Here is a 115,343-nt window from a genome sequence, read left to right on the forward strand (position 1 = left end):
GCTCGCGGCCCGGCAGGCAGCGGTTGAACAGCAGCGCCAGGCCAACCGCTCCCACAAAGGCGGTGGCGGCAAACTGCGCCGGCAGGAAGGGCGTGAACCACAGCGGACGGGCGCGCACCACCATCACTTCCATGCCCGTGTACAGGCCCACGACGAAGGCGGCCAGCAAGGTGAAGGCGGCGGCGATGACGATGGCGCGGCGCGAGGCGGCGCCACCGCGTCCCAGCAGGCGATAGGCGAAGGCCAGGCGGTCCTGGCCCTGCCCGCGCGCGGCGAAGTCGCTGCGCAGCGCCAGCCACGCATACAGCATCAGGCAGCCCAGGTAGAGGGGAATGAAGAACGAGCCCCACGACATCCACGACTGCGGCTGGAAGTAAAGATAGAAGTGGTAGAAGCGGCCCGGCCCGTGCAGGTCGGCCAGCAGCGCCACGGGCGCCGTCATGCCGCAGACGAGGGACGCCAGCAGCGCGATGCGGCCCAGGCGTTCATACGCCTTGCGGCCGAAGACGAAGTACGGCAGGGTCAGCATGAAGCTGCCGTAACTGAGGCCGATGAGGAAAAAATACTGCACCGCCCACGGCAGCCATGCCGCTTCGCGCGTGACGTTGACAATCTCGGTGATGTGGCTGTCCATGGTTTATTTCCCGTGTTTGCTTGGTTGCCAAAGAGTCGCCTCGCCCTCGACGTGGCCGGCGAAGCGCGTGTCCAGTCCCAGGTAAAACACGTGGGGCTGGGTACCCTGCTCGGGTTTCAGCACCTTCACCTTGTTCTCGGTGAGCAGCTGGTGCACCATGCTTTCCGGATCATTCAGGTCGCCGAAGATGCGCGCGCCGCCCACGCAGGTTTCCACGCAGGCCGGCAGCAGGCCTTCGTCGACGCGGTGCGCGCAGAACGTGCATTTGTCGGCCTTGCCCGTTTCATGGTTGATGAAGCGCGCGTCGTACGGGCAGGCCTGCACGCAGTAGGCGCATCCGACGCAGCGGTCGCCGTCGACGACGACGACGCCATCCTTGCGCTGGAACGTGGCGCCCACGGGACAGACGGGAATGCAGGGAGGATTGGCGCAGTGGTTGCACAGGCGCGGCAGCATGTAGGTGCCGCAACGGTTCTCTTCCTTGACTTCATAGGTCGAGACGATGGTGCGGAAGCTGTTTTCCGGCACGGCGTTTTCCATGATGCAGGAGACCGTGCATGCCTGGCAGCCGATGCATTTCTGCACGTCGACCACCATCGCCCAGCGCTGTCCGCCCTCGCCCTTCGTTGCAGCCTTGCTGGGCAGCGGCGCGATGGCGGCGCCGATGGTGACGGCTGGCAGGGCGCGCAAGAAACTGCGGCGCGATTCGATCATGGCACTCTCCTTGACGATGGGCGGCAAGCCCTTGTTGACTTGCTGCCATGATAGAAAAGAAGGTGCTACGAGGGTATTGGGGTGATCGGGTGGGAAGCTAGATGATCATGCCAATTGACAGGACCGAAAATGCGGAGTAGGTCGGATTAGCGCGCAAGCGCGTAATCCGACAACCTTGTTGGCAGGGATGGTGGTGGTGTCGGGTTACGCCGTTCCGGCTAACCCGACCTACAACTCATCCAGAGAATACAGCCTGCGGTGCTCGCGGATCGCATAGCGGTCCGTCATGCCGGCGATGTAGTCGGCGATCTTGCGCGCCTGCTTCGTGACGTCATCGCCGCTGATTTGATAATCGGGCGGCAGCAGCGCCGGTTCGGCCATGAAGCTGTCATACAGTTCGCGCACGATGCGGCTGGCTTTCACGCGCATGCGGTTGACCTGGTAATGGCGGTACAGGTTGGCGCGCAAGAAGCGCTTCAGCTCCGTCGCGTCACGGCGCATGGCGTCCGAAAAACGGATCAGCGGCGGACTGGCGCGCACTTCATTGACGTCGCGCGGTGCTGCATCCGCAATCAAGCGGTTCGAGGTGACGATCAGGTCGTCGGCCAGCGCCGTAATCAGCCGGCGCAGGGTTTCGTAGATGGCGCGCCGGCCCGACAGGCCGGGAAACGCCTGCTGCACGTCGCGCCACAGGCGGCCAAAGAATTCCACCTCTTCCAGCTGGGCAATGGTGATCAGGCCCGAGCGCAGGCCATCGTCGATATCGTGGCTGTTGTAGGCGATTTCATCGGCCAGGTTGGTCAGCTGCGCTTCCAGCGTCGGCTGCGTGCGGTCGATGAAGCGCTGGGCCACGGGGCCCAGTTCGCGCGCATGCGCCAGCGAGCAGTGCTTCAGGATGCCTTCGCGCGTCTCGAACATCAGGTTCAAGCCGTCGAAGGCGCCGTAATGCTCTTCCAGCGTGTCGACCACGCGCAGGCTTTGCAGGTTGTGTTCGAAGCCGCCGTGGTCCTGCATGCATGCATTGAGCACGTCCTGCCCCACATGGCCGAACGGCGTGTGCCCCAGGTCATGCGCGAGGGCGATGGCCTCGACCAGGTCTTCGTTCAGGCGCAGGTTGCGCGCGATGGAGCGGCCGATCTGCGCCACTTCCAGGCTATGCGTCAGGCGCGTGCGGAACAGGTCGCCCTCGTGGTTGAGGAAAACCTGGGTCTTGTATTCGAGGCGGCGGAAGGCCGAGGAGTGGATGATGCGGTCGCGGTCGCGCTGGAACTGGCTGCGCGAGGCGTGCGGCGCCTCGGCAAAGCGACGTCCCTGCCCCTGTGCCGAATGGGCCGCATACGGGGCGAGGAAGTCTTCAGGCGTCATGGCTATTGCACTCCGGCGGCCAGGGTGGCCAGCACCAGTTCATGCGGCGCGGACGTGATGCACGGGCTGCCCAGCGGTTTGAGCAGGATGAACTTGATGGCGCCGCCCTCGTTCTTCTTGTCCACTTCCATCAGTTCCAGCCAGCGCTCGACGCCGAGGTCGGGCGCCTTGACGGGCAGGCCGGCGGCGGCGACGAGCATGCGCACGCGCTCGACCATCGCCTGGTCGATATAGCCCATGCGGCAGGACAGGTCGGCCGCCATCACCATGCCGCAGCCGACGGCTTCGCCATGCAGCCAGTGGCCGTAGCCCAGGCCCGCCTCGATGGCGTGGCCGAAGGTGTGGCCGAAGTTCAGGATGGCGCGCAGGCCGCCTTCGCGCTCGTCCTGGCGCACCACGTCGGCCTTGATTTCGCAGGAACGGGCGATCGCATATGCGAGGGCGCCCTTGTCGCGCGCCATCAACTTGGCCATGTTCGCCTCGATCCAGTCGAAAAACGCCGCATCGATGATGGCGCCATGCTTGATCACTTCGGCCAGGCCCGCCGACAGCTCGCGCGCCGGCAGGGTTTCCAGGGTCGACGTGTCGGCGATCACGGCGCGCGGCTGGTAGAACGCGCCGATCATGTTCTTGCCCAGCGGGTGGTTGATGCCCGTCTTGCCGCCGACGGAGGAATCGACCTGCGCCAGCAGGGTGGTCGGCACCTGCACGAAGCCGATGCCGCGCATGTAGCTGGCCGCCGCATAGCCGGTCAGGTCGCCGATCACGCCGCCGCCCAGGGCCACCAGCGTGGTCTTGCGGTCGCACTTGTTGGCCAGCAGCGCATCGAAGATCTGCATCAGGCTGGCCCAGTTCTTGTATTCCTCGCCGTCCGGCAGGACGATGCTGATCACTTCGCGGCCATCGCTGGCCAGCGCCGCCTGCAGGCGGCCCAGGTACAGCGGCGCGACGGTGGTATTGGTGACGATGGCCACCTTGTGGCCGCTGATATGGCGCAGCAGCGCATCGGCGTCGGCCAGCAGGCCGGGACCGATGGCGATCGGATAACTACGCTCGTCGAGGTCTACGCTCAACAACATTTTGGATTGCTCGTTCATCGAAGGCTCTGCATGAATGACGCAGTTGGGCGATGCCTCGCATTCGAGGCTGGCCAGCTGCATCAGGATGGTCTGAACCATCGATTGTACGTTAGGACGGCCCGTGTCGATCACAATGTCGGCCACTTCCATGTAATGGGGCTCGCGCTGCGCCGTCAATTCCTCCAGCTTGCCGCGCGGGTCGGCCGTCTGCAGCAGGGGGCGGTTCTTGTCATGGCTGGTGCGCGCGAGGATGTTGCTGACGCTGGCGCGCAGGTACACGACCGTGCCCCGCTCCTTCAGGTAGGCGCGGCTGTCGGCATTGAGGATGGCGCCGCCGCCCGTGGCCATGACGATGCCCTCCTGCGCGCTCAGGTCGCGGATGACTTCGGCCTCGCGCCGGCGAAAGCTGGCCTCGCCCTCGATTTCGAAGATCCACGGGATGGTCGCTCCCGTGCGTGCCTCGATCTCGTGGTCGGAATCGACGAAGCGCAAGCCCAGCTTGCGGGCCAGGATGCGCCCGATCGTGGTCTTGCCTGCGCCCATGAGGCCTACTAAAAACAGATTTTGCATTTGCTGCGACAATTAATTTGGGTTACGACAATCAGTGGCCTGCCCGTACGGACTGATGACGCCTGGAGGAGAAACATCCAGGCGGTTAAAGTCCGTCGCCAGCCCCGGAAGCAAAGTGTAACCGACATAAGTTGCCTCCGTCCCGGAACTATTGCCCCGAATCGTCAATTCGACGTCCAGCCAGTTGGCCCTGTCGCGCGGATAAGTCAGCGTCACGCTGGCCGTTCCCGTGCTGTCGGTCTTGCCGCCCGTCGACAGATTCAGGGGAATGCCGGGGTCGAGACGGCCATTCCGGTTCAAATCGTTGTTCGGATCCAGGGTGCCGCTGCGGTCCTTGTCTTCATTGTCACATGTCCACGTTGACGCCACAACCCACGCGGCGGCGGCCTGCGAATACTGCAGATAGCCCTTGTAGTAATGACGGGGCCAGGCGGCGGCCGTGATGATCACGTCCGGCACCGGGTTGCCGGCGGCATCCGTGACGAACACGGTGTAGGTCTTGCGATAGGTGCTGCTGTCCGTGGCGTCGAGCGCGTTGCCGCTGCCGGCGCTGATGAACAGCGCCTTCTTCGTCACCGTCAGCTTGACCGTGGCGGCATTGTTCGACACCCCTTGCAGCTGCGCCTGGACGACGACGCCATCGACCCCGGTCGTTGCCTGGCCCGCGATATAGCTGACCGTCGCCATGCCATCGCTGTCCGTCGACACCACCGACGGCGAACTGAGGGAACCGTTGCTGGCGTCGGCGAGGATGGAAAAGCCGACCTGGGCATTCTTGACCAGGTTGTTTTGCGGCGTGCCGTCGCGCACGATGGCGCGCAGGGCGCTGCGCTGCGCGCTGCTGCCAGCCGTATTGACGCCGATGACGGCCGGATCGGCTTGCAGGGTGATGCTGGCCTGGGCCGTCAGCGGCGCGACAAACTCCACGTCCGACTGTACCGACACGCCGCTGCCTTCGTATCTCGCCGTGAGGGCGGTCAGGCCGGCGCCGCTGGCCTTGACGTAGGCGATGGCGTTGCCGCCAACCAACGCCAGCGGTGCCTGCAGCGGAGTAGCGCAGCCCGCGTCCTGGTAAATGGTGCCGCGCGAGGTACTGAAACGCACGTTGCCCGTCTGTGGCACGCCCGCCACATCGCTGTGCACCGCCACCGCATAGCAGGTATTCGTCGTCAGGCTGGTCAGCGCCACATTCGCGCCCGACACGGCATTGATGGTGAAATTCGAGGCATTGATAGCGATAGGCAACAGTACGCTGTCGCCCTGCGCCTTGACGCTGATGCTGTCGCTGCTGCCCGCCTGGGCGTTGTAGCTCAGCACCAGCTGGCCGTTGTTGTCAGTCAGGGCCGGGCTGGCGCCGCCGCCCTTCACCGTCAGCGCATTGAGCTGGGCGCTGAACGCCACCGATTTGCCCACCAGCGGATTGCCGCTCGAATCGACCAGTTTGACCACCATGTCGGTGCTCGTCTTCAGGTTGACCGTGGAAAAGGCACTGATGACCAGCTTGGTGCCGCTGACGCCGACATCGGTGCTGGCCGTCTGCGCGCCCGCGCTGGCCGTGACCTTGATCGTGCGCAAGCTGGCGTCGCCGCCCGTATTCAGACTGACCAGCGCCTGCCCCTGCGCATTGGTGCTGACCTTGGTCGCGCCCAGCGCGCCCGAATCGGCGCTGAATGTCACGCTGGCATTGGGCACGACGGCATTGTTGGCATCCTTGACGAAGGCGATCACGTTGACGGCCGTGCCACCCGACGAGGCCAGGGTGCCGCCCGACGACGTCAGCAACAGGCTGGCGATGCCGGAAGTGACGGGCACGACTTTCACCACCACCGCTGGCGATTCCACGCCCGCGCTGCTGGCCTTGATGGTGATGTCGCGCAGCGTAGCGTCGCCCTTGATGCTGAGCTTTTCCGTCACCGTGCCGTTCGCATCGGTGACGCGATTGGTGGTGCTGACGGTGCCCGAACTGGCGCTGAAAGCCACGGTCTGGCCGGACAAGGCGTTATTGCTCGCATTCTTGACGATGGCCGTCAGCACCACTTCCGTGCCGTCCGCGCCCGACGCGGCGATCGTTGTCGCGCTGGCAATCAGTGCCACGCTGCCGACACCGGCATTCGCCCCATCCTTGACGCCCAGGGTGGGATCGCCGCCACCGCCGCCGCAAGCGGCCAGCAAGGCGCCCAGCGCCAGCACGGCCAGCCAATTCAATGCCCTACTCCAAGAAGTATTGCCTAAAGAAAAATTCCGCATAGTCGCCATCAGTCCGCTTTCGTCTGCATTGTTACTTAAACGTAAAGATGTGACATTAACGTGTTGCTGGCCGATCTGCCACTATTTTCGGCGTAATAAACACCATCAGTTCGGTTTTTTCTTGACTGCGGCCCGTGCTGCGAAAAAAAACGCCGAGAACCGGGATGTCGCCCAGCAGCGGCACCTTGCTGTCCGTGCCCCGTTCGGACTGCTGGTAGATGCCGCCCAGGACCACCGTGCCGCCATCCTCGACCATCACCTGCGTGCGCACATGCTTGGTGTCGATGGCGAAGCCGGAACGGGTTTCCTGGCCCACGCTATCCTTGTTGACGTCCACTTCCAGCACCACGTTGCCGTCCGGCGTGATTTGCGGCGTCACTTCCAGGCGCAAATTCGCCTTGCGAAACGTGATCGAGGTGGCGCCGCTGCTGGTGGCCACCTGGTATGGCAATTCGATGCCCTGCTCGATCAGCGCCAGCACCTTGTCGGCCGTCACGACACGGGGACTGGAAATGATCTTGCCCCGGCCATCGGCCTCCAGTGCGGACAGTTCCAGGTTCAGGAAACGGTTGGCCGCCGCCGAAAACAGGCTCAGGGCGAAGCTGGCCGGCGGCACGCCGTTGATGCTGGCGGCCGGCAAGTTGACGAATTGCGTGTTCGGCACGAAGGCGCCGGCGCCCGCCACGGTCTGCCCCGTCGCCTCGCCCACGCCCTGGTAACTGCCACCGACGGCCACGCGGCGTCCGCTGCCGCCCAGCGAAAAGCCGGGAACGGCTCCCTGCGCCAGGCGCTGGTCGGAAAACCCCAGGCGCGCCCCCAGGTTGCGGCTGAAGCTGTCGTTGGCCTCGACGATGCGCGCCTCGATCAGCACCTGGCGCGTGGCGACATCCGTCTTGGCGATCAGCAGGCGGATCTGCTCCAGGCGCGCCGGCACGTCGGTGACGAACAGCTGGTTGGTGCGCGGTTCGATCAGCACGCTGCCGCGGCGCGACAGCAGGCGGCTGCGCCCCTCGCCCGCATCGAGGCCGAACACCGTGCGGAACGCCTCGGCCTTCTGGTAATTGAGCTGGAAGATGGCCGATTGCAGCGGTTCGAGTTCCGCGATCTGCGCGCGCTGCTCCAATTCCACCTTTTCGCGCGCGAGGATTTCCTCGCGCGGCGCGATCCACAGCACGTTGCCATTGCGCCGCATGTCCAGGCCCTTCGCCTGCAGCAGCACATCGAGCGCCTGGTCCCATGGCAAGTCGCGCAAGCGCATGGTCAGGTTGCCGGCCACGCTGTCGCTGGCGATGATATTTTGCCCCGACACATCGGCCAGCACATGCAGGGCCGCGCGCACGCCCACGTTCTGGAAGTCGACGGAGATTTTCTCGCCCGCATACAGGCGCGGCGCCGTCACCAGCACCACGGCATCGTGGGCGCTGCCGCCCGCATGCAGGCACAGCGCCATGGCCATACCGAGCAGGCGCGGCCTCATGGCGCCGCCTCGGCCACGCCATCCTTCGCGGCGGCGGCAGCCGTAACAGCAGTGCCAGCAGCAGTAGCGACAGCCGCGGCGCCCGCCGCCTGCAGGGCCAGGCTGCCGCGCCGCTCGCGCCAGGAACCGCCCGCCTCGCGCAGCAGTTCACGATACTGCACGGCTTGCTCGCTGATGCCCGTCACCACCCCATGGTCCTGCCCCAGGTGCTGGCCCAGCTCCACCCGGTGCACGTGCTGTCCCGCCAGCAGCAGCGCGCTCAGGCGGCCCGCATGGCGCACGCTGCCCACCATGGACAGGGCCGGCATGGCCACGCTCTCCAGCGCTTCGCGGCGGCGGCGCAAATCCGGCCCCGCCACGCCGGTGCCCGCTTGCCCCGACAGGGGCGCACCGAACGGATCGGCAAACCCGGCGCCCTCGTACGCCCGCGGCACGAAGACGGGCGCCGCTTGCCACGCCAGCGGCGCCGCCGGAACCGGCACGGCCGGCAAGCGCCCTTGCGCCGCCCGTTCCTGCGCGTCGGGCAAGCGGTAGGCTTGCAACACGCCATCCAAGGTCACGCTGCCATCCTTGCCTCCGGTCAAGACCACCCCGTGCACGGTCACGATGCGCGGCAGGCGCGCCAGGTCCGCCAGCAACTCGCCCATGGCGTGATAGGCGCCGCGCAACTGCACGGTGATCGGCAGCGCCACATAGTGTTCCTGCGGCTGGGGCGAGCCCGGCTTGAACAGGGTAAATTGCACGCCGCGCGACTGGCCCGCCGCAGTGATATCGCTCAATAGCGCCGCCATCTGCTGGCTGTCCGGCAATTGCTGTTCCAGCTTGGCCAGTTCGGCGCCTGCCTGGCGCTGCCGCTCGCGCCACGCCGGCAACTGGCCCGCGCGGATCCTGGCCAGCTGATAGGCGCTGCGCAGGCGCGCCTCTTCGCCATCCGCAGCGTGCACGGCGGCAAACAGCCCATCCAGCCAGACGAAGTGCAGCAACGCGGCGGCCAGCGCAGCAACAAGGGCCACAGCGCTCAGGCGGGCCGGCAACGGCCACAGCGACGCTTTTTTCAGGCTCAGCATGATCAGCCACCTCCCGCTTTCCTGGATGGCGGGGCAGGCGCCGCCGGACTTGTCCATGCCAGCCGTATCGTCCATTCCACGGCGCCCGCGCCCTCGCGCACTTCCAGCAATTCCGGGGCCGACTGCGGCGCCGACTGCGCCAGCGCCAGCAGCAGCGCCGCCACCGCATCCTGCGTGGCGGCCTGCCCTTGCAGGCGCAAGCCCGATGCTTCCTGCCGCACGCCGTGCAACGCCACGCCCGCCGGTACGGCCCGTGCCAACGCGCCCAGCATGGCCACCCAGGCGTTGCGCTGCGCCTGCAGCTGCCCGATGGCTTGCCGGCGCGCCGCCAGCAGCGCCGCCTCGCGCTGCAGGCGCTGGCCGCCGGCCAGCACGCCATCGACCTGCCGCATGGCGCTGCGCCAGCCTTCCTGGCGCAGCGCCTGGTCGTCGAGCCGCAACTGCAGCCAGGCGCCCGCGCCCAGCGCCAGCAGCAAGCCCAGCATCGCGCCGCCGCCCAGCAGCCACAGCAGCTCTTGCACGCGCCGCCGCCGCGCCGCATGACGATAAGGCAAGAGATTGATGCGCACCACTTGCGCCGCGGCCCTCATCGGGCGTACCGGTGCAGGGCCAGGCCCCAGGCCAGCTGGTACGCCGCGCCGCCATCGGGCAAGCCTTGCCAGCCGCCGTGGGCGATGGCCGCCTGGCGCGCCAGCGTTTCGCTATCCATGACGACGGCCAGCAAGCCGGCCGCCGTGGCCACGTCGAGGCGGCGCCGCCCGCCGGCGCGCCGCGCCGCCACCAGCAGCACGTCGACCTCCTTGCCTGGCGCGCCGGCCAGTGGCGGCGCCGGCCCGAGCACGAAAAAATCCAGGCTGGCGTCTTCCAGCGCAAACGGCATGTATTGGGCGGCTTCCAGTTCCACGAGGATTTCCAGCTGCTCGTCCGGCAATCCGGCCGGCAGGCGGATCGCGTGCGTGATCAGGGCCGTGGCGGGCATGGCCAGCGCCACGCGGGTACACGCGCTGCCGCTATTGCGCCATGCCTGGCGCACGGCGGCCGCCATGCCGTCCACATCCTCGATATTGCCTTCAAGCATCACTCCCGGCGCCAGCGCGGCGGCGCCGCAATGGCGGCACGACAGCGTGCCCCGCCGGCGCGCCAGTTCGACGACACGCACGCTGTCTTGCCCCATATCGACGCCGAGCAAACCTGTGGCCAGAAGACTGCGGATGGACATGTTTTTCATGGGGCAATGGGACCATGCGACGGCGGCTGCCATCCAAAATCCTAGTCCCGGCGCCGCCCGCGTGTAAACGGATTTCCCGCCTGTGCCTGCGGCGCGCGGCCACTATCTGGCCCGGCCGTGATCTGGCGCAGGAAAATTGTTACCAAATCCTGGTTGCCAGCGGGCCAATACACGCTTATATAGAGTAGCGACAAGTTCCGACTGTCCCCCCAGGCAAGCGCCACGGCGCGCTGCCACCCCGGCAAGCTCGCTTATAATTGACCGGCATAATTAACCGAAAGACATACGACGCATGACATCTTCAAAATCCGCTGGCACCGCTGGCTCGAAGCCGCCCACCAAGGGCAGCAAACCCAAACGCTTTCTGCTGATGGCCCTGGTATCGTTGCTGGGCCTGGGCATCGTCGGCGTGCTGCTGGTGGTCTTCGGCCTGGCCATGGCGTATCCCAACCTGCCGGCGCTCGATACCTTGACCGATTACAAGCCCAAGATGCCGCTGCGCGTGTTCACGTCCGACAGTGTGCTGATCGGCGAGTTTGGCGAAGAGCGGCGCAACATGGTGCACATCAAGGATATTCCCGATGTCATGAAGAAAGCCGTGCTGGCCATCGAGGATGACCGCTTCTATGAGCATGGCGGCGTCGACTACCTGGGCATCACCCGCGCGGCCCTGCACAACCTGACGGGCGGCGCCAAGCAAGGCGCGTCGACCATCACGCAGCAGGTGGCGCGCAACTTCTTCCTGTCCAGCGAACAGACGCTGAAACGCAAGGCGTATGAAGTCTTGCTGGCCTGGAAGATCGAGAAAAACCTCAGCAAGGACCAGATCCTCGAAGTGTATATGAACCAGATTTATCTGGGACAGCGCGCCTACGGTTTCGCCTCGGCCGCGCAAATCTATTTCGGCAAGAATATCCAGGACCTGACCGTGGCCGAAGCGGCCATGCTGGCCGGCTTGCCGAAGGCGCCGTCGGCCTACAACCCCGTCGTCAATCCGAAGCGCGCGCGCATGCGCCAGCAATACATCCTGCAGCGCATGGCGCAGCTGGGCTACATCACGCCGGCGCAGTACGAAGAAGCGAAAAATGAAGAGCTGAAAGTAAAGACCGACAGCAGCGCCTTCGGCGTGCATGCGGAATACGTGTCGGAAATGGCGCGCCAGCTGGTCTACGAGCAATTCAAGGAAGACACCTATACGCGCGGCCTGAACGTCTACACCACCATCACCAAGGCCGACCAGGATGCCGCCTACATCGCCTTGCGCAAGGGCGTGATGGATTACGAGAAGCGCCACGGCTACCGCGGCCCGGAAGCCTACATCGAGATCCCGAAAACCAAGGCCGAAGCCGATGACGCCATCGAGACGGAACTGGCCGACCACCCGGACAGCGACGACATCATCGCCGCCATGGTGCTGCAGGCGTCGCCCAAGTCCTTGCAGGCCGTCACATCGGCCGGCGAGGAAATCACCATCACCGGCCCCGGCCTGACCTTCGGCGCAGCCTGGCTGTCGGAAAAGGCGGCGCCAAACCGCCGCATCAAGCGCGGCGCCGTGATCCGCGTCATGCAAGAAGGCAACACCTGGGTCTTGACGCAGATGCCGGAAGTGCAGTCGGCGTTCGTCTCGGCCAGCACCACCGACGGCGCCATCCGCGCCATGGTGGGTGGCTTCGATTACAACCGCAACAAGTTCAACCACGTCACGCAGGCGTGGCGCCAGCCAGGTTCGGCCTTCAAGCCCTTCATCTATTCCGCCTCGCTGGAGCGGGGCCTGTCGCCGGCCACCATCATCAATGACGCGCCGATCTCGTTCGACGCGGGCCAGACGGGCGGCCAGGCGTGGGAACCGAAGAACTACGACAGCAAATACGATGGTCCGATGACCATGCGCAAGGGCCTGATGAAATCGAAAAACATGATTTCCATCCGCATCCTGCACAAGATCGGCGCCAAGTATGGCCAGGAATACGCGACGCGCTTCGGCTTTGACGCCGACAAGAACCCGCCGTACCTGACCCTGGCCCTGGGCGCCGGCAACGTGACGCCGCTGCAGATGGCGGGCGCGTATGCCGTCTTCGCCAATGGCGGCTACAAGATCAACCCTTACCTGATCGCCAAGGTGACCGACAGCGACGGCAATGTGCTGTCGCAAGCCAAGCCGGACCTGGCGGGCGAGGAAGCCAACCGCGTCATTGACGAACGCAATGCCTTCATGATGAACAGCATGCTCAACGACGTCGTGCGCTTCGGCACGGCCAACAAGGCCATGGCCTTGAAGCGTCCCGACCTGGCAGGCAAGACGGGCACCACCAACGATTCCATCGACGCCTGGTTCGCCGGCTACCAGGCCAAGCTGGTGGGCATCGCCTGGATCGGCTACGACCAGCCGCGCAACCTGGGCAACCGGGAAACGGGCGGCGGCCTGGCCTTGCCGATCTGGATCAGCTACATGGCGAAAGCCCTGAAAAGCATCCCCGTCGAAGAACGCGCCGTGCCGGAAGGCTTGATCCACGTGGGCGACGAGTATTACTATGCGGAAAATCCACCGGGCACGGGCGTAGGCAGCCTGGAAGGCGCGGCACGCGGCACGCCGGAAGAAGAAAAGGCGAAAGAGGCTGTGAAGAACGAGCTATTTTAAACACGTAGGCCGGGTAGGTCGGATTAGCGCGCAAGCGCGTAATCCGACAACATCGTTGGCGCCGGTGGTGGTGTCGGGTTACGGCCTGCGGCCTAACCCGACCTATCCGACATTGGACCACAAAAAATGGGCAGCCCGCAAAGGCTGCCCATTTTTCATGCATCACTTCAAATACTTACTTCAATACAACTGCCGCGCCCGCCTGTTCGCTGGCCATGGCGGACAGGGCCGCAAACAGTTCCGAGCCGTCGCGCGTGTTGATCCATGCGTCGTCCACGCGCTTGTAATGGAAACCGCCGGAACGGGCCGCCACCCACATCTCGCGCATGGGGGCCTGGCTGTTGACGATGATTTTCGTGCCGTTGTCGATGAACTCGATCTCCAGCACATTGCCGCTGCGGCTGCATTCGACGTCGAGCACGTCCGCATCGTTCAGCCGGTCCAGCGCCGCCTCGATGTCCGTCAGGGTGGCTTCGGCCAGGGCCAGGAATTCCGATTCGCTCATGCTACACTCCAAAGATCTTAATCAAACCGTGATTCTAATCGTGAAGTCATCCTCAGCGTTTTATATCGGCATTGCCATTGTGGTTTCTAGCGTCCTGGCCGGCTGCGGCCAGCCCGGTCCCCTGTACCTGCCCAAGCCGCCAGCGGCCAAGCCGGCGCCGGCCAAGGGCCCGGTCGAACCGGCTCCCGTGCCACCGCCACCGGTGATCGTGCCGGCGACCTAAACGGAACGTGCCGGGGTGGCAGCAGCGGCCGCCCTGGCGCTCTTCACGCGTTTATTCCAGGCGAAATACACGCGTATTAGCAGTAATAGCGCGACGATGCTGCCGAACAGGATGGGTTGCGCGAAGTTGTGCTTTCCCGCCTTCATCCACCAGAAGTGCAAGATGCCGAGCGGCGCGATCACATAGATCAGCCGGTGCAACCACTGCCAGCGCTTGCCGCCCAGGCGTTTCACCATCGCATTCGTGCTCGTCGCGGCCAGCGGGATCAACAGCACGAAAGCGATGAAGCCCACCGTGATGAACGGGCGCTTGAGCACATCCTTCCACATTTCCTGCACGTCGAAGAAGTGATCGAACCACAAAAAAGTGGTGAAGTGCAGTGCCGCGTAGAAAAAAGCGAACAGGCCCAGCATGCGCCGCAGCTTGATCAGCCAATTCCATTGCGTGAAGCGCCGCAAGGGCGTGACGGCCAGGCTGATGCACAGGAAATACAGGGTCCAGTCGCCCGTGCCGCGCGTGATGAATTCCAGCGGCTCCACCAGTTGCCCCGTATACGTCAGCCAGACCATGCGCGCGAACGGCAGCAGCGCCAGCAGGAAAATCAGGCTTTTCAGCAGCGACAGCTGTTTGCCCGTAGGGTTGATGGCCATGCTCGTTCCTTAAAAGAATTTCTTCAGGTCCATGCCCGCATACAGCGAGGCGACATCGTTATAGCCGTTGAACATCAGGGTCTTGCGCTTGCGCGACAGAAAACCATCTTCGCCGATGCGCCGCTCCGTGGCCTGCGACCAGCGCGGATGGTCGACATTCGGATTCACATTCGAATAAAAACCGTATTCGGATGGCGCCGCCAGGTTCCAGGCCGTGCGCGGCTGTTCCTTGACGAAACGGATCTTGACGATGGATTTGGCGGATTTAAAACCATACTTCCACGGCAACACCATGCGCACGGGCGCGCCATTCTGGTTCGGCAAGGTTTCGCCATACATGCCCAGGGTCAGCAGCGCCAGCGGGTGGTTTGCCTCGTCGAGACGCAAGCCTTCCACATACGGCCACTGCAGCACGCGGCTGCCCACGCCCGGCATCTGCTTCTTGTCGGCCAGGGTGATGAATTCCACGTACTTGGCATTGCCCGTCGGCTCGACTTTCTTGATAATTTCCGAGAAGGAATAACCGACCCATGGGATGACCATCGACCAGCCTTCCACGCAGCGCAGCCGGTACACGCGCTCCTCCAGCGGCGCCAGTTTCAGCAGCGCATCGAGGTCGAGCGTCATCGGCTTCTTGACTTCGCCTTCGATGCTGACCGTCCACGGACGCGTGCGCAGGGTGCCCGCGTTTTGCGCGGGATCGCTCTTGTCCGTGCCGAACTCGTAGAAGTTGTTGTAGGTGGTGGCGTCCTTGTACGCCGTCTGCTTTTCCAGCGCCGAATAGGCGGGATTGAGCTTGGCGGCCAGCTTGGGATTGGTGCCTTGCGCGAACGCTTCGCGGCTGGCCATTTCCAGCAAGGCCGCGCTGGAAAGCGAACCCAGCGCCACCTGCTTGATGAAACTGCGGCGCGATTCAAACACGGCGCGTGGCGTGATTTCGGAAGGATACGGCAATTCGATGCCGTTGGGACTGCGCTTGATCAACATGGCGGCTCCGGGAAAAGGTGATGGAATGTACCTTACACCAGTTTTCCCAAGCCGTTCATGACGCTTCTGTCATGCAGAAAAGTGTCCAAAAAAAGTTCAGGGCAAGACGCCTTGCCGCAGGCAGTACGCAGAGTACGGCTGGACAAGGCAAGGCCGCCGCGGGCTTTTTCTCGGGAACTTCTTAAAGTTTGCCGTAAGAATGGAGGCCGGAGAGGAACATGTTGACACCCAAAAACGCGAATGTCGTCACCAGCAAGCCCACCAGCGCCCACCACGAGGCGACGCGGCCGCGCAAGCCCGTCATCAGGCGCATGTGCAGCCAGGCCGCATAGTTGAGCCAGACGATCAGCGCCCACGTTTCCTTCGGATCCCACGACCAGTAGCCGCCCCATGCCTCGGCTGCCCACAGGGCGCCCAGGATGGTCGCTACCGTAAAGAAAGCGAAGCCGACGGAAATGGCCTTGTACATGACGTCGTCGAGCACTTCCAGCGACGGCAGGCGGTCGACCAGGTAGCCGCTCGATTTCAGCAGGTAGGCCGAAGCGACCATGGCCGACAGCGCGAACGTGCCGTAGCCGATGAAGTTGGCCGGCACGTGGATCTTCATCCACCAGCTTTGCAGGGCCGGCACCAGCGGCTGGATCTCGGCCGCGTCGCGCGTGACCGTGTACCACATGAGGAACACGACGGCCGCCGAGATGACCAGCATGACGAAGGCGCCCAGCTGGCGCGTCGCGTAATGCTGCTCGTAATACAGGTAGAACATGGCCGTGATCAGGGAAAACAGGATGAACACTTCATACAGGTTCGACACGGGAATGTGGCCCACATCGGCGCCGATCAGGTAAGACTCGTACCAGCGCACCAGCATGCCCGTCAGGCCCAGCACCACGCCCGCCCAGCACAGCAGGGAGCCGACGGACGAGCCGAATTCCGAGCGGGCCACGAGGCCGATCCAGTAGAACAAGGTCGACAGCACGAACAAGGTGCCCATCCACAGGATGGCGGATTGGCTCGACAGTATGTATTTGAGGAAGAATTTCTGGTTGGCCATGTCCAGGTGGCCGCCGTACAGCTCGATGGCGAACAGCGACAGCACGGCCGCCACGGGGATCAGCCAGCGCACGGGCTTCCAGTACCAGCCCAGCCACGCAAACGTGGGTGCCGAGGCCAGCAGGATGGCTTTTTCATAGATATCCATGTAGGCGCCAAAGTGCACCAGACCGAACAGGGCTGCGGCCAGCAAGCCGGCACCGTACACCCAGTCGACCAGGCTCAGGCGTTTAAAGAATCCCGGTTCCTGCGTATATATTTGCTTGTTTGCCATTTCCATCATTTTTCTCCATTCCCGGCGACGCGCAAGCGTCCCAGACACAGCGCAGCTTACGCCGATTGCGGCAGCTTTGCCTTCAAAGTCTCAAATTCTTTTTCAAAATCCAGCGTCTTGCGTTGCGTGCTCATGGCCATCAGGGCGTCGCTGCCGCCCTCGCCATCCTTGATCCACACCCACAGGCGGCGCTCGCGGATATAGAACATGGAAAACACGCCGATCACGAGGAACAGACAGCCGAGGTACACGACGCTCTTGCCCGGCGAACGCGTCACTTGCAGCACGGAGGCCTTGATTTCCGTAAAGTCGTCGAGTTGCAGATACACGGGCGCGCCATAGAAGAAGCTGTCGGACAGTGCATTCGTGGCCAGTTGCAGGAAGCGGCCATGCTTGTCATCGGCCTCGATAGCTTTCAAGCCATCCTTGGCGCGCGCCGCCTGCCACAGGTCCCACAGGCTGCCGTTGAGGATTTTCATGAAGATATCGGCCGCTTTTTCTTGCTCAGCGGCAGGAATTTTCTCCAGGAAGCGCGAAATGGCGAGGAAACCACCCTCTTGTCCATTGCCGGCAAAGATGCCGAGGCTCTTTGCGGCCGATTCCTGCAGCTGGCTGCGCAAGGCTTCCGCGCCCGCCTGCGGCATGGCGCGCGCCGCATAGCGCGCGGCCGCCTGCTGGCGCAATTCCGGATCTTGCAACGCGGCACGCAAGCGCATCCATTCCGTCACGCTGTAATTGTCATCGGCGGGAATGCGCAGATAGCTGAACGGGTCGCTGGGATTGATGCGCATGCCGGCCAGGAACACCGTCGTACCATCGACCGTGACGGGCTGCATGTAATTCTGGTATTCGCGCGCCTGGCCCGTCTTGTCGCGCAATTTGTATTGCACCGAAGGCCCCACGTTCTTGAGATCCTTGTTATTCGCGTTCTTTGCGGCCGAGCCCAGGCGCTTGTCCAGCCCCACGGAGAATTTCTCGTTGAAACTTTCCGCCTTGCTCACGGCGCGCACATCCTGGCCTGCGCTGAGATTTTCCACGTTGAATGGACGGAAACCCGACCATTCCACCGTATAGGAATTGCCGTCGCTGCGCTCGAGCGGCGTGCTGCCGCCCACTTCGCCGCCGATATCGAAGCGCTTGGTGGTCTTGCCCACCATGGGGAAACCAGTCAACTTGAGCTTGCTGCCGCCATCTTCAAAGCTGGACTGGTACAGGGCCAGGCCCTTGTACAGCAGCGGCTCGTTGACTTTAATGGTGGCAGGGAAAGTCTCGCCCGTTGCATGGTCGGTGACGACCACGTCGCTGGCGAACAGCTTGGGCATGCCCGTGCTGTAGAAATCGATGTGGAATTTCTTCAGCAGGATGGTAATCGGCAAATCCTGGATCAGCACGCCATCGGCCTGGGGGATGATGGCCGTGTTGCTCGACGAGCCTTCCGGGATCATGGTATTGCCGCGGAAAGTAGGGTTAGCCAGGCCCAAACGATGCTGGGCGGGAATATCGGCAATCACGCCGCTGCCGGCGAACGGTGTCTTGCCGAAGAACCATTGCTGTACGCGGATCGGCATTTCCGAATCGAGCAAGCCGCCCACGCAGATGATGACGATGGCGCCGTGGGCAAAGATATAGCCCCATTTGTTCGCTGCGCCCCGCTTGGCGGCCACCAGGGTGGCATTGTCCTTTTCCACCACCTTGGCGCCGTAGCCGGCATCCTTCAGGCGCATCACCATCTGCTGCGCCAGCACGGCGCGCGGCAGCGGCGCCTGCCATTCCGCCTTGTGGTGGAAGTTGCGCAGCGACTGTTCGCGCACATTGTCGCGCCAGCTGCGCATGTCCTTCAGCATCTTCGGCGCATTGCGCACGATGCACAGCGACGTCGAGGCGACCAGGAAACCCATGATGACGAGGAACCACCAGGCCGAATACACGGAATACAGGCTCAGCTTGTCGAAGACGGAGAACCAGAACGGGCCGAACTGGTTCACATAGTTGGGCATGGGCTCGTTCTGCTTGAGCACGGTGCCGATGATGGAGGCCACGGCGATCAGGGTCAGCAAGCTGATGGCAAAGCGCATCGACGAGACCAGCTCGACGAATTCTGCCAGGCTGCGGCGTTGGGTCTTTAGCTCGATTCCGGTCGTGCCTGTGCTCATACGTTGATACTCATACGGGATATGCAATCTTCAAGAAATGGGGCATGGAGCAGATAGTTTCTCCGCGCAAGGCGGCAGCATACTCCTGTTTCGCGCATGCCATAAAAAAGGGCAGCCCGTCGAAACGGCCGCCCTTGTTCATGTGCGTAGGAACGCGTGGCAATCTCTTGCCACTATGAAAACTTACTTCAGGCCGGCGATGTAATCGGCAACGGCGGCGATCTCGTCGTCCGACATGCGGGCAGCGATGGTGTGCATTTCGGCGCTGTTTTTGCGGGCATCGGCCTTGGTGCTGCGGAACATGGTCAGCTGGGCCACCGTGTAATCCTGGTGTTGGCCGGCGATGCGCGGATACTGGACGGGAATGCCATTGCCCGTCGCGCCATGACAGCTGGCACAGGCGGCAACGTGCTTGGCAGCAATACCGCCGCGGTAGATTTTCTTGCCCAGGTCAATCGTATCCTTGTTCTTCGCGGCGCCCGGCTTGGAGACCTGCGCGCCCAGGTAGGCGGCGATATTCTTCTTGTCGGCGTCGCTGAGCATCTTCGCGTAGGTCGTCATCACGGGCTGGTTGCGCTGCGGCGTGGTGAAATCGACCAATTGCTTGTAAATGTAGTTTTCGTGCTGGCCGGCCAGCTTCGGATTGACGGCGATGGTCGAATTGCCGGCGGCGCCATGGCAGGAGACGCAGGCGGGCAAGCCGCGCGCCGCATCGCCATCGGCATACAGGGTGGCGCCCTTGGCGGGGTCTGCCTTGACGGCGACCGCTGGCGCGTGGGCCGGTTTCGGTTCTTCGACCGCGGAAGCAGTTGCCGATACAGCCAGCAAAGCGAGCAGCATGGATTGGACAAACGGTGAAAACGCACGATTCATTCAGGCACCCTGAGACAGTGAGAAATTAGTGGTGGACATTGCCGCGCCCTGGGGATTTTTGCTTTATTTTCAGGGCCGCAAGCCGCATCGCTGCTACGCCGGCAACAATAAACAACCCCTTATTGTACAATAGCTTCTTGGCGTTATCGCTCCCTTATCGCTCCCTTTTGTTGCTTTACTACTCCCATGTCAAAACTCTGGCAAGCCCGCTTCTTTACGACCGTCAACCAATTGCGTGACCTGCCCGATACCACGGTGCCGGAAATCGCTTTTGCCGGCCGCTCCAATGCCGGTAAATCGACCGCCATCAACATCTTGTGTAATCAGAAAGGCTTGGCGTTCGCCTCCAAGACACCTGGCCGTACCCAGCACATCAACTACTTCTCCATCGGCGGCGCCCACGTGGCGCAGCACCGCAAGGATGCCACCATCGTCGAAGAGATCGAATGCCTGCTGGTCGACTTGCCGGGCTACGGCTACGCGGAAGTATCGGGTTCGGCCAAGCTGCACTGGCAGCGCCTGCTGGGCGACTACGTGCAGCGCCGCGAACAATTGGCCGGCTTGATCCTGATCATGGATTCGCGCCGTCCGTTCACCGACCTGGACATCCAGATGCTGGAATGGTTCGCCCCGACGGGCAAGCCCATCCACTGCATCCTGACGAAAGTCGATAAGCTCAACCGCAATGAATCGGTCAACGCGCTGCGCCAGGCAAAAGCCAAGCTCGACAGCTATGTGGACGAAGACGGCATCGGCTTCCCGTTCACCGTGCAACTGTTCTCGGCCCTGAAGCGCGTCGGCATCGAAGAGGCCAACGACAAGATCATGGAACTGGCCGGCATCAGCGAAGACGGCGCGGCCCAGATGGTCGAGTTGATCGAGATGGAAGACGACGTGGAACCGGTAGCAGGCACAGACAAGCCCGCCTGATTTTCTTCAGCGGCAAACAAAAAGGCTGCCCGTTCGCACGGTGCAGCCTTTTTTATTGCGGCGGCCCCTGGCGCCGCAGCAGGTCGCAATACAGGATCATGATTCCTGACTTCCATGACCGGCGCTCTGCGGCGTTACCCGCTGCTGGCCGTGCCCGCACTGCGTCGCAACGGGCGCCTTGCAGCGCATCCGGCTCTGCCATTAATAACTTATCAACAATTTCCCACGACCTACTTAGCGGCGTCCCGGCCCTGGCCGCTTCTCGGAAAAGAACTCCTGGCGCAGGAACGCCATCAGCTCGGCCGTGTCTTCGACGCGGGCGCTGAGGTTGACGTTGCGTCCCAGGCGCCGCGATTCCCAGACGAAATCGCCCGGTTTTTCAGCACGGATCAGCTGGATCATCTTCTTGATGATGGCCGTTTCGATATCGGGCTCATTGCCCAGCTCGACTTTTTCCTGCTTCAGCCAATTGCGCTTGAAGTTGCCATTCCAGCCCTTGAACTTGACTTCGGCACTGAACGAGGTCTGGTTGACGATGGAAAACACACCGCCCGAATCCTCGCGGTCGCTGCCGGAATTGCGCCCTTGCGCGCCGGCGATATTCGCCTTGGCCACGCGCATGGCGCGGTCGTTTTCGCTTTCCTCGGCCGGCGGCGCGGGATTCTGCGCTTCGCGCTGCTTGCGGCGCTGCTCGATCATCGAACTCATGTCTTCAGCCGGCGGTGGCGGCAACGGCACTTTCGACACCAGTGGCGGCGTATACGTTTCCAGCTTCGGCTTGTCGCGCGGCACGTCCTTTGTCACCACGCGCTTGCTCGGCGCCGGCGGTGGTTTCACCTTGGCAACCTTCGTATCCTTTGGCTTCGGCGTGGGTTTCGGCTGCGGCTTCGGTTGCGGCTTGTCCTTCAGCGGCGCGATGTAGACCATCGAGCTTTCCTTCTTCGGCGGCGGAATCTTCTCGATCTTGTCGCTATGAAACAAAACATAGGCGGCCAGCAGCACGTGCAGCAAGACGGACACGCCCAGCGCAACCTTGCGCGTGGTGCTGGTCTTGGACCCGTAGGCCGGTGGTGGCTGGATCAATTGCCCGCAGGTGGGGCAATAATCGGAATCGGCAGCCATCAGATGGGTCGTGTCATGCAAAATGAATCGTGCTTTCTGTGTAGCGAAGAAATAACATTACAGGGCAGCCATAGTGCCAGAGTCCCTTGCTTTTGGGAACACTTCCTCGACCTTTCCAACCCGAAGCGTACAGGATAGCGACATTCCTTGCAGCGATGTCAGAGTACCCGAGCCTTCCCTTGACGGTTGTTACCGTATGTATCACCCCCCATACAAAACCGGCGCCGCATTCACGCAGGAACGGGGCGCCGGTCGTCCACCATGCAGACGGTCAGACCTTATTGTCGAGCGCAACCAGCTGTTCGTCCGTCAACGGTCCCGTGCCGCTGAACTTGTCCAGGAACAGATAGATGACGGGCGTGATGAACAGGGTAATGACTTGCGAGAAGATCAAGCCGCCCACCACGGCCAGGCCCAGGGGCTGGCGCAGTTCGGCGCCCGCGCCCAGGCCCAGGGCGATCGGCAAGGCGCCCATCAGGGCCGCCGCCGTGGTCATCATGATGGGACGGAAACGCAGGATGCACGCCTGGCGGATGGCTTCGGGCGGGCTCATGCCTTCATTGCGCTGCGCATGCAGGGCGAAGTCGATCATCATGATGGCGTTTTTCTTGACGATACCGATCAGCATCAAAATACCGATGATGGCGATCATGGTCAGGTCCATGCCGAACAGGCGCAGGGTCAGCAATGCCCCCACGGCGGCCGACGGCAGGCCGGCCAGGATGGTCAGCGGGTGGATATAGCTTTCGTACAAGACGCCGAGCAGCACATAGATCACGGCCAGCGCAGCGATGATGAGGATGATCTGGCTCGATTGCGAACTCTGGAAGACGGCCGCGTCGCCGCCGTAGCGCGTGATGATGGAGGCCGGCAAGTTCATGTCCTTGGCCATCGCGTCGATCTTGCCCGTGGCGATGCCCAGCGGCACGTCCGGCGCCAGGTTGAAGGCCAGCGTGACGGCCTGCAGCTGCCCCTGGTGATTCACGGAAGTGGGGCCGATCGTGCGTTCCACACGAGCAATACTGGACAATTTGATCAGTTCGCCCGACTTGCTGCGCACGGATACGCGCGTCAGCGCATCGTCATACTGGCGGTCCGGCGTGGCCGCTTCCAGGATCACGTAATAGCTGGCCGCCGACGAATAGATGGTCGATACTTGCCGCTCGCCAAACGCGCTGTACAGGGCCGTGCGGATGTCGGACATCTGCACGCCGAGCAGATTGGCCTTGTCGCGGTCGATTTTCAGCGACGCCTGCAAGCCCTTGATCTGCGAGTCGCTGGTGACGTCGCGGAAGGCCGGATCGGTACGCATGCCAGCAATAAACTTTTCCGCCCAGTCATTCAAGGCGTCGGGACTGACGCTTTGCAAGGTGTACTGGTAGCGGCTCTTGCTCTGGCGCCCGCCCAGCTGCAAGTTCTGCACGGGGCGGAAATACACGGCCATGCCGGGCACGGCGCTCGTCGCGCGGCGCAGGTTTTCCAGCACCACCGGCATTTTCGGCCGTTCGCTGCGCGGTTTCAAGACCATGAACATGCGGCCCGTATTGCCGCCGCCGACGAACGAGGTCACGTCCTGCACGCTGGGATCGGCGCGGATCACGTCGGCGATGCGGTTCTGCAAGGTCTGCAAGGCTTCCGAGGAAATATCTTCCGACGCTTCCGTGTTGACCTGGATCTGGCCCAGGTCTTCCTCGGGGAAGAAGCCTTTCGGGATGGTGCTGTAGAGGATTACCGTCAGCGCGAACGTGACCACGGCAATGCCCAACACCACATTGCGGTGCGCCAAAGCCTTGTCGAGCATAAACACATAGCCATTGCGCAGGCGCGTAAAACCCGCCTCGAAATGGCGGCCGATGAAGCTTTTTTCGCCGTGGCTCGGGTCGCTGTCATTGTGCTCGCGCGAATCGGCGGGCAAGAAGCGGCTGGCCAGCATCGGTACCAGGGTCAGCGAAACGATGGCCGAGACCAGCACGGCCAGCGAGACGACGACGGCGAATTCATGGAACAGCAAGCCGATCACGCCCGGCATGAAGAAGATGGGGATGAACACGGCCACCAGCGAGACGGAGATCGAGATGATGGTAAAGCCCATCTCTTTCGCCCCTTCCAGGGCGGCGCGAATCGGCTTCTTACCCATTTCAATATGGCGCACGATGTTTTCCAGCACCACGATGGCATCGTCGACCACCAGGCCGACGGCCAGGGTAATGCCCAGCAGCGAAACGTTGTCGAGGCTATAGCCGAGCCAGTACAGCAGGGCCAGCGCGCCGAGCAGGGAAATCGGCATGGTGACGGCGGGAATGAAGGTGGCCGCCGCGCGGTGCAGGAACAGGAAGATCACCAGCACCACCAGCACCACCGTCAGGGCCAGGGTCAGGTTGACGTCGTGGATGGCTTCGCGGATCGACAGCGAACGGTCGTTGACCAGGCTGATCTGTATCGACTGCGGCAATTGCTCCCGGAAACCCGGCAACAGGCGGCGCACGCCATCGACCACTTGCACGGTGTTGGCGTCCGGTTGGCGCTGCACCATCAGGCTGATCGAGCGCTCGCCATTGAAACTGCCGGCCGCCTTGATCGATTGGAAACTGTCCTCCACCTCGGCCACATCCTTCAGGCGCACGGGCTGGCCGTTGCGGCTGGCGACGATCAGTTCGGCAAAGTCGGCCGCCTTCATCATTTGCGGATTGCCCTGGATGGTCAGGGTCTGGCTCGGACCGTCGAGGATGCCCAGCGGCGAATTCGTGTTCGACGTGCGCAGCGCCGTGGCCAGCTCGTCCATCGTCAGATTGCGCGCATTCATCAAATCGGCACGGGCGCGCACGCGCACGGCAAAGCGTTTCTGCCCATTCACGATGACCTGGGCCACACCGGGCAGTGTCGACAGGCTAGGCGCGATCAGGTTTTCCGCGTAATCATTGAGATCCGACAAGTTCAGCGATGGCGACGTCAGCTGGATGAACAGCACGGGCGCGTCGGCCGGGTTGACCTTGCGGTAGGACGGCAAGTCCGTCATTTCCGTCGGCAACTGGCGTTGCGCGCGCAGCAGGGCCGCCTGCACGTCGACGGCCGCCTCGTTGACATTGATGCTGGCGTCAAACTCCAGGGTCAGCGAGGTATTGCCCAGCGTACTCGTGGACGTGATCAGGCTCAGGCCGGAAATCGTGGAAAACTGCTTTTCCAGCGGCAAGGCCACCGAGGACGCCATGGTTTCCGGACTGGCGCCGGCCAGGTCGGCGCTGACGTTGATGACCGGTGTGTTGTAGCTTGGCAAGGCCGCCACGGGAATTTGCAGATAGGCCAGCACGCCGGCCAGGATGATGCTCAGGGACAGCAGCACCACCATGACGGGGCGCCGGATGCTCAGTTCGGACAGGTTCATGCTGGCTTGCCCTGCGGTGCGGCGGCGCCATCGGCAGCCTTGTGTTTTTCCGCCAGGCGCACCTTGCTGCCCGGACGCAGATTCTGCTTGCCATCGACGATGACGTGTTCATCGCCTTGCAAGCCCGTGACGACGGCATTCGGCCCAAACGCATACACGCGGGCAATCTTGCGCATCCTGGCCGTGTTATCCGCTTCCATCGAGTACACGAAGATGCCCGTGGTATTGGTGATGATGGCGTTTTGCGGAATCACCAGCGCATCCTTGAGCGTGCGCACGGTCAGCTGCGTATTCACGTACTGGCCCGGCCACAGGTCGGTGCCGCCATTGTTGAAGCGGGCCTTGACCTTGATCACCCCCGTCGAGGCATCGACGGCATTGTCGATGAAGCTCAGCTTGCCTTCGAGCTGCTTGCCGCCCGCATCCGACAGCAGCGCCGTGACGGGCACCTCGCCCGCCTTTTGCGCCGCCAGCAAGCCTGACAGGCTGCTTTCAGGCAAGGTGAACGCCACATCGATGGGATCGAGCTGGGTAATGCTGGTCAGGGACGTGGTCGGCTGCACGAGGCTGCCGGCGTAGACATTGATGGCGCCCACGCGGCCACCCTGCGGCGCGCGCAGGACGGTATAGCTGGAATCGACCTGGGCCGCGCGCAGGGCGGCCTGGTCGGCGGCCAGCAAGGCGCGTGCAGCGTCGAGCTGGCTTTGCAGGGTGTCGACGGCGCCCTGGGCGATGAAATTCTTGCTCAGCAAATCCTGGTTGCGCTTGAGCTGGCGTTCAAGATCGGCCACCGAGGCGCGGTCGCGCAACACTTGCGCCTGCGCCTTGTCGACATTCGCGTGTTCGCTGCGCGCATCCAGCGTAAACATCAGCTCGCCCTGCTTGACGAACTGGCCTTCGCGGATATGCACCTTGGTGATCGTGCTGGTCGTCTGCGGATGCAGGTCGACGCTGCTGATCGGCATCACGCTGCCATTCGCCTGCAACAGCATCGGCACGTCCTGGCGCACGGGCAACACCACGCTGACCGTGGTCGGCGCCTGCGCCCCGCCCTTGCCTGCCTTGCCCTCCTGGCCGCCGGCCGTACCTGCGGACTGATGATTGAAATACCAGATGCCGCCACCGATACACAGGGCCGCACCCACGAGGATTGCCAGGCTAGTCTTTTTCATTGTTCTGTCACGCTGTCGCAGCGCAAGGCTGCAGGTTGAATGTAGTTACCAAGGAGGCATAACGCGCAATATTGTCGCATGGAAACGCTCATTTTCCTGCGTAATACTCTGGCACGATGAGGGTGACTTCCAGTCCACCGTCGACGTGATTGGCCAGCAAGACCGTGGCGCCATGCTGCTCGGCGATATTGCGGGCGATGGTCAGGCCGAGGCCCGTGCCGCCCGATTCGCGCGAGCGCGACGTCTCGATGCGGTAGAACGGCTCGAACACCTTCGCCAGTTGATCTGGCGCAATACCGGGTCCGCCATCGCGGATGCGGATGCGCGCCGCGCCCGCGATGCGCTCGACCGTCACCTGCGCATGCTGGCCATATTTGACGGCATTGTCGATCAGGTTGACCAGGCAGCGCCGCATGGCAATCGGGCGCGCCATCAGGGCCATGCCCGCATGGCCGCCGAGCGTCACTTTCTGGCCCGCATCGGCAGCGTCGGAACACACGCTGTCGAGCAGGGAATCGAGATCGAGCGCCTGCATGGCTTCCGTGCTGTCCATCGAGCGGGCCAGGTCCAGCCCCTCCTTGACCATGCTCTGCATGGCGGACAGGTCGCCCACGAGGCGGTCATACAATTCCGTATCGGCCACTTTTTCCAGCCGCAAGCGCAAGCGCGTCAGCGGCGTCTGCAAATCGTGGGTGATGGCGGCCAGCATTTGTGTACGCTGGGAAATATGCTGGCGGATGCGCGCCTGCATGGCATTGAAGGCGGCGCTGGCCTGGCGGATCTCGCTGGCGCCCGACAGGGTCAGCGGCGGATGGTTGATGTCGTTGCCCAGGTCTTTCGCCGCCTGCGCCAGCTGTTTCAGCGGACGCATGGTCATGCGCGTGACCAGGTAGGCGAGGATGGCAATGCTGATCAGGAAAGGCAGCAAGGTGACCCAGTCGCTATGCTCGCCAAACGGCGGTTGCTGGCGCGGCGGCAAGACCATCAGGCGCAGCACATGGCCATCCTGCATGCGCACATCGAGGTTTTCGCACGTGCCGCCCCACGGCTTGGGACCAAACAGGCCCGGCGACTGGCGCGGCTGGATGCAGGCGGCCGGGCGCTCGGCCACCGCCGTGACCCTGAAGCCTTCGCCCAGCTTCGCTTGCAGGGCGGTGGAAAACTCCGTCGGCTTGCCTGGCGCATGCTCGACATCGGGACGCAGCTCCAGGCGCACGCTGCCCTTGTTGGCCACTTTCAGGTACGCGGCGCGCGACGCCAGCGGCACCACGTCGGCCGCCATCACCAGTTGCTCGGCCCGTTCGACGGCATGGTAATCGCGGTATTGCTCGAGGGCTCGCTGGCGTTCGCCCACGGCCAGCCATTGCGTCAGGGCGGCCGAAGCCACCACGCCAAACAGCAACACCATGAAGACGCGGCCCGTCATCGAACCAAGGAAGGCCCTCACGCGTGCGGCTCCACATTGACCTGGCCGGCCAGCACATAGCCGCCGTTGCGCACGGTCTTGATGATCTGCGGCAAGCGGGCGTCCTCGCCGAGCTTTTGCCGCAAGCGGCTGATCTGGATATCGATCGAGCGGTCGAACGGGTCGGCGTCGCGGCCCTGGGTCAGGTTCAGCAGCTGGTCGCGGTTCAGCACGCGGTTCGGATGCTCGAGGAACACGCGCAGCAGACGGAATTCCGCGCCCGACAGCATGATCACCAGGCCGCTGGGATTGAGCAGGTGGCGCGCCGTCAAGTCCAGGGTCCAGCCCGAGAAGCGGATTTGCTGCGCCTTGTCCGACGGCACGTTCGATGGCATCGCATGGCTACGGCGCAGCACGCTGCGTATGCGCGCCAGCAATTCGCGCGGCTCGAACGGCTTTGGCAGGTAATCATCGGCGCCCATCTCCAGGCCCAGGATGCGGTCCAGCGGTTCGTTGCGCGCCGTCAACATGATCACCGGCACCGTCGATTGCGCGCGCAATTTGCGGCACAGGGTCAGGCCGTCGTCGCCGGGCAGGTTCAAGTCGAGCACGATCAAATCGGGCCGTGTTTCATCGAGGATCTTCCACATGGCCGTGCCATCGGCCGCGCCCAGGGTGCGGTAGGCGTTCGTTTCCAGGTAATCCGCCAGCAGGCTGCGGATATCGCGGTCATCGTCGACGATGAGAATTGTAGAAGTGGGTTCCATGGTACGAATTATCCCCACTTCGCCCTGCCTTGCACAGCGCATTTGTATCGTCTTGTATATAGCAGACCCGAAGAAACATATAGATACAAACTGTCTGACAGCGGACACTTCGGCGAAACATGGCGCATCCAACATAGATCCCATGTGCAGCAACATGCGCATCTCTCATCACTTATAAAGGAATCAAGATGAACGCCTCAATGAAAACCTTACGCAAGAATATGATCATCGCCATGAGCGTGCTCAGCATGGGTGCGGCATCGCTGACCGTCCACGCCCAGGAAGCGGCCGCCAGCGCGCCCGCCGCCGGCACCAAGATGCAGCACGATGGCCAGCGCGGCCAGCACCGCGGCGGCAATCCCGGTGAACGCATGGCCAAGTATCAAGCCCGCTTGCACGATCAATTGAAGCTGACGGCCGCGCAGGAACCGGCCTGGGCCACCTTCACGGCCGCGAACGCGCCGAAAAAACCGGCCGGCGACTGGAAAGCCAAGCGCGAAGCGTTCGCCAAGCTGTCGGCGCCGGAACGCATGGAACAATGGATCGCCATGTCGAAGGAACGCATCGCCAGCCAGGAAAGCCGTCTGGCATCGCTGAAAACCTTCTATGCCGTGCTGACGCCGGAACAGAAGAAAGTATTTGACAACAGCGTGCCTGGCGGCAAGCATGGCGGCCATCGTGGCCACCACGGCATGCAGCAGCCGAAAGCCGGTTAAGTTCGCTTAACGGGCAGCAATAAAGAAAAAGGCCTGCAGTGCAGGCCTTTTCTTGTTTACAACGCGAGTGGACGCTTACTGCCCATCGAGCTTGCGCAGCGAGGTCAGGAACGTGGCGGCATTCTGGAAACCGATCACGCGCGACTGGGCAATCTCCTGTCCTTCCGGATTGAACATGATGATGCCGGGCGGACCAAACAACTGGAAACGTTTCAGCATGGCCTTGTCATCGGCGTCATTGGCCGTCACGTCCACCTGCAGCAGGACGGACTGCCCCATCTTCTCGCGCACGGCGGGGTCGACGAAGGTCAGCTTTTCCATCTCGATGCAGGATACGCACCAGTCCGCGTAAAAGTCCAGCAAGGCCGTCTTGCCGCCGAGCTGGGCCAGCGCAGCATCGAGCTGCGCCACGGTTTTCACGCGCGTAAACGGTTGCGCATGCACTTGTCCGCCGCCGAGGTGCGCCAGCGGCGCCAGCGGGTCGCGGCCACCGCTGGCCACGCCGACGAGCTGCATCGCGCCCAGCACGGCAAACACGAGGCCGAAGGCCTTGGCCACCCAGGCGTTTTTCGCGCCGCTGTTGCCGACCAGCAGATACATGCCGTAGCCGACAAACAGCACCGTCCAGCCCAGCATCTGCACGGCGCCCGGCAGCACGGGCGAGACCAGCCACCAGGCCACGCCCAGCAGCAGCACGCCAAAGAAGCGCTTGACGGCATCCATCCAGGCACCGGCGCGCGGCAGCAAGGTGCCGGCCGAGACGCCGACCAGAATCAGGGGCACGCTCATGCCCACGGCCATGGCGAACAGGGCGCTGCCGCCGATGACGACGTCGCGCGTCTGGCTGATGTACAGCAAGGCGCCGGCCAGCGGCGCGGCCACACACGGGCCCACGATCAGGGCGGAAATGGCGCCCATCACGAACACGCCCGCCAGGCGGCCCGACGATTGCTGGTTCGACACGGACGTCAGCTTGCCTTGCAGGAAGGCCGGCACTTGCAGCTCATAAAAACCGAACATCGACAGCGAGAGCGTCGCCATCAGCAGGGCAAAGAAGCCCAGCACCCACGGATTTTGCAGCTTGGCCGCCAGGCCTTCGCCGGCCAGGCCGGCCGCCACGCCCAGCGCCGTGTAGACGATGGCCATGCCCAGCGCATATGTCAGCGACAGCAGCAAGCCGCGCGAACGGCTGACCTTGGCGCCATCGCCGACGATGATCGACGACAGGATAGGCACCATCGGCAGCACGCACGGCGTAAAGGCCAGGCCCAGGCCCAGCAGCATGAACAGGGGCACGATGACCAGCAGCTTGCCGCCCTTCAGTGCCGATTCGATCTTGCCCATCTCGTTTTGCTGCGGCGCCGATGCGGCCGCTGCGGGCGCCACCGCCACGGGATCGGGCGTGCTGGTGATGTCCGCCTGGGGAATGCTCAGCACGGACACGCCAGGCGACGCTTGCGCCTGCGGGCCGTTGACGGCCGCCGTCTCGACCGCCGGCGCGGCCGGCAAGGCGAATTTTGATGGCAGGCCGGCGCCGGGCGGCTTGCTCTGGCCGCCGCCACCGCCTACCAGCTGGGCCGTGGCATCCTGCGGCGCATAGCACAGGCCCTTGTCGGAACAGCCCTGGCCCGTCGCCTTCAGCGTGAAGGCGCCAGCCGCTTCCACGGGGATGGTGATGGTCAGGGTCTTGCGGAAGGTTTCCACGTTCTTCTGGAAGGTGTCGTCAAACTTGACCTTGCCGGCTGGATACACAGGTACACCGAGCTTGGCGCCCACCGCCTCGAACTTGAAACGCTCGTGGTACATATAGTAACCATCGGCGATCACGTAAGTGACGGCGATGGTGGATGGATCCTGCATGCGCGCGGAAAACTTAAAAGCCAGCTCGGGATCGAGGAATTCATCGTCGGCGCGGGCATGGCTCGCGCCAAACACGGCCATGGCCAGCAGCAGACAGGTGGCAAACCAGGCCAGCAATTGATGTAAAGGGGCGGCGCGCGCAGTGGCGCTGGAGGGGAAACGGGACATGAACGACCTTTTTCTGCGGCATCAGCTGTGCCATTCAACAAGAGACGCGCGGGGCGTGCAGTGGCTGCAGGGCCGGCGCGAAAGGAGAATAGTACACCGCTGAAAGGATAGCTGCAGCAGAAAACAAAAAAGCCAGGCTAGGCCTGGCTTTCTCAGATGCAATTACTGGGATTACTCGCCAGCAACTTCAACTGCTTCGGTCGTATCTGGACGATCCATCAGTTCAACGAACGCCATAGGAGCGTTATCGCCGACGCGGAAACCCATTTTCAGGATACGCACATAACCACCGTTACGGTTGGCGAAACGCGGGCCCAGTTCAGCGAACAGTTTGACGACCATTTCACGGTCGCGCAGGCGGTTGAAGGCCAGACGCTTGTTTGCCAGGGAGTCGGTTTTGCCCAGGGTCAGAATTGGCTCGACAACGCGGCGCAGTTCTTTTGCTTTTGGCAGGGTGGTTTTAATCGCTTCGTGACGCAGCAGCGATACTGTCATGTTGCGCAGCATTGCCAGACGGTGGGACGAGGTACGATTCAGTTTACGGAGGCCGTGACCGTGACGCATGATAAATCCTTTCGGTGAGTGTTTAAATTCCAGTTCTTCGATCGGCTGGTTGGGAAACCCCATACAGCCGCGGACCGGTTTGGTGCTACAAGATAAAAGCCTGGGACACCTGTCCCAGGCAGTTTGCTACAAAATACTGTGACTGCGATTACTTTTCCAGGCCGGCAGGCGGCCAGTTTTCCAGCTTCATGCCCAAGGTCAAGCCGCGCGATGCCAGCACTTCCTTGATTTCGTTCAGGGACTTGCGGCCCAGGTTTGGCGTTTTCAGCAGTTCGTTTTCCGAACGTTGGATCAGGTCGCCGATGTAGTAGATGTTTTCCGCTTTCAGGCAGTTTGCCGAACGCACGGTCAACTCCAGGTCGTCGACTGGACGCAACAGGATAGGATCGACCAGCGGTGCGCGCGATGGCGCTTCGGCAGCGGCTTCCGTGCCTTCCAGGGCAGCGAACACATTCAACTGGTCCACCAGGACGCGGGCCGACTGGCGGATCGCTTCTTCCGGCGAGATCACGCCGTTGGTTTCGATGTTGATGATCAGCTTGTCCAGGTCGGTACGCTGTTCAACGCGAGCCGATTCAACGAAGTACGATACACGGCGCACTGGCGAGAACGACGCATCGAGGATGATGCGGCCGATGGTCTTGTTCGTGTCTTCCGACAGGCGACGCACGTTACCAGGAACGTAGCCGCGGCCTTTTTCAACCTTGATCTGCATGTCCAGCTTGCCACCGGCGGTCAGGTGGGCGATCACGTGGTCTGGGTTGATCAGTTCGACGTCATGCGGCAGGTCGATGTCGGAGGCCAGGATCGCGCCTTCGCCTTCTTTTTTCAGAGTCAGGGTTACCGAATCGCGGTTGTGGACTTTGAAAACCACACCCTTCAAGTTCAGCAACAGATCGACGACGTCTTCTTGCACGCCATCGAGGGAGGAATATTCGTGGACGACGCCAGCGATCGTCACTTCGGTCGGCGCGTAGCCCACCATCGACGACAGCAGAACGCGGCGCAACGCGTTACCCAATGTGTGGCCATAGCCGCGCTCAAACGGTTCCATCACGACCTTGGCGTGACCTGCACCGAGAGCTTCAACATCGATAATACGTGGCTTCAACAAACTGTTTTGCATGAAATGTCCTTTTCAATACCCTCGGCTCATTACACCGATAAGGCTGATGGCATTAGTAAAACGCCCACTCGATCGAGTGGGCGGAGGTGGTGCTAACTGCTATTAACGCGAGTACAGCTCGACGATCAGCGATTCGTTGACGTCGTTAGCGATTTCGTTACGCTCTGGCAGGGACTTGAAAGTACCTTCCATTTTCTTGGCATCAACCGAAACCCAGCTAGGCATACCAACTTGTTCAGCCAGCGACAGTGCTTCAACGATACGCACTTGCTTTTTCGATTTTTCACGAACAGCGATGATGTCGCCAACTTTAACTGCGTACGAAGCGATGTTCACAACGATACCGTTCACGGTGAACGCTTTGTGGCTGACCAGTTGACGCGCTTCAGCGCGGGTCGAGCCAAAGCCCATGCGGTAGCAAACGTTGTCCAGACGCGTTTCCAGCAACTTCAACAGCGTTTCGCCGGTGTTGCCTTTACGACGGTCTGCTTCAGCGAAGTAGCGGCGGAATTGACGTTCCAGCACGCCGTACATGCGCTTGACTTTTTGCTTTTCGCGCAGTTGGTTACCGTAGTCCGAGGTGCGGGCGCCGGATTTGACACCGTGCTGGCCTGGCTTGACGTCCAGTTTGCACTTGCTGTCCAGCGAGCGACGTGCACTCTTCAGGAACAGGTCTGTACCTTCACGGCGGGAAAGTTTTGCTTTAGGTCCGATATAACGTGCCACGATACTTCCTTTTTTTAAATGATAACGCCCCAGCCACATGCATGATCAAACACACTGATGCGGTTAGGCGCTAGTCTGATTTGGTTTCAATCAGACGGTGGCTGAAAACGAAAAACCCGCCAAACAGAATTTGACAGGCAAGAACAGCCGGGCAGTATAACCGTTTCCGGCTCCCTGCTCCAGCGTTTTCACACAACTGTACTGAGTTACAACAGACAGCAAAGCAGCTGGCGCCGAAGCGCCCTCTGCAACACTATCTTAGATACGACGACGTTTCGGTGGACGGCAACCGTTGTGCGGTACCGGCGTCACGTCCTGGATCTCGGTGATCTTGATGCCCAGGTTGTTCAGCGCGCGAACGGCGGATTCACGACCAGGACCTGGGCCCTTGATACGTACTTCCAGGTTCTTCACGCCACACTCAACAGCCACTTTACCAGCGGCTTCCGCGGCGACCTGCGCTGCGAATGGGGTCGATTTACGCGAACCCTTGAAGCCTGCACCGCCGGAGGTAGCCCACGACAAGGCATTGCCTTGACGATCGGTGATGGTAATGATGGTGTTATTGAACGATGCGTGGACATGTGCGATGCCTTCAGCGACGTTCTTTTTAACTTTTTTACGCACGCGTGCTGATGCGGCGTTATTTTGCGACTTAGCCATAATTATTCCCTAGCGGATTATTTTTTCAGCGATTGAGCGGCTTTACGCGGTCCCTTGCGGGTACGTGCGTTCGTACGCGTACGCTGGCCACGGCAAGGCAGACCCTTACGATGACGCATGCCGCGGTAGCAACCCAGATCCATCAAACGCTTGATGTTCATGGACAGTTCACGACGCAGATCGCCTTCGACGATGAATTTACCTACTTCATCGCGCAGCTTTTCCAGTTCGCTGTCATCCAGATCTTTGATCTTTTTGTTGGTTGCTACACCGGTCGATGCACAGATTTTCTCTGCGCGTGGACGGCCCACACCGTAGATGGCCGTCAGGCCGATAACGGTATGCTGATGATTTGGGATATTAACCCCTGCAATACGTGCCATTTGTTATTCCTCGATTAACCTTGACGCTGCTTGTGACGTGGTTCCACGCAGATAACGCGGACTACGCCTTTGCGCTTGATGATCTTGCAGTTGCGGCAGATCCGCTTGACTGATGCGAGAACTTTCATTTTTGGGCTCTTTCTTTCGCTTCTTTGGTTTGATTCAGTGTGTTACTTGGTACGGAACACAATGCGGGCTCGGCTCAGGTCGTACGGCGTCAACTCCACCGTCACCTTGTCTCCAGGGAGAATGCGAATATAATTCATCCGCATTTTACCTGAAATATGCCCGAGCACCACGTGTCCGTTCTCCAGCTTCACTCGAAATGTTGCATTTGGGAGATTCTCAAGAATCTCGCCCTGCATCTGTATGACGTCGTCTTTTGCCATTCGGTATGTTTACCGCGCTTAACGCGTCGGAATTCCGCCCTTGAAATTTGCTTTGCGCAGCAGTGAATCATATTGCTGCGACATCACGTAGTTCTGTACTTGCGCCATGAAATCCATGGTGACAACTACAATAATCAATAAAGAAGTACCGCCGAAATAGAATGGTACTTTCCACTGGGCTTGCATAAATTCCGGCAATAAACACACCAGGGTGATGTAGACTGCGCCGGCAAGTGTCAAGCGTGTCAGGATCTTGTCGATGTAACGGGCTGTCTGTTCGCCTGGACGGATCCCGGGAATGAACGCACCGCTTTTCTTCAAGTTATCCGCTGTTTCCTTGCTGTTAAACACCAGCGCTGTATAGAAGAAACAGAAAAACACGATCGCCACTGCGTACAACAGCGCATGGATAGGCTCACCAGGCCCCATCGATGCTGCCAAATCTTTCAAGAACCGCACCGCAGGGTTAGCGTTGTCGGCGCCCTTTGAAAACCAGTCCACGATAGTGGCCGGGAACAAGATGATCGAAGAAGCAAAGATCGGCGGGATCACGCCGGCCATGTTCAGCTTCAACGGCAAATGGCTGGTTTGACCGCCATAAATCTTGTTGCCTACCTGGCGCTTCGCGTAGTTGACCAATATTTTGCGCTGACCACGTTCGACGAATACAACGAAGTACGTTACCAGTGCTACCAGGATCACGATGAAAATCGCGCTGAAGCTGCTGATCGAACCATTCGACACCTGAGTGAACAAGCCACCCAACGCCGACGGCAGACCGGCTGCAATCCCGGCAAAAATGATGATCGAGATGCCATTACCCAAGCCACGCTCGGTAATTTGCTCACCCAACCACATCAAAAACATTGTTCCGGTCAACAAAGTGACGACCGTCACGAAGCGGAATGCAAGACCAGGTTCCAACACCAGACCAGCTTGCGACTCCAGTGCGACTGCAATGCCTAACGCTTGGAACAGTGCCAGGGCAACCGTGAAATACCGGGTGTACTGGGTGATCTTGCGACGACCTGCTTCGCCTTCTTTTTTCAACGCTTCCATCTGCGGTGACACGATCGACAGCAATTGCATGATGATCGAGGCCGAGATATAAGGCATGATACCCAGCGCAAACACTGTAAAACGAGACAAGGCACCGCCCGAGAACATGTTGAACATGCCCAGGACGCCGCCTTCGTGCTCCTTGAACAGCGAGGCTAATTGTGTCGGGTCAATCCCGGGAACCGGGACGTGAGCACCGATACGATAAACCACCAATGCGCCAAGCAAAAACCAGAGCCGTCCCCAAGGGAAACCGGCCGCTGCACTTTTAGCAAGTTGTGGATTAGTCGCCAATTTTCGCTCCGATCAAGCTGTTAGCGGTCAACTCAGGCTACCGAGCCGCCGGCTGCTTCGATGGCTGCTTTCGCGCCAGCGGACACTTTCAAGCCCTTCAAATTCACCGCTTTGGTGATTTCGCCGGACAAGATCACGCGCACGTCACGGGCCAACACGCCCAGAACGCCAGCTTGCTTCAAGACCAGAATGTCGACATCGCCAACAGCCAGGTTGTTCAGATCGGACAGGCGCACTTCAGCTTTGAAGGTTGCGTGCATCGATTTGAAACCGCGCTTAGGCAGACGGCGTTGCAGAGGCATCTGACCGCCTTCGAAACCGACTTTATGAAAGCCGCCCGAACGCGATTTCTGACCTTTGTGACCACGACCCGAGGTTTTACCCAGGCCGGAGCCGATACCGCGACCGACGCGACGCTTGTAGTGCTTAGCGCCTTCGGCTGGTGCAATAGTATTCAATTCCATGATTTGCTCCGTTCGTGTAAGCCCGAAGGCTTACCCGACAACTTTAACGAGATACGATACTTTATTGATCATGCCGCGTACGGATGGGGTGTCTTGCAATTCGGAAACCGAATTTACACGACGCAGACCCAGACCGCGCACGGTAGCGCGATGCGATTCGCGCGTACCGATCAAGCCCTTGACCAATTGCACTTTGACTGTGTTTGTCATTTTGTCCACCTTAAGCCAGAATGTCTTCGACCGACTTGCCGCGTTTGGCAGCGATATCGGAAGCAGTGCTCATTTTCGACAGGCCGTCCAGCGTAGCGCGTACCAGGTTGTATGGGTTGTTCGAACCGGTGGATTTCGCCACCACGTCCGTCACGCCCATCACTTCGAAGATAGCGCGCATTGCGCCACCAGCGATAACGCCAGTACCAGGCTTAGCTGGGTTCATCAGGACCTTGGAGGCGCCGTGACGACCAACAACCGTGTGATGCAAGGTACCGTTTTTGAGCGGTACTTTGATCAGGTTGCGACGGGCTTCTTCCATTGCCTTCTGCACGCCAACTGGCACTTCTTTCGATTTGCCCTTGCCCATGCCGACGCGGCCATCGCCATCACCAACTACGGTCAGCGCGGCGAAACCCATGATACGACCACCCTTGACCACTTTGGTCACGCGGTTGATCGCGATCATTTTTTCGCGCATGCCATCATCCGGCTTGTCGCTTTGCATTTTTGCTTGCATTTTTGCCATGATTGATCCTTAGAACTTCAGACCGGCTTCGCGTGCGGCTTCTGCCAACGCTTTCACACGGCCGTGGTAACGGAAACCGGAGCGGTCGAACGCAACTTCGGTAATTCCTGCTTTCAACGCTTTTTCAGCGACGCGCTTGCCGATCAAGGCTGCAGCAGCGGCATTGCCGCCTTTGCCGGATTGGCCTGCCAGTTCAGCGCGTACTTCCGCTTCAGCCGTCGAGGCCGAAACCAGGACTTTAGCGTCCGGGCTGATCAGGTTGGCGTAAATGTGCAGGTTGGTGCGATGCACCGACAAGCGATTTACTTTCAATTCCGCAATCTTGATGCGGGTTTGGCGTCCGCGGCGAAGCCGTGATTCTTTCTTATCCATCGTCAGCCCCTAATTACTTCTTCTTGGTTTCTTTAAGCTTAACCACTTCGTCCGCATAGCGAACGCCCTTGCCTTTATAAGGCTCAGGAGCGCGGTAAGCACGAACTTCAGCGGCTACCTGGCCAACCTGTTGACGGTCGATACCTTTAATCAGGATCTCGGTCGGGGTTGGTGTTGCGCAGGTAACGCCGGCTGGCATGTCATGCACTACAGGGTGCGAGAAACCCAGGGACAGATTCAGCTTGTCGCCTTGAGCTTGCGCCTTGTAACCCACGCCTACCAGGTTCAGCTTTTTCTCGAAACCCTTGGTGACGCCAACAACCATGTTGTTGACCAGTGCGCGCAGCGTGCCGGACATGGCATTGGCTTCGCGGCTGTCGTTCGCCACGTCGAAACTCAGGGTTCCTGCATTGTTTTCTACTTTGACCAGGCCGGTGAGGGCTTGGGAAAGCACGCCCAGCGGGCCTTTTACGGTGATCGCTTGTGCGGAGATGGCGACTTCGGCGCCAGCTGGCACTACGATAGGCATTTTAGCTACTCGAGACATGTGTAACTCCTTAAGCCACGTAGCAAATAACTTCGCCGCCGACACCGGTAGCGCGTGCTTTGCGGTCAGTCATGACGCCTTGCGGAGTCGACACGATCGCCACACCCAAGCCATTCATCACAACAGGGATCTCGTCTTTACCCTTGTAGACGCGCAGACCCGGACGGGACACGCGCTCCAAGCGCTCAATAACGGGACGGCCAACATAATACTTCAAACCGATCTTCAGTTCCGCCTTGCCACCAGCTTCGGCAACAGCGAAATCTTCAATGTAACCCTCGTCCTTCAGGACGTTGGCAATCGCAATTTTGACTTTCGACGATGGCATGGCCACGGTCGTTTTTTGCACGCCTTGTGCGTTGCGAATGCGGGTCAGCATATCGGCGATAGGATCGCTCATACTCATTGCATATTCTCCTATTACCAGCTTGCTTTTGTCATACCCGGAATTTCACCACGCATGGCGAATTCACGGAGCTTGATACGACCCAGACCGAATTTACGGAATGTGCCGCGCGGACGACCGGTGATTGCGCAACGGTTACGTTGACGCGTCGGATTCGAGTTACGTGGCAGCGCTTGCAGTTTCAAGCGCGCTTCGTAACGCTCTTCTTCCGATTTCGACTGGTCATCAACGATGGCCTTCAGCGCAGCGCGTTTGACGGCGAATTTCGCAGCCAGGTCTACACGCTTTTGCTCACGGTTAATCAGTGCCAATTTTGCCATGATCTCAGTTTCTGAACGGGAATTTAAAGGCGGCGAGGAGCGCTTTGGCTTCATCGTCGGTCTTAGCGGTTGTCGTGATGCTGATATTCATACCGCGCAACGCGTCAATCTTGTCGTACTCGATCTCAGGGAAGATGATCTGTTCCTTGACACCGATGTTGTAGTTACCACGACCATCAAATGCACGGCCGTTCACACCACGGAAATCGCGTACGCGCGGCAGAGCCACGGTAATGAAGCGATCCAGGAACTCGTACATGCGAGCGCCGCGCAGGGTGACCATCGTACCGATCGGATAACCTTCACGGATTTTGAAGCCTGCGATAGCTTTGCGGGACTTGGTGGTCACTGGCTTCTGGCCGGCGATCTTGGTCAAGTCAGCAACAGCGTGCTCGAGAACTTTTTTATCCGCGATAGCCTCACCAACACCCATGTTCAGGGTGATCTTGGTCAGGCGTGGAACTTCCATTACCGACTTGTAACCAAACTTGCTGGTCAGGTCGGCAACGACTTTTTCTTTATAGAATTCTTGGAGACGTGCCATGATTTCTTAAGCCTTCACTACTTCGCCGGAGGATTTAAAGACGCGGACTTTTTTGCCATCCACTTCTTTGAAACCCACGCGATCTGCCTTGCCAGTCGCTGCATTAAACAATGCAACGTTGGACACGTGAATTGGCATGGTCTTATCGACGATACCACCAGTTACGCCAGTCATCGGGTTTGGCTTAGTCGCTTTTTTAGCGATGTTAATGCCGTCAACCACGATATGTTCAGCATCGATACGCTGCTGTACCACACCACGTTTGCCCTTGTCTTTCCCGGTCAGAACGATGACTTCGTCGTTTTTACGAATCTTATCCATTACGACTCCTTACAGGACTTCCGGTGCCAGGGACACGATTTTCATGAACTTCTCAGTGCGCAGTTCGCGCGTGACAGGTCCAAAAATACGGGTACCGATCGGTTCCAGCTTGGCGTTCAACAGTACGGCGGCATTGCCGTCGAACTTCACCAGGGAACCGTCTTGGCGGCGAACACCTTTAGCGGTGCGCACAACCACGGCGTTATAAATTTCACCTTTTTTGACACGGCCACGTGGCGCAGCAACCTTAACGGTTACCTTGATCACATCGCCAATGCCAGCATAACGGCGCTTGGAGCCGCCCAATACCTTGATGCACATTACTTCTTTGGCACCGGTATTGTCAGCCACTTCGAGCCGGCTTTCAGTTTGAATCATAGTATTCTCTTTCCCAACTTAAGCCGAAGAATCCACACAATGTAGACCCACGGTCAGTCTTGGTCCCGCCAGAGCCGCCCTGCTGGGCTTCACTGTTTGGGTGCATGACCTTCATACATCAACTGACCGCGAATGCTACTGTCTGTGGCCAGACACTTTGCGGCGTTACATGAACGAAGCCCGCAAGTATTACATACAATTTGCGGGCCTGCAAGTACTAATTAAAACCCACCGCCGAAACGGTGGTTTTTATTTAAACGGTTGGTGCGGCTTGAACCACACGTGTCACCGTCCATGCCTTCGTTTTGGAGATCGGGCGACCTTCCTGGATCTCGACCGTATCACCGGCCTTGACTTGGTTGGTCTCGTCATGCGCGTGATACTTGTTCGAACGCATGATGATCTTGCCATACAAAGGATGTTTTACGTGGCGCTCGATCAGAACGGTAACGGTCTTGTCCATCTTGTCCGAAACCACTTTACCGATCAGCGTGCGCTTGAGCGACTGTTTCACTGGTTCGTTCATTTGGCTTCCTTCAGATTCATTACCGTCTTCACACGCGCGATATCGCGGCGTACCTTCTTGAGCTGCGAAGTGTTGCTCAGCTGCTGCGTAGCGATTTGCATGCGCAGGCCGAACTGTGCCTTCAACAGGTCATTCAGCTCTTTTTGCAGAGCTGGCTGGTCCTTGCCGCGGAGTTCAGATGCTTTCATATACAACTCCAATTATTGGCCGACTTGGCGGATGACAAACGTCGTCGCCAGTGGCAGTTTAGCGGCGGCAAGACGGAATGCTTCCCGTGCCAGCGCTTCATCAACGCCATCCATTTCGTACAGTACTTTGCCTGGCTGAATTTCAGCGACGTAGTACTCAGGATTACCTTTACCGTTACCCATACGGACTTCAGCCGGTTTGTTCGAAATCGGTTTGTCTGGGAAAATACGGATCCAGATACGGCCACCGCGCTTGATGTGACGCGTCATTGCACGACGCGCCGCTTCAATTTGACGCGCAGTGATACGACCGCGCGCAACTGCCTTCAGACCGAATTCGCCAAACGACACGGCGGTGCCGCGGCTGTGCGAAATACCGGTGTTACGGCCTTTCTGCTCTTTACGATACTTTCTGCGTGCTGGTTGCAGCATGATTATTCTCCTGCTTTCTCAGCTGGTGCAGCGGCGGCCGGTTTAGCGGCGCGCACACGAGCAGCACCTGGTGCTGTGGATGGTTTCGCACCCGCTGGACGTGGGCGGCCGGCTGGCTTGCCATCGTCACGGCGTGGACCGCGGCTCTTCTTCTCGTCAGCTGGAGTATCGATGACTGGTGCATCGCCGTTAGGCGCGCGGTCACCTTTGTATACCCACACCTTGACGCCGATGATGCCGTAGGTGGTCGACGCTTCGCTGGTACCGTAGTCGATATCGGCGCGCAGGGTATGCAGAGGCACGCGGCCTTCGCGATACCACTCTTTACGTGCGATTTCGATACCGTTCAGACGGCCGGACGACATGATCTTGATACCGAGAGCACCCAGGCGCATTGCGTTTTGCATTGCGCGCTTCATGGCGCGGCGGAACATGATCCGTTTTTCCAGCTGCTGAGCGATCGAATCGGCGATCAGTTGCGAGTCGATTTCTGGCTTGCGGATTTCTTCGATATTCACGTGAACAGGCACGCCCATGATCTTGGTCAGCGCGGACTTCAGTACTTCGATGTCTTCGCCTTTTTTACCAATGACCACGCCTGGGCGCGAGCTGTAGATCGTGAAGCGCGCGTTCTTGGCTGGGCGCTCGATAACGATGCGGCCAACGGAAGCGTTCTTCAGTTTCTTTTTCAGGTAAGCACGTGCTTTCAAGTCTTCGTTCAGCATGGCAGCGAAATTACCGTTGCCTGCATACCAGCGCGAAGCCCAGTTACGGGTGACCGCCAGACGGAAACCGGTTGGATGAATTTTCTGACCCATCGTGGCTCCTTAGTTACCGACAGTCACGTAAACGTGACAGGATTGTTTCGAAATACGGTCGCCACGGCCTTTTGCACGCGCGGTGAAGCGCTTCAGGACCGGGCCCTTTTCGACGTAGATCGTTTTCACGAACAATTCGTCGATGTCCGCGCCATCGTTGTGCTCAGCATTCGCAATTGCGGATTCCAGAACACGCTTGATGATCGCAGCACCTTTTTTCGGGCTGAATTGCAAGATGTTGAGTGCAGCGTCAACTTTCTTGCCACGGATCAGGTCCGCAACCAAGCGGCCCTTTTGGTCCGACAGGCGCACACCTTTGAGGATAGCTTTAGTTTCCATTATTTCTTAGCCTTTTTGTCAGCTGCATGGCCCTTGAACGTACGGGTCAGTGCGAATTCGCCGAGCTTGTGACCAACCATGTTTTCGGAAACATAAACCGGCACGTGCAGCTTGCCGTTATGTACCGCGATCGTCAGGCCGATAAAGTCAGGCATGATTGTCGAACGACGCGACCAGGTTTTGATTGGCTTTTTGTCTTTGGCTGCTTGCGCGGCTTCAACTTTTTTCACCAGGTGGGCGTCACAGAACGGCCCTTTTTTCAATGAACGTGTCATGTGCTACCCCTTATTTCTTGCCGCGGCGCGAGACGATCATGGAAGTAGTACGCTTGTTGCTGCGTGTCTTCTTACCCTTAGTCTGTTGGCCCCAAGGCGAAACTGGATGACGACCAGCTGCTGTTTTACCTTCACCACCACCGTGCGGGTGATCGACCGGGTTCATGACCACACCGCGAACGGTAGGACGAACACCGCGCCAGCGCATCGCACCAGCTTTACCGATTTTACGCAGGCTGTGCTCGGCGTTACCGACTTCACCAACCGTAGCACGGCACTCGATGTGCACGCGACGTACTTCACCCGAGCGCAGACGCACTTGAGCGTAGGTACCTTCACGTGCCATCAGCACAACGCCAGCGCCAGCGGTACGTGCCATTTGGGCACCTTTACCTGGCAGCATCTCGACGCAATGCATCACGGTGCCGACTGGGATGTTACGGATTGGCAAGCAGTTACCCGATTTGATCGGCGCTTCCGAACCATTCATCACGCTATCGCCAACGGCCATGCCTTTGGTTGCGATGATGTAGTGGCGTTCGCCGTCGGCGTAGCACAGCAGAGCGATATTCGCGGTGCGGTTTGGATCGTATTCGATACGTTCCACTTTCGCTGGAATACCATCTTTGGTGCGCTTGAAGTCGATCAAGCGATAGTGTTGCTTGTGACCACCACCGATATGACGGGTGGTGATGTGACCGTTGTTGTTACGACCAGCGGTCTTGGATTTCTTTTCAACCAGGGCAGCGAATGGACGACCTTTGTACAGGTCGGCATTCACCACCTTTACCATGCCGCGACGGCCTGGCGAGGTTGGTTTCATCTTAACGAGTGCCATTATGCAGCCTCCTCGGAGAAGTTGATTTCCTGGCCAGGTTTCAGGCACACGAAAGCACGCTTGGTATGGTTACGACGGCCGTTGAACTTGCCGGTGCGCTTTTGCTTACCTTCGCGGTTTGCAGTTTGCACGGACAGGACTTCGACCTTGAACAGCAGTTCGACCGCTGCCTTGATTTCAGGCTTGGTTGCATCCGGCAGTACGCGGAATACAATTTGCTCGTTCTTTTCCGCGACCATGGTGGCCTTTTCGGAAATTACAGGAGCCAACAGCACCTTCATCAAGCGTTCTTCGCTATGTTTCAAAATCGCGCTCATGCCAGCATCTCCTCAATCTTAGCCAATGCAGCTTTGGTGACCAAGATCTTCTTGTAGAACACCAGGGACATCGGGTCTGCGTGACGCGGCTCAACGACGAGTACGTTAGGCAGGTTGCGCGATGCCAGTTCCAGGTTTTCGTTCAGAACGTCGGTGATGATCAGAACCGAATCAAAGCCCAGGCCGTTCAATTTTTGCGACAGCAGCTTGGTTTTTGGCGCGTCGATCGTCAGATCGTCGATGACGATCAGGCGCTCTTCGCGAGCCAGCTGCGACAGGATCGAGCAGATACCTGCGCGATACATTTTTTTGTTCACTTTGTGGGTGAAGTTTTCGTCAGGCGAGTTCGGGAAAATCCGACCACCGCCGCGCCACAGTGGCGACGACGACATACCAGCACGAGCGCGGCCGGTACCTTTTTGGCGCCATGGCTTTTTCGTCGTGTGGTGAACTTCTTCACGGTCTTTTTGCTTGCGGTTACCACTACGTGCATTCGCTTGATAAGCGATGACGACTTGGTGGATCAGCGCTTCATTGTAGTCACGGCCGAAAATCGTATCGGCTGCAGCAACGTTCGAGGCGGCTTGACCTTGCGCATTCAGAAGCTTGAGTTCCATCGTTTAAGCTCCCTTCTTGGCTTTGGTTTTGATGGCTGGCGAGACAACTACCTGGCCATTTTTCGCGCCTGGAATCGCGCCTTTGACCAGCAGCAGCTGACGGTCGGCATCGATACGGGCGATCACGAGGTTCTGGATCGTACGGTTAACGTCACCCAGATGACCGGTCATGCGCTTACCAGGGAAAACGCGACCTGGATCTTGTGCCATACCGATGGAACCTGGAACGTTATGCGAACGCGAGTTACCGTGCGTTGCACGGCCAGAAGCGAAGTGGTAACGTTTGATAACGCCTGCATAGCCTTTACCAATGGTAACGCCTTGCACGTCGATCTTTTGACCGACTTCGAACAGGGAAGCAGCGACAACATCGCCAGCTTTCAGTTCAGCGGCTTTAGCAGCGTCAACGCGGAACTCTTTCAACAGAGTACCGGCTTCAACACCAGCTTTAGCGTGATGACCAGCAACAGCTTTGGTCACGCGGGAAGCGCGACGTTGACCGAATGCGACCTGAACAGCGGAGTAACCATCTGTTTCAGGGGTTTTGATTTGCGCAACACGGTTGTTCGATACGTCCAACACGGTGACCGGGATCGAATCCCCTTCATCCGTGAAAATGCGCATCATACCAACCTTGCGACCGAGAAGGCCTAGGCTCATTTTTTCTCCATTCCCACCTGCGATTGGGCGGGGCTTGTTTAACTACAAAGTAACGTAGGACTCAAAAAAGACGAATCCATACCGAAGCCGGCTAGTATATAGCACAAAAACCCTTGACGCAACAAGTTAACACGAGGTATGTCAAAGTGTTGCGCGACGCCCCTGCGGGAGTTGTCCGCCATCGTGAAAAGGCGTGCGCGGCGGCATGCCGTTGCGCGCAAAGCGCCGCGCCATGCGCCCTGGCGCCTGACGGCAGAAACACAGAGGGCGCGCAATCGGCTTGCGCGCCCCGCTCCACTCACCTTGGGCTTGGCAGCCGGAAAGCTTATTGCTGGCAGTTAATCAGGCAATGGTCATACAGGTCCGTGCAGATGGGGCTGCCACCGAGGTGGGCCCGGCAATTCGCCACTTTTTGCCCGCACTCGCTGTAGCACTGCGTGACGTCGCCGGCGGCAAACGCATATGAGGCGCTCAGGCCGAGCGCAAACAGGAAAGCCATCGTCTTCTTGATCATGTTTCATCTCCGTTTATCAGATGGAAGGACAAACAGGATGGCGCGCCATCGTCACGCCAGCCCGGACGAACGCCACGGCACCCGTCATTACTTAAAAAACAATGCCAATAGAATACCGTAAACAATACCAACCAACTACCAATTAAAGAAATCGTCGCGCGCCCTCCTCGCCTCCAATCAAAAAGCCAGCCCGGGCATGACGCTGCCAGGGCTGGCCGGTGATACTCGCGGGTGGCGCCCGCCATGCACTTACTCCTGCGGCGCGCCTTTGCCAATCTGATACCAGTCCACCTTGCGCGTCGCCACCATGATGGCCGCCAGCACGGCGAACAACAGGATGCTGCCCATCACCAGCGCATTGTTTTCCGAACTCAGCAGCCCGTACAAGGCGCCATACAGTACGGTCAGTGCGACGCCGAAACCGATGCCGCGCCACACGTTGTGCAGCACGTGCACCAGATAAAAGCTGGTCAGCGCGATGCAGGCGGCGCTGGCGGTCAGATAGGCGCCGAGGAAAGCGATATGCTCGGCCAGGCCTACCAGCAGCAGGAAGAAGATCACCAGCGACAGCCCCACCAGCAAGTACTGCACCGGGTGGATCGGCAGGTTTTTCAGGATCTCAAAGATGAAGAAGGCGGCAAAGGTCAGCGCCACGAACAGCAGGCCATACTTGGTGGCGCGGTCCGATTGCGAATACACGTTCACCGGCTCGATGAAGCCGACGCTGAAGCGGTCCACCTGGCCCAGCGGCGCACTGTCGGGCACCTTGAATTCGCCCTCGATGGTGCTCAGCTGCGTTTGCGCATTCGTGGCCAGGGACGAGATGTTCCAGCCCACGCTGAACCCCTGGGCGTCGATCTGGCGGTTTTTGGGCGACGGCAGGAAGCGGCCGCCAAACTGCGGATGCGGCCAGTTCGATTTGATGTGGATCTGGCTGTTCTTCGCCACCGGCACGAAATGCTGGCGTTCGATACCGTCCAGCCCCAGGTCAAAGCTGAAGCGCACCTGCCGCGGCGCCGCCAGCGGCAAGCTGCCCAGCGCTGCATGCAGGCCGCTGCGGAAGGCAAACAGGTCGGTCCCCTGCTCGAATTCGATCTGCTGGCCGCCCCAGTCGATCTTCGGGATATTGCGGATGCCGCGCACGTCCTCGATCGACAGGGCGACGAAGGGTTCGCCCACGGTCACGCGCGAGTCGGGCGACTTGCGCGGCAGCTGGGCGCTGCCCGGCACGGTAAAGTCGCCCTTGAACGCATGCTGGCCGCTGTAGACCAGCACCTGGTGGATGCCCCGGTAGCGGCGGTCCGTCTCGATGCTGCCATCGATCTGCAAATCGTTCGGATACACGAGCAGGCGGCGCTGCACCGTACGGCGCAGCAGCTCCGTGCGCACCGGCAATTTCACTTCCTGCGTCTTGTCATCGCCCTTGGCCACCTCCACGCGCTCTTCATATTGCTCCGTGTAGGGAATCACCAGGATGGGGCCGATGATGGTTTGTTCGCGCACCGAATCGGCGGCGATGCTGTTGACGGCTTCCTGGCGGAACTCCATCCGCTCCTTGATCGTTTCCTGAATCATCAGCAGCGGCAGGCCGATCAGCAGCATCAGGCCGAAGACGATCAATGCCTTGATTAATAGCGTTTTTTGCATGGCGCATCCTTAAAGTAAGGAAGCCAGTGTAAAAAAGCCATGTGCGCTGACGATGCGCTGCGTGTGAAGTGCGGAAATAAATTCCGGCCAGCTACACCAGGGGCAGGCACAGGCGCGCGCAGGCGCCGCCATCCGGATGGTTGGCTACCTCCACCCTGCCGCCATGCAGCAAGGCCACCTCGCGCACGAAGGGCAAGCCCAGGCCCGTGCTCTTGCCGGCCTCAGGGCGCGGCAGCGAATAGAAGCGTTCGAAGACGCGCTCCTGCGCATACGCGGGGATGCCCGCGCCGCGGTCGCGCACGCTGATTTCCACTTGCGTCGCCTGGCGCTGCGCCGTCAGGTCGATGCGGCTGCCAGGCGGCGCGAAGCCGGCGGCATTGTCGAGCAGGTTGCCCAGCGCCTGGCGCAGCAACAGGGCATCGCCATCCACGCTCAGCTCGTCGCACTGTATCTGCAGGCGCACGCCGCGCACGGCCAGCGTGGCAGCCGCGTCCTGCGCCACTTGCGCCAGCAGGGGCGCCAGCGCGATGCGCTCCGGATGGTCGAGGCGCTGCTGCTTTTCCACGCGCACCAGGGCCAGCAGCTTGTCGATCAGCTGCCGCTGGCGCGCGTTCTGCTCCAGGATGCTGGCAAGGAACTGGCGGCGCTCGGCCGGCGGCATGTCTTCCTGCAGCAGCTCGGCCGACGCCTGGATGGCGGCGATCGGGCTTTTCAATTCATGCGCCAGCGTATGCATCAATTGCTCCACATACTCCTTGCCTTCCAGCCGGGTGCGCATCGCCTCCAGCGCCCGCCCCAGGGTGCCGATCTCGTTCCTGCCCAGCGCCGGCAGGGCCACCTTGCGCCCCGCCTCCACGTCGCCGATATAGCGCATCAGCTTGCCCAACGCATGGTGCAACCACCAGGCGAACGCCAGGCCGATCAGCAGCGACAGCAACAGCAGCACGGCGCCGCGCTGCAGGATCTTGCGCTGGCTGCGCTCGACAAACGCCTGCACGCTGGCATTCGGCTTGGCCACCGTCAGCACGCCGATGACCTCGTTGCCGTCGCGAATCGGCGCGGCCACGTGCATCACCGTCGACATCTCGTCATCGGGCCGGCTGCGCGTGCTGCGCGCGCCATACTTGCCCTGCAGGGTGAGGTAGACATCGTTCCAGCGCGAGTAGTCGCGCCCCACGTCGCGCCCGCTGGAATCGAACAGCACGATGCCGCGCCGGTCCGTGATGTAGATGCGGTAGTCGAGGCTTTGCTTGCGCACGCCATTGATGTTGACGTCCACGCCGTGCTGCGCGTAATTCTGCATGCGTGCCGCCACCGGCGAGTTCGCCAGGCTGCCCGCCTTCAGATCGGGCGCCACCAGGCTGGCCAGCAGTTGCGAGGTATCGACCAGCGTATCTTCCAGGGTCGAGCGCACGCCCGGCTTGACCTGCTCCATGAAGACATTCAGCAGGAACCACGCCGCCAGCCCCACGATCAGGAAGTAGCCCAGCAGGATGCGCAGGCCGATTCTCATGCGCCAGCCAGGCTGTAGCCGAGGCCACGGTGGGTCTGGATGGGTTCCTGCTGCGCGTCGATGGCGCGCAGCTTGGCGCGCAGGGATTTCACGTGCGCATCGACGGTGCGCTCGAGCGTGTCGGGCGCGCCGCTCCACACGCGCTCCATCAGCTGCGCGCGCGACAGCACGTGGCCCGGATGCTCAAGCAGGGTCTTCAGCAACAGGTATTCGTAGCGGGTCAGGTCCAGCGGCTGGCCATGGAACAGCACCCTCGCCTCGAGCGCGCGCAATTCGAAACGCGCCGGCGCCACGCTGGCCGTCCTGGCGGTGGCGGCTATCGTCATGCCAGCCTCGCGCGGCACCTGTGTGGCGCCCGCGCGACGCAGGATGACGCGGATGCGCGCCACCAGTTCGCGCGGCGAAAACGGTTTCGTGACGTAATCGTCGGCGCCGATTTCCAGGCCGACGATGCGGTCGATTTCGTCGCTGCGCGCCGTCAGGAAAATCACCGGCACCTCGGAAAACTGGCGCAGGCGGCGGCAGACTTCGAGCCCGCTCATGTCGGGCAGTCCCACGTCGAGCACCACGAGAACGGGCATTTCCGCGGCTTCGCCGGCAGCCGGGCGCAAGGCGGCCAGCGCCTGCTCGCCCAGCATCACATGGCGCGGCGCGAAACCGTCCGTGCGCAAGGCATAGGCGATGCTGTCGGCGATCGCCTGTTCATCTTCCACGATCAGGATAGTCTTGGACATGGCGGCGGCGTGCAGTGAAGGAGAGACCCGGAGTATCCCTGAAGCGGGCAAGCGGCGTCAATCGCGCGCGTCCGCACGTGCCGGCAAAAAGCCGCCCACGATGAAAAACTGATGGTATATTCATCACAGCTTGACTCCACCGATATGCAGTGCCCCACACCTGTACGAGGAGACCATGAAGAAACATACCATCAGCCTGCTATGCAGCGTCAGCCTGCTGGCCGCCTGCGCGACGCCGGCCACGCTCACCACTTCCAACGCACAACACGACGCTTGCAACGCGGCCGAGATCAAAGGCCAGCTTGGCGAAGCGGAACTGGCTTGCGTGCAGGCGCTGCGCAGCGCCGAGCAAGCCGGGGCGAGCGCGGAAATCCTGTCGCAACGCCAGTACAACCTGGGCCGCATCAAGCGCCTGCAAGGCAAGAATGCGGAAGCGGAAGCGCTGTACCGGCAAGCGCTGGCCACGGAAGAAACGGCACAGCCGCGCAGCGACGCACGCGTCGGCCGGCGCCTGGTGGAGCTGGCGTCGGCGCTGTCGGCGCAAGGCAAGTGGCAGGAGGGCACGACCTACCTGGAACGCGTGCTGCCCCTGCTGCCGAAACTGTCGTCCGCTTCGCGCACATATACAGCGGAAGTGCTGCGCCAGTACGCCAGGCAGCTGCAGGGCGGCCCGCAGGCGGCGCTCGGCAACCGCTTCGATGCGGTGGCGGCCAGCCTGCAGTAAGGGTACCCCCATCGGCCACGACGGGCTTCTGGCGTTCCGCGTCAGGCGACGGTCCCCAGGCCCGCATCCCCGGTGCGCAGGGCCGGCACTGCCTGCATGGAAGCCCCACCGGGGCCGGGCCTAATGCTGGGCGACGTGGATGCTGGCCTTGATGTGCTTGAGGTGGGCCACGATGGTGAACGTCATCACCACCAGCAGCGACCATGAGCTCCATTTGCTCACATGCACGACCGACCAGGCGCCAAGCTGGTTCGGATAGCGCCACACGCCCCAGAAGGTGCTGATGTTTTCAGCCAGCCAGATAAAGAAGCCGACCAGCACGAAACCCAGCAGCAAGGGCATGCTGCGGTCGCGGTCGAGCGGGCGGAACACCACGGTGGTGCGCGCGTACAAGCCCAGCGCGCAGGCCGCCAGATACCAGCGATAGTCGCCGATGTAGTGATGGGTGAAGAAGTTGGCGTAGATCAGCAGCGCGATCAGCACCGCCATCCAGTACGGCGGATGGTGGCGGATCCGCATATCGAGCAGGCGCCAGGTCTGGATGATGTAGCTGCCGACGGCCGCATACATGAAGCCGGAGAACAGGGGGACGCCGAACACCTTGGTATAGGCGAAGTCGGGATAGCTCCACGACTGGATTGCCCCCGACACCTTGAACACCTCCAGCGCGAAGCCGACCAGATGAAACAGGCAGATGGCCTTCAACTCATCCCACGTTTCCAGTCCGCTCCAGACCATCGCGCCCTGGATCGCCAGCGCCACCAGCAGCAGCACGTCATAGCGCGGCAAGCCGAACAGGCCGGCGCGCGGCACCAGGAACACGGCGGCAAAAAACAGACCGACGAACAGGCATGACCTCGCCTCCTTGATGCCGAAATACAGGAATTCGGTCAGGAAGCGCGGCCAGCCGCGCAAGCGGCTACGGGGCGCGGCATTTAACAGGTGGGCATCGAGAGCATTAAGCATGCGGCAACTTTATCTTCCAGCCGCGGCACTGTAAAGCGATATCCCCCCGCGCATCGATGGCAGGGCAAAAAAAACCAGGCGCAAGGCCTGGTTTTGCTACGTCCGGCATCGCTGCCGGACGGTAGTGTGTCAACTGACGGCGATCAGAGGAAGGTGTAGCTGGCCGATACGCCGATACGACGGAACTGGAACGATTCAGCGTAGCCTCTGCGCCACTGCACCGGTGCAGCCTTGTCGAACAGATTGTCGATGTACAGGCTCAGACGGGTATTTTTGATACCGCTGTACGACAGGTTGTAATCGACCGTGGTGTTGCTGCCTACGCGCGAGCAAGCATCCATGTTCGCAGCCGAAACCTTGTTGGTAACGCAGTAGGTCGACGAAGTCTGGTTGTTGTTGCTAAAGCCGCTGGCGTAGTTCAACGTCATGCCGTGGTCGAACGAGCCGGCCTTCAGGCTGGCGCGCAGCTTGGTTTTCAGACGCGAACCCAGGTCATAGTTACCTGCCAGATTGGTGGCATAGGCATTGTCGGTCACGCTGAACTCCTGGTATTTCCACAGGTAGCTACCTTCCAGTTTCAAGCGAACCTGGCCGATACTGGTGTTGAAACGGCCACCCGCATCAAAGTCGAAGCCCGAAGCACGGGTCTTGCCGCTGTTGACGTATGGGTTGTACAGCAGGCCGATCGCGCCAACGCCACCGAAGTTGACGGTATTGCCTGGAGCGTATTTCTTGACCAGTGCCAGGAACTGCGCGTCCGACGCCGAGTTATCGACACGCACCAGCTGTCCTGCTGGCAGGCCAGCTTCGCCGCGCAGGATGTCGGCCACGTCACGGGTACCGATTTCGTCCTTGCGTTCGATATGGTAGTAGTCCAGTGCCACGGTCCAGTTCTTGACCGGTTCGAAAACGAAGCCAGCGGTAATCGAACGCGAGGTTTCCGGTTTCAGGTCCTTGTTCGCCGACACGAAGCTAGGCACGCCGCCTTTGCAATCGCTGTTCTGGAAGGTGTTGCCCTGAGCCTTGTCGACGCTGGTGGCTGCTGGATTATTCTGCACCAGGTTGTTCAGGGTGCTGGCAGTGGCGCAGCGACGTGGGTCGCTGACATCGGTGGCAAATGAGCTACGGCCCAGGCCGTTACCTGTTTCAACGATGTTCGGCGCGCGGAAGCCGCCAGCGGCCGTAGCGCGCAGCAACAGGGTGTCGGTGGCGTTGACGCGCAAGCCCAGCTTCGGCGAGAAGTGCACGTCGCTGTTGGTGGACTTGTCGGCACGTACCGCGGCGCTCACTTCGACACGCTTGACCACCGGAATGGTCGCTTCGGCGAACAGCGCGTAGTGATCCATGGTGTCTTTGACTTGCAGGCCGGCAATACCGACCAGGTCGCCACGCAGCACGTTGTCCGAGCTGGCCATTTCATACTTTTCGCGACGGATGTCGGTACCGAACGCCACATTCAACGGGCCGGCCGGCAATTTCGCCACTTCACCGGACACGGTTGCGTCGATGAAGGTGATCTTCGACTCGCCCTTGGTGGTACGTACAGGGAACATCGACTCCAGCAGCGCGGTATCGTTTTGCTGGCCGAACTTGTAGGTGCCGTTGACGATGGCATTGGTGTAGCCGGTGGCGCTCACGGCACGGGTGGCCTTGTTGGCTTTCGAGTTCATGTAGCCGACCGCGGATTTCCAGTCGAAATTGCCGATGTCGCCGTTCAGGCTCAGCATGACGCGCGTCTGGTCGGATTCGGTGCGGTTGAAGTTGAAACCGTTGCCGGTGTCCATCATGCGGGCGCGGTATTCCACCGGCGTCGCATACGGGTTCATCGCGTGGCCAACTGGCAGCTTAGGATAGAAGAACGGGCCGACCATCTTGCCGTTGATCGCGTCGTACCAGGTGCTCGACGACGTGGTGGCGCTACCGTTGCTGACGTTGAATGGGGCGACGATGTAGTCGTTGCTGGCGCCGGCATTGGTGATCTCGAAGTTGGCGTCGATATCCTTGCCAATTTTAAAATGCGTGTTGCTGGCCAGTGCATAGCGCTTGGCATTGGTGGTCAGGCCGGTGTACGGCAGGATATCCATCTTGCACAGCTTGTCCTTGGCATCGATCTTGTCGGCCGGGCAACCTGGCGCGGCGACAATGTTCGTGCTGTTCAGGAAGTAGTTGCCGGTTGGCGAGAACGAGCTCAGGGCGTCCCAGGTCGAACGGCCCGGGGTCTGGCGGTGCCATTCAGGGTAGTGGCCGCGCAGGTCGCCAGCGGTGTAACCGTCGTTCTTGTAGGCTTCGTACGTCAGGTAGGTGTTGAAGCCATCCTTGTCGATATCGCCATAACCGACAATGCCGGAAACGTTGCGGCTGCGCTGGTCTTTGAAACGGTCCGTTTCCTTGTAGTTGCCGGTGATCTTGGCGCCTTCGAAGTTCTTCAGCAGGATGATGTTGATCACGCCAGCGATGGCATCGGAACCATAGATTGCCGATGCGCCATCTTTCAGGATCTCGATGCGCTCGATGGCAGCAGCCGGGATCGCATCCAGGTTGGTAAAGTTTTGTTGCGCGCCATCGGCCAGGCCGTATTGTGCAATGCGACGGCCGTTGACCAGCACCAGGGTCGCAACCTTGCCCAGGCCGCGCATGCCCACGCCCGAGGAGCCCGTGGCGAAGCTGCCGGAGCTGCTGCTCGACGAGTCGATCGAAGTGCTGATCGCAGCGGAGGAATTCAGGATGCCCAGCGCCGTGGTCTGGCCGGTACGCTCGATATCGTCGCGTGTCAGCACCTGGAGCGAACCGGCTGTTTCAGCTTCGGTACGCTTGATGCTACTACCGGTGACTTCGACGCGTTGCAGTTTTTCTGCTGGTGCGACAGCTTCCTGTGCCACCGCATATTGGGAGAAGGCCAGTGTCAATGCTATTGCAAGAGTGCTTTTCTTCAAACCTGGTGTATTGCTCATCACTATACTTTTCAAGACTACTCCTCAGATATTATTCTCGTTTTATAAATCGATACGTTGTACTGATCATTTTTGTAAAACAATCACACATTCTCACGTATGTTACAAATTTCTCACATTTGGCGCCCGCAGGAAAGAGACTAATTAACAATTGTTGTTTTAACCCCACTTTATAAGCCAGGTTATTACTTTCTGGAATAGCCATGGCGCGCATGGAACTGCTTGGCAACCTCGCTGAGAAGAGGCGAAAAGAAGAATGAGGGATGGATGGGACGAAGGACGGGAGGCGGCCGCAGCAAAAAGCACGGCGCCAATAGCAATGGGGCCGGGCGCATTCACGATTGTGAACAGGCCCGGCCCCATCATCAGGCAGCGGGACACCCCGCCAGCCTGGAACAGCTGTCAACACCTGGTGCTACGGTGTTGTCAGCCGCCCTTGAAACTCTTATTGCAGTTTGATTTCAACATCAACACCAGCTGGCAGGTCCAGCTTCATCAGCGCGTCAACGGTTTTGTCCGTTGGGTCAACGATGTCCATCAGGCGTTGGTGCGTACGGATCTCGAACTGATCGCGCGAAGTTTTGTTGACGTGCGGGGAACGCAGCACATCGAAACGCTGAATACGGGTAGGCAGTGGTACTGGGCCTTTGACGACAGCGCCGGTGCGCTTCGCGGTTTCAACGATTTCCAGAGCGGACTGGTCGATCAGTTTGTAATCGAAAGCCTTCAGGCGGATACGGATTTTTTGGTTTGGTGCCGACATGATATTTCCTTAAAAGAACGAACCGCGCGGTCTGCACGGCAATGAGGTCATACGGGAATTTCTGACGCAACAACCGTCAGGGTCGACATGATAGCACCAAAATGCTTGCCAACCCCGGCAGTTGAATAAAAAGAGGGGCGCCGGGCGACGACGCTTCCTCTTTTTTGCAGGCTTAAGAATTAAGCCAGGATTTTTGCAACAACGCCGGCGCCGACGGTACGACCGCCTTCACGGATAGCGAAACGCAGGCCTTCTTCCATCGCGATCGGGTTGATCAGCTTGACGGTGATCGACACGTTATCGCCTGGCATAACCATTTCTTTGTCTGCTGGCAACTCGATCGAACCAGTTACGTCCGTCGTGCGGAAGTAGAACTGTGGACGGTAGTTGTTGAAGAATGGCGTATGACGGCCGCCTTCGTCTTTCGACAGAACATAGATCTCGCCGGTGAAGTGAGCATGCGGCTTGATCGAACCTGGCTTGGCCAGAACTTGACCACGTTGCACGTCTTCACGCTTGGTGCCGCGCAGCAGCAGACCAACGTTGTCGCCTGCTTGACCTTGGTCCAGCAGTTTGCGGAACATTTCCACGCCGGTGCAAGTCGTTTTGACGGTATCGGTGATACCGACGATTTCGATCTCTTCGCCGACTTTAACAATGCCGCGCTCGATACGACCGGTAACCACGGTGCCGCGACCCGAGATCGAGAACACGTCTTCCACTGGCATCAGGAACGCACCGTCAACAGCGCGCTCTGGCGTTGGGATGTAAGCATCCAGCGCATCGGCCAGACGCAGCACTGCGTCAACGCCCATTTCGCCTTCTTTGCCTTCCAGCGCCATACGTGCCGAACCTTTGATGATTGGCAGGTCGTCGCCTGGGAATTCATACTTCGACAACAGCTCGCGCACTTCCATTTCAACCAGTTCCAGCAGCTCTGCGTCGTCGACCAGGTCGCACTTGTTCAGGAACACGATGATGTATGGAACGCCAACTTGGCGGGCCAGCAGGATGTGTTCGCGGGTCTGTGGCATTGGGCCGTCAGCTGCGGAGCACACCAAGATCGCGCCGTCCATCTGCGCGGCACCGGTAATCATGTTTTTGATGTAGTCGGCGTGGCCTGGGCAGTCAACGTGCGCGTAGTGACGCGTTTCCGTTTCGTACTCGACGTGGGCGGTGTTAATCGTGATACCGCGCGCTTTTTCTTCTGGAGCCGCATCGATCTGGTCGTATGCTTTAGCTTCGCCGCCGAATTTCTTCGACAGAACCGTTGCGATTGCAGCGGTCAGCGTGGTTTTACCGTGGTCGACGTGGCCGATGGTGCCGACGTTGACGTGCGGCTTGGTCCGTTCGAATTTACCTTTTGCCATTTTATTCTTCCTTAGAACAATGATTTAAATGTAGGGACCGGCATTCTCGTGAAAGCCGGCCCGGAACTTCTATTACTTAGCTTTCGAGCTTACGATTGCTTCAGTCACATGCTTAGGTGCTTCAGCATAGTGCTTGAATTCCATCGTGTAAGTCGCACGACCTTGGGTCGACGAACGCAACGACGTAGCGTAACCGAACATTTCCGACAGAGGAACTTCGGCCTTGATGATCTTGCCGCCACCGCCAGCAATTTCATCCATACCTTGCACCATGCCGCGACGCGACGACAGATCGCCCATCACGGTACCGGCGTAGTCTTCCGGCGTTTCCACTTCCACGGCCATCATCGGCTCCAGGATGACTGGCGATGCTTTGCGGCAGCCATCTTTGAATGCCATCGAAGCGGCCATGCGGAATGCATTTTCGTTCGAGTCAACATCATGGTACGAACCGAAGAACAGCGTGACTTTAACGTCAACGACTGGGTAGCCAGCCATCACGCCCGAAGTCAGCGTGTCGCGCACACCTTTTTCAACTGCAGGGATGTATTCGCGAGGAACGGTACCGCCCTTGATCGCGTCAACGAATTCGAAGCCCTTGCCCGGTTCTTGCGGTTCGATCTTCAGAACCACGTGACCGTATTGACCACGACCACCCGATTGCTTGACGAATTTGCCTTCCGACTCTTCGCACACTTTACGGATCGTTTCGCGGTAAGCCACTTGTGGCTTGCCGACGGTCGCTTCAACGTTGAATTCACGCTTCATACGATCGACGATGATGTCCAGATGCAACTCGCCCATACCGGCGATGATGGTCTGACCCGATTCTTCGTCGGTACGCACGCGGAACGATGGATCTTCTGCAGCCAGACGGTTCAGCGCCAGGCCCATTTTTTCCTGGTCGGCCTTGGTTTTTGGCTCGACTGCCTGCGAAATCACCGGTTCAGGGAAGACCATGCGCTCCAGAACGACACTTGCCTTTTCGTCGCAAAGCGTATCGCCAGTGGTGGTGTCTTTCAGACCCACGACCGCAGCGATGTCGCCAGCGCGCATTTCCTTGATTTCTTCGCGTTCGTTCGCTTGCATCTGCACGATACGGCCGATACGCTCTTTCTTCTGCTTCACGGAGTTCAACACCGAGTCGCCCGAATTCAGGGTACCCGAGTAGCAACGGATGAAGCACAACTGACCCACGAACGGATCGGTTGCGATCTTGAACGCCAATGCCGAGAACTTCTCATTGTCGTCAGCTGCGCGCTCGACTGGCTGCTCGTCCTCGTCCAGACCTGGGACAGGTGGAATGTCGATTGGCGATGGCAGGTACTCAATGACCGCGTCCAACATTGCCTGTACGCCCTTGTTTTTAAAGGCGGTACCGCACAACATTGGAACGATTTCGCTGGCGATGGTACGCTGACGCAGGGCAGCCTTGATCTCGTCTTCCGACAGGTCGCCTTCTTCCAGGTACTTGTTCATCAGTTCTTCGGACGCTTCAGCAGCGGCCTCGACCATGTTTTCGCGCCACTTGGCAGCTTCAGCCGCCAGGTTCGCTGGAATGTCGCCGTATTCAAACTTCATGCCTTGCGAAGCGTCGTCCCAGATGACCGCTTTCATCTTGACCAGATCGATAACACCGGTGAAGACGTCTTCAGCGCCGATAGGCATCTGAATAGGTACTGGGTTGGCTTTCAGACGCGAACGCATCTGATCGTAGACCTTGAAGAAGTTGGCGCCGGTACGGTCCATCTTGTTCACGAAGGCCAGACGTGGCACTTTGTATTTGTTAGCCTGACGCCATACCGTTTCCGATTGTGGCTGCACGCCGCCGACTGCACAGTAAACCATGCAAGCGCCATCCAACACGCGCATCGAACGCTCAACTTCAATGGTGAAGTCAACGTGGCCTGGGGTGTCGATGATGTTGATGTGGTGAGCTGGGAAGTTGTTTGCCATGCCTTTCCAGAAGCACGTAACAGCAGCCGAGGTAATCGTGATGCCGCGCTCTTGCTCCTGCGCCATCCAGTCGGTGGTAGCTGCGCCATCATGGACTTCGCCCAGCTTGTGGTTCACGCCGGTGTAGAACAGGACGCGCTCGGTAGTGGTCGTCTTACCTGCATCGATGTGAGCGGAGATACCGATATTACGATAGCGCTCAATGGGGGTCTTGCGGGCCATAATTAATCCTAAATGAATGGACAAAACCGAGCAGCATTTTTTTGCAAAAATGAGCCCGGCCTCGAACAACAGATGCTTGACAGCCGCCTTGCGGTAGCTGGCTTTATATTAGAAGCGGAAATGCGAGAACGCTTTGTTCGCTTCAGCCATACGATGGACTTCGTCGCGTTTTTTCATCGCGCCGCCGCGGCTTTCAGCCGCTTCCATCAGCTCACCGCCGAGGCGTTGTGGCATCGATTTTTCGCTGCGCTTGTTAGCAGCTTCACGCAACCAACGCATGGACAGAGCCATACGACGGACTGGGCGAACTTCGACCGGCACCTGGTAGTTTGCACCACCGACGCGACGGGATTTCACCTCAACCAATGGCTTGGCGTTGTTGATTGCGGTAGCAAAAACTTCGAGCGGATCTTTGCCCGATTTTGCTGCGATGTGCTCGAAAGCACCGTAGATGATGTTTTCTGCAACCGATTTTTTACCGGACAGCATCAGCACGTTTACAAATTTAGCGACATCAGTGTTGCCGAATTTTGGATCTGGCAAAATTTCGCGCTTGGGTACTTCACGACGACGTGGCATATCAATTCCTTTCAATCTTCAGTTGAGCGCGCGTTCTTCGCACACTCGCGGACGACCATCATAGTCCTCCACTTACTCGACCAGATGCGGTCGACTACATTCACTTAGCTAGTTGCCACTGAGCGAAACTTGGGTTTGCTGCGTACAACTTATTACTTCTTGCCTGCTTTAGCGCGCTTGGTACCGTACTTCGAACGCGATTGCTTACGGTCTTTAACGCCTTGGGTATCCAGGGCACCGCGAACCATGTGGTAACGCACACCCGGCAAATCCTTAACGCGACCGCCGCGCAGCAGCACAACACTATGCTCTTGCAGGTTATGGCCTTCACCGCCAATGTACGAAATGACTTCGAAACCATTGGTCAGACGAACTTTAGCGACTTTACGCAGAGCCGAGTTAGGCTTCTTTGGAGTCGTGGTGTAAACACGTGTGCAGACGCCACGCTTTTGCGGGCTGTTTTCCAGCGCCGGCGATTTGCTCTTCACGGTCAAAGCGACGCGTGGATTGCGAATCAATTGATTGATGGTTGGCATCGTTATAAATCCAACAAAAAAATACGATTAATAACCCGGGCAAGATGCCCGGCGACTAAAACCTCGTCCCGCTTCTATCTGCTGCGCACCGGAGGCACCCGCAGCCACTCGATAAGGAGCGGCCAACAAATACCAAGTAACACGTAAACGATGTGCAGAATAAAATCGAGAACTCGCTAGTTTAGACCTTGTGTTACAGGGGGTCAATCAGTTTACGGCTTTTTGCTATAAAAAAAGGCAAAAAACGGCGCCGTTCGTGGCATTTTGGCTAATGATTTCCGTATTCTCCCGCATATCCCCGGCACGAAGAGATTGACTATTCGGCATTCTTTCCCTGCACCCAAGCATCTGACGAGGCCGCTCTTGTATGACCGCAAGATGACAAAAGGATTGATAATAGCGGACATTTTTTGCTGCCTTCCCTTATGCGCCCCTTGCTTCGCCCCGCCAACCTGTTCCTGCTCCTGAGCTATGCCTTGCTGACGGCCGTGCCCTTCATCCCGGTGCTGCTGGGCCGCCCGCTCGAGCATCCGTGGCAGATGCTCACGTTCGAGCTGCTCGCCTGGCTCGCCGTGTGGGGCGTGTTCAAGCGTCCCGCGTATTTCCACTGGCTGCTGCTGCCCGCCTTTCTCGCCCTGCCGACGGAAATCTACCTGTTCATCTTCTATGGCCAGGGCATTTCCACGCATCACCTGGGTATCATCGTCGAGACCAGTCCCAAGGAAGCGATGGAATTCCTCGGGCAAAAAGTGTGGCTGATGGGCGCCGTCATGCTGGGCGTGATCGCCTGGTGCGCCTTGAGCTGGTACGCGGCCACGCGCACGCGCGACCTCGACTGGCGCGGCAAGACGCGCCCGGTCGCCTGCCTGCTGCTGCTCGCGCTGGCCGCCTTCTGGGCGTATGGCCATGAATTCGGCTTCGACGCCAAGGTCCTGCACAGCGCCGCCGCGTCCGCCAAGGCCAGCCCGCCGGCGGCCAGCGGCAAGGCGGGCGCGTCCGGCTTCGGCGACGCCAGCGCCACGGACGACGAGACGGCCGAGGACGACGAGGAAAGCAGCAAGCCCGAGAACGCCAGCATCGCCGGCGCCGACGAGACGGGACTGGGCTGGCCCAGCCTGCCCCACTGGGCACGCCTGCCCTACACCTTTGACACCATCAGCAATTCCTGGCCCTTCGGCCTGATGGCGCGCGGCCTCGATTTTTACAAGGAACGCAAATACCTGGCCGAACTGGGGCAGAAAAGCAGCAGCTTCCGCTTCGGCGCGCACCAGCAAAACCCCGATCCCCATCCGGAAGTGGTGGTGATGGTGATCGGCGAATCGTCGCGCTATGACCGCTGGAGCCTGAACGGCTACGAACGCGACACCAATCCCCTGCTGAAACAGGAAAGCAACCTGGTGCCGCTGGCCGACGTCATCACGGCCGTTTCCGCCACGCGCCTGTCCGTGCCCGTCATCATCTCGCGCAAGCCGGCCACGCAGAGCCTCAAGGACGGGTTTTCGGAAAAATCCTTCCTGACTGCCTACAAGGAAGCCGGCTTCAAGACCTACTGGCTGTCGAACCAGATCTCGTTCGGCCAGTTCGACACACCCGTCTCCGTGTTTGCCAAGGAAGCGGACGTGGTGCAGTTCCTGAACCTGGGCGGCTTTACCAACAGCTCGAACTTCGACCAGATCCTGTTCGACCCGTTCAAAAATGCGCTGGCCGACCCGGCGCCGAAAAAGCTCATCGTGCTGCACACCCTGGGCAGCCACTGGAACTACAGCCAGCGCTATCCCAAGCAATTCGACAAATGGCAACCCTCGCTGTTCGGCGTCGACAAGCCCGTCTACACGGATACGGCCATCAAGCCACAGCTGAACAACAGCTACGACAGCTCCATCCTGTACACGGACTGGTTCCTGTCCAGCGTGATCGGCATGCTGAAGGACGATGGCCAGCGCACCGCCCTGCGCAGCTCCCTCGTCTACGTGGCCGACCATGGCCAGACCCTGTACGACGGCACTTGCCGCCTGGCCTTCCACGGGCATAACACGCAGTTCGAATTCCACGTGCCCGCCTTCGTCTGGTACTCGCCGCAATTCCAGCAGCATTATCCGGACAAGGTGACGCAGCTGCGGCGCCATCAAAAGGCGCGGCTGTCGACGGAAAACATGTTCCACACCCTGCTCGACCTCGGCGACATCCGCTTTGCCGGCGAACAGCCCGAATGGAGCATCGCCAGCCCCCGCTTCAAGCAGCACAAGCGCTATGTCGACAGCTACGGCTGGACCAATTACGACAACGCCATCATCCGCGGCGACTGCCGCGAAGTGATCGACAAGAGCACGCCGGAAAAGCAGGACAAGTAGAGCGCCCCCGGCACGCCGGCGCCGGCAGGGACTCGGCGTCGCATCAACGCCTGCCGACGGCTGCAGGCGGACAGGCCTGGACGGCGCGGACACGGCGGACAGCCGGACAGCGGGAATTTTTTCCTTGCAAATCAATAGCTTGAATCTGGCATGGAACGTGCATACAGGATGTGCATTGTCCACGAAACGTCCGCCATGATCCGCGATACCTCCTCCCAAGACGCCGTGCTGTCCGCCCCGCCTGGCCAGCGCCACAAGCAACGCGCCCTGCTGCTGGGCGGCGCCGTCCTCGTCATCGGCGCCGCCGTCGCCGCCTTTTCCGGCTGGCGCGCCAGCGAGCATTCCGTCAATGCCAGCCGCCTGCGCATCGCCGACGTCACGCGCGGCACCCTGATCCGCGACGCCGCCGTCAGCGGCCGCGTCGTCGCCGCCATCAGCCCCACCCTGTATTCGACCACCGTGGCCACCGTCACCCTGAAGGCCAAGGCCGGCGACACGGTCAAAAAAGGCGACATCCTCGCCGTGCTGGAATCTCCGGACCTGTCGGACGCGCTGAAACGCGAGCAATCGAGCGTGCAGCAGCTGGAAGCGGAAGTGGCGCGCCAGCAGATCCTGGCCAAGAAACAGAAACTGCTGGCGCGGCGCGAAGCCGATACGGCCGAGATAGAACGCCTGTCCGCGCAGCGCACGCTGGAGCGCTATGAAAGCGTGGCGCAGGTGGGCATCATCGCCAAGATCGATTACCAGAAAGCCAAGGATGCCTTGAATTCCGCCGAGATCCGCAGCAAGCACGCCTCGCAGGCGGCCGGACTGGAAAGCGAGGACGTGACCCTGGCCCTGAAAACCAAGGCCAATGAACTGGAGCGCCAGCGCCTGAGCCGTGACAACGCCCAGCGCCGCGTCGACGAGCTGACCGTGCGCGCGCCCGTCAACGGCTTCATCGGCACCCTGTCGGTGGCCAACCGCAGCGTGGTGCAGGCCAACACAGCCCTGATGACCCTGGTCGACCTGTCGCAGCTGGAAGTCGAGCTGGAAGTGCCGGAAACGTATGTGGCCGATATCGGCCTGGGCATGAGCGCCGAAATCGAAACGGGCGCCATCCGCGCCACCGGCAAGCTGTCGGCCCTGTCGCCCGAAGTGGTGAAAAATCAGGTGCTGGCGCGCGTGCGCTTCAATGGCGCCCAGCCGGCCGGCCTGCGCCAGAACCAGCGCGTTTCGGCACGCCTGCTGATCGACGAACGGCCCAATGTGCTGATGCTGGCGCGCGGCTCCTTTGTCGAAGCCGAAGGCGGACGCTTTGCCTATGTCGTGCGCGACGGCGTCGCCATCCGCACACCGATCAAGCTGGGCGCCACCAGCGTCTCCGCCGTCGAAATTCTCGATGGCCTGAAGCTGGGCGACAAGGTGGTCGTCGCCGGCACGGAAAACTTCGCGAACGCGGCCCGCGTCTCGCTCAACTAACGCCATTCATCCAACCAGGAGCCCTCCATGCTGCGCATGCAAAACCTGAGCAAAGTCTACCGCACCCACATGATCGAGACGCACGCGCTGCGCGGCTTCGAAATCCACGTCCGCCAGGGCGAATTCGTCACGGTCACGGGGCCGTCCGGTTCCGGCAAGACGAGCTTCCTGAACATCGCCGGCCTGCTGGAAGAATTCACCGATGGCGAATACATCCTCGACGGCGTCAACGTGAAAGGCATGGACGACAATGCCCGTTCGCGCCTGCGCAATGAAAAGCTGGGCTTCATCTTCCAGGGTTTCAACCTGATTCCCGACCTGTCGCTGTTCGACAATGTCGACGTGCCGCTGCGCTACCGGGGCTTCAACAGCGCCGAACGCCGCGAACGCATCGAGGATGCGCTGGCCAAGGTGGGCCTGGCTTCGCGCATGAAACACTATCCGGCCGAGCTGTCGGGCGGACAGCAGCAGCGCGTGGCCATCGCGCGCGCGCTGGCCGGCTCGCCAAAACTGCTGCTGGCCGATGAACCGACGGGCAACCTCGATACGCAGATGGCGCGCGGCGTGATGGAACTGCTGGAAGACATCAACGCGCAAGGCACCACCATCCTGATGGTGACGCACGATCCCGAACTGGCGCTGCGTTCGCAACGCAACGTGCACATCATCGACGGCCAGGTGTCGGACCTGGTGCAGCATGGCGCCACGCTGTCGGCCAAGCCGCAGCACGCGACCGCCTAGGAGCCGCCATGTTCCAATACTATTTCAAGCTGGGCCTGCGCAACCTGCGCCGCAATCCCGCCCTGACGGCGCTGATGGTGCTGACCCTGGCCGTCGGCGTGGCCGCCAGCGTGGCCACCGTCACCATCCTGCATGCGATGTCGGGCGATCCGCTGCCGCACAAGAGCGACCGCCTGTTTGTGCCGATGATCGATGTGGTTCCCTTGAAAGGCTATACGCCGGGCACCAAACCCAGCTTCGGCCAGTCACAGCTCGCCTATACCGATGCGAAGAACTTCATGGCCAGCAAGATAGGCATCCGCCGCAGCGTCATGTACGGCGTGGCCGGTCCCGTGGAACCGGCACGCAGGGACCTCGGCGCCTTCCGGGCACAGGGCCTGGCCCCCACGCGCGACTTCTTTGCCATGTTTGAAGTGCCCTTCCTGTATGGCCAGCCATGGAGCGAGGCCGACGACGCCAGCGGCGCCGACGTCATCGTCCTGAGCCGCGCCCTGGCGGAAAAGCTGCTGGGCACGGTCAATCCCGTGGGCCAGCGCGTGACGGTGCTGGGACGTCCCTATCTGGTCAGTGGCGTGCTCGCTCAGTGGGATCCCGTGCCGCGCGTGCACCGCATCATCGGCAGCAAGGGCGCCTTCGGCACGGAGGATGAATTCTTCATTCCCTTCGCCAGCGCCATCCGCCACGAAACGGGGCATGACGGCGGCATGGCCTGCAGCGGCGTCGAGCGCAGCCCCGGTTACCAGGGCATCCTGGCATCGGACTGCACCTGGCTGCAATTCTGGTTCGAAATGGCCAGCGCCGGCGAACGCAGCGACCTGCAGGCTTACCTCGACAGCTATGCGGCCGAGCAGCGCAAGCTGGGGCGCATGCCGCGCCACGCGCCCAACACGCTGTACAACGTCAGGCAGTGGCTCGATTTCCTCAACGTGGTCGACAACGACAACAAGCTGGCGGCCTGGCTGGCCTTCGGCTTCCTGCTGCTCTGCCTGGTCAACACCATCGGCCTGCTGCTGGCGAAGTTCTCCGTGCGGGCGGCGGAAGTGGGCATCCGCCGCGCACTGGGCGCCACGCGGCGCGACATCTTCCGCCAGTTCCTGATCGAGACCGGCGTCATCGGCCTGGCCGGCGGGGTACTGGGCCTGTTGCTGGCCTATGCGGCCCTGGCCGTGGTGAGTTCGCAGTCGAAAGAGCTGGGCACCGTGGCGCACCTGGATGTCCCGATGCTGCTGCTGACGTTTGCCGTTTCCGTACTGGCGGCCTTGCTGGCAGGGCTGTTGCCCACCTGGCGCGCCTGCCAGGTCACGCCGGCCATGCAGCTCAAATCCCAATGACACCCACCTTTTCACAATGAGGCCCCACATGGAAATCCGCCCCATCCTGTCGGCGCTGATGCGCAACAAGACCGGCGCCGTGCTCGTCGCGGTGCAAGTCGCCATCAGCCTGGCCATCCTGGCCAACGCCTTGTACATCGTCAACCTGCGCCAGGCCATCGCCGCCCGTCCCACCGGCGTGGCGGCCGAAAACGACATCTTCTATGTCAAAGTCCAGAGCATGGACAAAGGCAGCCCGCAGCACCAGATAGCCGAGCAGAAGCGCCAGGCCGCGATACTGCGCGCCCTGCCGGGCGCGGTCTCCGTGGCGCAAACCACGCAGGCGGTGCTGTCGCGTTCCGGCAGCAGCACCAACGTCGCGGCCAAACGCGGACAAGCCGAGGCCAGCGCCAGCACCTCGATGTACGTCACGCCCGATTCGCTCGTCAAGACATATGGATTGAAGCTGGTGGAAGGGCGCGATTTCCATGCCGACGAGGTCCCGGAAATCAATGAAGACGTCGATCAAAGCTTCCCCAAGGTGGTGATCGTGACGCGCGCCGCGGCGCAGAAGATCTGGCCAGGCGAAACCAGCTTTGTCGGCAAACCCCTGTTCAATGGCACCGGCGACGGCGACGACGAAATGCGCGTGGTCGGTGTGGTGGAACGGCTGCAGACGCAGGTCGGCCAGGTCACCGCCCAGGGTGAATTTTCCATCATCCTGCCGGCCCGCCTGACGGGCGGACGCGATGCGGTGCTGTACGCCGTGCGCGCCGAGCCAGGCCAGCGCGACCGCCTGATGAAGGAGGCGGAACAAGCAATCCGCACGTCCAGCAGCGAGCGCCTGCTGGTGCGCACGGATACCCTGGAACAGCACCGCAAATCACGTTATCTGGCCGACCGGGGTTTGTCCTGGATGCTCATCGCCGTCAGCACCCTGCTGCTGCTGGTGACGGCCAGCGGCATCGTCGGCATCGCCAGCCTGTGGGTCACGCAGCGGCGCAAGCAGATCGGCGTGCGGCGCGCGCTCGGTGCCCGCCGCATCGACATCCTGCGCTACTTCCTGACGGAGAACTTCATGATCACCAGCGTCGGCGTGGCGGCCGGCGTGGTGCTGGCCCTGGCGCTGAATCACCTGCTGGTCAGCCAGCTGGAAATGGCGCGCCTGCCGCTGCCCTACCTGCTGGCCGGCGCCAGCGTGTTCTGGCTGCTGGGCCTCGGCGCCGTGTATGGGCCGGCCTGGCGCGCGGCCAGCATTTCCCCGGCCACGGCCACGCGCAGCACATGACGATTTGCCCCTGCCCTGGCCGTCATGACAATGTTATGCTGCACGCATGCCTACCGTACTGATTATTGACGACAATGCCGCCGTGGCCATCGCGCTCGACGTGCTGTTCTCGCTGCACGAGATCGATGCCCTGCGCGCCGCCTCGCCCGAAGAGGGCCTGCAGATGCTGGCGCGGCACCCCATCGACCTGGTGGTGCAGGACATGAACTTCACGGCCGATACCACCTCGGGCGAGGAAGGCTGCGCGCTGTTCCACGCCATCCGCGCGCGCCACCCCGACCTGCCCGTGATCCTGCTGACGGCCTGGACGCAGCTCGATGCGGCCGTCGACCTGATCAAGTCCGGCGCGGCCGACTACCTGGCCAAGCCGTGGGACGACCGGCGCCTGATCGCCAGCGTGCAAAACCTGCTGGAGCTGGGACAGGCGAACCGCGCGCTGCGCTCGCGCGTGGTGGCGGAGCAGCGCCAGCGCCAAGCCCTGGAACACGATTTCGATTTGCGCGGCATGGTCTGGCAAGACGCGGCCACGGAACGGGTCGTGCACCTGGCGTGCCAGGTGGCGCGCGCCGACGTGCCCGTGCTCATTTCCGGCCCCAACGGCAGCGGCAAGGAGCGCATCGCCGCCATCGTGCAAGCCAATTCGCACGTGGCCGACGGCCCCTTCGTCGTGCTCAATTGCGGCGCCGTGCCGGTGGACCTGATCGAGGCAGAACTGTTCGGCGCCGAAGCGGGCGCCTACACGGGCGCCACCCGCGCGCGCGACGGCAAATTCGATGCGGCCGACGGCGGCACGCTGTTTCTCGACGAGATAGGCAACTTGCCGCTGGCCGGGCAAATGAAGCTGCTGCGCGTGCTGGAAACGGGCCGCTTCGAGCGGCTCGGTTCGAACCGCGAACGCCAGGTCAAGGTGCGGGTCATCAGCGCCAGCAATGCCGACCTGCCGGCCATGATACGCGCCGGCACCTTCCGCGAAGACCTGTTCTATCGCCTCAACGTGATCGAGCTGCGCCTGCCGCCGCTGGCGCAGCGCCCGGCCGACATCCTGGTCCTGGCGCGGCATTTCCTGGGCCCCGACAAGAGCCTCGATGCGCAGGCCCAGGCCACCCTGCTGGCGCACGGCTGGCCCGGCAATGTCCGCGAACTGAAAAACGTCATGCAGCGCGCCAGCCTGCTGACGGCTGGCCCCCTGATCCAGGCGCAGGAACTGGGCCTGCCGCCGGCCTCCTTGCCATCGCTGCGCGCCGCGCAGGATACGGCCGCCACGGAACCGGACCGCGACAGCGTCGTCGCCGCGCTGGCCCGCGCGCAGGGCGTGGTGGCGCAGGCGGCGCAGGAGCTGGGCCTGTCGCGCCAGGCGCTGTACCGGCGCATGGAACGCCTGGGCATCGCGCGCGCCTGATGCCGCCATCCCAGCCCATGCCGAAGCGTCCGGCCACGCTGCGCCTTTCGCTGCTGACGCGCTGGACGGCGCTGATCGGCACCCTGCTGACGGTGGGCGTCGGCCTCGCCCTGCTGCTCGCGCATTTTTTCCCGCAGCAGCCGTGGCTGGTGCTGGGACTGTCCCTGTCATGCGTGCTGCCGCTCGCCGTCATCACCATCCGCGCGCAGCTGCAGGCGATGCTGTCGCTGTTCCGCGCCTTGAGCGGCACGGTCGCCAGCTACCAGGACGGCGACTTCGCCTTCAGCCTGCGCTGGCCGCAAAACGATGAACTGGCCGACCTGGTAGCGGCCCACAACGCCCTGGGCGACGTGCTGCGCAGGCAGCGCCTGGACCTGGTGCAGCGCGAACTGCTGCTCGACACCATGGTGCAAAACACGCCGGTGGCCATGCTGCTGGTGGCCGAGGGCAGCGCCATCGTCTACGCCAACCTGGCCGCGCGCCAGCTGCTGCACCAGGGGCGCCGGCTGGAAGGCCAGCATTTAGCCGACATCGTGCGGCAGGCGGCGCCGGCCCTGGCCGAGGCGCTGGCGCGCGCCAGCGATGGCCTGTTTACCAGCGGCGAGGGAGAACAGGAAGAGGTGTTCCACCTGGCGCGGCGCAGCTTCAGCTTGAACGGGCGCAAGCACGAACTGCTGCTGCTGCGCCAGCTCACCCTGGAACTGCGCCGCCAGGAAGTGCAGACCTGGAAGAAAGTCATCCGCGTCATCAGCCATGAATTGAACAACTCGCTGGCGCCACTGGCCTCGCTGGCCCATTCCGGTGCCGAGCTGGTACGCCGCGGGCAGACCGAGCGCCTGCCGCAAATCCTCGCCACGATCGAGGAGCGCACGCGCCACCTGGAAACCTTCATACTCGGCTACGCGCGCTTCGCCAAGCTGCCCACGCCGCGCCTTGCCCGTTGCGAATGGCCGCCGTTTCTCGACAGCCTGGCGTCGCAGATCGCCTTCACGCTCGACTGTCCGCCGCCCGCGCAAGCGGCCGTCTTCGATGCGGCGCAAATGCAGCAGGCACTGCTGAACCTGCTTAAGAATGCGCTCGAGTCGGGTTCGAAGGCACAGCACATCGGCTTGCACGTCAGCCAGGCGCAAGGACAATTGCGTATCGAAGTGCGCGACCGCGGCCCCGGCATGAGCGGCGCGGTGCTGGAAAACGCACTGGTGCCGTTCTACTCTACCAAGCGCAGCGGCACGGGACTCGGCCTGGCCCTGGCGCGAGAAATTGCCGAAGCGCATGGTGGTCGCATCGCCCTCGCCAACCGCGAAGGCGGCGGCCTCGCCGTCACCATGACACTGCCATTGCTTGAGGCAAATTAAATTCCAATGCAACAATTTATTGACCACAAAACCCGCAGGTATTTTTTGTGCAATATCAACAATTAGTGTGTTCAATTTTACAATTGAAAACAGTTTACGCCCGTGTAGTAGCAATTAGCTATTTAAGCGTGCTCGGTCATAAAAAAATAGCTCATTGACAATGAAAAGTGTTGGCGATAATTTATCAACGCGGTACGGTTTTTTGAAACATTAATCGTTTTTTCGCGGGGATAAATATGAAACTGAAATCACTCATCGCAGCAGCGGTCCTGGGCGCTGCCACCATCGGCAGCGCATATGCCGCGTCGTACACGGTCAACCTGACCAACACCACAGGCAACCTGTGGACGGGCGGCTTCAACGCCACCCCCAGTCCGCTAGGTGTCTTTACCGATACGTTCACCTTTACTCCGGATGCGACCTTCGGTTCGACCGCGCAAGCCTTCCTGGCCAACCTGTCGGTCACGGGCAGCGATGCTTCCTCCATCAACTTCACCAGTGCCAACCTGAACGGCATCGCACTGACGGGCTTTGGCGGCCCCACCGTCTTCGGCTATGCCCAGGGCGAAGTGCTGGCGCCCACCAGCCTGCTCTTCAATGGCCCGATGACGCTGACCGTGATGGGCAGCACCAATGGCGGCAGCTACGGCGGCACCTTCAACCTGAACCTGGCGCCTGTCCCGGAACCGGAAACCTATGGCATGCTGCTGGCCGGCCTCGGCATACTGGGATTCCTGGCGCGACGCCGCAAGCAATCTTGAGCGCACCACCAAAAAGACGCCACGGCGTCTTTTTTCATGCGGCTGCTACACTGGCGCCATGACGACCGATTTTATCTCCACCAGCAACACCGCCTTCAGCCATCCTGGCCATCCGCCGGCCACCATCACCGAACACCGCGGCATCCGCTATCTGCACTTGGGCACCAAGTGGGTGCAGGGCGCCATGCGCCTGGACAAACCCGACGCCATCGAACTCGAATACGTGCAGATGATGATGATGTGGATGCTCTTCAAGGTGCAGCCGAAACGCATCGTGCAGCTGGGACTGGGCAGCGCCGCGCTGACCAAGTTCAGCTACCGCCGCTTCCCCGATGCCACGGTCACGGCCATCGAGCTCAATCCGAATGTGATCGCCATCTGCGGCGCCCAGTTCGCCCTGCCGCCGAACGATGCTCGGCTCGACGTGCGCGAAATGAATGCGCTCGATTTCGTGCTCGATGCGGCCAACCACGGCAGCGTCGACGTGCTGCAGGTCGACCTGTACGACGAGGAGGCGCGCGGCCCCGTGCTCGACACGCCCGAGTTCTACCAGGCCTGCTTCGACTGCCTGACGGACGACGGCATCATGTGCACGAACGTCTTCGGCGACTTCCCCAACTACGACAAGAACCTGCAGGCGATGGAGCTGGTCTTCGACGCCGTCGTCTGGGTGCCGGAACTGGAAGATGAAAACATCGTCGTGCTCGCCTTCAAGAAATCGCCGTCGCTCGATTTCAGCGAACTGTATGAACGCGCCGGCGCCATCAAGAAACAATTCAACCTGCCCGCCAAGAACTGGGTCAATGGCTTGAAGCAGTGGATGCTGGACCAGCAGTAAGGCAGTAGCCGCATCACGCCGGCAGCAGCGCCCCAAGACGGCGCGCCAGGCCATCCATGTTCTCGGCCGGCACCTGCGCATAACCGAGCAGGAAGCCGTTCCAGCCGGCCCGCTCGCCCGTGGCATGGGCGGAGAGCGCCAGCGCCACGATGCCGTCCTGCGCGGCGCGCCGGCTCAGCGCCAGGTCATCCCAGGCGCCATCGTGAAAACGCAGCGCCAGATGCATGCCGGCCGAGCCGCCGTGGATGGCGGCACCGGCGCAGGCATGGCGCTGCAATGCCTCGCTCAAGGCATCGCGGCGCTGGCGGTACAAACGGCGCATGCGCCGCACGTGGCGCGCAAACAGGCCGCTGCGCAGGAATTCGGCCAGCGCCAGCTGCTCGGCCACCCGCCCCCGCACGGCGCCCTGCGCCTGCATCTGCGCGAATGCCGCGGCCAGCGCGGCAGGCACCACGATAAAGGCGATGCGCAACGCCGGAAACATGGTCTTGCTGAACGTGCCCAGATACACGACGGGCGCATCGGCCACCAGTCCCTGCATGGCCGCCAGCGGCGGACCGCCATGCCGGAATTCGCTATCGTAGTCATCCTCGATGATCAGGCTTCCCGCCGCGCGGGCGCGCTCGAGCAGCGCCATGCGGCGCGCAGGACTGAGCACGCTGCCGGTCGGATACTGGTGCGACGGCGTCGTGTAGATCAGGCGTGGCGGCGTATCGCGCCAATCGGCGTCAGTCGGCGCGATGCCATCCATGTCGACCGGAATGCCCGCCACCTGCAGGCCGGCGGCGCGCCCCGCCGCCAGCGCGCCGCCATAGCCTGGATGCTCGAGCCACAGGGTGTCGCCCTGGTCGGCAAAGGCGCGCAGGCACACATCGAGGCTGCTCTGCGTGCCATCCGTGATGAACACCTGGCCCGCATCGCAGACGACGCCGCGCGCCGCGCGCAAATGGTCGGCAATGGCCATGCGCAGCTGCGGCTCGCCGGCGGGGTCGCCGTAATTGAGCTGGCGCGGCGACAGCGCGCTCCAGGCGCGATCGAGCATGCGCCGCCATTGCGCCAGCGGGAATTCGTCGAGCGCCGGCACGCCAGGCGCGAACGCGCCCATCGCATCGGCCGGAAACACCAGCGCCGCGTTGACATCCTGTCCCGACACGCCGCGCAAATGCCGGGCGCGGCGCGACAGGCCATCCCGGCCATCGACGGGCAGCGACGCCACCTGCGCGCCGGCACTGCCGGCGACCAGGGTGCCGCGCCGGTCCGGCAGCACGAAGCCTTCGCTGGCCAGCTGCTCGTAGGCGTACAGCACCGTATTGCGCGCCACGCCCAGCTCCTGGGCCAGCACGCGCGTGGCGGCCAGCCGCGTGCCGGGTGCCAGCTGGCCGCCGCGTATCGCCGCGCGCAGGCATTCATGCAGCAGGCGCTGGCGCGGCCAGCCCCGCTCACCGTGCGCGCGCTCGAATGCCGCCAGCAGCAAAGCGTAATCCATGCGATTCCCTCCCTCTTCTCGTGGCTCTAATTTATTTATGCTTGCTGGATCTTTTTTCAGGGCCAGGCAACGATTATAGTGCGCCCTCCCCTCACCGTTCCACAGGATGATTGCCATGACCGTTGCCGCCCTCCCTCCCAGCGCCCGTACCCGCGTGCGCCGCGTCGCCGAACTGGCCAGCTACGAGCAGGCCGCCCTGCACGCCATCGTCGATGCCGCCTACCTGTGCCACATTGCCTTCCGCGATGCGCACGGCAGCCACTGCATCCCCACCGCCTGCTGGCGCATCGACGATCACCTGTACATCCATGGCTCGAATGGCAGCCGCATGCTCAAGCAACTGCTGGCCGATACCGGGGCTTGCGTGACGATTCCCCATCTCGACGGTCTCGTGCTGGCACGCTCGGCCTTCAACCACACGATGAACTACCGCTCGGCGATGATCTATGGGCAGTTTGAAAAAGTGGCCGACACCGGCCAGCAGCATGCGGCCATGGAGGCGCTGATGGACAAGCTGGCGCCAGGACGCCAGACCCAGGTGCGCGGCGGCAGCGCCAAGGAATACGCGGCCACCACCGTGCTGCGCATCGCGCTCGATGAAAGCGCCGTCAAGCAGCGCGCAGGCGGGCCCCTCGACGATGCGGGCGACATGGCGCACGTCGTCTGGACGGGCGAACTGCCATTTACGCACGGCCGTGGCGCGGCCATCGCCGATGCGCTCAACACCTGCGAATTGCCACCGTATGCCGCCGCCTGGAGCACGGAATCCGCTTGACCGGCCCGCGTGCTTGACCGATGATCGGCGTTGATGGCGATCGCCACCAATTCACCAACCGATCCAATCACGTACGGAGCATATGATGATGAAGCGAGTATCTTCGGCTGCCATCCTGGCAGCCATCCTGGCCTGTGGCGGCAGCGGCGCGGCACTGGCCGCCGACGCGGGCGACGCGGCCCTGAAGGCGGCCATCGCCGGCAGTGCGCGCACGCCGGCCAACGCGCTGCGCGACGGCGCGCGCCACCCGTATGAAACGCTGACCTTCTTCGGCATCAGGCCGAACATGACGGTGGTGGAACTGGCGCCCGGCGGCGGCTGGTACACGGAGATCCTGGCGCCCTACCTGCGCGAGCACGGCAAGCTGATCGCCGCTGGCAACGACCCGCAGTCGGCCAGCGAAGGCGCGCGGCGCGGCGCGGCCCGCTTCCAGCAAAAACTCGACGCCAATCCGGCCGCCTTCGGCAAGGTGGAAATCGGCGCCTTCGCCCCGCCCACCACCTACCGCATCGCCCCCAAGGGCACGGCCGACATGGTGCTCACCTTCCGCAATATCCACAACTGGATACCCATCGGCGACGACGGCATGAAAACCCTGTTCAAGGAAGTGTATGACAGCCTGAAACCGGGCGGCGTCTTCGGCGTCGTCGAACACCGCCTGCCGGCCAGCAAGGCGCAGGACGCCACCGCCAGCAGCGGCTACATGCACGAAGCGTATGTGATCAAGCTGGCCGAGGGAGCCGGCTTCAAACTGGCGGCCAAGTCGGACATCAACGCCAATCCGAAGGACAATGCCGAGCACCAGGGCGGCGTCTGGGCGCTGCCGCCCACCTATGCCAACAAGGAAGTCGACCGCGCCAAGTACACGGCCATCGGCGAGAGCGACCGCATGACCCTGAAGTTCGTCAAGCCCTGAGTCACTTGAAAAGCCAATGGCGGCGGGCCGATACGGCGCGCCGCCATTGCCTTGTGCGCGCAGCGCGCCTTACAGGTAAATGCCGTACACGCCGCAGGAACGCGAGACAACCGTGCATTGGCTCATGATGCCTTCGTTACAATCAAACAAGGCTTGCATGCAGGCCTGGCGCGTGGGCTGCGCATAAGCGGTGCCCAGGGCGCCGGCCAGACCGACAGCTGTAAAAAAGAGAAAGACCGCTTTTTTTACGTTGATCATTTTTATGCGATTCCCAAAGAGTTGAGTCGTTATAAAAAGCCATCGGAGACAAGACGCTGGCCGCCCGGAGTCGCCTGTCGGCCGACGCATGTCATGGCATGCAGGGCAGTGGCCTTACACGTGAATGCCATACACGCCGCACAGGCGGCGCACCAGCGCGCAATCGTTTTCATTGCCGTCGGCGAGACAGGAATCACGGGCTTCTTCGCACGTTTCCCGCGACGGCAGCGCATACGCGCTCGAACTGATGGCACCGGCGAAACCGACGGCGGCACAGAAGACAAATACGGCTTTCTTGAAATTGATCATTTTTATCCCGTTAGCAAAAAAGTTCATCGTTATAAAAAACCAGGGCAAAACGCCAGCCGCCAATTTTCATCTATCGGCAGACGTATGGCGCATAAAAATAGTAGCACTAAAGAAAGTTATTAAATACGCAAACAAGAAAACCAGATAACGTTTTCTTTTCACGTCGTTCCATGGAATAAAAACCGGCCTGCAGCAGGTCTGCCGCGCACTTGCATGGAAAGGGACGAAAAAAAACCGCAGGCCAGGCTGCGGTTTTTGTATCGACAGTTTATTTCTTCGCTTCCTTGGGCTTCACCGGCACCAGGCTCAAATCCTGGAAGTCGTAGCTGAAGTCCGTCTCTGCCGACACGGGCGCCATCTTCACGCGGTCGATGCTGCCGTCCGGATTGAGCGAGAACGTCACATACGCGTCGGCGTTGAAGTTGCGCTCCTTCCAGCGCACGATGAAGGTATCGTGCTGCCAGTGCTCGAGCTCCCCCGTCAGGTCCGGCGTGCGCGTGAAGCTGAGAATGTGCTTCTTGCCCTCGGGGCGGATAGTGACCTTGCCATACCAGGCATCCTCGTACTCGCCGTCATACGACGCCAGCGGCAGCGACGGCTGCGATTTGGCGGCGCGGGCGCTCGATGCCTTGCCCTGCCTTTTCACTTCTTCCGCGTGCTGCTCCTGCTCCACCTTGGCCACCAGCGCGAGCCAGTCCGACGGCGCCGCCTGCAGGTAATGGTCGAGAATGCGCCATTGCAGCGCCGTCATCGAGCCGCCATTTTCCGCGTTGGTGAGAATGGCCACGCCCAGTTTCGCCTCCGGCACCATCACCACGCGCGAATAGAAGCCCTGCAGCGCGCCGCCGTGCATGGCCACTTTCATGCCCTTGTAGTCGCGCAGCTGGAAACCCAGGCCATACGCGCTGAAGTTCGGCTTGGTGGCGGCCAGCGCCGGTTTCGGCTCGGGGATCTTGATCGGCGTTTGCGCCGTCCACATCTCGCGCCCCTGCTTTTCGCTGAACAGGCGCGCTTCCTTGCCGTCCTTGTCCTTGACGCCGGCGATCTTGCCGCCATCGAGCAGCACCATCATCCACTTGGCGATATCTTCCGCGTTGGTGTTGATGCCGACGGCGCCCACGGCGTTCGGCACGGGCATGGATTTGACGGCGGCGATCTTGCCGTCGATCTTGCTGTGCGCGCTGGCGACGTCGGGATTGCCCGCGTTCTCAAGCAGGCTGGTGGTGGTGCCCGTCATGCCCAGCGGCGCCAGGATGCGCTCGTACATGGCCGCGCCCCAGCTCTTGCCGGCCTTGTCGGCGATGATCTTGCCGGCCACGATATACAGCAGGTTATCGTAGGCATAGCTGTTGCGGAAACTCGTGGCCGGGCGGATATAGCGCAGCTTCTCGATGATCTCGTCGGTGGTGAAGGTGGTGGTCGGCCACCACAGCAAGTCGCCGGCGCCCAGACCCAGGCCGCTGCGGTGCGTCAGCAGGTCGCGGATGGTCATGGCGCCCGTCACGTAGGAATCGTGCATCTGGAAGCCAGGCAGGTGCTTGGTGACGGGATCGTCCCAGGCCAGCTTGCCCTCGTCGACCAGCATGGCCAGCGCGGCGGCCGTGAAACCCTTCGAATTGGAGGCCACTTCGAACAGGGTCTGCGCGTCGACGCCAGCCGGTTCGCCCAGCTTACGCACGCCAAAGCCCTTGGCGGTAATGACCTTGCCATCCTTGACGATGGCGATCGCCATGCCGGGCACGTCGAACATTTTCAGGGCGCTGGCGACATCGCGGTCCAGGTCGAAGGCCGGTGCGGCCACGCTGGCGGCCACCGGCGCCGCGGTGGCATCGGCGGCAGCAGCCATCGCTGGCAGGGTAACGCTGGAAAACGCCAGCACGATGGCGGCGGCAAGGCGGTTCATCACATGCATGTTCTACACTCCAAAAGTTCAGTCAGCAGGGTTGATATCGTGGCGCCTCAGCGCGCCTGGGCAGCCATCAGCTTGTCGACGCTTTCCTGCGTCACCGGGTGATAGCGTTCGCGCGCCTTCGCGTACACGTCCTTGGCCCAGGCATGGCCTTGCGGCGTCTTCATCAGGGCGGCATACAGCGGCACGACGAACTTCTGGCGGCCCACGCTCATGAGGAATGCCCGCAGCGGCTGCTGCACGTCGTAGCCGGCGTTCACGGAAGCGAGGTAAAAGCGGTAAGCGACTTCATTGTTGCCGCTCTTGCCCACGCCGTAGACCTGGTCCAGTTCACGCAATTGGGCGGCGCTGGCCTTGCCATTGATGTCGTTCAGGAAGTGCATCGACTCGATGGCGATCCACTTGTCCATGCCCAGGTCCTTGGTCGCCAGCTCGCCCTTCAGCCAGGCGTCGCGGTGCTGGTCCAGCAGCGCCAGGCGCGGCGAGACGACGCGCTTGGCGCTGGCCGGCACGCCGGTGCCATACAGCCATTCGTTCAATTCCGCTTCCGGCATCACGTCCGGATGCTGCGCCAGCAGATTCTTGCGCAGGTAGTCGATGAACTGCGCCGTCGTCACGCTCTGGAACGCATGCTGGTCGAACCAGCCGCGCAGGAAGGGATCGAACACGGCGCGGCCCGCGCGCTGCTCCATGGTCGCCAGGAACCAGGCGCCCTTCGGATAAATGATGCCGTCGTCGGTATAGGTTTCCGCCGGATTGGCGTCGGCATCGCGCGTGATCAGCGCCGTTTTCGCGGCCGGCAATTCGCGGATCGAAGCGGCCAGTTCTTCCTGGTCGACCTGCACGCCCATCTGCGCCACTTCGCTGCCGTACAGCTGCTCGACGATGCGCGTGGTGACGTAGGTGGTGAAACCTTCGTTGAGCCACATGTGCTTCCACGAAGCGTTGGTGACCAGGTTGCCCGACCACGAGTGGGCCAGTTCATGCGCGATCAGGTCGACCAGGCTGCGGTCGCCCGCGATCATGGTCGGCGTGAGGAAGGTCAGGCGCGGATTTTCCATGCCGCCGTAGGGGAACGATGGCGGCAGCACGATCATGTCGTAACGGCCCCAGCCATACGGGCCATACAGCGTTTCTGCCGCCTGGATCATCTTTTCCGTATCGGCCAGCTCGTATTCGGCCGCCTTGATGCGCGGCGGTTCGGCATACACGGCCGAACGGGGGCCGAGTTTGCGCACTTCCAGTTCGCCGATGGCAATGGCCAGCAGGTACGATGGAATCGGCTGCGGCATCTTGAATTTCCAGCCACCCTTGCCCGTGGCTTTTTCGTCATTCTCGGCGCTCATCACGACGCGCATGCCGGCCGGCGCATCGATGCGCGCGCTGTAGGTGAAACGCACGGCCGGCGTATCCTGCGACGGCACCCAGGAGCGGGCATTGATGCTTTGCGACTGGCTGAACATGAACGGCAACTTGCCCGACATGGTTTGCTGCGGCGTGAGCCACTGCAGCGCGATGGCGCCCGGCGCCGTGTGATAGTAGACGCGTACTTTTTCAGGCTGTCCGGTGGTCGTGATACGCAGCGCCTGGCCCTTTTCCGGGTCGGCCTTGTCCAGCTGGTATGGCGCCATCTGCCATGCGCCGCGCTTGTCCTGTACCTGCACCTTGGCGATCGCCAGGTCGCGCGTGTCGAGCACCAGGGTGCGCGCGGCCGGATCGATCCAGTTCAGCGACAGCTCGGCATAGCCGGACAGGGTCTTTTGCTTGAAGTCGGCTTTCAGGTCCAGTTGCAGGTCGCGCGTGCGCACCTGGTCGTAACGCGCGTAGCTGAGGGGATCGGCGTGCGCGGCCAGGGTCACCTGGCAGAGTAGCGCACAGCCCAGCGCGCGCAGATAGGTCATAGTTTGCATGGTCGTCTTTTGAATGATTTGCGAAAGCACCGGCAAGTGTGCGCCGGGCGTCGCGCAGAATAGCACTTCCGGCGCCCGCCTGGCAGAAAAAGCGCCGGACTGGCCGGCGCCGTTTCCCTATTTCGCCTCAGGCGCGCCCCCGGCCCTGGCCGGCGGCTTTGCCTCCGGCGCCTTCAGCGGCGTATTGAAATCCTTCATCAGGTTGTTCTTGTCGCGGTCCTGCTTGAACAGTTCCAGGCGCGACGGCGTGATTCTGCGCGGCCAGGCGTTGTTGCTGGTGTCGATATCGGCCGTCTCCCAGTACGGGTCCTGCACCAGGCCGACCATCGGTTCATCCGTGACGATCACTTTGCTGACTTTGTGCGGCGAGTAGCGCCATACTTCGGCCGGCACGCGCTCGATGACCTTCTTGCCGCTTTTCAGTTCGATCTCGAGGATCAGCGGCATCACCAGCCCGCCGATATTCGAAAAATCGACCAGGTACAGATGCTTGCCCTGCGCGCGCTGTTCCAGCATGGTTCTCTCCCATGGTTCCAGCGCTTCCTGCTCTTCCGCATAGCTGTTGCGGTCCTTGTTGGTGACCGTGAATTCATCATGCTGGTTGTAGAAATCCTTCAGCGCGGGATCCATGTCCACCTTCTTCGGCAGCGCCTTGTTGCGCTGGTCCGAGATCGAGATCGGCTGCGCCGCCTTCTGCGCCTTTTTCCACGCCTTTTCCGTTTCCGGATTCTTCGTGTTCACGCCATATTCGCTGATGCCGTCGATGCTGATGTCGACGGCGTCGGTGGTGTAGAACCAGCCGCGCCAGAACCAGTCCAGGTCCGTGCCGGAAGCGTCTTCCATGGTGCGGAAAAAGTCGGCCGGCGTGGGGCGCTTGAACTTCCAGCGCTGCGCATACTGCTTGAAGGCGAAGTCGAACAGTTCGCGTCCGAGTATCGTCTCGCGCAGGATGTTGAGGGCGGTGGCAGGCTTGTCGTAGGCATTCGCCGTGAACTGCAGCAAGGATTCGGAATTGGTCATGATGGGCACCTGGTCCTGGCTGCGCATGTAGTCGACGATCTTGCGCGGCTCGCCATTCCAGGACGGAAAATGCTCTTCCCATGCCTGCTCGGCCAGGTACTGCAAAAAGGAATTCAAGCCTTCGTCCATCCACGTCCACTGGCGCTCGTCCGAGTTGACGATCATGGGGAAATAATTGTGTCCCACTTCATGGATGATCACGCTGATCAGGTCGTACTTGGTCTTCTTCGAATACGTGATGTCGCCCGTCTTCTTGTCCTTCACGGGCCGCCCGCCATTGAACGAGATCATCGGATACTCCATGCCGCCCACGGCGCCATTGACGGAAATCGCATTCGGATACGGGTAATCGAAACTGTACTTGTTGTACTGTTCGATCGCATGCACGACGGCGCGCGTGCTGTACTGCTGCCACAGCGGATTGCCTTCTTTCGGGTAGTAGGACATGGCCATCACGCGTTTGCCGCCGCTATCCAAGCCCTGCGCATCCCAGATGAACTTGCGGCTCGACGCCCACGCCACGTCGCGCACATTGGCCGCCTTGAAGTGCCAGGTCTTCGTCGCCGCCGTCTGCCCTTTTTCCGCCGCCAGCGCTTCCCCGGGGGTGATGATCAGCAGCGGCGTGTTGCTGTTCCGTGCCCTGGCCAGGCGCTCGCGCTGCGCCGCGCTCAAAACGGCGGAAGGATTCTGCAGCTCGCCCGTGGCCGCCACCACATGGTCGGACGGCACCGTCAGGTACAACTCGTAGTCGCCAAACTCCAGCGTGAATTCGCCGGAGCCGAGAAACTGCTTGTGCTGCCAGCCGACGGCATCGTAATAGGCGGCCATGCGCGGGAACCACTGCGCCACCTGGAAGATCGTGTTCCTGTCATCCTCGAAATACTCATAGCCTGAGCGCTCGACCAGCACCTTCTGGTCATTGATCTTGTATGACCAGTCGATGTTAAAACTGATGCTCTGGCCGGGCGCCAGCGCCTGCGGCAAATCGATGCGCAACATGGTCTGGTTGACCGCATGCGGCAGCGGCTTGCCGCTGGCCGATGTCACGGCCGTCAGCTTGAAGCCGCCATCGAATTCGCGGCCTGCATGGATGGCGCGCAAGTCCTCGAATTTCAGCGCCTCTTCCTCATTGCCGCTGAGCCAGGCCTGGCGCGAGGGCGCGCTCAGCACGCGGCGCTGGTCGGCATCCTTGCGCAAGCCATTCTGGTCCAGTTGCAGCCACAGATACGCGAGGCTGTCGGGCGAATGGTTGTGATAGGTGATCTGCTCGCTGGCCGTGATTTCGCGGCGCGCTTCGTCTAACCGGGCGCGTATCACATAGTCGGCGCGCTGCTGCCAGTAGGCGTGGCCAGGCGCGCCCGATGCGGTGCGGTAGGCATTCGGCGTGGGCAGCAGCTCCTCGAGCTGGCGGAATTTGTCGTCGAATGGCGCGGCCGCGGCGGCGGATGCACCGGGCCAGGAGGCAGACAGCATCAAACACAGGGCAAGCAAGCGGACAAGAACCGGCATGGCGCATTCCATCTGGGAGTCGTGGACAGAACTGCATTCTAAGTCGAGTCTGTTTGCTGATTGCTCATTGTTGTCGGCGCCCCACACACAACGCGCCCGCCCTCCCCACCGGCACTGGCGCGGCCGCCGGCATTGGCGTATGATGCGCCTCGAACATTGGGGAGTAGTCGTCCCGCGGCCATGCCGCAGGAACCTGTATCAACATGATTGGCCCGCAGGCCATGGTGCAGGTGGTTGCAGAACTTGACGAGACCATTGATCCAGGGCGGCCGCATGGGCCGGAGTCGCCCGTGGATCATTGGTTAATTCGTCCGGCCCACGTACCTCTCGCAATCTCATGGAAGCATTCCTCATCTCCACCGGCATCGTCGGTCTCGCTGAAATCGGCGACAAAACCCAACTCCTGGCTTTCCTCCTGGCCGCCAAATTCCGCAAGCCTTTGCCCATCGTGCTGGCGATCTTCGTCGCCACCATCGCCAACCATGCGTTTGCCGCCGCCGTCGGCGCCTGGATCACCAGCATGCTGGGACCGGACGTGCTGCGCTGGGTGCTGGGCGTGTCGTTCCTGGCGATGGCCGCCTGGACCCTGATCCCCGACAAGCTCGATGAAGACGAGACCAAGCTGGCCAAGTACGGCGTCTTCCTGACCACCCTGATCGCCTTCTTCATGGCGGAAATGGGCGATAAGACACAGGTGGCCACGGTGGCGCTGGCGGCGCGCTATCACGACATTTATTCCGTCGTGCTGGGCACCACCTTCGGCATGATGCTGGCCAACGTGCCGGCCGTGTACCTGGGCGACAGGATCGCCAACCGCGTCTCGCTGCGCCTGGTGCACGGCATCGCCGCGCTGGTGTTTGCCGTGCTGGGCGTGGCGACCCTGCTGGGTGCGGGCGCCGCCCTGGGTTTCTGAGGCCCGGCAAAAAATTTCCTATTTACAATGTTCATGTCGATATTTACAATGCCGTCGACATGCACACCGGCGCGCTGATGCCGTACGGCTGGCGCGCTTTTTTAAGGAATGTATGCAGTTAAATGGAAGAATCGCGGCCCTGTGCCTGGCCGCTTGCGCCAGCCAGGCATCCGCCGCCACGGCGACACCCACCTCCCCTCAGGCGGTGCCTGCCGCGCGCGACGCCACCTCCGAAGTGCGTACGCGCGACCTGTTGCTGCTCGGTGCCGGCCTGATCCTGCTGGCCGGCCGGCGCCGCCCCGAACACGAGACATGGCAAGGCACGACGACAAAACTACAGTAGCAGTAGCACCGCATACTCGCGCCCCTCGTCGCGCAAGGCGATGCTGTCGCCGTCCTGCGTCGCGCCATCGAGCGACAGCCCTGCCGGCCGCCCGGCCGCCTTCTCCACCGTGATCGCATAGCTGCTGGCGCCAAAACGGTAATGCAACTTGAAGCTGCTCCACTCGGCCGGCATGGTCGGCGCCAGGCGCAGCACGTCCGCTTCGCGCGTCAATCCCAGCAGGGATTCAACGATCAGCCGGTACAGCCAGCCCGACGACCCCGTGTACCAGCTCCAGCCGCCGCGCCCCACGTGCGGCGAGACGGCATACACGTCGGCCGTCACCACATACGGTTCCACCTTGTAGCGCGCCACGGCTTGCGCGTCGACACCATGGCGCACGGGATTGATCATGCGCAGCAGCTCCCACGCCTTCTCGCCGTCGCCCAGGCGGGCAAAGGCCATGGCCGTCCAGATGGCCGCGTGCGTGTACTGGCCGCCATTTTCACGCACGCCCGGCACATAGCCGCGGATATAGCCGGGATTGAGATTCGACTTGTCGAACGGCGGATCGAGCAGCTGGATCACGCCGGACTCGCGTCGCACCAGGCGCGCATCAACCTGGCGCATGGCGCCCGCGACCCGCTCCTTGTCGGCCGCGCCGGACAGCACACCCCAGCTTTGCGAAATCGAGTCGATCTGGCATTCCTCGTTGGTGTGCGAGCCTAGCGGCGTGCCGTCGTCGAAATACGCGCGCCGGTACCACTCGCCATCCCAGGCATGTTCCTCCACGTTGGCCGACAGCTTGACGGCCTCGTCGCGGCAGAACTGGGCAAACGTCGCATCGCCGCGCAGCACGGCCACCTCGGCAAAACGCTGCAGCACTTCGTACAGGAAGAAGGCCAGCCACACGCTCTCGCCCTTGCCATGCTCGCCCACCTTGTCCATGCCGTCGTTCCAGTCGCAGGAACCCATCAGCGGCAAGCCGTGCACGCCCAGGCGCAAGCCGTGGCGGATGGCGCGCGCGCAGTGTTCATACAGGTCGGCCGATTCGCCCGAGCGCACGGGCAGGTCGTAATAGGAATCTTCTTCCGGCTTGACGGCATGCCCCTCGATGAAGGGCGCCACCTCCGACAGCACATTCACGTCGCCGGTGGCGATCACGTAACGGCAAGTGGCCAGCGGCAGCCACAGGTAATCATCGGAACAGTGCGTGCGCACGCCGCGGTCCGATGGCGGATGCCACCAGTGCTGCACATCGCCCTCGACAAACTGGTGCGCCGCACATAGCAGCAGATGGCCGCGCAGCAGCTGCGGCGCCGTATGGATCATGGCCATCGCATCCTGCAGCTGGTCGCGGAAACCGTAAGCGCCGCCCGACTGGTAATAGCCGCTGCGCGCCCACAGGCGGCAGGCGATGGTCTGGTACATCAGCCAGCCGTTGGCGATCACGTCCAGCGATGGATCGGGCGTCTCGACGCGCACGGCGCCGAGCGTGGTTTCCCAGTAGGCGCGCACCTTGTCCAGGGTAGCGCGGGCCGCTTCCTTGCCCGCGTGACGCTGCACCATGGTGCTGGCGTCGGCATTGCGGCGCCCGCCCACGCCGAGAATGAAGACGATCTCGCGCTCCTGCCCCGGCTGCAACTCGAACGGCACCTGGATCGCCGCGCACGGATCGAGGCCCGTGCCGGCCTTGCCGGACAGGCGCACCCTGCGCAATGCCGCCGGCTGCGCCAGGCTGCCGTTGCGCCCGATGAATTCATTGCGGTCGCAGGTGATCGAGCGGATGCTGGCGTCGGTATTGAAGAAGCCGACGCGGCCGGAAAACTCCGTGTTGTAGTTATTGCGCGCAAACAGCGCGCCGCTGATCGTGTCGACTTCGGTCGCCACGTGCATGCCGGACTTGGCGCGCAGGTCGGCCAGCACCCATTCCACGTAACCGGTGACGGACAGGCGGCGCGGCACGCCGCTGTCATTGCGCACCTTGATCACCGAGTACTTGACGGCCGCATCGAGCGCCACATAAGTGCACAGTTCCGTGGCGATGCCGCCTTCGCTGTGCTCGAACACGCTGTAGCCGAAGCCGTGGCGCGTCACATAGTCGCCGCTGCCGCGCGCCGGCAGGGCCGACGGCGACCAGAACTGGCCACTCTGCTCGTCGCGCACGTAAAACGCCTCGCCGGACAGGTCGGAAACAGGGTCGTTCTGCCATGGCGTGAGGCGGAATTCATGCGCATTCTCGTTCCACGTATAGGCCTGGCCGGACTCCGATAGCACCGTGCCGAATTGGGCGTTGGCCAGCACGTTCGACCAGGGCGCCGGCGTCCGCCCCACCTCGCCGGTGGTGATCACATATTCGCGGCCGTCCGGCGTAAAGCCGCCCAGGCCATTTTCCAGAATCAGCTCGCGCGGCGCGGCGCGGTGCGGCACGCTGACCGGCTCGCGGCCCGAATCCTGCAACAGCGGCGGCATGCGCAGCACGGGACTGGGGGGACGCTTGACCTGCTCGGCCAAAGTGCCGCGCAAATCGCTGATGATGGCGCGCGCCACCGATTGCAGCAGGATGCGGTCTTCATTGGCGATCTGCTCGGCCAGGCGCACGAAGATGCCGCCCGGACGGTCGATCGCCTGCGCATCGATGCCCGAGGCGATCAGGCCCATGATCTGGTCGTGCAGCAGCTGGCGGTAGCCCGACTGCTCCTCGTACCAGATCACCAGGTCCACCACCAGCCCCTTCAGGCGCCAGTAGGCGTGCGCCTGCACCATCTGGCGCGCCAGTTCGATATTGGCCGCATCGCGTATCTGCAGCAGCACGATGGGCAAGTCGCCCGAGATCGCATACGCCCACAGGCCGGACTGGCCGCGCTGGTTCTTGATCAGGATGCTGGCCTCGGCGCGCAGCGACGCATTCGGATAGATCACGGCATTGGCCAGGCGCGCGTACAGCTGCGCATCGGCTTCGCTGGCATTGAGCTGGCGCAGCACCACCTGGCTGTGCGTCCAGGCCAGCTCGAACACGCGGTCGGCCAGGTGGCGGTCCTGGTACTTGTCGATCAGGTGCAGGGCCGCGTCGCGCTGCTCGGCCATGCCGGTGACGCTGTCGACCGTGATCGCCTGGTCCGGCGCCAGGGTAATGACGTAGCGGATGGCCACGACGGGGTCGAGCACGGAACCCTGGCCGCCGCTCAAGGGACCGCTGTCCTGCAGCGCCTGCGGCAGCTGCGCCGTGTTGCCGCGGCCGATGAAGCGCGCGCGGTCCGTCTCGAACGAGACCTCGTAGCGTTCCACGTCATGCACCGTCATCACGTGCAGCAGCCATGGCATCTGCTCGTCTTTCGAGCGGGGCCGGCGCGTGCACAAAATCGCATTCTCGTGCGGCAGGATTTCCGTCTGCACGAACAGCTTGCTGAACGCGGGATGGGCGGCATCGGCCGCCGCCGGCGCCATCACCACTTCGGCATAGCTGGTGATCTCGATGCGCCGCTGGCGGTTCGAATTATTGCTGATGCGCGTGCGGCGGATTTCGATGTCGTCCTCGGGCGAGACGACGATCTCCGTGTACAGATCGAGGCCGTGGTCGGCGCGGCGAAATTCCGCGCGCCCCTCGGAAAAAATCACCTCGTATTTTTTCGGCTCGACCAGCGTCGGCTGATACATGGCGGACCAGACCTGGCCATCGTCGAGGTCGCGCAGGTAGCAGAAATTGCCCCAGTTGTCGCGCGTGCTGTCCTCGCGCCAGCGCGTCACGGAAAGGTCCTTCCAGCGGCTGTAGCTGCCACCCGCGTTGCTCACCATGACGTGGTAGCGGCCATTCGACAGCAGCTGCGTTTCGGGCACGGCGCTGTTGGCCTGCGTGAGGATACGCATCGGCATGGCCTGCTCCGGCGCGCCGCTGCGCAGCACCGCCAGTTCGGCCGTATTCGAGTAAAAAGCGCCCGCCTGCGGCGTGCGTTCCTGCAGCACCAGCAAGGCCGACTGCAGCAGCGGATCGGACTCGAAACGGCGCTGCATGGGGCGGTCGTGCAGCAGGTAGCTGAGGGAGAGGAAACCCATGCCCTGATGGTGCACCATGAACGAGCGGATGACGGCGCTGCCCTGGCCGCGCGGCAGGCGCGCCGTCGTGAAATCGATCGCTTCGAAGAAGCCGTAACGGCCCATGTAGCCGGCGGCCTGCATGCGCTGCAGGTTCTGGCACGACGCTTCCGGCTGCACCATCAAACCCATCATGCTGGCATACGGCGCCACCACCAGGTCGTCGGCCAGGCCCCGCTTCAAGCCCAGCCCAGGCACGCCAAAGGCGCGGTACTGGTAATTCAGGCTGGCGTCGACCGTGTTGTAGCCGGACTCGGAAATCCCCCACGGCACGTCGCGCTGGCGGCCATAATCGATCTGCGCCTCGATCACGGAGCGGTAGGTCTGGTCGAGCAGCGTATTCGGGTAGTTCGGCATCACCAGGAGCGGCATCAGGTATTCGAACATCGAGCCGCTCCACGACAGCAGCACGGGCTGGCCGGCCACCATGCACAGCTGGCGGCCCAGCGCGAACCAGTGTTCCTGCGGCAGCTGGCCCTGGGCGATGGCGATGAAGCTGGCCAGGCGCACTTCGGAGGCCAGCAAATCGTAGTAGCTGGGATCCAGGCGCCGCTCGCTGACGTTGTAGCCGATGGCCAGCAGCTTGGTCGACGGGTTGTACAGGAACGCGTACTCGACCTGCGCGAAGTCGCGCGCCTGGCCCGCCGCATGGGCGATGTCGCGCATGAAGCGGCCCGCCTGTTCGCGGCCTTGCGCCAGCAGCACGGCCAGCTCGGACGGCGTGCCGTCCGCCGTTTCCAGGTTCGCCAGTTCGCGCAGCGTCGGCACGCGCGCCAGCGCCGCGTCCAATCCGGCGAGCCCCGCGTGCGCCGCCCATGGCGCCAGTTGCAGCAATTCGGCCAGCGCCGCGCGGCACTGGCGCGCCAGCGCCCCCGTCCACATGGGCAGTTCGCCATCCTCGCTTTGCAAGGTCAGCGACAGCAGGGCATCGGCGGCGCCATTCGCCGCATGCAGGTAGGCGTGCCACTCCGGCAGGCTGGCCGGCGCGGCCGGCATCTGCAGCAGCGCCAGCGCTTCGCGCACGCCCTTGCCTTCGCCTTCGGCGGCGATGAATTCCTGCAGCACCTGCGCCGTCGTGCGGATGCCCTGCACCACCTGTAGGCCGACGATGGGCGCGTCGTACAGTTCCACCAAACCTGGCTGCAAGGTCAGCAGATGGCCGGCCAGGTTGCCGCTGTCGACCGTCGAGATATACATCGGCTGCAGCGCCTTCATGGTCTGCGTGTCGTACCAGTTATAGAAATGCCCCTGGAAGCGTTCCAGTTCGCCCATGCTGTGCAAGGTGGCGCGGCTGCGTTCGATCAGCTGGCCCATGGTGAGGTAGCCGAAATCGTAGGCCGTCAGGTTGGCCAGCAGCGCCAGGCCGATATTCGTCGGCGAGGTGCGGTGCGCCACCACGAGGTTCGGATGCTCCTGCATGTTATCGGGCGGCAGCCAGTGATCGTCAGGGCCGACGAAGGTATCGAAATAGGCCCAGGTCTTGCGCGCCACGCCATGCAGGAAGCGTCCCTGCTCGGCCGACAGGCGCGCCACGGCACGCTCGATGGGACGGCTGATCCACCAGGCGATGGCGGGAGCGGCCAGCCACAGCAACAGCACCACGGCCGCTGCCGGCAAGGAGTCGGCACGCCAGTAAAACAGGGCGCCCGCGGTGGCCAGCGCCAGCACGGGCGAGCACCACATGGCGCGCCAGCTGTCCGCCTGCGAGCCGGACGAGGTGTGCAGGTTCGAGGCGCGCCAGTCGAGCAAATGCCTGTGCGACACGCCCAGGCGCCACAGGGTGCGCGCGATGGCGTCGAGGCTGATGTAGGCCTCGTACGGCAGGAAGACGAGCGTCAGCATGGCATGCGAGAACTGCACGCCGCAGCGCCGCTCGAACGCGGCCAGGTGCTGGCGCCACAGCGTGTCGCGGGGTTTGCGCAGCAGGTCGTACAGCGCCGAAAACACGGGCGGCAGGAAGATGATGGCCAGCACCGCCGCACTCCAGAAAGCCACGTGGGGCAGGAAGCCCCATACAAGCAGCAGGGACAGGGTCGTGGCCGGCGCCACCGCGCTGCGGCGCAGGTTGTCGAACAGCTTCCAGCGCGACAGCATCGACAATGGATTGCGTTCGCGCTTGCCGGCGCGGCCCGGCACGCGGCCCAGCAGCCAGCCGATCAGCTGCCAGTCGCCGCGTATCCAGCGCTGGCGCCGGCTGACGTCGGCATCATAGCGGGCCGGATATTCCTCATACAGCTGCGAGTCGCTGAGCAGGCCCGCGCGCAGATAGCAGCCTTCCAGCAGGTCGTGGCTGAGGATTTTATTGTCGGGCAGGCGCTGGCCCAGCACGCGCTCGAACATGTCGAGGTCGTAGATGCCCTTGCCGATGAACGAGCCTTCATAAAACACGTCCTGGTACAGGTCCGAGACGGTACGCGTATAGGGGTCGATGCCCGGCTCGCCGCCGCACAGCAGCTCGTAGCGCGAGGCGTTCGCGCTGGGCAGCGCGACGGCCACGCGCGGCTGCAAAATGCCGTAGCCGGCCACCACGCGCGTGCCGGCCGCATCCAGCACGGGGCGGTTCAGCGGGTGCATCATGGTGGCGATGAATTCGCGCGCCGCGTCGCGCGGCAGCTGCGTATCGGTGTCGAGCGTGATCACGTACTTGATCGTGCGCAGGCCGCGCAGCTCGCCTTCCACCAGCGAGAATTTGTCGCGCGCGCCGCCGCGCAGGAAGGCGTGCAGGTCGGATAATTTGCCGCGCTTGCGCTCCTGTCCCATCCACGCATTCTGCTGCGAATTCCACAGGCGCGGACGGTGCAGCAGCAGGAAGGGCCCCACATGGCCGAGGTCCGCGGCGTCGACCGGGTCGCCGTTCTCCTGGAACTCGACGCCCTCCACGCGATATTTATCGTTCAGGCCGCGGATGATGTCCTGCGCCTGGCGCAGCAAGGCGTCGTCGCCGGGCAAGGTTTGCGCGTCCGCGTCGACAAAGTCGGTCAGCAGGCAGAAACGCAGGTTCGGATCGCGGTTGGCCAGGTAGCGCACTTCCAGCGCCTCGCACAGGGCGGCCACGTTTTCCTTGCTGTAGATCAAGGTCGGCACCACGACGATGCCGCGCGCGTCCGATGGAATGCCGGCCTGGTAATCCATGCGCGGCAGCGGGTGCGGCGAAGTCATCAGGGTCGCCAGCCAGTTCACCACGGCCACGGCCAGCTGGCTGCTGCCCAGCAGCGCCAGCACGCCCAGCGCCGCCAGCAGCCAGCCCTGCACGCCATGGCGCACGGCCCGCTCGAGCAGCAGCGCGCTCGTGGCCAGGGTCAGGAACGAGATGGCGCCCAGGTAGACGGCCAACGGCGCGGCGCGCGCCGTATGCTGCAGCGCCTCGATGAAGGGCAGCTTCGCGCCGGCCTGCTTTTCCAGCACCAGCACGCCGCGCCCGACCAGGTAAAAGCCGATATGGCCGCGGCGCGCATCGCTGCCGCCGCCATGCGTGTGCGCCAGCTGCACCACCATCTCGGCCACTTCCATTTCGCTGCGCGCGCTGCGCTTGGCGATGCGTTCGATGGCGTGGCGGTAGCTGTCGCGCGTGGCAAAATCCATCAAGCCATACGTGCCGGCCGGATCCAGGCGCAGGGTCTGTTCGACCACGCTCATGGTCTCGACGAATTCCTGCCAATCCATGGTGCCGAGAAAACGCAGGCTGCCGATGCTGTTGGCGATCGACACCTGGTCCGCCGCCTGCTGCCCGATCTCGGACTGGATCTGCTGCTCGATCGTGAGACCCGACTCGGCCAGCTTGTGCGTGAGCCACGACAGGGCCAGGGTGAGCGACGGGCTTTGCCCCTGCAGGCGGCGCGACAGCTCGGCCACGAAGGCGCTGGTAATCGGCGGATTCGAGCGCGCCATGTCGGCTACCAGCAGGATCAGGCCGCTGGGGTTGCGCTCGGCGATGTCCGTCATCTGGTCGGCCCAGGTATTGGCCAGGTCGCGCTGCATGCGGTCGTCGGCCACGCGCACGGCCACGCGGCGCAGGTTTTCGATCAGGGCCAGGCGCAGCATGATGGGCACGGCCCACAGTTCACCGAGGGTCAGGGTGGCGACATCCTGGTACGCCTCGACGAAGTGGCACAGGTTTTCCAGGTCGACCCGGCCATCGCCATGCGAGATGATTTCCAGCGCGATCTTGTACACGCGCGGACAGCCGGCATCGAAGCCCGTGGTCAGACGGGGCAGCTCCTTGCTGTAGTTTTTCGGCAGGTGGCGCCGCGTGGTGCGGATCTGCTCTTCGATCAGGTAGAAATTATCGAGCAGCCATTCCGAGGCGGGCGTGACCTGGCGTCCGCTTTTGACGGTGGCCGTCAATTCGTTGACGGTGGCCGTGATCAGGGCCGCATTGTCGGCCAGCCGGGCCAGCAGGCGGTCGCGGCCATGATGCTTGCCCACGGCGTGGCCGGCAGCCACGTGCTTGCCGTGGGCGGCCATCTGCATGGCGCTGAATAATTCTGAACGCAGGGGCAAGGCATCGTCGCGCGCGGCGTCGAACATGTCCGTGGCGAGGGGATGGTCGCGGAAGATTTCCTTGAATCGGGAAAGCTGTTGCCTGATCTGCTCCGTGACTACTGCTGTGTACTCTTTCAACTTGGGCCTCGCTAGGTGCGCGCATGCAGCCAGCGGCCTCCGCTACCTCGGCCCAGTCAGGAAAAACAAGAACGGACACTGGCGAAGACGGAAAGCGAAGCGCCGGAGCGTTGCGACGAATCTCAGGGTATAGGGAGATTTTCTGAACTTCATCGTAGGTGCGCGGCGCGCGCAAGACCGTGCGCTAGCGTACATAGCTGGCGCTTTGGCGGCGTGCGGGCAGAGAAAAAAGCGAGGCAGGCGGAAGAAAAATGCCTACAAGAAATGAATTACAGGCACCGCGCCAGTGATGACGCGGTGCAAGATTACAAAAAGAAAATGTTGCGCTGGTTTAAGCCGCGATGGCCAGCGGGTGGCGCGTCGCTTCCGCCAGCGCCATGCCGCCGTTCAACTGCCATGCGGCGCCATGGCCCAGGCGGCGCAGGCAGGCGGCCGCACGCGCGCTGCGGTTGCCGCTGCGGCAGAAAAACACGAGCGGACGCCGCGGCTCTTGCAGCCATGCTCCCACCTGGCCCGCCAGGCGGCTCAGCGGCACGCTGCGCACTTCACAGCCCTCGAATACCTGGCCGGCGCAAGCCGCGTGTTCATACGCTTCGCGCACGTCGACGAGGATGGCGTCCGGATGCTGGCGCAGGAAGGCCGGCAAGCCTGCCGCATCGAGCTGCAGTTCGGCGGCCGGCACGATGCCGTCCTGCACTGCGCGCACGGTGTTGCAGATGCTGCCATCGTTGCCCGCCGCACACAGCACGGTGTCGGGCGTCACCAGGCCGGCAGCGAGCAAGGGTGCGAGGGCTTGCGGCGCCAGGGAACCGGTGAAGGCATAGCGCTGCCCCAGCAGGTACACATGGGTCGCGCCGCACTCGATGCGGCGCAATCGCTGCTGGCCGAATGCCAGCTCGCCATCGATATCGACGCGGCCCACCTGTTCGATCTCGAGTTCCTGCAGCAGCGCCAGGCGCGCCGCGCCATGGTCGGTCGGCGCCGTCGTATGCACGATGGCGCGCAGGGCCAGGTGCTGGCAGCGGATGAAGGCGGCCAGGCGCGGCACCAGCGCGGCAGCGGGATCGATGACGACGCAACTGGCGCTGGCGGCGTCGCTGAGCACCCAGGTGCACTGGCCGTCAACGCTCAGCTGGATCACGCCGTCGTGCGGCGATGGCGCCAGCGCCGACGGCAGCAGGCAGCTGTGGCGCAGCGCCTCGCCGCAGCGGGCGATGCGGGCACAGGCGGCGGCGATGGTCGCCTCATCGACCAGGGGGCCGAACGACAGGCGGATGGCCGAACTGGCCCGCCATTGCGGCACATGCATCGCTTCCAGCACATAACTGGGCAGGGCCTTGGCGGCCGAACAGGCGCTGCCCGAGCTGACCCGCACGCGCGCCGCGTCGAACAGGTCCAGCAGTTCTTTCGAGGACAGGCCGGGCACGGAAAAATTGAGCGTGGTCGGCAGCGACAGCTCGAACGGCATGTTGAAGACGATGCCGGGGAATGCCTGCTCCAGGCTGGCCACCAGGCGCTCGCGGAAAGTGGCCAGTTCGGCGTGGCTGCGGAAGGTCGAGCCGTCTTCCAGCGCGGCCAGGACGGCGCCGAGGGCGGCGATGCCTGCCATGTTTTCCGTGCCCGAGCGCAGCCCCGCTTCCTGGCCACCACCCATCATCAGCGGCGTAAACGGCGCGCCGGCGCGCACGTACAGCATGCCGATGCCCTTCGGCGCGTACAGCTTGTGACCGGAAAACGGCGCGTAATCGATGCGCGTGGCGGCCAGATTGAGCTTCAGCTTGCCCAGCGCCTGCACGCAATCGACCATCCAGTACGCATCGGCGCCGCGCTCCTGCAGCAGCTGCGCGATGGCGGACAGGTCGCTGACGACGCCCGTTTCATTATTCGCCGCCATCGTGCACAGCATGGCCGTGTCGCCGACCAGGGCGCCCAGGGCTTGCAGATCGTGGCGCCCCTGCGCATCGACGGGCAGCTTGCGCAGTTCCAGGTTCAAGCCGAGCAGGCGGTTCCAGTGCGCCAGGCTTTCCGGCACGGCCTTGTGCTCGGTTGCGCCGTACAGCAGCAGGCTGCCGATGCGCTTGCCCGCATCGCGCCGTTCGCGCAGCGCGCACAGGGCCGACAGCACGGCCGTCTGGATGCCTTCCGTGGCGCCGCTGTTGAACATCAGACGGCCGTCGCCCGTTCCCAGCAGGCCGCTGGCGCGCCGGCGTACGCCATCCATCATGGCCTTGGCCTGCAACCCCGTGGCGTGGGTGCTGCTGGGATTGCCGTAGCCGTGCGCCATCGCCTGCGTGGCGGCGGCAACGGCGGCGGGCAGCACGCAGGTGGTGGCGTTACTGTCGAGGTAGATTTCTTTCATGATGGCAGTCCGGGCATTCTCTAAAAAAGGGCGCAGCGCAAGCGGCTGTAACGTATGGATAGTCTACCGGTGCGCTCCCGTGAAGATATGCCAAAAGACACTGCAACTACGGTAATATGCAGCATGTTCATGCTATAAAAATTGGAATAGTAAAATGAATTCACCAAATACGGCACTCGACAAGTTCGACTGCGCCATCCTGGCCGCCCTGCAGCAGGACGGCACCCTGTCGATCGCCGCCCTCAGCGAGAAGATCGGCCTGTCCAGCACGCCCTGCTGGAAGCGGGTCAAGCGGCTCGAGGAAGACGGCTACATCGAGAGCCGCGTGGCCATCGTCAACCGCCAAAAAGTCGGCTTGCCCGTGACCGTGTTTGTCAGCGTGCGCACGGGCCAGCACGATGAAAAATGGCTGCGCCGCTTTGCCGCCGCCGTCATCGTGCTGCCCGAAGTGCAGGAGTTTCACCGCATGAGCGGCGACATCGACTACCTGCTGAAAGTCGTCACCACCGACATCAAGGGCTATGACACCTTCTATAAAAAGCTCATCAAGGCCGTGCAGCTGACGGGCGTGTCGTCGGCCTTTTCCATGGAACAAATCAAGTGCAGCACGGAATTGCCGCTGGAATTGATCGCCCATGGCTTGCCGGCCTGACGCGTTTCCGGGTGCCACCACGATGCATGAAAAACAGACATGATTGCCTGTTTTTCACGTTGCCGCAATGCAACATACATTAACAAAGAGCAGCCATGGCGCGGCATGGCGCCAGGCCCGGCCGGTATACTGCCTGTTTGCCTGCCCGCCTTTCTGCCGATTGCGCAGGCCATCCTCCAAGGTCTTCCATGTCTCTGCTCCGCCGCCTCTCCATCCAGAAAAAACTGCTGTTCAGCATGGGCTTGTGCCTGCTGCTGTTCATGGCGATTTCCTCGTTCCTCAGCGTGCGCATGAGCAGCGATTACGTGCGCGAGCGCGTCGTCAGCCAGGAACTGCCGGCGCAGGTGGGCGAAATCCGCAACGACGTGCTGCGCCAGATCAGCCAGCCCCTGTCCGTCGTGCAGACGATGGCCAACGACGTCTACCTGCAAGACTGGGAAGACGCGGGCTTGCCCGACAGCGGCATCGCCACCTTCCAGCGCTATGCCAAGGCCGTGAAAGAAAAGAACAAGGCGGCCTCGATCAACTGGGCCTCGGCCAGCACGGGCAAGTATTTCACCACGGATGGCTTGCTGCGCACCCTGGACAAGAACCAGGCCGCCGACCAGTGGTTCTATGGCTTGCTGGCCGGCGACAAGGCTTACACGCTCGATATCGACAAGGCGGAAAATTCGAACGACCTCATGCTGTATCTGAACGCCCGTGGCCAGACGGCGGGCGGCAAGCAGATCGCCGCCGGACTGGGGCTGTCCATCAATGCGCTGGCCGACACCATCCGCGGCTACAAGATCGGCCAGACCGGCTATGTCTACCTGGCGCGCGCCAACGGCGTGCTGCTGGTGCACCGCGACACGGCGCTGGCCGATGGCAAGCACCAGTTGAAAGACTTGCCCGGCTTTGACGACGCCTTGAGCAAGACGCTGCTGACCGGTAACAAATACGCCTACGCCACCTACGCTGCACCCGCCGGCCGCCAGTTCATCGCCGCCTCTTTCGTGCCGGAATTGAATCTGTACGTGCTGGCCGAAGTGCCGGAAGCGGAAGTGCTGGGCAATGTCACGCGCTCGGCGCTGATCGCCGCGCTGGTCGCCGGCCTCGTGGGTGGCGGCATCGCCCTCGCCATCATCTACGCCATCAGCCGCGCCATTGCCGCGCCCGTCGCGCGGGCGGCCGACATGCTGGGTGAAATCGCCAGCGGCAATGGCGACCTGAGCCGCCGCATGCTGGTCGAATCGGAAGATGAAGTCGGTGCACTGGCTTCCGCCTTCAACCGCTTCGTCGCGTCGCTGAACGTGACGATACGCGAAGTTCGCGACAGTACAGGGGCGATTGCCAGCGCATCGAGCCAGATCGCGTCGGGCAACCTGGACCTGTCGGCGCGTACGGAAGCCCAGGCCTCAAGCCTGGAAGAAACGGCGGCGGCCATGGAAGAATTGACGTCGACCGTGAAACAGAACGCGGACAATGCGCGGCAGGCGAACCAGCTGGTGGTGTCCGCCTCGAGCCACGCCGTCAAGGGCGGCGAGGTGGTGGGACAAGTGGTGCAGACGATGGGCGCCATTACGGAAAGTTCGCGCAAGATCGCGGACATTATCGGCGTGATCGACGGTATTGCGTTCCAAACCAATATCCTGGCCTTGAACGCGGCCGTCGAGGCGGCCCGTGCCGGAGAGCAGGGCCGTGGCTTTGCCGTGGTGGCGACGGAAGTGCGCAACCTGGCGCAGCGCTCGGCCGCGGCGGCCCGGGAAATCAAGGACTTGATCGTCGACTCGGGCAGCAAGGTGGAAGCCGGTAGCAAGCTGGTCGATTCAGCCGGCGCCACCATGCAGGACATCGTCGTTTCCGTGCAGCGCGTGGCCGACCTGATGGGAGAGATCGCCTCGGCCAGCCAGGAGCAAAGCCAGGGCATCGCGCAAGTCAACGCCACCGTCACGCAGATGGATGATGCGACCCAGCAAAACGCCGCACTGGTGGAGGAAGCGGCCGCGGCAGCCCAGTCCCTGCAGGATCAGGCGGGCCGGCTGGCGCAGGTGGTCAGCGTCTTCAAACTGGAGGAATCGGGCCATGCGGCGGCGCATCCTGCGCTGACCAGCCAGCCCGCGCTGCCCAAGCCTGTTCGCCCAGCGATGGCCAGGACACCGGCAGCGGCCGCGCGCCCGAAAGCGCCGGCCAGCGATGCGTGGGAAGAGTTTTAAGCCGATTAAAGGGCCGGCGACTTCACGCTGGCCGCCTGCTTGAAGAAGTCATGGATGCCGCTTTCGCTCATGCGGCGCGCATTCGCCAGCTCGCCGCCCTTGGTGGCGTACAGCACCTGGTTGTTGTCGCTGGAAACCAGGACGGCGGCCGGGATGCCTTTCTTGAGCGGATTGCCATAGGCTTGCGCCACGTCCAGGTTATGGTCGAAATTGCCGACATCAACCTTGACGACCTTGAATTCCTGCTGCATCAGCTGTGCATTTTTCCCTTCCTTCAGGGCCTTGTCGAGCGCGCGGCAATCCTCGCACCAGTTGGCGCCAAAGATCAGCAGCACGGGCACATGGGCCGCCTTGGCCTCGGCCAGCGCGCGGGCCACGTCGGCCTTGGCGTCTGCCGCCGCGTTGTAGGGCAAATGCGGCGTGGCGGCAGGCGCGGCGGTAGGTGTCGGGGCGGCGGCAACGGCGGCGCCGGCGAACAGCAGGCTGGCGAAGAGGATGGAAAGACGCATGCAGGACTCCTGAGAGAAGATCGTGAGGCCAGCTGAACAGGCGCCAGCGGGCGTGATTGCCTAGAATATGCCTGCTTGTCAGAAATATCCACCATTTAATTGCACTGTGCTTATGCGGAAAACGTATAAGCAATCCCGAGGAGACGCGACGTGCGCCTGCAAGATACCCTGCCCCCGCCCCTGTCGGGCGCCGCGCGCATGCTGCGCAGCGCCTATCCCGGCGGCATGCCCGACGCGGCGTATTTCCCCATGCTGGCCCTGCTGTATGAACACTTTTCCGACCGCAACCTGGCCCAGCTGGTGGCCGCCGTCACGGGCAAGGATGAGGCAAGGGTCGGCAATGACATCCATGCCTGCGCCAGCAGCAAACCGGAACCGGCCGCCATCGCCGCCGTCAGGAGCCTGCTGGAACGGCACGGCTTGCAGGCCGTCTGTGCAGAGGATGAGTGAGCGCAGGCAGCGAAACAGCACGCATGGGATAATATCGGGCTCACACTGAGCAACGCGGCCCGAACGCGCCCGCCCCACCATGACGACTTCTTTCCTGGCACGCTGGCTGCCGCAACCGAACAATGGCAGCCGCCGCGAACAATTGCGCGCCTGCGCGGGCGCCATCTGCGGCCTGCTGCTCACTGGTCTCATCTGCCATTTCCTGCTGGCCCCGAATAGCGCCAGCGTCTACCTGATCGCGCCCATGGGCGCTTCCGCCGTCCTGCTGTTCTGCCTGCCGGCCAGTCCGCTGGCGCAACCATGGTCGGTGGTGGGAGGCAATGTCGTCTCGGGCCTGGTGGGCGTGGCTTGCGTCAAATGGCTGGGACCCAGCGTGGGCGTGGCGGCGCTGGCCGCCTGCCTGGCCATCGGCGCCATGTTCGCGCTGCGCTGCCTGCATCCGCCCGGCGGCGCCGTGGCGCTCACCACCGTCGTGGGCGGCGCCAGCGTGCATGCGGCCGGCTTTGAATTCGTCTTCATCACCGTGCTGTTCAATTCGGCCGTGCTGGTCGCCTGCGCCGTGCTGTACAACAACCTGACGGGACGCCGCTACCCGCACACCCAGCAGCTGGCAACGCCGCATCCGCACGCCACCAAGGATGACGTGCCCAGCAACCGCCTGGGCTTTTCGCCGGACGACCTCGACGCCGTGCTGCGCCAGCACAGCGAAGTGCTCGACATCAGCCGCGACGATTTGCAGGCCATCTTCCTGCAAACGGAGATGCGCGCCTACCAGCGCCGCTTCGACGTCGTCACCTGCGCCGACATCATGTCGAAGGACGTGCTCAGCGTGGAATTCGGCACGCCGCTCGATGCCGCCTGGCGCACCATGCGCGAGCATCAGGTGGGCGCCCTGCCCGTGCTGAACCGGGCCCGTCGCGTCATCGGCATCATCACGCAGACGGATTTCCTGCGCCATGGCGGACTCGACGATTATCAGGGCATGCGCCAGCGCCTGCGCAGCCTGCTGCAGCGCAGCGGCCTCAGCCACAGCGACAAGCCGGAAGTGGTGGGGCAACTGATGACGCCGTCACCGCATACGGCCCGCCTTGGCACGCCCATCATCGACCTGGTGCCCCTGATGGCCGACGCCGGCTACCACCACATTCCCATCGTCGATGAGGAAGACCGCCTGGCCGGCATCATCAGCCAGTCCGACCTGATGGCGGCCCTGTACGAAAGCCGCTTTGCCGAGGCCGTGGCATGACGCCATTCCAGGCCCTGCTGACTGGCCCCGAGGGCGGTTCGGCCGGCACGCCCGTCAGCGCGCATTTCTTCGGCAACCAGCTGGTCATCGACGCGCCCGGTCACAGCGTCGATATCGCGCAACTGGTCGTCAGCGTCGGCGGCGTCGATGGGCCCGAGCTGTTCCTGAACTGGCTCGACGGACAAGGCCGGCAAGCGGCGCTCAAGCCGCTGGGAGCAAGCGCCATCGCCACCGTCTTGCAGGAAGCGCCGGCCGCGCTGCAGCCGCAATTGCAGCGCCTGTGGGGCGAGCGCCAGCGCAACCGCCGGCAGGTGTCTGGCTGGCTGGCAGGCTTGACGGGCGCGGCCGTCGCCGCCACGGCATTGCTGTGGTGGCAGGGCGGCCATGCCATCGGCGTGCTGGCGGGATGGATTCCGCTGTCGACGGAAAAGCAGCTGGGCGAACTGGCCCTGGCGCAAGTGCGCGCCCAGGGTGGCATCGTCGAGAGCGGTGCGGCGCAGCACACCGTGCAGGAAATCGGCCAGAAGCTGACGGCCGGCTCGCGCTACCAGTACCGCTGGCTGGTCAGGAACGATGACAGTGTCAATGCGTTCGCCATGCCCGGCGGCATCATCGTCGTGCATACAGGCTTGCTGCGCCAGGCGGCCGACCCCGGCGAACTGGCCGGCGTGCTCGCGCATGAAGTACAGCATGTGGAACAACGCCATTCGCTGCGGCAAATGATCAGCAGCCTGGGCTGGGGCGCGCTGGTGGGCGTCACCATCGGCGACATCAGCGCCGTGGCCGCCATGCTGGCGCACCAGGCCGGCACCTTGTATTTCAGCCGCGACATGGAGGAAGAAGCAGACCGGCTGGGCCTGCACGCCTTGCAGCGCGCGCATATCCGCCCCGACGGCATGCTGACGTTTTTCCAGACACTCGGCGACAAGGAACAGGACAAGGCTGCCGCGCCGGGCTGGCTCTCGTCGCATCCGCAAACGGCCACGCGCGCGCAGAAGATCCGCAGCCTGATCGCCGCCACGCCCTGCGCCGCCTGCCTGCCCTTGCAAAGCGGCAGCTGGCAGCAGATGAAAGCGGCCTTGCCGGCCAGCGTCAAATAGTCGCGCCTGCGCGACACAGAAGTAGCGGCTTCTGCCCAAGATAAATTATCCAAACGAGCCGGGCAATGGCGTATGCTTACGCCCCGGCTGCTCCTCCGCGACCGGCCATCCCGACCTCGCTACGCCTCCGTTCATTCTCCTCCTTACAAAGGACATCGCGCATGAAGCATCGTTTTGCCGCCGGCACCCTCGGCACCCTGGCCGTCTCCCTGTTACTCGCCTACGCGCCCATCGCGCACGCAGCCCAAGCCGCTGCCAAGGCAACCGTCGCGCCAGCCGTCAGCGCGCCCAAGGCCAGGCAGCAGCTGCAAGTGCTGGCCGACCAGTACTACGATGCGCTGGCCCGTTTCGAGCCGATCAACGCCACCGAGAGCGGCGACAACCGTTTTGATGACCAGCTGGGCTCGGCCATCGTGCCTGCCGCGCGCGCCAAACAATTTGCGCTGTACCGCCAGTACCAGAAGACCCTGCGCGCCATCGCGCGCCAGCAGCTGTCGCACCAGGACCAGATCAACTACGATATCCTCGACTATGAACTGGCCACGGCGCTGAGCTTCGAGCGTTTCCCCGAGTACCTGCTGCCGCTGAACCAGATGGACAGCATGCCCGTCACCCTGGCCAATTATGCGGGCGGCGAGGCATCGCAGCCTTTGACCACGGTCAAGGAGTATGACGCTTACCTGAGCCGTATCGGCCAATTGCCGGGCTGGATAGACCAGGCCATCGCCAACATGCGCGTCGGCATGCAAAAAGGCATCGTGCTGCCGAAGGCGCTGACGGAATCGGCACTGCCGCAATTCAAGAAGCTCGTCAGCGCCACGCCGCAGGCCAGCGTCTATTACACACCGATCAAGAACTTGCCGGCCGGGTTTTCCGACGCCGACAAGGCGCGCCTGACGCAAACCTACACCGTCATCATCGAGGCCAAGCTGATGCCGGCCCTGCAGCGCCTGGCCACGTTCATGGAACAGGATTACCTGCCAGCCAGCCGCAACAGCAGCGGCTGGAGCGCCCTGCCCGATGGCGCAGCCTGGTACCAGGCGCGCGTGGCCAGCAGCACCACGACGGACCTGAAGCCGGAACAGATCCACGCCATCGGCCTGAAGGAAGTGGCGCGCATCCAGGAACAGTATGCGATCGTGGGTCCGAAGATGGGCTACAACGGCCCGGCCGCCGGCTTGCCCGTGTGGGTCTCGGAACAGGCGAAATACCGTCCGTTCAAGACGGACCAGGAAGTGCTCGACGTCTACCGCAAGATGAACGTGCTGCTCGACAGCAAATTGCCGGCCCTGTTCACGCTGGTGCCGAAGGCGCCGCTGGACTTGCGCCTGGAGCCTGAGCTGAGCCGCGACACGGCGGCCGACCACTACACGGCGCCGGCCGCCGACGGTTCGCGGCCCGGCGTGTTCTGGTCTGTCGTCACCGATCCGAAACTGTATGGCGACACGGGCATGACGACGCTGTTCCTGCATGAAGGCAAGCCAGGCCACCATTTCCACCTGGCGCTGGTGCAAGAGATGGACTTGCCGAACTTCCGCCGCTTCGGCGGCAACAATGCCTTCACGGAAGGCTGGGCCCTGTACGCGGAAACCCTGGGCAAGGAAATGGGCCTGTTCGACGATCCGGCGCAATATTTCGGCCACTTGAACGACGAGATGCTGCGCGCCGTGCGCCTGGTGGTCGACACGGGGCTGCACACCAAAGGCTGGACGCGCGAGCAGACGATCAAGTACATGCGCGATACCCTCGGCTATGACGCCGTGGCGAAAAGCGAAACGGAACGCTACATGGCCTGGCCCGGCCAGGCGCTGGGATACAAGATCGGCTCGCTGAAGATCGTCGAACTGCGCCAGCGCGCGCAACAGGCGCTGGGTGACAAGTTCAGCCTGCCGAAGTTCCATGAAGTCGTGCTCAGCGACGGCACCCTGCCCCTGAAGCTGCTGGAAGCCAAGGTCGACCTGTGGATCGCGCAGCAGAAATAAGACGCGGCGCCTGAAGGCAAAACGGCAGCTCCTTGACGGGGCTGCCGTTTTTTTTCGTCTGCGCGTTGAGGGTTACACCAGCAGCGCCGCGCTCATCGAGCGCACTTCCTCGGCCGATTCGGCCAGGATGCTTTGCAGGGTGTCATTGTCGATAATGAAGTCGATCACGGAATCGGATGGCGTGAGCATTTCCACAAACGTCACCTGCAGCGGCGAAGGCACGGGCGACAGTTGCTTAGCCAGCAATAAAGTATCGAGCAGGGAGTCGGGCGGGATCGACAGCAAGCCATCGCGCAAGCCTTCGATGGCCTCGCTGACGGCTTGCGGTATCAGCAGCTTCTTCATGACTTCGCGGGAAATGATTTCCTCGGCCGATTCCATCCAGTGATCGGCATCGTCGTCGAGCAAGCCAGGAAATTCATCGGCGCGCGACAGGAGATAGAAACCGCCCACCTCATGCACGATGCCGGCGAACAGGGCCGTATCGGGATCGACGTTGGTGACGCGGTGGGCGATCACGTGCGCCAGCGCCGCCACATGCGCCGTGTGCTCCCACAGCTGGGTCGCCTTCTGGCGCAGCACCGGATCGATGATCTTGCTGCCGAACTGGCGCACCACCATGGCTGCCACCAGCGCGTACAGATTGCGGTAACCCATGCGCATGACGGCCGCGCGCACGCTGGTGACGGGCGGCGCATCGCCGCGGCTATACACGGCCGAATTGGCCAGCGCGACCGTACGCGCCGCCAGCAGGGGCTCGGCCAGCACCAGCTTGATGGCGTGATCGATATGGCAATCCGGCTCGGCCAATGCCAGCTGTAATTGCAAGGCGGAATTCACGCTGGTGGGAAACGTCAATTCTCCGCGCACCGCCTGGGAAACGATCAAACCGAACGCCTGTAATTTATTCATCATACGATCAATCCGCCTCAGCTATTATTCTAGAAAACAATTCCACGTTATAGCAGAAATTGATTACCAGGCCCGGTCATTAGAAAATCAGCGGCAAACCATTCGCCTGCAACACCCCATCCGTCCGGGCCAATGCGCCCAGGGCCAATTCATCGCCGATGACAAACAACTTCGGCTGCTGCAATACCTGCAGCAGGAATGGCTGCTCCTCGCGCAGGCGGCGCCGATAATCGGCCAGCGTATATAAGTTGGGATTGATTTTACGCCGCAAGGTTCGCTCGGCCGGGGCCAATCCCGTCAATAGATCGCCGTAATTGGCTTCCTCGCCCACCAGCAGCAGATCGACGGCGCTGCCCGGCATATCCTGCCCCTTCGCCGTGGCGCCATACACGAATGCCAGGTGCAGTTGCGCGCGCAGGGGCGCCAGGGTCGTACTGAGCACGCTGACGAGGCCGAAAGTCTTCTGCACCAGTCCGCTCAACTCGGGATACACGAGGCTTTCCTTGTTAGGCCAGAAGCGCCGCACATTGCCGATGCGCTCGGACGTGATAAGGCCGGACTCGTGCAAGCGGCGCAGTTCCCGCTGCGCCGAAGCGCTGCCCAGCCCCGTCAGGCGCATGATCTCATTCAAATGAAAGCCTTCATTCACACGGACAAAGAGCAATCCCAGCAGTTTTTGCTGGGCGGGAGTAAACAGGGCTTGGGCAATCATGCGCCAAATCTTAGCATGAATAAACTGGAAATTAGCGCGGCCTGCGCGATAGGCGACGGCGCTGCAACAGTGCTGTTCCGCAGCCGTCACAGCTCAATGATGGCGTGGGCAGCGGCGCGTGTCGTGATCGTGCGCGCCCTGCCGGGCACTCGATGTGCATGCCCAATCTCGTCGATATTTAATCAATGGCATTCAGCATTCATCACGCCGCGATTGCCCCGCATTCAATCATGGCAATACAAGTCGCGTCGTTTACCCGATATCAAATTCGGAATGCATGGCGCCGTTTTAAATAACATGGACACCGGGTTTCATATTCCGCCCCAAATTGATACATGCCGTTTGAGTATCGGCATACCGATTCGTGTCGCATGAATTAAAAGGCGAAAAAAAACGGCACCCGAAGGTGCCGTTCTTGTCAGCTAGCAGCGCAGATTACGCTTCGTCGCCGTGGTGTTGCTGGATTTCGATGTCTTGCAGCGCTTCGGCAGCTTCGCCAGCCAGCGAGGCTTTCTCGGCCAGCAGCAGGGCTTGACGCTCTTCCACTTCCCACGCTTCTTTCTCTTTGCGTGCGCGGTGGAAGGCCAGGCCCGTACCGCCAGGAATCAGACGGCCGACGATGACGTTCTCTTTCAGGCCGCGCAGACCATCGCGCTTGCCCATGATCGCCGCTTCGGTCAGCACGCGGGTGGTTTCCTGGAACGATGCGGCCGAGATGAACGAATCGGTCGATAGCGATGCCTTGGTAATACCCAGCAAGACGTTTTCGTAGGTCGCTGGAATCTTGTTCTCAACGGCCATGCGATCGTTCTCGTCCAGCAGTTCCGAACGCTCTACCTGCTCGCCAACGATGTAGTTGGTGTCGCCGGCATTGACGATCTGTACGCGGCGCAGCATCTGACGCACGATCACTTCGATGTGCTTGTCATTGATCTTCACGCCTTGCAGACGGTACACGTCCTGCACTTCGTCGACGATGTAACGTGCCAGCGCTTCGATACCCAGCAGGCGCAGGATGTCTTGCGGATCGGCCGGGCCGTCCACGATCATCTCGCCCTTGTTCACGACTTGGCCGTCATGCACCAGCACTTGTTTGTCCTTGGTGATCAAGAACTCATGCTTGTTGCCATCCATGTCCGTGATTTCCAGACGCTGCTTGCCCTTGGTTTCTTTACCGAACGCAACCGTACCCGTGACTTCCGCCAGCATACCGGCATCTTTCGGCGAGCGCGCTTCGAACAGTTCCGCAACGCGTGGCAGACCACCGGTAATATCGCGCGTTTTTTGCGATTCGGTAGGAATACGTGCCAGCACTTCACCAACCGATACCTGTTGACCGTCTTTCACCATGATCAGCGCGCCGACCTGGAAGCCGATCGCCACCGAGTGTTCGGTGCCGGCGATCTTGACTTCTTCGTTCGCGTCGTTGATCAGCTTGACTTGCGGACGCAGGGTCTTGGTCAGCGAACCGCGACGCTTCGCATCGATCGCCACCAGGGTGGACAGACCGGTCACTTCGTCGACCTGACGGGCCACGGTGACGCCTTCTTCGACGTTCTCGAAACGCACTTGACCGGCGTATTCGGTAATGATCGGACGGGTCAGCGGATCCCACGTTGCCAGGGCCGTACCGGCCTTGATGACCATGCCGTCCTTGACGATCAGGGTCGCACCGTACGGTACTTTATGACGCTCACGCTCACGGCCATGGTCGTCGGTGATCAGCACTTCGCCGGAACGGGAAATGACGATTTGCGCGCCCTTGCCGTTCGTCACGTAACGCATGGTTGCCGTGAAGCGGATGGTACCGTTCGACTTGGCTTCCACCGACGATGCCACTGCCGCACGCGATGCCGCACCACCAATGTGGAACGTACGCATGGTCAGCTGGGTACCCGGCTCACCAATCGACTGCGCTGCCACCACACCGACGGCTTCGCCGGCGTTGACCAGCATGCCGCGGCCCAGGTCGCGGCCATAGCACTTGGCGCACAGGCCGAAGCGCGTGTCGCAAGTCAGTGGCGTGCGGACCTTGACTTCATCGATGGACAGACGCTCGATCTCTTCGACCATGTCTTCGTCCATCAGGGTGCCGGCTTCGTACAGCGTTTCCTGGGTTTCAGGATTGACGACGTCATGCACCACCACGCGGCCGAGGATACGGTCGCGCAACGGTTCGATGACTTCACCACCTTCGACCAGTGCCTTCATGACGGCGCCGTTCATGGTGCCGCAATCGTCCTCGATCACCACCAGATCTTGCGTCACGTCAACCAGACGACGCGTCAGGTAACCGGAGTTAGCCGTTTTCAGCGCCGTATCGGCCAGACCTTTACGTGCACCGTGGGTCGAAATGAAGTACTGCAAAACGTTCAGACCTTCGCGGAAGTTCGCGGTAATCGGCGTTTCGATAATCGAGCCATCCGGCTTCGCCATCAGACCACGCATACCGGCCAACTGACGAATCTGGGCTGCGGAACCGCGCGCGCCGGAGTCGGCCATCATGTAAATGGCGTTGAACGATTCTTGCGTCGACTTGGTGCCGTCGCGGCGGATCACGTCTTCGACTTTGAGCTGGTCCATCATGGCCTTGCCGACTTCATCGGAGGTCTTGCCCCAGATATCGACGACCTTGTTGTAACGCTCGCCGGCGGTCACGAGACCCGAGGCGTATTGCTGTTCGATCTGCTTGACTTCCGACTCGGCCGTCGCGATCAGCGTGACTTTTTGCGGCGGTACCAGCATGTCGTCGACGCAGATCGAGATACCGGCGCGTGTCGCCAGGCGGAAACCCGATTGCATCAGTTTGTCTGCGAACACCACGGTGGCGCGCAGGCCGCACTTGCGGAACGACGTGTTGATCAGCTTGGAAATTTCTTTCTTTTTCAGCGCGCGGTTCAGCACCGAGAAAGGCAGGCCCTTAGGCAGGATTTCCGACAGGATCGCACGGCCGATCGTCGTTTCGTAGCGGGTAACCGTTTTCTCGAATTCGCCCGTTTCGGCGTTTTTCGGGTATTCGGTAATACGCACGGTGACGCGGGTCGTCAGTTCGACTTCCTTGTTGTCGTAGGCGCGGATCACTTCCGACACGTCAGGGAACATCATCCCTTCGTTCTTCGCATTGATCGCTTCGCGGGTCGCGTAGTACAGACCCAGCACGATATCCTGCGACGGCACGATCGACGGTTCGCCGTTCGATGGGAACAGGATGTTGTTCGATGCCAGCATCAGGGTGCGTGCTTCCATCTGCGCTTCAATCGACAGAGGAACGTGGACCGCCATTTGGTCACCGTCAAAGTCGGCGTTGAATGCGGCGCAGACGAGCGGATGCAGCTGGATGGCCTTGCCTTCAATCAGGACGGGCTCGAAAGCCTGGATACCCAGGCGGTGCAGCGTAGGTGCGCGGTTCAACATGATCGGATGTTCACGGATCACGTCTTCCAGGATGTCCCACACGACCGGCTCTTGAATCTCGACCAGCTTTTTAGCGGCCTTGATCGTGGTCGCCAGACCCATCAGTTCCAGTTTATTGAAAATGAATGGTTTGAACAGTTCCAGCGCCATCAGTTTCGGCAAGCCGCACTGATGCAGTTTCAATTGCGGGCCCACGACGATGACCGAACGACCGGAGTAATCGACGCGTTTGCCCAGCAAGTTTTGACGGAAACGGCCGCCCTTGCCCTTGATCATTTCTGCCAGCGATTTCAGCGGACGCTTGTTGGCGCCGGTCATCGCTTTGCCGCGACGGCCGTTGTCCAGCAGCGAATCGACCGCTTCTTGCAGCATGCGCTTTTCGTTGCGCGTGATGATCTCTGGAGCGCGCAGCTCCATCAGGCGTTTCAGACGGTTGTTACGGTTGATGACGCGGCGATACAGATCGTTCAGATCCGAGGTCGCGAAACGGCCACCATCCAGCGGTACCAGCGGACGCAGTTCCGGCGGCAGCACTGGCAGCACTTCCATGATCATCCAGTCAGGCTTGATGCCCGAACGTTGGAACGCTTCCAGCACTTTCAGGCGCTTCGCGTATTTCTTGATCTTGGCTTCGGATTTCGATTCCTTCAGTTCCACGCGCAGGGTTTCGGCATCGCGGTGGATGTCGATCGAGCGCAGCAGTTCACGGATACCTTCGGCGCCCATGAAGGCGGTGAAGTCGTCGCCGTACTCTTCGTACTTGGCGGCGTAGTCGTCTTCCGACATGATCTGGCACTTCTTCAGCGGGGTCATGCCTGGATCGGTCACGACGTATGCTTCAAAGTACAGCACGCGTTCGATGTCCCGCAGGGTCATGTCCAGGACCATGCCCAGACGCGACGGCAGCGATTTCAGGAACCAGATGTGCGCGGTTGGCGAGGCCAGCTCGATGTGACCCATGCGCTCGCGGCGCACCTTGGCCAGCGTGACTTCGACGCCGCACTTTTCGCAGATCACGCCGCGGTGTTTCAGGCGCTTGTACTTGCCGCACAGGCATTCGTAGTCCTTGATCGGGCCAAAGATCTTGGCGCAGAACAGGCCGTCGCGCTCAGGCTTGAAGGTACGGTAGTTGATGGTTTCCGGCTTTTTGACTTCGCCGTAGGACCACGAACGGATTTTCTCAGGCGAAGCGAGACCGATCTTGATTGCATCGAAGGTCTCGTTGGTCTGTACTTGCTTGAATAGATCGAGCAGTGCTTTCATGTATCACTCCAGAGGTGATTAAATTTCTATATTCCTGAGACTACATTGCCCGGCATGGTTTCCCAGCCGGGCTTTGTGTTTCCCAAACCAAATGACAGGTGGCTGTCGTTTAGTTGCGTTCGAGGTCGATATCGATACCGAGCGAACGGATTTCCTTGACCAGCACGTTGAACGATTCCGGCATGCCGGCGTCGATCACGTGGTCGCCCTTGACGAGGTTTTCGTACACTTTGGTACGGCCATTCACGTCATCGGACTTGACGGTCAACATCTCTTGCAAGACATACGACGCGCCATACGCTTCCAGTGCCCAGACTTCCATCTCACCGAAACGCTGACCACCGAACTGGGCTTTACCGCCCAGTGGCTGTTGCGTCACCAGCGAGTAAGGACCGGTCGAACGCGCATGCATCTTGTCATCGACCAAGTGATGCAGTTTCAGCATGTGCATGACGCCGACGGTGACCTTGCGCTCGAACGCTTCACCGGTGCGACCGTCATACATGGTCACCTGGTTTTTCGACGCGGTCATGCCCAGGTTCTTGGCGATGTCGTCCGGATACGCCAGGTCCAGCATGCGGCGGATCTCTTCTTCATTGGCACCGTCGAACACTGGCGTGGCGAATGGAACACCTTTTTTCAGGTTTTCCGCCAGCTTCATGATCTCTTCGTCGTCGAAGTCGTTCAGCTCTTCAGCACGGCCGTTATCGTTGTAGATCGTCGTCAGGTACTTGCGCACTTGCTCGACCTTGGTTTGCGCCTTCAGCATTTCGCCGATGCGGATACCCAGACCCTTGGCAGCCCAGCCCAAGTGAGTCTCGAGAATCTGACCAACGTTCATCCGCGAAGGAACGCCCAGCGGGTTCAGCACAACGTCGGCTGGCGTGCCGTCGGCCATGTATGGCATGTCTTCCACAGGAACAATACGGGAAACCACACCCTTGTTACCGTGGCGACCCGCCATCTTGTCGCCCGACTGCAGGCGGCGTTTCACGGCCAGGTACACCTTGACCATTTTTTGCACGCCTGGTTGCAGCTCATCGCCTTGCGTCAGTTTCTTGCGCTTCTCTTCGAAGGCCAGATCGAACTGGTGACGCTTCTCATTGATCGATTCCTTGATCGCTTCCAGCGCTACCGCCGCATCGTCGTCCGCAGGGCGGATGTCGAACCAGTGGTATTTGTCCAGATCGGCCAGGTAATCCTTGGTGATCTTGGCGCCTTTGGCCAGCTTTTTAGGGCCGCCGTTGACGACTTTGCCGATCAGCATTTTTTCCAGACGCTGGAAGGCATCGCCTTCCACGATACGCATCTGGTCGTTCAAATCCAGACGGAAGCGTTTCAGTTCGTCATCGATAATTTGCTGGGCACGCTTGTCGCGCACGATGCCTTCACGGGTGAAGACTTGCACGTCGATCACGGTACCGATCATGCCCGAAGGCACGCGCAGCGAAGTGTCTTTCACGTCCGATGCTTTTTCGCCGAAAATCGCGCGCAGCAGCTTCTCTTCCGGGGTCAGCTGGGTTTCGCCCTTAGGCGTCACTTTACCGACCAGGGTGTCGCCAGCCTGCACTTCAGCGCCGATGTAGACGATACCGGACTCATCCAGACGTGCCAGCTGATTTTCAGCCAGGTTCGAGATGTCGCGCGTAATTTCTTCCGCGCCCAGTTTCGTGTCACGGGCCACCACCGACAACTCTTCGATGTGAATCGAGGTGTAGCGGTCGTCCTTGACGACGTTTTCCGAGATCAGGATCGAATCCTCGAAGTTCAGACCATTCCATGGCATGAAGGCCACGGTCATGTTCTGGCCCAGAGCCAATTCACCCAGGTCGGTCGATGCGCCGTCGGCGATCACGTCGCGCTTGGCGACACGGTCGCCCACTTGCACGATAGGACGCTGGTTGATGTTGGTGTTCTGGTTCGAACGGGTGTACTTGATCAGGTTGTAGATGTCGACGCCCACTTCACCAGCTTGCGCTTCGTCATCGTTGACGCGAATCACGACACGGCCCGCATCGATGTAATCGACGATACCGCCACGCAGGGCTTGCACGGTGGTGCCCGAGTCGACCGCAACGGTGCGTTCGATACCGGTACCGACCAGCGCTTTTTCCGGACGCAAGCAAGGCACAGCCTGGCGTTGCATGTTGGCGCCCATCAATGCACGGTTTGCATCATCGTGTTCGAGGAACGGAATCAGCGAGGCAGCGACGGAAACGATCTGGCCCGGCGCCACGTCCATGTACTGGATGCGCTCTGGGGATACCAGGATGGTTTCGCCGGCTTCACGGGCCGAGACCAGTTCATCGGACAGCATGCCTTCGTCGTTGATGGTCGCATTCGCCTGAGCGATGATGTAGCGGCCTTCTTCGATGGCGGACAGATAGTCGATCTGATCGGTAATCTTGGAGCCTTCGACCTTGCGGTACGGGGTTTCCAGGAAGCCGTATTCATTCAGGCGGGCATACAGAGCCAGCGAGTTGATCAGACCAATGTTCGGACCTTCCGGTGTCTCGATCGGGCAGACGCGGCCGTAGTGGGTCGGATGCACGTCGCGCACTTCAAAGCCGGCGCGTTCGCGTGTCAGACCGCCGGGTCCCAGAGCCGATACGCGGCGCTTGTGGGTAATTTCCGACAGAGGATTGGTTTGGTCCATGAACTGCGACAGCTGGGACGAACCGAAGAACTCGCGAATCGCGGCCGAAATCGGCTTCGAGTTGATCAGGTCGTGCGGCATCAGGTTGTCCGCTTCGGCTTGGCCGAGGCGTTCCTTGACGGCGCGCTCAACACGCACCAGGCCGGCGCGGAATTGATTCTCAGCCAGTTCGCCCACGCAACGTACGCGACGGTTACCCAGGTGATCGATATCGTCGACTTCGCCGCGGCCATTGCGCAGTTCCACCAGGATCTTGATCACGGCCAGCACGTCTTCGTTCGACAAGGTCATGGCGCCCGTCAGTTCATCGCGGCCAATGCGGCGGTTGAACTTCATGCGGCCCACGGCCGACAGGTCGTAGCGGTCCGAGTTGTAGAACAGGCCGTTGAACAGCGCTTCAACGGAGTCTTCCGTTGGCGGTTCGCCTGGACGCATCATGCGGTAGATCGCCACTTTCGCGGCCATCTGGTCGGCGGTGTCGTCGATACGCAGGGTTTGCGAGATGTAGGCGCCCTGATCCAGGTCGTTCGTGTACAACGTTTGGATTTCGGAAATGTTGGCATCGCGCAAACGACCCAGCAAGTCTTCGGTCAGCTCATCGTTCGCGGAAGCGACGACTTCGCCGGTGTCGCCATCGACGATGTTCTTCGCCAATACGCGGCCCAGCAGGTAGTCTTCCGGTACGGAAATGTGCTTGATGCCGGCAGCTTCGATATCACGCACGTGCTTGGCGTTGATACGCTTGTCTTTCAGGACCAGGGTCTTGCCCGACTTGTCGACGATGTCGAAACGCGCAACTTCACCGCGCAGGCGCTCGGCAACGAATTCCATTTCCGCGCCTTCGGAGCGCAGGTTGAAATTGTCGAAGACAAAGAAGTTGGCCAGGATTTGCTCGTGCGACATGCCGATTGCCTTGAGCAAAATCGTCACAGGCATCTTGCGGCGGCGGTCGACGCGGAAGAACAGGATGTCCTTCGGGTCGAACTCGAAGTCCAGCCACGAACCGCGGTAAGGAATGATACGCGCGGAGAACAGCAGCTTGCCCGACGAGTGGGTCTTGCCGCGGTCGTGCTCGAAGAACACGCCAGGCGAACGGTGCAGCTGGGAAACGATAACCCGCTCAGTGCCGTTGATCACGAACGAACCGGTGGTCGTCATGAGCGGCAATTCGCCCATGTAGACTTCCTGTTCCTTCATTTCCTTGACGACTGGCTTGGTTGGCGATTCCTTGTCCAGGATCACCAGGCGCACTTTCGCGCGCAGCGGCGACGCGAACGTCAGGCCACGTTGTTGACATTCTTTGACGTCAAAGGCAGGATCGCCCAGAACGTACGACAAGAATTCGAGACGCGCAAAACCATTGTGCGAAACGATAGGGAAAATCGAGGTGAAAGCCGACTGCAGGCCATCATTCTTGCGGCCGGACGGTGCTATGTCCTCTTGCAAGAAGCTATGATAAGACTCGAGCTGGGTCGCCAGCAGGAACGGAACGTGGTGAACGTTGGCGCGCTTCGCGAATGATTTGCGAATGCGTTTCTTCTCAGTAAATGAGTAGTGCATGGACACTCCGTGAGTGACAGAAAGGATAGAAAATTCAGGTTTTGCAAGTGTTCGTTTGCACCGCTGCGTGTGACACAGACGAAACCTCAAGGCTCTGCTTTCCGGCTTGAATCGAATAAAAACTGCTGCTACAACTACATGACAAATACGATGCAGACGACAAAGGAGCCAAAGTCGGATTTCCCCCCTTGCGAGGGGAAACCTCAGACTTTGACTCGGGCGCTAACTGACGCCGGTACAGATATTACTTGATCGAAGCGGTTGCGCCGGCTTCTACCAGTTTCTTCTGTGCTGCTTCAGCGTCAGCTTTCGACACTGCTTCTTTCACAGTTTTTGGTGCGCCATCGACCAGGTCTTTAGCTTCTTTCAAGCCCAGGCCGGTGATTTCGCGAACTGCTTTAATAACGCCAACTTTGTTTGCGCCGAAGGTGTCAAGGATGACGTTGAATTCGGTTTGTTCTTCAGCAGCTGCTGCTGGGCCTGCTGCAGGACCGGCCGAAGCCATTGCTGCTGCGGACACGCCGAATTTTTCTTCGAATGCTTTAACCAGGTCGTTCAGGTCCATTACGGACATGGCGCTAACTGCTTCCAGGATATCGTCTTTGCTAATTGCCATTTTGAAACTCCTAAATTTATTACGTTAGTTACATCAGATTGGTACTGAGAGAAAAAAGCGCGCGCAATTAAGCGGCTGCTGGGGCTTCTTCTGCTGCTGCTTCTGCAGGAGCTTCGGCGCCTTCGCCTTTTTTCGCTGCCAGGGCAGCCAGACCACGTGCAAAGCCCGAAACCGGAGCCAGCATAACGCCCAACAACTGCGAAATGAGAACTTCACGGCTAGGAATGCTCGCCAACGCGGTGACAGCAGCTGTATCCAGCGGCTTGCCTGCGTAGTTACCTGCTTTGATGACCAGTTTGTCGTTGGTTTTAGCGAAGTCAGCGATGACTTTAGCTGCAGCAACGGCATCGGCCGAGATCGAGTAGATCAACGGACCGGTCATGGCATCTGCCAGGCTGGCGAATGCGGTACCTTCAACGGAGCGACGAGCCAGAGTGTTTTTCAACACACGCAGGTACACGCCTTGGGCACGCGCTTTAGCACGCAGTTGCGTCAAGTGACCAACCTGGATGCCACGATATTCGGCCACGACGATCGTTTGCGCAGCTGCTACTTGTGCGGAAACTTCGGCGACGACGGCCTTTTTGTCATTCAGATTGAGACTCACGGTCAACCTCCTTAAATGATGTTCGGCAATCACAACCGAGTGGTTGAGCGCCTTGCATCGGTTCGAACACGGCGTCCGAAGTCAAGAAGTACTAAACTGAGCGGATACATTCACGCAGCATGAGGACTACAAAACTTGTTCGGGTACACCATCTGCGTTGGGCACTTCCCGTTGCCGGAAAGTCTATTAACCTTCTGCACATGTGGTCGCAGTCGGCCCAACGGTCTTTGATTGTCTGCCTGCCTGGTGCGAACACCGGGCAGACAGCCCAAAGATGCGCCCGCAGCGCCCGAAGGCGCTACAGGACTTGATTCTGTTACTTAAGCTGCCAGGCTAGCCTGGTCAACACGGACGCCAGCGCCCATGGTCGACGACAGCGAAACTTTGCGCAGGTACACGCCTTTGCTCGATGCTGGCTTGGCTTTGTTCAGGGCGTCGATCAGTGCGACCAGATTCGATTTCAGATCTGCGTCAGCGAACGATTTACGGCCGATGGTAGCGTGGATGATACCGGATTTGTCGGTACGGTACTGAACTTGACCGGCTTTCGCGTTTTTCACGGCGGTAGCGACGTCAGGAGTAACAGTGCCAACTTTCGGGTTAGGCATCATGCCGCGTGGGCCCAGGATCTGACCCAGGGTACCAACGATACGCATGGTATCTGGCGAAGCGATGACGATATCGAAAGGCATGTCGCCGGCTTTGATCTGCTCAGCCAGGTCTTCCATACCAACGATGTCGGCGCCGGCTGCTTTAGCAGCTTCCGCTTTTTCGCCCGACGCGAAGACAGCGACGCGTACGGTTTTGCCGGTACCAGCTGGCAGCACGACGGAGCCGCGCACCACTTGGTCGGATTTCTTAGGATCTACGCCCAGTTGTACCGATACGTCGATCGATTCATTGAACTTGGCCGTTGCGCACTCTTTGATCAGAGCGACAGCGTTGTCGAAAGCGTACACTTTGGTACGGTCGACTTTGGCTTTCAAAGCCTTGATACGTTTGGATAACTTAGCCATTATACAACACCTTCCACCGTGATACCAATCGAACGAGCGGAACCAGCGATGGTGCGTACAGCAGCATCCATGTCGGCAGCGGTCAGATCAGGGGTTTTCAATTTAGCGATTTCTTCAGCTTGTGCGCGGGTCAGCGTACCGACTTTGTCGGTATGTGGCTTCGGCGAACCTTTGGTGATCGCAGCAGCTTTTTTGATCAGGTAGGTTGCTGGAGGCGTCTTCATCACGAACGTGAAGGACTTGTCCGCAAACGCGGTGATCACGACTGGGATCGGCATGCCTGGTTCCATACCTTGGGTCTGCGCGTTGAACGCCTTGCAGAATTCCATGATGTTCAGACCGCGTTGACCCAGAGCTGGACCGATTGGTGGGGATGGGTTTGCTTTACCAGCTGGCACTTGCAGCTTGATAAAACCAATGATTTTCTTTGCCATGATGGCTCCTATCTTGGATTGAGTAGTAGCGCCCCGCCGATCCTACCCTGGCGGGGCTCCTCTGACCGGATTTCGCTG

Annotated in this window: 100 protein-coding genes, 1 pseudogene and 1 riboswitch (1 of these 102 cut by a window edge); of the genes and pseudogenes, 26 read left to right on the forward strand and 75 right to left on the reverse strand. The window is 61.5% G+C overall.

Translation table 11 applies throughout. The features are described from left to right. The 9 genes and pseudogenes from nrfD to pilM form a co-directional block, all read right to left on the reverse strand. Nucleotides 1-634, reverse strand: the 5' portion of a protein-coding gene (gene nrfD, locus AC1RDJ_RS08245; protein ID WP_493027197.1) for an NrfD/PsrC family molybdoenzyme membrane anchor subunit. The gene continues 491 nt to the left of window position 1, outside the view; the window shows 634 of its 1,125 coding nt (coding positions 1-634); the start codon lies at nt 632-634; its stop codon lies off the left edge, out of view. Nucleotides 635-637: 3 nt separating this feature from the next. Further along, on the reverse strand, nt 638-1,348 hold the full coding sequence (gene dsrO / locus AC1RDJ_RS08250) for a sulfate reduction electron transfer complex DsrMKJOP subunit DsrO (RefSeq protein WP_071325638.1): 711 nt from the start codon (nt 1,346-1,348) through the stop codon (nt 638-640). A 228-nt stretch (nt 1,349-1,576) separates the two neighbouring features. After that, entirely contained in the window at nt 1,577-2,713 is a 1,137-nt protein-coding gene (locus AC1RDJ_RS08255) for a deoxyguanosinetriphosphate triphosphohydrolase (RefSeq protein WP_071325639.1), read from the reverse strand. Between the two features lie 2 nt (nt 2,714-2,715). Next, complete coding sequence (gene aroKB, locus AC1RDJ_RS08260) at nt 2,716-4,335, reverse strand: bifunctional shikimate kinase/3-dehydroquinate synthase AroKB (RefSeq protein ID WP_071325640.1); 1,620 nt, start codon at nt 4,333-4,335, stop codon at nt 2,716-2,718. A gap of 39 nt (nt 4,336-4,374) precedes the next feature. Next, the gene (locus tag AC1RDJ_RS08265) at nt 4,375-6,567 is read right to left on the reverse strand and encodes an Ig-like domain-containing protein (protein ID WP_493027198.1); all 2,193 of its coding nucleotides are present in this window, start codon (nt 6,565-6,567) and stop codon (nt 4,375-4,377) included. Between the two features lie 97 nt (nt 6,568-6,664). Continuing rightward, nucleotides 6,665-7,990 (reverse strand): annotated as a pseudogene (locus AC1RDJ_RS08270) (type IV pilus secretin PilQ); the annotation flags it as partial. A 92-nt stretch (nt 7,991-8,082) separates the two neighbouring features. Next, nucleotides 8,083-9,228 (reverse strand): pilus assembly protein PilP, encoded by a 1,146-nt coding sequence (locus AC1RDJ_RS08275; RefSeq protein ID WP_493027199.1) that lies wholly within the window; start codon nt 9,226-9,228, stop codon nt 8,083-8,085. Continuing rightward, nucleotides 9,156-9,722: a PilN domain-containing protein gene (locus AC1RDJ_RS08280; protein ID WP_493027200.1), complete on the reverse strand. Its 567-nt coding sequence runs from the start codon at nt 9,720-9,722 to the stop codon at nt 9,156-9,158. Before AC1RDJ_RS08280 ends, AC1RDJ_RS08275 begins: the two co-directional genes overlap by 73 nt. A gap of 17 nt (nt 9,723-9,739) precedes the next feature. Beyond that, a complete protein-coding gene (gene pilM, locus AC1RDJ_RS08285) occupies nt 9,740-10,372 on the reverse strand; it encodes a pilus assembly protein PilM (RefSeq protein WP_493027201.1) in 633 nt (210 codons plus the stop codon). A 301-nt stretch (nt 10,373-10,673) separates the two neighbouring features. On the opposite strand from pilM, the gene AC1RDJ_RS08290 reads away from it, so the two are divergent. Continuing rightward, nucleotides 10,674-13,019, forward strand: coding sequence for a penicillin-binding protein 1A (locus AC1RDJ_RS08290; RefSeq protein ID WP_071325646.1), 2,346 nt, complete (start codon nt 10,674-10,676; stop codon nt 13,017-13,019). Between the two features lie 175 nt (nt 13,020-13,194). Here AC1RDJ_RS08290 and cyaY read toward each other — a convergent pair whose 3' ends face one another. Then, nucleotides 13,195-13,524 (reverse strand): iron donor protein CyaY, encoded by a 330-nt coding sequence (gene cyaY, locus AC1RDJ_RS08295; protein WP_493027202.1) that lies wholly within the window; start codon nt 13,522-13,524, stop codon nt 13,195-13,197. Between cyaY and lptM the strand changes: the two genes are divergently transcribed. Then, nucleotides 13,523-13,747 carry an LPS translocon maturation chaperone LptM gene (lptM, locus tag AC1RDJ_RS08300; protein WP_493027203.1) on the forward strand — a complete coding sequence of 75 codons (225 nt, stop codon included), beginning with the start codon at nt 13,523-13,525 and terminating at the stop codon, nt 13,745-13,747. The genes cyaY and lptM overlap by 2 nt on opposite strands. On the opposite strand, the gene msrQ is transcribed toward lptM, so the two are convergent. The 5 genes from msrQ to AC1RDJ_RS08325 all read right to left on the reverse strand — a co-directional run bounded on the left by msrQ (nt 13,744) and on the right by AC1RDJ_RS08325 (nt 19,737). Next, nucleotides 13,744-14,397: a protein-methionine-sulfoxide reductase heme-binding subunit MsrQ gene (gene msrQ, locus AC1RDJ_RS08305; RefSeq protein WP_493027204.1), complete on the reverse strand. Its 654-nt coding sequence runs from the start codon at nt 14,395-14,397 to the stop codon at nt 13,744-13,746. The two genes, lptM and msrQ, sit on opposite strands and share 4 nt — an antisense overlap. A 9-nt stretch (nt 14,398-14,406) precedes the next feature. Beyond that, nucleotides 14,407-15,384 (reverse strand): protein-methionine-sulfoxide reductase catalytic subunit MsrP, encoded by a 978-nt coding sequence (gene msrP, locus AC1RDJ_RS08310; protein WP_493027205.1) that lies wholly within the window; start codon nt 15,382-15,384, stop codon nt 14,407-14,409. Nucleotides 15,385-15,565: 181 nt separating this feature from the next. Continuing rightward, a complete protein-coding gene (gene ccsB, locus AC1RDJ_RS08315; protein WP_493027407.1) occupies nt 15,566-16,717 on the reverse strand; it encodes a c-type cytochrome biogenesis protein CcsB in 1,152 nt (383 codons plus the stop codon). Between the two features lie 50 nt (nt 16,718-16,767). Continuing rightward, nucleotides 16,768-18,864, reverse strand: coding sequence for a cytochrome c biogenesis protein ResB (locus AC1RDJ_RS08320; RefSeq protein WP_493027206.1), 2,097 nt, complete (start codon nt 18,862-18,864; stop codon nt 16,768-16,770). Nucleotides 18,865-19,047: 183 nt separating this feature from the next. Beyond that, nucleotides 19,048-19,737: a c-type cytochrome gene (locus AC1RDJ_RS08325; RefSeq protein ID WP_071325652.1), complete on the reverse strand. Its 690-nt coding sequence runs from the start codon at nt 19,735-19,737 to the stop codon at nt 19,048-19,050. 186 nt (nt 19,738-19,923) lie between these two features. On the opposite strand from AC1RDJ_RS08325, the gene yihA reads away from it, so the two are divergent. After that, the gene (gene yihA / locus AC1RDJ_RS08330; protein WP_493027207.1) at nt 19,924-20,667 is read left to right on the forward strand and encodes a ribosome biogenesis GTP-binding protein YihA/YsxC; all 744 of its coding nucleotides are present in this window, start codon (nt 19,924-19,926) and stop codon (nt 20,665-20,667) included. 234 nt (nt 20,668-20,901) lie between these two features. On the opposite strand, the gene AC1RDJ_RS08335 is transcribed toward yihA, so the two are convergent. The 5 genes from AC1RDJ_RS08335 to AC1RDJ_RS08355 all read right to left on the reverse strand — a co-directional run bounded on the left by AC1RDJ_RS08335 (nt 20,902) and on the right by AC1RDJ_RS08355 (nt 28,515). Further along, the gene (locus AC1RDJ_RS08335) at nt 20,902-21,789 is read right to left on the reverse strand and encodes a hypothetical protein (RefSeq protein ID WP_493027208.1); all 888 of its coding nucleotides are present in this window, start codon (nt 21,787-21,789) and stop codon (nt 20,902-20,904) included. A gap of 271 nt (nt 21,790-22,060) precedes the next feature. After that, entirely contained in the window at nt 22,061-25,171 is a 3,111-nt protein-coding gene (locus tag AC1RDJ_RS08340; protein WP_289887566.1) for an efflux RND transporter permease subunit, read from the reverse strand. Then, nucleotides 25,168-26,343, reverse strand: coding sequence for an efflux RND transporter periplasmic adaptor subunit (locus AC1RDJ_RS08345; RefSeq protein WP_071325656.1), 1,176 nt, complete (start codon nt 26,341-26,343; stop codon nt 25,168-25,170). Before AC1RDJ_RS08345 ends, AC1RDJ_RS08340 begins: the two co-directional genes overlap by 4 nt. An 88-nt stretch (nt 26,344-26,431) precedes the next feature. Beyond that, nucleotides 26,432-27,790, reverse strand: coding sequence for an ATP-binding protein (locus AC1RDJ_RS08350; protein WP_071325657.1), 1,359 nt, complete (start codon nt 27,788-27,790; stop codon nt 26,432-26,434). Beyond that, nucleotides 27,787-28,515 (reverse strand): response regulator, encoded by a 729-nt coding sequence (locus tag AC1RDJ_RS08355; protein WP_034753223.1) that lies wholly within the window; start codon nt 28,513-28,515, stop codon nt 27,787-27,789. Before AC1RDJ_RS08355 ends, AC1RDJ_RS08350 begins: the two co-directional genes overlap by 4 nt. A 188-nt stretch (nt 28,516-28,703) precedes the next feature. Here AC1RDJ_RS08355 and AC1RDJ_RS08360 point away from each other — a divergent pair, with 188 nt between their 5' ends. Continuing rightward, nucleotides 28,704-29,231 carry a Spy/CpxP family protein refolding chaperone gene (locus AC1RDJ_RS08360; protein WP_493027209.1) on the forward strand — a complete coding sequence of 176 codons (528 nt, stop codon included), beginning with the start codon at nt 28,704-28,706 and terminating at the stop codon, nt 29,229-29,231. 75 nt (nt 29,232-29,306) lie between these two features. Here AC1RDJ_RS08360 and dsbD read toward each other — a convergent pair whose 3' ends face one another. The 33 genes from dsbD to creB all read right to left on the reverse strand — a co-directional run bounded on the left by dsbD (nt 29,307) and on the right by creB (nt 49,972). Further along, nucleotides 29,307-31,259 (reverse strand): protein-disulfide reductase DsbD, encoded by a 1,953-nt coding sequence (dsbD, locus tag AC1RDJ_RS08365; protein WP_493027210.1) that lies wholly within the window; start codon nt 31,257-31,259, stop codon nt 29,307-29,309. A gap of 171 nt (nt 31,260-31,430) precedes the next feature. Further along, entirely contained in the window at nt 31,431-31,823 is a 393-nt protein-coding gene (gene rplQ, locus AC1RDJ_RS08370) for a 50S ribosomal protein L17 (RefSeq protein ID WP_034753219.1), read from the reverse strand. A gap of 148 nt (nt 31,824-31,971) precedes the next feature. Continuing rightward, nucleotides 31,972-32,949, reverse strand: coding sequence for a DNA-directed RNA polymerase subunit alpha (locus tag AC1RDJ_RS08375; RefSeq protein WP_008444343.1), 978 nt, complete (start codon nt 32,947-32,949; stop codon nt 31,972-31,974). Nucleotides 32,950-33,051: 102 nt separating this feature from the next. After that, a complete protein-coding gene (gene rpsD / locus AC1RDJ_RS08380) occupies nt 33,052-33,675 on the reverse strand; it encodes a 30S ribosomal protein S4 (protein ID WP_071325659.1) in 624 nt (207 codons plus the stop codon). 258 nt (nt 33,676-33,933) lie between these two features. Further along, the gene (gene rpsK / locus AC1RDJ_RS08385; protein WP_010394475.1) at nt 33,934-34,338 is read right to left on the reverse strand and encodes a 30S ribosomal protein S11; all 405 of its coding nucleotides are present in this window, start codon (nt 34,336-34,338) and stop codon (nt 33,934-33,936) included. Between the two features lie 17 nt (nt 34,339-34,355). Further along, nucleotides 34,356-34,721, reverse strand: a complete 366-nt coding sequence (gene rpsM, locus AC1RDJ_RS08390; protein WP_046681666.1) for a 30S ribosomal protein S13 — start codon at nt 34,719-34,721, stop codon at nt 34,356-34,358. 14 nt (nt 34,722-34,735) lie between these two features. Next, nucleotides 34,736-34,849, reverse strand: a complete 114-nt coding sequence (gene rpmJ / locus AC1RDJ_RS08395) for a 50S ribosomal protein L36 (RefSeq protein ID WP_010394471.1) — start codon at nt 34,847-34,849, stop codon at nt 34,736-34,738. A 42-nt stretch (nt 34,850-34,891) separates the two neighbouring features. Then, nucleotides 34,892-35,110, reverse strand: coding sequence for a translation initiation factor IF-1 (gene infA, locus AC1RDJ_RS08400; RefSeq protein ID WP_005663428.1), 219 nt, complete (start codon nt 35,108-35,110; stop codon nt 34,892-34,894). An 18-nt stretch (nt 35,111-35,128) separates the two neighbouring features. After that, nucleotides 35,129-36,463 carry a preprotein translocase subunit SecY gene (secY, locus tag AC1RDJ_RS08405; protein WP_071325660.1) on the reverse strand — a complete coding sequence of 445 codons (1,335 nt, stop codon included), beginning with the start codon at nt 36,461-36,463 and terminating at the stop codon, nt 35,129-35,131. A gap of 32 nt (nt 36,464-36,495) precedes the next feature. After that, nucleotides 36,496-36,927, reverse strand: coding sequence for a 50S ribosomal protein L15 (gene rplO / locus AC1RDJ_RS08410; RefSeq protein ID WP_034753211.1), 432 nt, complete (start codon nt 36,925-36,927; stop codon nt 36,496-36,498). A 30-nt stretch (nt 36,928-36,957) separates the two neighbouring features. After that, the gene (gene rpmD / locus AC1RDJ_RS08415; protein WP_010394435.1) at nt 36,958-37,137 is read right to left on the reverse strand and encodes a 50S ribosomal protein L30; all 180 of its coding nucleotides are present in this window, start codon (nt 37,135-37,137) and stop codon (nt 36,958-36,960) included. Between the two features lie 10 nt (nt 37,138-37,147). Next, the gene (rpsE, locus tag AC1RDJ_RS08420; protein WP_010394433.1) at nt 37,148-37,666 is read right to left on the reverse strand and encodes a 30S ribosomal protein S5; all 519 of its coding nucleotides are present in this window, start codon (nt 37,664-37,666) and stop codon (nt 37,148-37,150) included. A gap of 9 nt (nt 37,667-37,675) precedes the next feature. Further along, on the reverse strand, nt 37,676-38,038 hold the full coding sequence (rplR, locus tag AC1RDJ_RS08425; protein WP_010394431.1) for a 50S ribosomal protein L18: 363 nt from the start codon (nt 38,036-38,038) through the stop codon (nt 37,676-37,678). Nucleotides 38,039-38,051: 13 nt separating this feature from the next. Continuing rightward, nucleotides 38,052-38,585, reverse strand: a complete 534-nt coding sequence (gene rplF, locus AC1RDJ_RS08430) for a 50S ribosomal protein L6 (protein WP_071325661.1) — start codon at nt 38,583-38,585, stop codon at nt 38,052-38,054. Between the two features lie 10 nt (nt 38,586-38,595). Further along, a complete protein-coding gene (gene rpsH, locus AC1RDJ_RS08435) occupies nt 38,596-38,991 on the reverse strand; it encodes a 30S ribosomal protein S8 (RefSeq protein ID WP_071325662.1) in 396 nt (131 codons plus the stop codon). A 14-nt stretch (nt 38,992-39,005) separates the two neighbouring features. Further along, entirely contained in the window at nt 39,006-39,311 is a 306-nt protein-coding gene (gene rpsN / locus AC1RDJ_RS08440) for a 30S ribosomal protein S14 (RefSeq protein ID WP_038497021.1), read from the reverse strand. 4 nt (nt 39,312-39,315) lie between these two features. Continuing rightward, a complete protein-coding gene (gene rplE, locus AC1RDJ_RS08445; RefSeq protein ID WP_010394421.1) occupies nt 39,316-39,855 on the reverse strand; it encodes a 50S ribosomal protein L5 in 540 nt (179 codons plus the stop codon). A 6-nt stretch (nt 39,856-39,861) separates the two neighbouring features. Further along, a complete protein-coding gene (rplX, locus tag AC1RDJ_RS08450; RefSeq protein ID WP_010394419.1) occupies nt 39,862-40,176 on the reverse strand; it encodes a 50S ribosomal protein L24 in 315 nt (104 codons plus the stop codon). Between the two features lie 9 nt (nt 40,177-40,185). Next, entirely contained in the window at nt 40,186-40,554 is a 369-nt protein-coding gene (gene rplN / locus AC1RDJ_RS08455; protein WP_008444317.1) for a 50S ribosomal protein L14, read from the reverse strand. A gap of 253 nt (nt 40,555-40,807) precedes the next feature. Then, on the reverse strand, nt 40,808-41,080 hold the full coding sequence (gene rpsQ / locus AC1RDJ_RS08460) for a 30S ribosomal protein S17 (protein ID WP_010394415.1): 273 nt from the start codon (nt 41,078-41,080) through the stop codon (nt 40,808-40,810). Continuing rightward, nucleotides 41,077-41,268, reverse strand: coding sequence for a 50S ribosomal protein L29 (rpmC, locus tag AC1RDJ_RS08465; protein ID WP_010394412.1), 192 nt, complete (start codon nt 41,266-41,268; stop codon nt 41,077-41,079). The genes rpsQ and rpmC overlap by 4 nt, the downstream gene beginning before the upstream one ends. Nucleotides 41,269-41,280: 12 nt before the next feature. Next, complete coding sequence (gene rplP / locus AC1RDJ_RS08470; RefSeq protein WP_034753201.1) at nt 41,281-41,700, reverse strand: 50S ribosomal protein L16; 420 nt, start codon at nt 41,698-41,700, stop codon at nt 41,281-41,283. Nucleotides 41,701-41,702: 2 nt separating this feature from the next. Then, nucleotides 41,703-42,518, reverse strand: a complete 816-nt coding sequence (rpsC, locus tag AC1RDJ_RS08475) for a 30S ribosomal protein S3 (RefSeq protein ID WP_071325663.1) — start codon at nt 42,516-42,518, stop codon at nt 41,703-41,705. 9 nt (nt 42,519-42,527) lie between these two features. Further along, on the reverse strand, nt 42,528-42,860 hold the full coding sequence (gene rplV / locus AC1RDJ_RS08480) for a 50S ribosomal protein L22 (protein ID WP_170840583.1): 333 nt from the start codon (nt 42,858-42,860) through the stop codon (nt 42,528-42,530). Next, nucleotides 42,857-43,132, reverse strand: coding sequence for a 30S ribosomal protein S19 (rpsS, locus tag AC1RDJ_RS08485; RefSeq protein ID WP_008444295.1), 276 nt, complete (start codon nt 43,130-43,132; stop codon nt 42,857-42,859). Before rpsS ends, rplV begins: the two co-directional genes overlap by 4 nt. A 10-nt stretch (nt 43,133-43,142) precedes the next feature. Continuing rightward, on the reverse strand, nt 43,143-43,970 hold the full coding sequence (gene rplB, locus AC1RDJ_RS08490; protein ID WP_034753198.1) for a 50S ribosomal protein L2: 828 nt from the start codon (nt 43,968-43,970) through the stop codon (nt 43,143-43,145). Next, on the reverse strand, nt 43,970-44,287 hold the full coding sequence (gene rplW / locus AC1RDJ_RS08495; protein ID WP_010394398.1) for a 50S ribosomal protein L23: 318 nt from the start codon (nt 44,285-44,287) through the stop codon (nt 43,970-43,972). Before rplW ends, rplB begins: the two co-directional genes overlap by 1 nt. Then, the gene (rplD, locus tag AC1RDJ_RS08500) at nt 44,284-44,904 is read right to left on the reverse strand and encodes a 50S ribosomal protein L4 (protein WP_034753197.1); all 621 of its coding nucleotides are present in this window, start codon (nt 44,902-44,904) and stop codon (nt 44,284-44,286) included. Before rplD ends, rplW begins: the two co-directional genes overlap by 4 nt. A gap of 3 nt (nt 44,905-44,907) precedes the next feature. Beyond that, entirely contained in the window at nt 44,908-45,564 is a 657-nt protein-coding gene (gene rplC / locus AC1RDJ_RS08505; RefSeq protein WP_010394393.1) for a 50S ribosomal protein L3, read from the reverse strand. Between the two features lie 325 nt (nt 45,565-45,889). Next, a complete protein-coding gene (locus AC1RDJ_RS08510) occupies nt 45,890-46,078 on the reverse strand; it encodes a hypothetical protein (RefSeq protein WP_071325664.1) in 189 nt (62 codons plus the stop codon). 249 nt (nt 46,079-46,327) lie between these two features. Next, a complete protein-coding gene (gene creD / locus AC1RDJ_RS08515; protein WP_493027211.1) occupies nt 46,328-47,725 on the reverse strand; it encodes a cell envelope integrity protein CreD in 1,398 nt (465 codons plus the stop codon). 91 nt (nt 47,726-47,816) lie between these two features. Then, nucleotides 47,817-49,238 (reverse strand): two-component system sensor histidine kinase CreC, encoded by a 1,422-nt coding sequence (gene creC / locus AC1RDJ_RS08520; protein WP_493027212.1) that lies wholly within the window; start codon nt 49,236-49,238, stop codon nt 47,817-47,819. Next, the gene (gene creB, locus AC1RDJ_RS08525; protein ID WP_071325667.1) at nt 49,235-49,972 is read right to left on the reverse strand and encodes a two-component system response regulator CreB; all 738 of its coding nucleotides are present in this window, start codon (nt 49,970-49,972) and stop codon (nt 49,235-49,237) included. Before creB ends, creC begins: the two co-directional genes overlap by 4 nt. A gap of 175 nt (nt 49,973-50,147) precedes the next feature. Here creB and AC1RDJ_RS08530 point away from each other — a divergent pair, with 175 nt between their 5' ends. Continuing rightward, nucleotides 50,148-50,696 carry a tetratricopeptide repeat protein gene (locus AC1RDJ_RS08530; RefSeq protein ID WP_493027213.1) on the forward strand — a complete coding sequence of 183 codons (549 nt, stop codon included), beginning with the start codon at nt 50,148-50,150 and terminating at the stop codon, nt 50,694-50,696. Between the two features lie 120 nt (nt 50,697-50,816). On the opposite strand, the gene AC1RDJ_RS08535 is transcribed toward AC1RDJ_RS08530, so the two are convergent. The 7 genes from AC1RDJ_RS08535 to rpsL all read right to left on the reverse strand — a co-directional run bounded on the left by AC1RDJ_RS08535 (nt 50,817) and on the right by rpsL (nt 60,039). After that, on the reverse strand, nt 50,817-51,662 hold the full coding sequence (locus AC1RDJ_RS08535; protein ID WP_071325669.1) for a DUF817 domain-containing protein: 846 nt from the start codon (nt 51,660-51,662) through the stop codon (nt 50,817-50,819). Nucleotides 51,663-51,805: 143 nt separating this feature from the next. Beyond that, a complete protein-coding gene (locus tag AC1RDJ_RS08540) occupies nt 51,806-54,568 on the reverse strand; it encodes a TonB-dependent receptor plug domain-containing protein (protein ID WP_493027214.1) in 2,763 nt (920 codons plus the stop codon). A gap of 490 nt (nt 54,569-55,058) precedes the next feature. Continuing rightward, entirely contained in the window at nt 55,059-55,376 is a 318-nt protein-coding gene (rpsJ, locus tag AC1RDJ_RS08545) for a 30S ribosomal protein S10 (RefSeq protein ID WP_010394389.1), read from the reverse strand. Nucleotides 55,377-55,555: 179 nt separating this feature from the next. After that, complete coding sequence (tuf, locus tag AC1RDJ_RS08550; RefSeq protein ID WP_034753125.1) at nt 55,556-56,746, reverse strand: elongation factor Tu; 1,191 nt, start codon at nt 56,744-56,746, stop codon at nt 55,556-55,558. Between the two features lie 72 nt (nt 56,747-56,818). Beyond that, nucleotides 56,819-58,924 carry an elongation factor G gene (gene fusA / locus AC1RDJ_RS08555; protein ID WP_071325671.1) on the reverse strand — a complete coding sequence of 702 codons (2,106 nt, stop codon included), beginning with the start codon at nt 58,922-58,924 and terminating at the stop codon, nt 56,819-56,821. A gap of 108 nt (nt 58,925-59,032) precedes the next feature. Then, nucleotides 59,033-59,503, reverse strand: a complete 471-nt coding sequence (gene rpsG, locus AC1RDJ_RS08560; RefSeq protein ID WP_010394377.1) for a 30S ribosomal protein S7 — start codon at nt 59,501-59,503, stop codon at nt 59,033-59,035. Between the two features lie 152 nt (nt 59,504-59,655). Continuing rightward, nucleotides 59,656-60,039 carry a 30S ribosomal protein S12 gene (rpsL, locus tag AC1RDJ_RS08565; protein ID WP_010394376.1) on the reverse strand — a complete coding sequence of 128 codons (384 nt, stop codon included), beginning with the start codon at nt 60,037-60,039 and terminating at the stop codon, nt 59,656-59,658. 425 nt (nt 60,040-60,464) lie between these two features. Between rpsL and AC1RDJ_RS08570 the strand changes: the two genes are divergently transcribed. The 9 genes from AC1RDJ_RS08570 to AC1RDJ_RS08610 all read left to right on the forward strand — a co-directional run bounded on the left by AC1RDJ_RS08570 (nt 60,465) and on the right by AC1RDJ_RS08610 (nt 71,543). Beyond that, nucleotides 60,465-62,390, forward strand: a complete 1,926-nt coding sequence (locus AC1RDJ_RS08570; protein WP_493027215.1) for a phosphoethanolamine transferase — start codon at nt 60,465-60,467, stop codon at nt 62,388-62,390. 195 nt (nt 62,391-62,585) lie between these two features. Next, entirely contained in the window at nt 62,586-63,851 is a 1,266-nt protein-coding gene (locus tag AC1RDJ_RS08575) for an efflux RND transporter periplasmic adaptor subunit (protein ID WP_493027216.1), read from the forward strand. Between the two features lie 27 nt (nt 63,852-63,878). Further along, complete coding sequence (locus tag AC1RDJ_RS08580) at nt 63,879-64,592, forward strand: ABC transporter ATP-binding protein (protein WP_071325673.1); 714 nt, start codon at nt 63,879-63,881, stop codon at nt 64,590-64,592. Between the two features lie 8 nt (nt 64,593-64,600). After that, nucleotides 64,601-65,923: an ABC transporter permease gene (locus AC1RDJ_RS08585; RefSeq protein WP_493027217.1), complete on the forward strand. Its 1,323-nt coding sequence runs from the start codon at nt 64,601-64,603 to the stop codon at nt 65,921-65,923. Between the two features lie 28 nt (nt 65,924-65,951). Then, a complete protein-coding gene (locus AC1RDJ_RS08590; RefSeq protein ID WP_071325675.1) occupies nt 65,952-67,190 on the forward strand; it encodes an ABC transporter permease in 1,239 nt (412 codons plus the stop codon). Between the two features lie 46 nt (nt 67,191-67,236). Continuing rightward, nucleotides 67,237-68,589 (forward strand): sigma-54-dependent transcriptional regulator, encoded by a 1,353-nt coding sequence (locus AC1RDJ_RS08595; RefSeq protein WP_071325676.1) that lies wholly within the window; start codon nt 67,237-67,239, stop codon nt 68,587-68,589. Beyond that, nucleotides 68,589-69,944 (forward strand): sensor histidine kinase, encoded by a 1,356-nt coding sequence (locus AC1RDJ_RS08600; protein ID WP_493027218.1) that lies wholly within the window; start codon nt 68,589-68,591, stop codon nt 69,942-69,944. Before AC1RDJ_RS08595 ends, AC1RDJ_RS08600 begins: the two co-directional genes overlap by 1 nt. 236 nt (nt 69,945-70,180) lie before the next feature. Next, nucleotides 70,181-70,705, forward strand: coding sequence for an FxDxF family PEP-CTERM protein (locus AC1RDJ_RS08605; protein WP_493027219.1), 525 nt, complete (start codon nt 70,181-70,183; stop codon nt 70,703-70,705). 58 nt (nt 70,706-70,763) lie between these two features. Next, nucleotides 70,764-71,543, forward strand: a complete 780-nt coding sequence (locus AC1RDJ_RS08610; RefSeq protein WP_493027220.1) for a spermine/spermidine synthase domain-containing protein — start codon at nt 70,764-70,766, stop codon at nt 71,541-71,543. A 13-nt stretch (nt 71,544-71,556) separates the two neighbouring features. On the opposite strand, the gene pdxR is transcribed toward AC1RDJ_RS08610, so the two are convergent. Next, nucleotides 71,557-73,029, reverse strand: a complete 1,473-nt coding sequence (pdxR, locus tag AC1RDJ_RS08615) for a MocR-like pyridoxine biosynthesis transcription factor PdxR (RefSeq protein WP_493027221.1) — start codon at nt 73,027-73,029, stop codon at nt 71,557-71,559. 115 nt (nt 73,030-73,144) lie between these two features. Here pdxR and AC1RDJ_RS08620 point away from each other — a divergent pair, with 115 nt between their 5' ends. The 3 genes from AC1RDJ_RS08620 (at nt 73,145) to AC1RDJ_RS08630 (ending at nt 75,410) form a co-directional block, all read left to right on the forward strand. Then, entirely contained in the window at nt 73,145-73,804 is a 660-nt protein-coding gene (locus tag AC1RDJ_RS08620; protein ID WP_493027222.1) for a pyridoxamine 5'-phosphate oxidase family protein, read from the forward strand. A gap of 88 nt (nt 73,805-73,892) precedes the next feature. Continuing rightward, nucleotides 73,893-74,720: a class I SAM-dependent methyltransferase gene (locus AC1RDJ_RS08625; protein ID WP_071326749.1), complete on the forward strand. Its 828-nt coding sequence runs from the start codon at nt 73,893-73,895 to the stop codon at nt 74,718-74,720. Between the two features lie 117 nt (nt 74,721-74,837). After that, nucleotides 74,838-75,410, forward strand: a complete 573-nt coding sequence (locus AC1RDJ_RS08630) for a hypothetical protein (protein ID WP_493027223.1) — start codon at nt 74,838-74,840, stop codon at nt 75,408-75,410. A 145-nt stretch (nt 75,411-75,555) separates the two neighbouring features. On the opposite strand, the gene AC1RDJ_RS08635 is transcribed toward AC1RDJ_RS08630, so the two are convergent. From AC1RDJ_RS08635 to AC1RDJ_RS08645, 3 genes are all read right to left on the reverse strand, one after another. Beyond that, a complete protein-coding gene (locus AC1RDJ_RS08635) occupies nt 75,556-77,199 on the reverse strand; it encodes a serine hydrolase (RefSeq protein ID WP_493027224.1) in 1,644 nt (547 codons plus the stop codon). Nucleotides 77,200-77,246: 47 nt separating this feature from the next. Beyond that, nucleotides 77,247-79,106, reverse strand: a complete 1,860-nt coding sequence (locus AC1RDJ_RS08640; RefSeq protein ID WP_493027225.1) for a M1 family metallopeptidase — start codon at nt 79,104-79,106, stop codon at nt 77,247-77,249. Between the two features lie 117 nt (nt 79,107-79,223). Continuing rightward, nucleotides 79,224-81,635, reverse strand: coding sequence for a M1 family metallopeptidase (locus AC1RDJ_RS08645; RefSeq protein WP_493027226.1), 2,412 nt, complete (start codon nt 81,633-81,635; stop codon nt 79,224-79,226). Nucleotides 81,636-81,781: 146 nt separating this feature from the next. Then, nucleotides 81,782-81,951, forward strand: a riboswitch (yybP-ykoY riboswitch). Between the two features lie 21 nt (nt 81,952-81,972). Between AC1RDJ_RS08645 and AC1RDJ_RS08650 the strand changes: the two genes are divergently transcribed. Then, nucleotides 81,973-82,548, forward strand: a complete 576-nt coding sequence (locus AC1RDJ_RS08650; protein ID WP_071325686.1) for a TMEM165/GDT1 family protein — start codon at nt 81,973-81,975, stop codon at nt 82,546-82,548. 112 nt (nt 82,549-82,660) lie between these two features. After that, on the forward strand, nt 82,661-82,891 hold the full coding sequence (locus AC1RDJ_RS08655) for a hypothetical protein (RefSeq protein ID WP_493027227.1): 231 nt from the start codon (nt 82,661-82,663) through the stop codon (nt 82,889-82,891). Here AC1RDJ_RS08655 and AC1RDJ_RS08660 read toward each other — a convergent pair. Together AC1RDJ_RS08660 and AC1RDJ_RS08665 are read right to left on the reverse strand one after the other, a co-directional pair. Continuing rightward, a complete protein-coding gene (locus AC1RDJ_RS08660; RefSeq protein WP_493027408.1) occupies nt 82,883-91,489 on the reverse strand; it encodes a glycoside hydrolase family 94 protein in 8,607 nt (2,868 codons plus the stop codon). The two genes, AC1RDJ_RS08655 and AC1RDJ_RS08660, sit on opposite strands and share 9 nt — an antisense overlap. 424 nt (nt 91,490-91,913) lie before the next feature. Then, complete coding sequence (locus AC1RDJ_RS08665) at nt 91,914-93,941, reverse strand: aminotransferase class V-fold PLP-dependent enzyme (protein ID WP_071325688.1); 2,028 nt, start codon at nt 93,939-93,941, stop codon at nt 91,914-91,916. Nucleotides 93,942-94,095: 154 nt separating this feature from the next. On the opposite strand from AC1RDJ_RS08665, the gene AC1RDJ_RS08670 reads away from it, so the two are divergent. Next, nucleotides 94,096-94,593 (forward strand): Lrp/AsnC family transcriptional regulator, encoded by a 498-nt coding sequence (locus tag AC1RDJ_RS08670; protein ID WP_071325689.1) that lies wholly within the window; start codon nt 94,096-94,098, stop codon nt 94,591-94,593. A gap of 188 nt (nt 94,594-94,781) precedes the next feature. Beyond that, the gene (locus AC1RDJ_RS08675; protein ID WP_493027228.1) at nt 94,782-96,788 is read left to right on the forward strand and encodes a methyl-accepting chemotaxis protein; all 2,007 of its coding nucleotides are present in this window, start codon (nt 94,782-94,784) and stop codon (nt 96,786-96,788) included. A 5-nt stretch (nt 96,789-96,793) separates the two neighbouring features. Here the strand turns inward: AC1RDJ_RS08675 and AC1RDJ_RS08680 are convergent, their stop codons facing one another. Next, nucleotides 96,794-97,297, reverse strand: a complete 504-nt coding sequence (locus AC1RDJ_RS08680) for a thioredoxin family protein (protein ID WP_083412038.1) — start codon at nt 97,295-97,297, stop codon at nt 96,794-96,796. Nucleotides 97,298-97,447: 150 nt separating this feature from the next. On the opposite strand from AC1RDJ_RS08680, the gene AC1RDJ_RS08685 reads away from it, so the two are divergent. From AC1RDJ_RS08685 to AC1RDJ_RS08700, 4 genes are all read left to right on the forward strand, one after another. Beyond that, nucleotides 97,448-97,747, forward strand: a complete 300-nt coding sequence (locus AC1RDJ_RS08685) for a DUF3349 domain-containing protein (RefSeq protein ID WP_493027229.1) — start codon at nt 97,448-97,450, stop codon at nt 97,745-97,747. A gap of 79 nt (nt 97,748-97,826) precedes the next feature. Next, nucleotides 97,827-98,993, forward strand: a complete 1,167-nt coding sequence (locus tag AC1RDJ_RS08690) for an HPP family protein (protein ID WP_493027230.1) — start codon at nt 97,827-97,829, stop codon at nt 98,991-98,993. After that, nucleotides 98,990-100,093, forward strand: a complete 1,104-nt coding sequence (locus AC1RDJ_RS08695; protein ID WP_071325693.1) for a M48 family metallopeptidase — start codon at nt 98,990-98,992, stop codon at nt 100,091-100,093. Before AC1RDJ_RS08690 ends, AC1RDJ_RS08695 begins: the two co-directional genes overlap by 4 nt. A gap of 161 nt (nt 100,094-100,254) precedes the next feature. Further along, a complete protein-coding gene (locus AC1RDJ_RS08700) occupies nt 100,255-102,075 on the forward strand; it encodes a DUF885 domain-containing protein (RefSeq protein WP_493027231.1) in 1,821 nt (606 codons plus the stop codon). 72 nt (nt 102,076-102,147) lie between these two features. On the opposite strand, the gene AC1RDJ_RS08705 is transcribed toward AC1RDJ_RS08700, so the two are convergent. Next, a complete protein-coding gene (locus tag AC1RDJ_RS08705) occupies nt 102,148-102,987 on the reverse strand; it encodes an HDOD domain-containing protein (RefSeq protein WP_493027409.1) in 840 nt (279 codons plus the stop codon). A gap of 79 nt (nt 102,988-103,066) precedes the next feature. Continuing rightward, entirely contained in the window at nt 103,067-103,699 is a 633-nt protein-coding gene (locus tag AC1RDJ_RS08710) for an ArsR family transcriptional regulator (protein WP_493027232.1), read from the reverse strand. Between the two features lie 15 nt (nt 103,700-103,714). Here AC1RDJ_RS08710 and AC1RDJ_RS08715 point away from each other — a divergent pair, with 15 nt between their 5' ends. Continuing rightward, entirely contained in the window at nt 103,715-104,074 is a 360-nt protein-coding gene (locus AC1RDJ_RS08715) for a hypothetical protein (RefSeq protein WP_493027233.1), read from the forward strand. Between the two features lie 60 nt (nt 104,075-104,134). Here AC1RDJ_RS08715 and rpoC read toward each other — a convergent pair whose 3' ends face one another. The 6 genes from rpoC to rplK all read right to left on the reverse strand — a co-directional run bounded on the left by rpoC (nt 104,135) and on the right by rplK (nt 115,265). Further along, a complete protein-coding gene (gene rpoC, locus AC1RDJ_RS08720; RefSeq protein WP_071325697.1) occupies nt 104,135-108,376 on the reverse strand; it encodes a DNA-directed RNA polymerase subunit beta' in 4,242 nt (1,413 codons plus the stop codon). Nucleotides 108,377-108,485: 109 nt separating this feature from the next. Then, entirely contained in the window at nt 108,486-112,592 is a 4,107-nt protein-coding gene (gene rpoB / locus AC1RDJ_RS08725) for a DNA-directed RNA polymerase subunit beta (protein ID WP_071325698.1), read from the reverse strand. Between the two features lie 244 nt (nt 112,593-112,836). Continuing rightward, complete coding sequence (gene rplL, locus AC1RDJ_RS08730) at nt 112,837-113,208, reverse strand: 50S ribosomal protein L7/L12 (protein ID WP_034753136.1); 372 nt, start codon at nt 113,206-113,208, stop codon at nt 112,837-112,839. A gap of 67 nt (nt 113,209-113,275) precedes the next feature. Then, entirely contained in the window at nt 113,276-113,815 is a 540-nt protein-coding gene (rplJ, locus tag AC1RDJ_RS08735; protein WP_071326751.1) for a 50S ribosomal protein L10, read from the reverse strand. A 320-nt stretch (nt 113,816-114,135) separates the two neighbouring features. Next, the gene (gene rplA / locus AC1RDJ_RS08740) at nt 114,136-114,831 is read right to left on the reverse strand and encodes a 50S ribosomal protein L1 (RefSeq protein WP_034753134.1); all 696 of its coding nucleotides are present in this window, start codon (nt 114,829-114,831) and stop codon (nt 114,136-114,138) included. Further along, the gene (rplK, locus tag AC1RDJ_RS08745) at nt 114,831-115,265 is read right to left on the reverse strand and encodes a 50S ribosomal protein L11 (RefSeq protein WP_034783246.1); all 435 of its coding nucleotides are present in this window, start codon (nt 115,263-115,265) and stop codon (nt 114,831-114,833) included. Before rplK ends, rplA begins: the two co-directional genes overlap by 1 nt. Between the last annotated feature and the right edge of the window lie 78 nt (nt 115,266-115,343).

Source organism: Janthinobacterium sp. GW822-FHT07H10, assembly GCF_058798675.1.

What these genes read in the sequence shown, in the direction of transcription:
- dsrO (WP_071325638.1), bottom strand. Translation starts at nt 1,348, where the DNA reads ATGATCGAATCGCGCCGCAGTTTCTTGCGCGCCCTGCCAGCCGTCACC.
- AC1RDJ_RS08255 (WP_071325639.1), bottom strand. Translation starts at nt 2,713, where the DNA reads ATGACGCCTGAAGACTTCCTCGCCCCGTATGCGGCCCATTCGGCACAG.
- aroKB (WP_071325640.1), bottom strand. Translation starts at nt 4,335, where the DNA reads ATGGGCGCAGGCAAGACCACGATCGGGCGCATCCTGGCCCGCAAGCTG.
- AC1RDJ_RS08275 (WP_493027199.1), bottom strand. Translation starts at nt 9,228, where the DNA reads ATGGACGATACGGCTGGCATGGACAAGTCCGGCGGCGCCTGCCCCGCC.
- pilM (WP_493027201.1), bottom strand. Translation starts at nt 10,372, where the DNA reads ATGTCCATCCGCAGTCTTCTGGCCACAGGTTTGCTCGGCGTCGATATG.
- AC1RDJ_RS08290 (WP_071325646.1), top strand. Translation starts at nt 10,674, where the DNA reads ATGACATCTTCAAAATCCGCTGGCACCGCTGGCTCGAAGCCGCCCACC.
- lptM (WP_493027203.1), top strand. Translation starts at nt 13,523, where the DNA reads ATGCTACACTCCAAAGATCTTAATCAAACCGTGATTCTAATCGTGAAG.
- cyaY (WP_493027202.1), bottom strand. Translation starts at nt 13,524, where the DNA reads ATGAGCGAATCGGAATTCCTGGCCCTGGCCGAAGCCACCCTGACGGAC.
- msrQ (WP_493027204.1), bottom strand. Translation starts at nt 14,397, where the DNA reads ATGGCCATCAACCCTACGGGCAAACAGCTGTCGCTGCTGAAAAGCCTG.
- msrP (WP_493027205.1), bottom strand. Translation starts at nt 15,384, where the DNA reads ATGTTGATCAAGCGCAGTCCCAACGGCATCGAATTGCCGTATCCTTCC.
- ccsB (WP_493027407.1), bottom strand. Translation starts at nt 16,717, where the DNA reads ATGGAAATGGCAAACAAGCAAATATATACGCAGGAACCGGGATTCTTT.
- AC1RDJ_RS08320 (WP_493027206.1), bottom strand. Translation starts at nt 18,864, where the DNA reads ATGAGCACAGGCACGACCGGAATCGAGCTAAAGACCCAACGCCGCAGC.
- AC1RDJ_RS08325 (WP_071325652.1), bottom strand. Translation starts at nt 19,737, where the DNA reads ATGAATCGTGCGTTTTCACCGTTTGTCCAATCCATGCTGCTCGCTTTG.
- yihA (WP_493027207.1), top strand. Translation starts at nt 19,924, where the DNA reads ATGTCAAAACTCTGGCAAGCCCGCTTCTTTACGACCGTCAACCAATTG.
- AC1RDJ_RS08335 (WP_493027208.1), bottom strand. Translation starts at nt 21,789, where the DNA reads ATGGCTGCCGATTCCGATTATTGCCCCACCTGCGGGCAATTGATCCAG.
- AC1RDJ_RS08340 (WP_289887566.1), bottom strand. Translation starts at nt 25,171, where the DNA reads ATGAACCTGTCCGAACTGAGCATCCGGCGCCCCGTCATGGTGGTGCTG.
- AC1RDJ_RS08345 (WP_071325656.1), bottom strand. Translation starts at nt 26,343, where the DNA reads ATGAAAAAGACTAGCCTGGCAATCCTCGTGGGTGCGGCCCTGTGTATC.
- AC1RDJ_RS08355 (WP_034753223.1), bottom strand. Translation starts at nt 28,515, where the DNA reads ATGGAACCCACTTCTACAATTCTCATCGTCGACGATGACCGCGATATC.
- AC1RDJ_RS08360 (WP_493027209.1), top strand. Translation starts at nt 28,704, where the DNA reads ATGAACGCCTCAATGAAAACCTTACGCAAGAATATGATCATCGCCATG.
- dsbD (WP_493027210.1), bottom strand. Translation starts at nt 31,259, where the DNA reads ATGTCCCGTTTCCCCTCCAGCGCCACTGCGCGCGCCGCCCCTTTACAT.
- rplQ (WP_034753219.1), bottom strand. Translation starts at nt 31,823, where the DNA reads ATGCGTCACGGTCACGGCCTCCGTAAACTGAATCGTACCTCGTCCCAC.
- AC1RDJ_RS08375 (WP_008444343.1), bottom strand. Translation starts at nt 32,949, where the DNA reads ATGCAAAACAGTTTGTTGAAGCCACGTATTATCGATGTTGAAGCTCTC.
- rpsK (WP_010394475.1), bottom strand. Translation starts at nt 34,338, where the DNA reads ATGGCTAAGTCGCAAAATAACGCCGCATCAGCACGCGTGCGTAAAAAA.
- rpsM (WP_046681666.1), bottom strand. Translation starts at nt 34,721, where the DNA reads ATGGCACGTATTGCAGGGGTTAATATCCCAAATCATCAGCATACCGTT.
- rpmJ (WP_010394471.1), bottom strand. Translation starts at nt 34,849, where the DNA reads ATGAAAGTTCTCGCATCAGTCAAGCGGATCTGCCGCAACTGCAAGATC.
- infA (WP_005663428.1), bottom strand. Translation starts at nt 35,110, where the DNA reads ATGGCAAAAGACGACGTCATACAGATGCAGGGCGAGATTCTTGAGAAT.
- rplO (WP_034753211.1), bottom strand. Translation starts at nt 36,927, where the DNA reads ATGGAATTGAATACTATTGCACCAGCCGAAGGCGCTAAGCACTACAAG.
- rpmD (WP_010394435.1), bottom strand. Translation starts at nt 37,137, where the DNA reads ATGACAAACACAGTCAAAGTGCAATTGGTCAAGGGCTTGATCGGTACG.
- rpsE (WP_010394433.1), bottom strand. Translation starts at nt 37,666, where the DNA reads ATGGCAAAAATGCAAGCAAAAATGCAAAGCGACAAGCCGGATGATGGC.
- rplR (WP_010394431.1), bottom strand. Translation starts at nt 38,038, where the DNA reads ATGGATAAGAAAGAATCACGGCTTCGCCGCGGACGCCAAACCCGCATC.
- rplF (WP_071325661.1), bottom strand. Translation starts at nt 38,585, where the DNA reads ATGTCTCGAGTAGCTAAAATGCCTATCGTAGTGCCAGCTGGCGCCGAA.
- rpsH (WP_071325662.1), bottom strand. Translation starts at nt 38,991, where the DNA reads ATGAGTATGAGCGATCCTATCGCCGATATGCTGACCCGCATTCGCAAC.
- rpsN (WP_038497021.1), bottom strand. Translation starts at nt 39,311, where the DNA reads ATGGCAAAATTGGCACTGATTAACCGTGAGCAAAAGCGTGTAGACCTG.
- rplE (WP_010394421.1), bottom strand. Translation starts at nt 39,855, where the DNA reads ATGGCACGTCTCCAAGAATTCTATAAAGAAAAAGTCGTTGCCGACCTG.
- rplX (WP_010394419.1), bottom strand. Translation starts at nt 40,176, where the DNA reads ATGGATAAGATTCGTAAAAACGACGAAGTCATCGTTCTGACCGGGAAA.
- rplN (WP_008444317.1), bottom strand. Translation starts at nt 40,554, where the DNA reads ATGATTCAAACTGAAAGCCGGCTCGAAGTGGCTGACAATACCGGTGCC.
- rpsQ (WP_010394415.1), bottom strand. Translation starts at nt 41,080, where the DNA reads ATGAACGAACCAGTGAAACAGTCGCTCAAGCGCACGCTGATCGGTAAA.
- rpmC (WP_010394412.1), bottom strand. Translation starts at nt 41,268, where the DNA reads ATGAAAGCATCTGAACTCCGCGGCAAGGACCAGCCAGCTCTGCAAAAA.
- rplP (WP_034753201.1), bottom strand. Translation starts at nt 41,700, where the DNA reads ATGCTGCAACCAGCACGCAGAAAGTATCGTAAAGAGCAGAAAGGCCGT.
- rpsC (WP_071325663.1), bottom strand. Translation starts at nt 42,518, where the DNA reads ATGGGTCAGAAAATTCATCCAACCGGTTTCCGTCTGGCGGTCACCCGT.
- rpsS (WP_008444295.1), bottom strand. Translation starts at nt 43,132, where the DNA reads ATGACACGTTCATTGAAAAAAGGGCCGTTCTGTGACGCCCACCTGGTG.
- rplB (WP_034753198.1), bottom strand. Translation starts at nt 43,970, where the DNA reads ATGGCACTCGTTAAGATGAAACCAACCTCGCCAGGCCGTCGCGGCATG.
- rplW (WP_010394398.1), bottom strand. Translation starts at nt 44,287, where the DNA reads ATGAGCGCGATTTTGAAACATAGCGAAGAACGCTTGATGAAGGTGCTG.
- rplD (WP_034753197.1), bottom strand. Translation starts at nt 44,904, where the DNA reads ATGGAACTCAAGCTTCTGAATGCGCAAGGTCAAGCCGCCTCGAACGTT.
- rplC (WP_010394393.1), bottom strand. Translation starts at nt 45,564, where the DNA reads ATGAGCCTAGGCCTTCTCGGTCGCAAGGTTGGTATGATGCGCATTTTC.
- AC1RDJ_RS08510 (WP_071325664.1), bottom strand. Translation starts at nt 46,078, where the DNA reads ATGATCAAGAAGACGATGGCTTTCCTGTTTGCGCTCGGCCTGAGCGCC.
- creD (WP_493027211.1), bottom strand. Translation starts at nt 47,725, where the DNA reads ATGCAAAAAACGCTATTAATCAAGGCATTGATCGTCTTCGGCCTGATG.
- creC (WP_493027212.1), bottom strand. Translation starts at nt 49,238, where the DNA reads ATGAGAATCGGCCTGCGCATCCTGCTGGGCTACTTCCTGATCGTGGGG.
- creB (WP_071325667.1), bottom strand. Translation starts at nt 49,972, where the DNA reads ATGTCCAAGACTATCCTGATCGTGGAAGATGAACAGGCGATCGCCGAC.
- AC1RDJ_RS08530 (WP_493027213.1), top strand. Translation starts at nt 50,148, where the DNA reads ATGAAGAAACATACCATCAGCCTGCTATGCAGCGTCAGCCTGCTGGCC.
- AC1RDJ_RS08535 (WP_071325669.1), bottom strand. Translation starts at nt 51,662, where the DNA reads ATGCTTAATGCTCTCGATGCCCACCTGTTAAATGCCGCGCCCCGTAGC.
- rpsJ (WP_010394389.1), bottom strand. Translation starts at nt 55,376, where the DNA reads ATGTCGGCACCAAACCAAAAAATCCGTATCCGCCTGAAGGCTTTCGAT.
- tuf (WP_034753125.1), bottom strand. Translation starts at nt 56,746, where the DNA reads ATGGCAAAAGGTAAATTCGAACGGACCAAGCCGCACGTCAACGTCGGC.
- fusA (WP_071325671.1), bottom strand. Translation starts at nt 58,924, where the DNA reads ATGGCCCGCAAGACCCCCATTGAGCGCTATCGTAATATCGGTATCTCC.
- rpsG (WP_010394377.1), bottom strand. Translation starts at nt 59,503, where the DNA reads ATGCCACGTCGTCGTGAAGTACCCAAGCGCGAAATTTTGCCAGATCCA.
- rpsL (WP_010394376.1), bottom strand. Translation starts at nt 60,039, where the DNA reads ATGCCAACCATCAATCAATTGATTCGCAATCCACGCGTCGCTTTGACC.
- AC1RDJ_RS08570 (WP_493027215.1), top strand. Translation starts at nt 60,465, where the DNA reads ATGCGCCCCTTGCTTCGCCCCGCCAACCTGTTCCTGCTCCTGAGCTAT.
- AC1RDJ_RS08575 (WP_493027216.1), top strand. Translation starts at nt 62,586, where the DNA reads ATGATCCGCGATACCTCCTCCCAAGACGCCGTGCTGTCCGCCCCGCCT.
- AC1RDJ_RS08580 (WP_071325673.1), top strand. Translation starts at nt 63,879, where the DNA reads ATGCTGCGCATGCAAAACCTGAGCAAAGTCTACCGCACCCACATGATC.
- AC1RDJ_RS08585 (WP_493027217.1), top strand. Translation starts at nt 64,601, where the DNA reads ATGTTCCAATACTATTTCAAGCTGGGCCTGCGCAACCTGCGCCGCAAT.
- AC1RDJ_RS08590 (WP_071325675.1), top strand. Translation starts at nt 65,952, where the DNA reads ATGGAAATCCGCCCCATCCTGTCGGCGCTGATGCGCAACAAGACCGGC.
- AC1RDJ_RS08595 (WP_071325676.1), top strand. Translation starts at nt 67,237, where the DNA reads ATGCCTACCGTACTGATTATTGACGACAATGCCGCCGTGGCCATCGCG.
- AC1RDJ_RS08600 (WP_493027218.1), top strand. Translation starts at nt 68,589, where the DNA reads ATGCCGCCATCCCAGCCCATGCCGAAGCGTCCGGCCACGCTGCGCCTT.
- AC1RDJ_RS08605 (WP_493027219.1), top strand. Translation starts at nt 70,181, where the DNA reads ATGAAACTGAAATCACTCATCGCAGCAGCGGTCCTGGGCGCTGCCACC.
- AC1RDJ_RS08610 (WP_493027220.1), top strand. Translation starts at nt 70,764, where the DNA reads ATGACGACCGATTTTATCTCCACCAGCAACACCGCCTTCAGCCATCCT.
- pdxR (WP_493027221.1), bottom strand. Translation starts at nt 73,029, where the DNA reads ATGGATTACGCTTTGCTGCTGGCGGCATTCGAGCGCGCGCACGGTGAG.
- AC1RDJ_RS08620 (WP_493027222.1), top strand. Translation starts at nt 73,145, where the DNA reads ATGACCGTTGCCGCCCTCCCTCCCAGCGCCCGTACCCGCGTGCGCCGC.
- AC1RDJ_RS08625 (WP_071326749.1), top strand. Translation starts at nt 73,893, where the DNA reads ATGAAGCGAGTATCTTCGGCTGCCATCCTGGCAGCCATCCTGGCCTGT.
- AC1RDJ_RS08635 (WP_493027224.1), bottom strand. Translation starts at nt 77,199, where the DNA reads ATGCATGTGATGAACCGCCTTGCCGCCGCCATCGTGCTGGCGTTTTCC.
- AC1RDJ_RS08640 (WP_493027225.1), bottom strand. Translation starts at nt 79,106, where the DNA reads ATGCAAACTATGACCTATCTGCGCGCGCTGGGCTGTGCGCTACTCTGC.
- AC1RDJ_RS08645 (WP_493027226.1), bottom strand. Translation starts at nt 81,635, where the DNA reads ATGCCGGTTCTTGTCCGCTTGCTTGCCCTGTGTTTGATGCTGTCTGCC.
- AC1RDJ_RS08650 (WP_071325686.1), top strand. Translation starts at nt 81,973, where the DNA reads ATGGAAGCATTCCTCATCTCCACCGGCATCGTCGGTCTCGCTGAAATC.
- AC1RDJ_RS08655 (WP_493027227.1), top strand. Translation starts at nt 82,661, where the DNA reads ATGCAGTTAAATGGAAGAATCGCGGCCCTGTGCCTGGCCGCTTGCGCC.
- AC1RDJ_RS08660 (WP_493027408.1), bottom strand. Translation starts at nt 91,489, where the DNA reads ATGTTCGACGCCGCGCGCGACGATGCCTTGCCCCTGCGTTCAGAATTA.
- AC1RDJ_RS08665 (WP_071325688.1), bottom strand. Translation starts at nt 93,941, where the DNA reads ATGAAAGAAATCTACCTCGACAGTAACGCCACCACCTGCGTGCTGCCC.
- AC1RDJ_RS08670 (WP_071325689.1), top strand. Translation starts at nt 94,096, where the DNA reads ATGAATTCACCAAATACGGCACTCGACAAGTTCGACTGCGCCATCCTG.
- AC1RDJ_RS08675 (WP_493027228.1), top strand. Translation starts at nt 94,782, where the DNA reads ATGTCTCTGCTCCGCCGCCTCTCCATCCAGAAAAAACTGCTGTTCAGC.
- AC1RDJ_RS08680 (WP_083412038.1), bottom strand. Translation starts at nt 97,297, where the DNA reads ATGCGTCTTTCCATCCTCTTCGCCAGCCTGCTGTTCGCCGGCGCCGCC.
- AC1RDJ_RS08690 (WP_493027230.1), top strand. Translation starts at nt 97,827, where the DNA reads ATGACGACTTCTTTCCTGGCACGCTGGCTGCCGCAACCGAACAATGGC.
- AC1RDJ_RS08695 (WP_071325693.1), top strand. Translation starts at nt 98,990, where the DNA reads ATGACGCCATTCCAGGCCCTGCTGACTGGCCCCGAGGGCGGTTCGGCC.
- AC1RDJ_RS08700 (WP_493027231.1), top strand. Translation starts at nt 100,255, where the DNA reads ATGAAGCATCGTTTTGCCGCCGGCACCCTCGGCACCCTGGCCGTCTCC.
- AC1RDJ_RS08705 (WP_493027409.1), bottom strand. Translation starts at nt 102,987, where the DNA reads ATGAATAAATTACAGGCGTTCGGTTTGATCGTTTCCCAGGCGGTGCGC.
- AC1RDJ_RS08710 (WP_493027232.1), bottom strand. Translation starts at nt 103,699, where the DNA reads ATGATTGCCCAAGCCCTGTTTACTCCCGCCCAGCAAAAACTGCTGGGA.
- AC1RDJ_RS08715 (WP_493027233.1), top strand. Translation starts at nt 103,715, where the DNA reads ATGAATAAACTGGAAATTAGCGCGGCCTGCGCGATAGGCGACGGCGCT.
- rpoC (WP_071325697.1), bottom strand. Translation starts at nt 108,376, where the DNA reads ATGAAAGCACTGCTCGATCTATTCAAGCAAGTACAGACCAACGAGACC.
- rpoB (WP_071325698.1), bottom strand. Translation starts at nt 112,592, where the DNA reads ATGCACTACTCATTTACTGAGAAGAAACGCATTCGCAAATCATTCGCG.
- rplL (WP_034753136.1), bottom strand. Translation starts at nt 113,208, where the DNA reads ATGGCAATTAGCAAAGACGATATCCTGGAAGCAGTTAGCGCCATGTCC.
- rplA (WP_034753134.1), bottom strand. Translation starts at nt 114,831, where the DNA reads ATGGCTAAGTTATCCAAACGTATCAAGGCTTTGAAAGCCAAAGTCGAC.
- rplK (WP_034783246.1), bottom strand. Translation starts at nt 115,265, where the DNA reads ATGGCAAAGAAAATCATTGGTTTTATCAAGCTGCAAGTGCCAGCTGGT.